Source organism: Martinezella rhizogenes (genome assembly GCF_027460065.1).
Taxonomy (GTDB): Bacteria; Pseudomonadota; Alphaproteobacteria; order Rhizobiales; family Rhizobiaceae; genus Agrobacterium; species Agrobacterium rhizogenes_C.
In genome coordinates, this window is record NZ_JAPYZZ010000004.1 from 172754 (window position 1) to 288096 (window position 115343).

General features: G+C 59.3%; 104 protein-coding genes and 1 tRNA gene (2 of these 105 running past the window's edge). 58 read left to right on the forward strand and 47 right to left on the reverse strand.

What is annotated here, in order from left to right:
* The 6 genes from O8B93_RS08980 to O8B93_RS09005 all read left to right on the forward strand — a co-directional run.
* Window positions 1-859, forward strand: the 3' portion of a protein-coding gene (locus tag O8B93_RS08980) for a MurR/RpiR family transcriptional regulator (RefSeq protein WP_269709469.1). The gene continues 20 nt to the left of window position 1, outside the view; only the last 859 of its 879 coding nucleotides appear in the window; its start codon lies off the left edge, out of view; the stop codon is at window positions 857-859.
* Between the two features lie 290 nt (window positions 860-1149).
* Window positions 1150-2256 carry an ABC transporter substrate-binding protein gene (locus O8B93_RS08985; RefSeq protein WP_269709470.1) on the forward strand — a complete coding sequence of 369 codons (1107 nt, stop codon included), beginning with the start codon at window positions 1150-1152 and terminating at the stop codon, window positions 2254-2256.
* Between the two features lie 202 nt (window positions 2257-2458).
* Complete coding sequence (locus O8B93_RS08990; protein WP_269709471.1) at window positions 2459-3343, forward strand: ABC transporter permease; 885 nt, start codon at window positions 2459-2461, stop codon at window positions 3341-3343.
* On the forward strand, window positions 3340-4122 hold the full coding sequence (locus O8B93_RS08995; RefSeq protein ID WP_003522814.1) for an ABC transporter permease: 783 nt from the start codon (window positions 3340-3342) through the stop codon (window positions 4120-4122). The genes O8B93_RS08990 and O8B93_RS08995 overlap by 4 nt, the downstream gene beginning before the upstream one ends.
* A gap of 13 nt (window positions 4123-4135) precedes the next feature.
* Window positions 4136-5194: an ABC transporter ATP-binding protein gene (locus tag O8B93_RS09000; protein ID WP_269709472.1), complete on the forward strand. Its 1059-nt coding sequence runs from the start codon at window positions 4136-4138 to the stop codon at window positions 5192-5194.
* 97 nt (window positions 5195-5291) lie between these two features.
* Entirely contained in the window at window positions 5292-6335 is a 1044-nt protein-coding gene (locus O8B93_RS09005) for a zinc-dependent alcohol dehydrogenase family protein (RefSeq protein WP_269709596.1), read from the forward strand.
* A gap of 28 nt (window positions 6336-6363) precedes the next feature.
* Here O8B93_RS09005 and O8B93_RS09010 read toward each other — a convergent pair whose 3' ends face one another.
* A complete protein-coding gene (locus O8B93_RS09010) occupies window positions 6364-7005 on the reverse strand; it encodes a hypothetical protein (RefSeq protein WP_269709473.1) in 642 nt (213 codons plus the stop codon).
* 321 nt (window positions 7006-7326) lie between these two features.
* On the opposite strand from O8B93_RS09010, the gene O8B93_RS09015 reads away from it, so the two are divergent.
* Both O8B93_RS09015 and O8B93_RS09020 read left to right on the forward strand, forming a co-directional pair.
* Window positions 7327-8103, forward strand: coding sequence for an AAA family ATPase (locus O8B93_RS09015; protein ID WP_269709474.1), 777 nt, complete (start codon window positions 7327-7329; stop codon window positions 8101-8103).
* A gap of 78 nt (window positions 8104-8181) precedes the next feature.
* Window positions 8182-9513 (forward strand): MFS transporter, encoded by a 1332-nt coding sequence (locus O8B93_RS09020; RefSeq protein WP_269709475.1) that lies wholly within the window; start codon window positions 8182-8184, stop codon window positions 9511-9513.
* Between the two features lie 73 nt (window positions 9514-9586).
* On the opposite strand, the gene metH is transcribed toward O8B93_RS09020, so the two are convergent.
* Entirely contained in the window at window positions 9587-13360 is a 3774-nt protein-coding gene (gene metH / locus O8B93_RS09025) for a methionine synthase (RefSeq protein WP_269709476.1), read from the reverse strand.
* A gap of 179 nt (window positions 13361-13539) precedes the next feature.
* Here metH and O8B93_RS09030 point away from each other — a divergent pair, with 179 nt between their 5' ends.
* Window positions 13540-14799 carry an AGE family epimerase/isomerase gene (locus O8B93_RS09030; protein WP_269709477.1) on the forward strand — a complete coding sequence of 420 codons (1260 nt, stop codon included), beginning with the start codon at window positions 13540-13542 and terminating at the stop codon, window positions 14797-14799.
* Window positions 14800-14873: 74 nt separating this feature from the next.
* Here O8B93_RS09030 and O8B93_RS09035 read toward each other — a convergent pair whose 3' ends face one another.
* Complete coding sequence (locus O8B93_RS09035) at window positions 14874-15434, reverse strand: dual specificity protein phosphatase family protein (protein WP_269709478.1); 561 nt, start codon at window positions 15432-15434, stop codon at window positions 14874-14876.
* Window positions 15435-15635: 201 nt separating this feature from the next.
* Window positions 15636-16088, reverse strand: a complete 453-nt coding sequence (locus O8B93_RS09040; RefSeq protein WP_269709479.1) for a hypothetical protein — start codon at window positions 16086-16088, stop codon at window positions 15636-15638.
* Between the two features lie 441 nt (window positions 16089-16529).
* Here O8B93_RS09040 and O8B93_RS09045 point away from each other — a divergent pair, with 441 nt between their 5' ends.
* Both O8B93_RS09045 and O8B93_RS09050 read left to right on the forward strand, forming a co-directional pair.
* Entirely contained in the window at window positions 16530-17159 is a 630-nt protein-coding gene (locus tag O8B93_RS09045) for an outer membrane protein (protein WP_269709480.1), read from the forward strand.
* Window positions 17160-17366: 207 nt separating this feature from the next.
* Entirely contained in the window at window positions 17367-17738 is a 372-nt protein-coding gene (locus O8B93_RS09050) for a hypothetical protein (protein ID WP_269709481.1), read from the forward strand.
* Window positions 17739-17863: 125 nt separating this feature from the next.
* Here O8B93_RS09050 and O8B93_RS09055 read toward each other — a convergent pair.
* Window positions 17864-17939: transfer RNA gene (locus O8B93_RS09055), tRNA-Ile, on the reverse strand.
* Window positions 17940-18118: 179 nt separating this feature from the next.
* On the opposite strand from O8B93_RS09055, the gene O8B93_RS09060 reads away from it, so the two are divergent.
* The gene (locus O8B93_RS09060) at window positions 18119-18862 is read left to right on the forward strand and encodes an SIMPL domain-containing protein (RefSeq protein ID WP_269709482.1); all 744 of its coding nucleotides are present in this window, start codon (window positions 18119-18121) and stop codon (window positions 18860-18862) included.
* Window positions 18863-19023: 161 nt separating this feature from the next.
* Here the strand turns inward: O8B93_RS09060 and O8B93_RS09065 are convergent, their stop codons facing one another.
* Window positions 19024-19359 carry a hypothetical protein gene (locus tag O8B93_RS09065; protein ID WP_269709483.1) on the reverse strand — a complete coding sequence of 112 codons (336 nt, stop codon included), beginning with the start codon at window positions 19357-19359 and terminating at the stop codon, window positions 19024-19026.
* Between the two features lie 151 nt (window positions 19360-19510).
* Entirely contained in the window at window positions 19511-19933 is a 423-nt protein-coding gene (locus tag O8B93_RS09070) for a secondary thiamine-phosphate synthase enzyme YjbQ (RefSeq protein WP_269709484.1), read from the reverse strand.
* Window positions 19934-20176: 243 nt separating this feature from the next.
* Here O8B93_RS09070 and O8B93_RS09075 point away from each other — a divergent pair, with 243 nt between their 5' ends.
* Window positions 20177-22729: an HWE histidine kinase domain-containing protein gene (locus O8B93_RS09075; RefSeq protein ID WP_269709485.1), complete on the forward strand. Its 2553-nt coding sequence runs from the start codon at window positions 20177-20179 to the stop codon at window positions 22727-22729.
* A gap of 87 nt (window positions 22730-22816) precedes the next feature.
* Here the strand turns inward: O8B93_RS09075 and O8B93_RS09080 are convergent, their stop codons facing one another.
* From O8B93_RS09080 to dnaG, 3 genes are all read right to left on the reverse strand, one after another.
* Window positions 22817-23734 carry a DUF930 domain-containing protein gene (locus tag O8B93_RS09080; protein ID WP_269709486.1) on the reverse strand — a complete coding sequence of 306 codons (918 nt, stop codon included), beginning with the start codon at window positions 23732-23734 and terminating at the stop codon, window positions 22817-22819.
* 194 nt (window positions 23735-23928) lie between these two features.
* The gene (rpoD, locus tag O8B93_RS09085; RefSeq protein WP_269709487.1) at window positions 23929-25983 is read right to left on the reverse strand and encodes an RNA polymerase sigma factor RpoD; all 2055 of its coding nucleotides are present in this window, start codon (window positions 25981-25983) and stop codon (window positions 23929-23931) included.
* A gap of 393 nt (window positions 25984-26376) precedes the next feature.
* Window positions 26377-28362 carry a DNA primase gene (dnaG, locus tag O8B93_RS09090; protein ID WP_269709488.1) on the reverse strand — a complete coding sequence of 662 codons (1986 nt, stop codon included), beginning with the start codon at window positions 28360-28362 and terminating at the stop codon, window positions 26377-26379.
* Window positions 28363-28547: 185 nt separating this feature from the next.
* Here dnaG and O8B93_RS09095 point away from each other — a divergent pair, with 185 nt between their 5' ends.
* Together O8B93_RS09095 and O8B93_RS09100 are read left to right on the forward strand one after the other, a co-directional pair.
* Complete coding sequence (locus O8B93_RS09095; RefSeq protein ID WP_269709489.1) at window positions 28548-28841, forward strand: BrnT family toxin; 294 nt, start codon at window positions 28548-28550, stop codon at window positions 28839-28841.
* Window positions 28792-29124, forward strand: coding sequence for a BrnA antitoxin family protein (locus O8B93_RS09100; protein WP_269709490.1), 333 nt, complete (start codon window positions 28792-28794; stop codon window positions 29122-29124). Before O8B93_RS09095 ends, O8B93_RS09100 begins: the two co-directional genes overlap by 50 nt.
* A 289-nt stretch (window positions 29125-29413) precedes the next feature.
* Here the strand turns inward: O8B93_RS09100 and O8B93_RS09105 are convergent, their stop codons facing one another.
* Window positions 29414-29866 (reverse strand): GatB/YqeY domain-containing protein, encoded by a 453-nt coding sequence (locus O8B93_RS09105; RefSeq protein WP_269709491.1) that lies wholly within the window; start codon window positions 29864-29866, stop codon window positions 29414-29416.
* A gap of 335 nt (window positions 29867-30201) precedes the next feature.
* Between O8B93_RS09105 and carA the strand changes: the two genes are divergently transcribed.
* The gene (carA, locus tag O8B93_RS09110; protein WP_010972111.1) at window positions 30202-31407 is read left to right on the forward strand and encodes a glutamine-hydrolyzing carbamoyl-phosphate synthase small subunit; all 1206 of its coding nucleotides are present in this window, start codon (window positions 30202-30204) and stop codon (window positions 31405-31407) included.
* A 37-nt stretch (window positions 31408-31444) separates the two neighbouring features.
* On the opposite strand, the gene O8B93_RS09115 is transcribed toward carA, so the two are convergent.
* Window positions 31445-32842 carry an MATE family efflux transporter gene (locus tag O8B93_RS09115; protein WP_269709492.1) on the reverse strand — a complete coding sequence of 466 codons (1398 nt, stop codon included), beginning with the start codon at window positions 32840-32842 and terminating at the stop codon, window positions 31445-31447.
* A gap of 331 nt (window positions 32843-33173) precedes the next feature.
* Between O8B93_RS09115 and mcpU the strand changes: the two genes are divergently transcribed.
* Together mcpU and O8B93_RS09125 are read left to right on the forward strand one after the other, a co-directional pair.
* The gene (gene mcpU / locus O8B93_RS09120; RefSeq protein ID WP_269709493.1) at window positions 33174-35264 is read left to right on the forward strand and encodes a methyl-accepting chemotaxis protein McpU; all 2091 of its coding nucleotides are present in this window, start codon (window positions 33174-33176) and stop codon (window positions 35262-35264) included.
* Window positions 35265-35560: 296 nt separating this feature from the next.
* A complete protein-coding gene (locus O8B93_RS09125; RefSeq protein ID WP_269709494.1) occupies window positions 35561-36040 on the forward strand; it encodes a DUF2938 domain-containing protein in 480 nt (159 codons plus the stop codon).
* A 41-nt stretch (window positions 36041-36081) separates the two neighbouring features.
* Here the strand turns inward: O8B93_RS09125 and ypfJ are convergent, their stop codons facing one another.
* Both ypfJ and O8B93_RS09135 read right to left on the reverse strand, forming a co-directional pair.
* Window positions 36082-36999, reverse strand: coding sequence for a KPN_02809 family neutral zinc metallopeptidase (gene ypfJ / locus O8B93_RS09130; protein ID WP_092770875.1), 918 nt, complete (start codon window positions 36997-36999; stop codon window positions 36082-36084).
* Window positions 37000-37096: 97 nt separating this feature from the next.
* Window positions 37097-37585: a DUF2306 domain-containing protein gene (locus O8B93_RS09135; RefSeq protein WP_269709495.1), complete on the reverse strand. Its 489-nt coding sequence runs from the start codon at window positions 37583-37585 to the stop codon at window positions 37097-37099.
* 92 nt (window positions 37586-37677) lie between these two features.
* Here O8B93_RS09135 and O8B93_RS09140 point away from each other — a divergent pair, with 92 nt between their 5' ends.
* Together O8B93_RS09140 and carB are read left to right on the forward strand one after the other, a co-directional pair.
* Window positions 37678-38499 carry a LytTR family DNA-binding domain-containing protein gene (locus tag O8B93_RS09140; RefSeq protein WP_269709496.1) on the forward strand — a complete coding sequence of 274 codons (822 nt, stop codon included), beginning with the start codon at window positions 37678-37680 and terminating at the stop codon, window positions 38497-38499.
* A gap of 155 nt (window positions 38500-38654) precedes the next feature.
* Window positions 38655-42143: a carbamoyl-phosphate synthase large subunit gene (carB, locus tag O8B93_RS09145; protein ID WP_269709497.1), complete on the forward strand. Its 3489-nt coding sequence runs from the start codon at window positions 38655-38657 to the stop codon at window positions 42141-42143.
* Window positions 42144-42589: 446 nt separating this feature from the next.
* Here the strand turns inward: carB and O8B93_RS09150 are convergent, their stop codons facing one another.
* The 3 genes from O8B93_RS09150 to O8B93_RS09160 form a co-directional block, all read right to left on the reverse strand.
* Window positions 42590-43729 (reverse strand): GGDEF domain-containing protein, encoded by a 1140-nt coding sequence (locus tag O8B93_RS09150; RefSeq protein ID WP_269709498.1) that lies wholly within the window; start codon window positions 43727-43729, stop codon window positions 42590-42592.
* Between the two features lie 151 nt (window positions 43730-43880).
* Window positions 43881-45326: a UdgX family uracil-DNA binding protein gene (locus O8B93_RS09155; RefSeq protein WP_269709499.1), complete on the reverse strand. Its 1446-nt coding sequence runs from the start codon at window positions 45324-45326 to the stop codon at window positions 43881-43883.
* On the reverse strand, window positions 45326-46558 hold the full coding sequence (locus tag O8B93_RS09160) for a putative DNA modification/repair radical SAM protein (protein WP_269709597.1): 1233 nt from the start codon (window positions 46556-46558) through the stop codon (window positions 45326-45328). The genes O8B93_RS09155 and O8B93_RS09160 overlap by 1 nt, the downstream gene beginning before the upstream one ends.
* 221 nt (window positions 46559-46779) lie before the next feature.
* On the opposite strand from O8B93_RS09160, the gene greA reads away from it, so the two are divergent.
* Window positions 46780-47256, forward strand: a complete 477-nt coding sequence (greA, locus tag O8B93_RS09165; protein WP_026363859.1) for a transcription elongation factor GreA — start codon at window positions 46780-46782, stop codon at window positions 47254-47256.
* An 82-nt stretch (window positions 47257-47338) separates the two neighbouring features.
* Window positions 47339-48394, forward strand: a complete 1056-nt coding sequence (locus tag O8B93_RS09170; protein WP_269709500.1) for a glycosyltransferase family 4 protein — start codon at window positions 47339-47341, stop codon at window positions 48392-48394.
* Between the two features lie 30 nt (window positions 48395-48424).
* Here O8B93_RS09170 and O8B93_RS09175 read toward each other — a convergent pair whose 3' ends face one another.
* On the reverse strand, window positions 48425-48892 hold the full coding sequence (locus O8B93_RS09175) for an Lrp/AsnC family transcriptional regulator (RefSeq protein ID WP_269709501.1): 468 nt from the start codon (window positions 48890-48892) through the stop codon (window positions 48425-48427).
* Window positions 48893-49148: 256 nt separating this feature from the next.
* Between O8B93_RS09175 and trxB the strand changes: the two genes are divergently transcribed.
* The 4 genes from trxB to O8B93_RS09195 all read left to right on the forward strand — a co-directional run bounded on the left by trxB (window position 49149) and on the right by O8B93_RS09195 (window position 53171).
* The gene (gene trxB / locus O8B93_RS09180) at window positions 49149-50123 is read left to right on the forward strand and encodes a thioredoxin-disulfide reductase (RefSeq protein ID WP_243015656.1); all 975 of its coding nucleotides are present in this window, start codon (window positions 49149-49151) and stop codon (window positions 50121-50123) included.
* Window positions 50124-50147: 24 nt separating this feature from the next.
* Window positions 50148-51044, forward strand: a complete 897-nt coding sequence (locus O8B93_RS09185) for a LysR family transcriptional regulator VtlR (RefSeq protein WP_035214662.1) — start codon at window positions 50148-50150, stop codon at window positions 51042-51044.
* A 601-nt stretch (window positions 51045-51645) separates the two neighbouring features.
* On the forward strand, window positions 51646-51936 hold the full coding sequence (locus O8B93_RS09190) for an ArsR/SmtB family transcription factor (protein WP_269709598.1): 291 nt from the start codon (window positions 51646-51648) through the stop codon (window positions 51934-51936).
* A gap of 122 nt (window positions 51937-52058) precedes the next feature.
* A complete protein-coding gene (locus O8B93_RS09195) occupies window positions 52059-53171 on the forward strand; it encodes an alkene reductase (RefSeq protein ID WP_269709502.1) in 1113 nt (370 codons plus the stop codon).
* Window positions 53172-53217: 46 nt separating this feature from the next.
* On the opposite strand, the gene O8B93_RS09200 is transcribed toward O8B93_RS09195, so the two are convergent.
* Window positions 53218-53607 carry a DUF6220 domain-containing protein gene (locus tag O8B93_RS09200; RefSeq protein WP_269709503.1) on the reverse strand — a complete coding sequence of 130 codons (390 nt, stop codon included), beginning with the start codon at window positions 53605-53607 and terminating at the stop codon, window positions 53218-53220.
* A complete protein-coding gene (locus O8B93_RS09205) occupies window positions 53607-54644 on the reverse strand; it encodes an NAD-dependent epimerase/dehydratase family protein (protein WP_269709504.1) in 1038 nt (345 codons plus the stop codon). Before O8B93_RS09205 ends, O8B93_RS09200 begins: the two co-directional genes overlap by 1 nt.
* Before the next feature lie 90 nt (window positions 54645-54734).
* Here O8B93_RS09205 and O8B93_RS09210 point away from each other — a divergent pair, with 90 nt between their 5' ends.
* Window positions 54735-55679: a LysR family transcriptional regulator gene (locus O8B93_RS09210; RefSeq protein ID WP_269709505.1), complete on the forward strand. Its 945-nt coding sequence runs from the start codon at window positions 54735-54737 to the stop codon at window positions 55677-55679.
* Between the two features lie 313 nt (window positions 55680-55992).
* Here O8B93_RS09210 and O8B93_RS09215 read toward each other — a convergent pair whose 3' ends face one another.
* Window positions 55993-56259, reverse strand: coding sequence for a DUF2188 domain-containing protein (locus O8B93_RS09215; protein WP_080824622.1), 267 nt, complete (start codon window positions 56257-56259; stop codon window positions 55993-55995).
* A gap of 195 nt (window positions 56260-56454) precedes the next feature.
* On the opposite strand from O8B93_RS09215, the gene O8B93_RS09220 reads away from it, so the two are divergent.
* On the forward strand, window positions 56455-57570 hold the full coding sequence (locus O8B93_RS09220; RefSeq protein WP_269709506.1) for a calcium:cation antiporter: 1116 nt from the start codon (window positions 56455-56457) through the stop codon (window positions 57568-57570).
* Window positions 57571-57630: 60 nt separating this feature from the next.
* On the opposite strand, the gene O8B93_RS09225 is transcribed toward O8B93_RS09220, so the two are convergent.
* Entirely contained in the window at window positions 57631-58833 is a 1203-nt protein-coding gene (locus tag O8B93_RS09225; protein WP_269709507.1) for a pyridoxal phosphate-dependent aminotransferase, read from the reverse strand.
* A gap of 211 nt (window positions 58834-59044) precedes the next feature.
* On the opposite strand from O8B93_RS09225, the gene O8B93_RS09230 reads away from it, so the two are divergent.
* The 4 genes from O8B93_RS09230 to O8B93_RS09245 all read left to right on the forward strand — a co-directional run bounded on the left by O8B93_RS09230 (window position 59045) and on the right by O8B93_RS09245 (window position 62150).
* On the forward strand, window positions 59045-59971 hold the full coding sequence (locus O8B93_RS09230; RefSeq protein ID WP_269709508.1) for an EAL domain-containing protein: 927 nt from the start codon (window positions 59045-59047) through the stop codon (window positions 59969-59971).
* Between the two features lie 147 nt (window positions 59972-60118).
* Entirely contained in the window at window positions 60119-60430 is a 312-nt protein-coding gene (locus tag O8B93_RS09235) for a hypothetical protein (RefSeq protein WP_080824617.1), read from the forward strand.
* A 156-nt stretch (window positions 60431-60586) separates the two neighbouring features.
* Window positions 60587-61489: a DMT family transporter gene (locus O8B93_RS09240; protein WP_269709509.1), complete on the forward strand. Its 903-nt coding sequence runs from the start codon at window positions 60587-60589 to the stop codon at window positions 61487-61489.
* Between the two features lie 445 nt (window positions 61490-61934).
* Window positions 61935-62150: a cold-shock protein gene (locus O8B93_RS09245; RefSeq protein ID WP_003494703.1), complete on the forward strand. Its 216-nt coding sequence runs from the start codon at window positions 61935-61937 to the stop codon at window positions 62148-62150.
* A gap of 84 nt (window positions 62151-62234) precedes the next feature.
* On the opposite strand, the gene O8B93_RS09250 is transcribed toward O8B93_RS09245, so the two are convergent.
* Window positions 62235-62879, reverse strand: coding sequence for an MBL fold metallo-hydrolase (locus O8B93_RS09250; RefSeq protein ID WP_269709510.1), 645 nt, complete (start codon window positions 62877-62879; stop codon window positions 62235-62237).
* 231 nt (window positions 62880-63110) lie between these two features.
* Between O8B93_RS09250 and O8B93_RS09255 the strand changes: the two genes are divergently transcribed.
* The 4 genes from O8B93_RS09255 (at window position 63111) to O8B93_RS09270 (ending at window position 66576) form a co-directional block, all read left to right on the forward strand.
* Window positions 63111-63710, forward strand: a complete 600-nt coding sequence (locus O8B93_RS09255) for a DUF1236 domain-containing protein (protein ID WP_269709511.1) — start codon at window positions 63111-63113, stop codon at window positions 63708-63710.
* Between the two features lie 241 nt (window positions 63711-63951).
* Complete coding sequence (locus O8B93_RS09260) at window positions 63952-64449, forward strand: MarR family winged helix-turn-helix transcriptional regulator (protein WP_269709512.1); 498 nt, start codon at window positions 63952-63954, stop codon at window positions 64447-64449.
* Window positions 64450-64451: 2 nt separating this feature from the next.
* Window positions 64452-65165 (forward strand): response regulator, encoded by a 714-nt coding sequence (locus tag O8B93_RS09265; RefSeq protein ID WP_269709599.1) that lies wholly within the window; start codon window positions 64452-64454, stop codon window positions 65163-65165.
* 31 nt (window positions 65166-65196) lie between these two features.
* Window positions 65197-66576 (forward strand): ATP-binding protein, encoded by a 1380-nt coding sequence (locus O8B93_RS09270; RefSeq protein WP_269709513.1) that lies wholly within the window; start codon window positions 65197-65199, stop codon window positions 66574-66576.
* 13 nt (window positions 66577-66589) lie between these two features.
* Here the strand turns inward: O8B93_RS09270 and O8B93_RS09275 are convergent, their stop codons facing one another.
* From O8B93_RS09275 to O8B93_RS09290, 4 genes are all read right to left on the reverse strand, one after another.
* Complete coding sequence (locus tag O8B93_RS09275; RefSeq protein ID WP_269709514.1) at window positions 66590-66931, reverse strand: tRNA-binding protein; 342 nt, start codon at window positions 66929-66931, stop codon at window positions 66590-66592.
* Window positions 66932-66942: 11 nt separating this feature from the next.
* Entirely contained in the window at window positions 66943-67761 is an 819-nt protein-coding gene (gene proC / locus O8B93_RS09280) for a pyrroline-5-carboxylate reductase (protein WP_269709515.1), read from the reverse strand.
* A 2-nt stretch (window positions 67762-67763) separates the two neighbouring features.
* Window positions 67764-68264 carry a type III secretion system chaperone family protein gene (locus O8B93_RS09285; RefSeq protein WP_269709516.1) on the reverse strand — a complete coding sequence of 167 codons (501 nt, stop codon included), beginning with the start codon at window positions 68262-68264 and terminating at the stop codon, window positions 67764-67766.
* A gap of 424 nt (window positions 68265-68688) precedes the next feature.
* The gene (locus O8B93_RS09290; protein WP_269709517.1) at window positions 68689-68952 is read right to left on the reverse strand and encodes an accessory factor UbiK family protein; all 264 of its coding nucleotides are present in this window, start codon (window positions 68950-68952) and stop codon (window positions 68689-68691) included.
* 308 nt (window positions 68953-69260) lie between these two features.
* Between O8B93_RS09290 and lgt the strand changes: the two genes are divergently transcribed.
* The 6 genes from lgt to O8B93_RS09320 all read left to right on the forward strand — a co-directional run bounded on the left by lgt (window position 69261) and on the right by O8B93_RS09320 (window position 75274).
* Complete coding sequence (gene lgt / locus O8B93_RS09295) at window positions 69261-70073, forward strand: prolipoprotein diacylglyceryl transferase (RefSeq protein WP_230059675.1); 813 nt, start codon at window positions 69261-69263, stop codon at window positions 70071-70073.
* A 15-nt stretch (window positions 70074-70088) separates the two neighbouring features.
* A complete protein-coding gene (locus O8B93_RS09300; protein WP_269709518.1) occupies window positions 70089-71189 on the forward strand; it encodes a class I SAM-dependent methyltransferase in 1101 nt (366 codons plus the stop codon).
* 150 nt (window positions 71190-71339) lie between these two features.
* Entirely contained in the window at window positions 71340-72134 is a 795-nt protein-coding gene (pgeF, locus tag O8B93_RS09305; RefSeq protein ID WP_269709519.1) for a peptidoglycan editing factor PgeF, read from the forward strand.
* 1 nt (window position 72135) lies between these two features.
* Entirely contained in the window at window positions 72136-73287 is a 1152-nt protein-coding gene (locus O8B93_RS09310) for a M24 family metallopeptidase (RefSeq protein WP_269709520.1), read from the forward strand.
* Between the two features lie 90 nt (window positions 73288-73377).
* Window positions 73378-74121 carry a hypothetical protein gene (locus O8B93_RS09315; RefSeq protein WP_269709521.1) on the forward strand — a complete coding sequence of 248 codons (744 nt, stop codon included), beginning with the start codon at window positions 73378-73380 and terminating at the stop codon, window positions 74119-74121.
* Window positions 74122-74341: 220 nt separating this feature from the next.
* Window positions 74342-75274, forward strand: coding sequence for a ribose-phosphate pyrophosphokinase (locus O8B93_RS09320; RefSeq protein ID WP_269709522.1), 933 nt, complete (start codon window positions 74342-74344; stop codon window positions 75272-75274).
* A gap of 253 nt (window positions 75275-75527) precedes the next feature.
* On the opposite strand, the gene O8B93_RS09325 is transcribed toward O8B93_RS09320, so the two are convergent.
* The 4 genes from O8B93_RS09325 to O8B93_RS09340 are packed head-to-tail and all read right to left on the reverse strand — an operon-like array spanning window position 75528 to window position 78996.
* The gene (locus tag O8B93_RS09325; RefSeq protein ID WP_269709523.1) at window positions 75528-76376 is read right to left on the reverse strand and encodes a phosphatase PAP2 family protein; all 849 of its coding nucleotides are present in this window, start codon (window positions 76374-76376) and stop codon (window positions 75528-75530) included.
* Complete coding sequence (locus O8B93_RS09330; protein ID WP_269709524.1) at window positions 76366-77874, reverse strand: ArnT family glycosyltransferase; 1509 nt, start codon at window positions 77872-77874, stop codon at window positions 76366-76368. Before O8B93_RS09330 ends, O8B93_RS09325 begins: the two co-directional genes overlap by 11 nt.
* Window positions 77849-78136 (reverse strand): lipid-A-disaccharide synthase N-terminal domain-containing protein, encoded by a 288-nt coding sequence (locus tag O8B93_RS09335; RefSeq protein WP_269709600.1) that lies wholly within the window; start codon window positions 78134-78136, stop codon window positions 77849-77851. The genes O8B93_RS09330 and O8B93_RS09335 overlap by 26 nt, the downstream gene beginning before the upstream one ends.
* Before the next feature lie 20 nt (window positions 78137-78156).
* A complete protein-coding gene (locus tag O8B93_RS09340) occupies window positions 78157-78996 on the reverse strand; it encodes a glycosyltransferase family 2 protein (RefSeq protein ID WP_269709525.1) in 840 nt (279 codons plus the stop codon).
* Window positions 78997-79193: 197 nt separating this feature from the next.
* Between O8B93_RS09340 and O8B93_RS09345 the strand changes: the two genes are divergently transcribed.
* The gene (locus tag O8B93_RS09345; protein WP_269709526.1) at window positions 79194-81458 is read left to right on the forward strand and encodes a methyl-accepting chemotaxis protein; all 2265 of its coding nucleotides are present in this window, start codon (window positions 79194-79196) and stop codon (window positions 81456-81458) included.
* Window positions 81459-81601: 143 nt separating this feature from the next.
* On the opposite strand, the gene adh is transcribed toward O8B93_RS09345, so the two are convergent.
* The 3 genes from adh to O8B93_RS09360 all read right to left on the reverse strand — a co-directional run bounded on the left by adh (window position 81602) and on the right by O8B93_RS09360 (window position 86442).
* Complete coding sequence (gene adh / locus O8B93_RS09350) at window positions 81602-83119, reverse strand: aldehyde dehydrogenase (RefSeq protein ID WP_269709527.1); 1518 nt, start codon at window positions 83117-83119, stop codon at window positions 81602-81604.
* A gap of 173 nt (window positions 83120-83292) precedes the next feature.
* Window positions 83293-84252 carry a helix-turn-helix domain-containing protein gene (locus tag O8B93_RS09355; protein ID WP_269709528.1) on the reverse strand — a complete coding sequence of 320 codons (960 nt, stop codon included), beginning with the start codon at window positions 84250-84252 and terminating at the stop codon, window positions 83293-83295.
* A 105-nt stretch (window positions 84253-84357) separates the two neighbouring features.
* Complete coding sequence (locus tag O8B93_RS09360) at window positions 84358-86442, reverse strand: putative bifunctional diguanylate cyclase/phosphodiesterase (RefSeq protein ID WP_269709601.1); 2085 nt, start codon at window positions 86440-86442, stop codon at window positions 84358-84360.
* A gap of 304 nt (window positions 86443-86746) precedes the next feature.
* Here O8B93_RS09360 and O8B93_RS09365 point away from each other — a divergent pair, with 304 nt between their 5' ends.
* The 5 genes from O8B93_RS09365 (at window position 86747) to O8B93_RS09385 (ending at window position 92047) form a co-directional block, all read left to right on the forward strand.
* Window positions 86747-87352, forward strand: a complete 606-nt coding sequence (locus tag O8B93_RS09365; RefSeq protein ID WP_269709529.1) for a 50S ribosomal protein L25/general stress protein Ctc — start codon at window positions 86747-86749, stop codon at window positions 87350-87352.
* Between the two features lie 302 nt (window positions 87353-87654).
* On the forward strand, window positions 87655-90042 hold the full coding sequence (locus O8B93_RS09370) for an EAL domain-containing protein (RefSeq protein ID WP_269709530.1): 2388 nt from the start codon (window positions 87655-87657) through the stop codon (window positions 90040-90042).
* Between the two features lie 17 nt (window positions 90043-90059).
* Window positions 90060-90773: a substrate-binding periplasmic protein gene (locus O8B93_RS09375; RefSeq protein WP_269709531.1), complete on the forward strand. Its 714-nt coding sequence runs from the start codon at window positions 90060-90062 to the stop codon at window positions 90771-90773.
* Window positions 90774-90872: 99 nt separating this feature from the next.
* A complete protein-coding gene (gene pth / locus O8B93_RS09380) occupies window positions 90873-91589 on the forward strand; it encodes an aminoacyl-tRNA hydrolase (RefSeq protein WP_269709532.1) in 717 nt (238 codons plus the stop codon).
* Window positions 91590-91594: 5 nt separating this feature from the next.
* Complete coding sequence (locus O8B93_RS09385) at window positions 91595-92047, forward strand: GNAT family N-acetyltransferase (RefSeq protein ID WP_269709533.1); 453 nt, start codon at window positions 91595-91597, stop codon at window positions 92045-92047.
* A 44-nt stretch (window positions 92048-92091) separates the two neighbouring features.
* Here the strand turns inward: O8B93_RS09385 and clpS are convergent, their stop codons facing one another.
* Window positions 92092-92403 carry an ATP-dependent Clp protease adapter ClpS gene (gene clpS, locus O8B93_RS09390; RefSeq protein ID WP_046797956.1) on the reverse strand — a complete coding sequence of 104 codons (312 nt, stop codon included), beginning with the start codon at window positions 92401-92403 and terminating at the stop codon, window positions 92092-92094.
* 243 nt (window positions 92404-92646) lie between these two features.
* On the opposite strand from clpS, the gene ychF reads away from it, so the two are divergent.
* The 3 genes from ychF (at window position 92647) to O8B93_RS09405 (ending at window position 94998) form a co-directional block, all read left to right on the forward strand.
* Window positions 92647-93750: a redox-regulated ATPase YchF gene (ychF, locus tag O8B93_RS09395; protein WP_269709534.1), complete on the forward strand. Its 1104-nt coding sequence runs from the start codon at window positions 92647-92649 to the stop codon at window positions 93748-93750.
* Window positions 93751-94060: 310 nt separating this feature from the next.
* A complete protein-coding gene (locus O8B93_RS09400) occupies window positions 94061-94534 on the forward strand; it encodes a MaoC family dehydratase (protein WP_269709535.1) in 474 nt (157 codons plus the stop codon).
* Complete coding sequence (locus O8B93_RS09405; protein ID WP_269709536.1) at window positions 94531-94998, forward strand: MaoC family dehydratase; 468 nt, start codon at window positions 94531-94533, stop codon at window positions 94996-94998. Before O8B93_RS09400 ends, O8B93_RS09405 begins: the two co-directional genes overlap by 4 nt.
* A gap of 46 nt (window positions 94999-95044) precedes the next feature.
* On the opposite strand, the gene O8B93_RS09410 is transcribed toward O8B93_RS09405, so the two are convergent.
* The 4 genes from O8B93_RS09410 to petA all read right to left on the reverse strand — a co-directional run bounded on the left by O8B93_RS09410 (window position 95045) and on the right by petA (window position 98584).
* Window positions 95045-95587: an adenine phosphoribosyltransferase gene (locus O8B93_RS09410; RefSeq protein WP_269709537.1), complete on the reverse strand. Its 543-nt coding sequence runs from the start codon at window positions 95585-95587 to the stop codon at window positions 95045-95047.
* Between the two features lie 216 nt (window positions 95588-95803).
* Window positions 95804-96688 carry a cytochrome c1 gene (locus O8B93_RS09415; protein WP_405049051.1) on the reverse strand — a complete coding sequence of 295 codons (885 nt, stop codon included), beginning with the start codon at window positions 96686-96688 and terminating at the stop codon, window positions 95804-95806.
* A 22-nt stretch (window positions 96689-96710) separates the two neighbouring features.
* Window positions 96711-97991 (reverse strand): cytochrome b, encoded by a 1281-nt coding sequence (locus tag O8B93_RS09420; protein ID WP_269709539.1) that lies wholly within the window; start codon window positions 97989-97991, stop codon window positions 96711-96713.
* Between the two features lie 14 nt (window positions 97992-98005).
* Complete coding sequence (petA, locus tag O8B93_RS09425; RefSeq protein ID WP_006311186.1) at window positions 98006-98584, reverse strand: ubiquinol-cytochrome c reductase iron-sulfur subunit; 579 nt, start codon at window positions 98582-98584, stop codon at window positions 98006-98008.
* A gap of 309 nt (window positions 98585-98893) precedes the next feature.
* On the opposite strand from petA, the gene O8B93_RS09430 reads away from it, so the two are divergent.
* A complete protein-coding gene (locus tag O8B93_RS09430; RefSeq protein WP_309568499.1) occupies window positions 98894-99826 on the forward strand; it encodes an endonuclease/exonuclease/phosphatase family protein in 933 nt (310 codons plus the stop codon).
* An 86-nt stretch (window positions 99827-99912) separates the two neighbouring features.
* On the opposite strand, the gene O8B93_RS09435 is transcribed toward O8B93_RS09430, so the two are convergent.
* The 4 genes from O8B93_RS09435 to O8B93_RS09450 form a co-directional block, all read right to left on the reverse strand.
* Window positions 99913-101826 carry a HAMP domain-containing methyl-accepting chemotaxis protein gene (locus O8B93_RS09435; protein WP_269709541.1) on the reverse strand — a complete coding sequence of 638 codons (1914 nt, stop codon included), beginning with the start codon at window positions 101824-101826 and terminating at the stop codon, window positions 99913-99915.
* Window positions 101827-101987: 161 nt separating this feature from the next.
* Entirely contained in the window at window positions 101988-103865 is a 1878-nt protein-coding gene (locus tag O8B93_RS09440) for an ABC transporter ATP-binding protein (protein ID WP_269709542.1), read from the reverse strand.
* A gap of 124 nt (window positions 103866-103989) precedes the next feature.
* Window positions 103990-105840 carry an ABC transporter ATP-binding protein gene (locus O8B93_RS09445; protein ID WP_269709543.1) on the reverse strand — a complete coding sequence of 617 codons (1851 nt, stop codon included), beginning with the start codon at window positions 105838-105840 and terminating at the stop codon, window positions 103990-103992.
* A gap of 382 nt (window positions 105841-106222) precedes the next feature.
* Complete coding sequence (locus O8B93_RS09450) at window positions 106223-107098, reverse strand: phosphodiesterase (protein WP_269709544.1); 876 nt, start codon at window positions 107096-107098, stop codon at window positions 106223-106225.
* Between the two features lie 235 nt (window positions 107099-107333).
* Between O8B93_RS09450 and O8B93_RS09455 the strand changes: the two genes are divergently transcribed.
* Window positions 107334-107819 carry a tRNA (cytidine(34)-2'-O)-methyltransferase gene (locus O8B93_RS09455; protein WP_269709545.1) on the forward strand — a complete coding sequence of 162 codons (486 nt, stop codon included), beginning with the start codon at window positions 107334-107336 and terminating at the stop codon, window positions 107817-107819.
* 173 nt (window positions 107820-107992) lie between these two features.
* The gene (locus tag O8B93_RS09460) at window positions 107993-109645 is read left to right on the forward strand and encodes a Na/Pi cotransporter family protein (protein WP_269709546.1); all 1653 of its coding nucleotides are present in this window, start codon (window positions 107993-107995) and stop codon (window positions 109643-109645) included.
* A 7-nt stretch (window positions 109646-109652) separates the two neighbouring features.
* Here the strand turns inward: O8B93_RS09460 and O8B93_RS09465 are convergent, their stop codons facing one another.
* Window positions 109653-109925, reverse strand: a complete 273-nt coding sequence (locus O8B93_RS09465; RefSeq protein ID WP_142840385.1) for a hypothetical protein — start codon at window positions 109923-109925, stop codon at window positions 109653-109655.
* Between the two features lie 131 nt (window positions 109926-110056).
* On the opposite strand from O8B93_RS09465, the gene hemF reads away from it, so the two are divergent.
* From hemF to O8B93_RS09480, 3 genes are all read left to right on the forward strand, one after another.
* On the forward strand, window positions 110057-110968 hold the full coding sequence (gene hemF / locus O8B93_RS09470) for an oxygen-dependent coproporphyrinogen oxidase (protein ID WP_269709547.1): 912 nt from the start codon (window positions 110057-110059) through the stop codon (window positions 110966-110968).
* Window positions 110969-111090: 122 nt separating this feature from the next.
* The gene (locus tag O8B93_RS09475) at window positions 111091-111357 is read left to right on the forward strand and encodes a hypothetical protein (protein ID WP_269709548.1); all 267 of its coding nucleotides are present in this window, start codon (window positions 111091-111093) and stop codon (window positions 111355-111357) included.
* Window positions 111358-111486: 129 nt separating this feature from the next.
* Window positions 111487-111672: a DUF1059 domain-containing protein gene (locus O8B93_RS09480; RefSeq protein ID WP_006311202.1), complete on the forward strand. Its 186-nt coding sequence runs from the start codon at window positions 111487-111489 to the stop codon at window positions 111670-111672.
* Window positions 111673-111841: 169 nt separating this feature from the next.
* On the opposite strand, the gene O8B93_RS09485 is transcribed toward O8B93_RS09480, so the two are convergent.
* The 3 genes from O8B93_RS09485 to O8B93_RS09495 are packed head-to-tail and all read right to left on the reverse strand — an operon-like array spanning window position 111842 to window position 114356.
* Entirely contained in the window at window positions 111842-113095 is a 1254-nt protein-coding gene (locus O8B93_RS09485; protein ID WP_269709549.1) for a CCA tRNA nucleotidyltransferase, read from the reverse strand.
* On the reverse strand, window positions 113092-113730 hold the full coding sequence (locus O8B93_RS09490; RefSeq protein ID WP_269709550.1) for an NUDIX hydrolase: 639 nt from the start codon (window positions 113728-113730) through the stop codon (window positions 113092-113094). The genes O8B93_RS09485 and O8B93_RS09490 overlap by 4 nt, the downstream gene beginning before the upstream one ends.
* Window positions 113727-114356, reverse strand: coding sequence for a DUF1285 domain-containing protein (locus tag O8B93_RS09495; protein WP_269709551.1), 630 nt, complete (start codon window positions 114354-114356; stop codon window positions 113727-113729). Before O8B93_RS09495 ends, O8B93_RS09490 begins: the two co-directional genes overlap by 4 nt.
* Before the next feature lie 175 nt (window positions 114357-114531).
* On the opposite strand from O8B93_RS09495, the gene O8B93_RS09500 reads away from it, so the two are divergent.
* Window positions 114532-115343 carry the 5' portion of an AAA family ATPase gene (locus tag O8B93_RS09500; RefSeq protein ID WP_269709552.1) on the forward strand. 199 nt of this gene lie beyond the right edge of the window, so 812 of the gene's 1011 nt are visible here — the first part of the coding sequence; the start codon lies at window positions 114532-114534; its stop codon lies off the right edge, out of view.

Consider the following 115343-nt stretch of genomic DNA (forward strand, 5'->3'; position numbering starts at 1 on the left):
CGTCTCGGATGTCATCCATGCCCATTACGACGCACTGACCCGTTCGGAAAAACGGCTGGCGGAAAGCCTGCTCGGCAACTACCCGGTGTCCGGTCTCGGCAGCATCACCACAATCGCCGAAAATGCCGGCGTTTCGACGCCGACGGTGGCGCGCATGGTGCAGAAGCTCGGTTATAAGGGCTATCCGGAATTCCAGGCACACCTGCATCAGGAATTGGAGGCGACGATATCAGGCCCGGTTGCCAAACATGACCGCTGGGCGACCAATGCACCCGGCCTGCATATTCTCAACCGCTTCGCCGACGCCATCACCGGCAATCTGCGCGATACGCTTGGTGATCTCGACACCGCCGTTTTCGACAATGCGGCAAGGCTGCTCTCGGACCGCAAACGCAGCATCTATTTCGTCGGCGGGCGCATCACCGGCGCGATTGCCGAGTATTTCTTCACCCACATGCAGGTGATTCGGCCAAAAACGACGCTGATGTCGTCCAATTCCAGCGCCTGGCCGCAATATATGCTGAATATGAGCGCCGGCGACGTGCTGGTCATTTTCGACATCCGCCGTTACGAGCACGACATGACGACGCTGGCCGAGGTGGCAAAGGCAAACGGCGTGCAGATCATCCTCTTCACCGATCAATGGACATCGCCGGTGGCGCGCCATGCGCTGCACACCTTCCGGGTCCGGATCGAGGCTCCCTCGGCGTGGGATTCCTCCGTCGTCACCCTGTTCGTGGTCGAAGCCCTGATCGAAGCGGTGCAGAACGGCACCTGGGATGAAACCAAGGAACGCATGAACGCACTCGAGGGCCTGTTCGAACAGACACGGCTGTTCCGCCGGCCGACGAGGACATGAAACTATCTAGCCGGCAACTTACTTGACGCGGATGCCGCACGCTGATTGGATACCTGTAATCGCTACCAGCACGATAAAACAGGATAATATACCAAGCTGGGGAACATATCTGGACAATCGGATAACGAGGGGAATCTCCCGCAATTGCAGGCACAAAAGCCTGATGATGGCGGAAAACGAGTGTAAAGTGGCGGAATCCGGATAAATAAATTGCAATCCAACCGTCACATTAGCTTCATCGAGACTCCGTATCAGCGTCCGCAATATGAGAACACGAAGAGGAGAAAAAAGTGATCTCTCACTGCCGCCGACTGCTTGCTACGACCACCGCACTGGTCATCGCTTCCACCGCGATTGCCGCCGCTGAACCGAGCGCCGAACTGATCGCTGCCGCCAAGAAGGAAGGCATGCTGACCACGGTCGCGCTGCCGCACGACTGGTGTGGTTACGGCGACGTCATCGCCGCTTTCAAGGCGAAGTACCCGGAAATCACCGTCAACGAACTGAACCCTGACGCCGGCTCTGCCGATGAAGTCGAAGCCATCAAGGCGAACAAGGACAACAAGGGTCCGCAGGCTCCTGACGTCGTTGACGTCGGTCTCGCCTTCGGCCCGCAGATGAAGGCCGAAGGCCTGCTGCAGCCCTACAAGGTCTCCACCTGGGCCGAAATCCCTGACAACGTCAAGGATGCCGACGGCTACTGGTACGGCGACTATTACGGCGTCATGTCGATGTTCGTGAACAAGGACCTCGTCAAGAACACGCCGAAAGACTGGGCCGACCTGCTGAAGCCGGAATATTCCGGTCAGGTAGCGCTAGCCGGCGATCCGCGCGCCTCCAACCAGGCGATCCTCGGCGTTCTCGCCGCCGGTCTTTCCACCGGCGCAAAGTCCGGCAAAGAAGCCGGTGAGGCTGGCCTTAAGTATTTCGCCGACCTCAACAAGGCTGGCAACTTCCTTCCGGTCATCGGCAAGGCTGGTACGCTGGCACAGGGCGCAACCCCGATCATCGTCGCCTGGGACTACAACGCCCTTTCCTGGAAGAAGACGCTGAACGACAACCCGCCGACCGAAGTCGTCGTCCCTGAAAAGGGCGTTCTCGCCGGCGTTTACGTTCAGGGTATTTCCGCCTACGCGCCGCATCCGAACGCTGCCAAGCTGTGGATGGAGCATCTTTATTCGGACGACGGTCAGCTCGGCTGGCTGAAGGGCTATTGCCACCCGATCCGCTTCAACGCCATGGTCAAGGCCGGCAAGGTTCCGCAGGAACTGATCGACAGCCTGCCGCCGGCAGCAGCCTATGAAAAGGCGATCTTCCCGACACTCGAGGAAGTTGATGCCAACAAGGCTGCCGTCACCGGCGGCTGGGACAAAGTCGTCGGCGCAAACGTGAAGTAAACTGCTGAAAATGCACCCCGGCCGATCAAAAGCCGGGGTGCTTCTTTAAAAGCATTTCCAGTAAAAGTGCGTTGCGGTTTTACGTCAGGAAAATGCGCAAGACAAAATCGAGAGCGCGTCCGACATTTCCGTTTTAACCGGATGTGCTCGAGAAAGACCTTTAGAGACAGACCGTTTTGAAAACGGCGTTTGGGGACAAGGCATGCCATCAACCAACACCGGCGGACCATCCGACGCGGGCAGAAAGTTGCCGCTGCACTGGATAGGCGTCGTACCTTTCGCCGTCTTTGTTATGCTGTTCCTGATCCTGCCGACGATGAAGATCGTCATCGGCGCGTTTCAGCAAACGGATGGCAGCTTCACGCTTGATAACATTGCCGGGCTTTTCACCTCGTCGATCCTTGCTGCCTACTGGATCTCGATCAAGATCAGCCTCGCCTCCGCGGCGCTGGGTTGCCTGATCGGTTTTGCCGTGGCCGCAGCCGTCGTTTTGGGTGGCCTGCCGCAACGTATCCGCGGCCCGCTTCTCACCTTTTCCGGTGTCGCCTCGCAATTTGCCGGCGTGCCGCTCGCCTTCGCCTTCATCGCCACGCTTGGCCCGGTAGGCCTGCTCACCGTCTTCCTGAAGACGCAGATCGGCATTGATCTGAGGCTCCTCGGTTTCAACATCCTGTCCTTCTGGGGCCTGACGGTCACCTATCTGTTCTTTCAGATACCGCTGATGATTCTCATCATCACGCCGGCGCTGGACGGGCTGAAGCGTGAATGGCGCGAGGCAGCCGAAATTCTCGGTGCCACCGGCCTGCAATATTGGCGCATGGTGGCTTTCCCGATCCTGTTGCCGTCGCTGCTCGGCACCATGTCGCTGCTGTTTGCCAATGCTTTCGGCGCGGTGGCCACAGCGATCGCGCTCACCGGCTCCTCGCTTAATATCGTGCCGATCCTGCTCTTCGCGCAAATCCGCGGCGACGTTCTCGGCAATCCGCATCTCGGTTACGCGCTCGCCTTCGGCATGATCGTCCTGACCGGCATCGCTAATGCACTTTACATCTGGCTGCGCGCCCGCAGCGAAAGGTGGCTGAAATGAAGCGTTTCTTCGCCTGGGGCGCGCTGATATTCGGCCTGCTCTATTTCGCTCTGCCGCTGATCGGCATGACCAACTTTTCGCTGAAGATGCGGCGCGGCGAATATTCCTTCGACGCCTATGGCAAGGTGCTCACCGATCCGCGCTTTCAGGAAACCTTCAGCTATTCGGTGGTGATGGCGCTGTTCACCATCGTCTTCGGTGTTCTGCTCGTCGTGCCGACAGCCTATTGGGTGCGTCTGAAGCTGCCTGGCCTGCGCCCCTATATCGAATTCATCACGCTGCTGCCACTGGTCATTCCGGCGATCGTCATCGTGTTCGGTTATATCAGGCTCTACAATACCTCGAGCTGGCTGCCGCTGACCGGCACCTCATTCGGCACCAATCTGCTTCTGATGTTCGGTTATGCCACGCTTGCCCTGCCCTACATGTACCGCGCCGTCGACACCGGTCTGAGAACCATCGACGTGGCGACGCTGACGGAAGCGGCGCAGAGCCTTGGCGCGGGATGGACGACCATCCTGTCGCGCATCATCCTGCCCAATGTACTGGTCGCCGTGCTTTCGGGCGCGTTCTTGACCTTCGCCATCGTCATCGGTGAATTCACCATGGCAGCCCTTTTGAACCGCCCGGCCTTTGGCCCCTACATGCAGCTGCTCGGCGCCAACCGCGCCTATGAACCGGCAGCACTTGCCGTGATTTCCTTCGGCATCACCTGGGGTTGCCTCGGTCTGATCCAACTCGTTTCCCGCTATCAGAAGGGCGCGCCTCCCAAGGCCTGAGGACAAGATTTTCATGAGCTTTTTGACACTTAGCAACATCAAGAAATCCTTCGGCTCCGTGCAGGTCGTGCATGATTTCAACATGGCCATCGAAAAGGGCGAATTCGTCTCCTTTCTCGGGCCATCGGGCTGCGGCAAGACCACCGTGCTGCGCATGATCGCCGGTTTCGAAATCCCGACCGGCGGATCGATCGTCATCAACGGCAAGGACCAGACGACGCTCAGACCGAACCAGCGCAATATCGGCATGGTGTTCCAGGCCTATGCGCTGTTCCCGAACATGAATGTCTATGAAAACGTCGCCTTCGGTCTCAAAGTCGCCGGCAAACCGAAAGCCGAGATCGACACCCGCGTGAAGGAAATGCTCCAGCTCATCCATCTGGAACATCTGGCGGACCGTTATCCCTATCAGATGTCGGGCGGTCAGCAGCAGCGCGTGGCGCTCGCCCGGGCGCTTGCGCCGAAGCCGGAAGTGCTTCTGCTGGACGAACCGCTCTCCGCACTCGACGCCAAGATCCGCGTCTCGCTGCGCGAGGAAATCCGCCAGATCCAGCAAAAACTCGGCATCACCACCATTTTCGTGACCCACGATCAGGAAGAGGCCCTGTCGATATCCGACCGCATCGTCGTGATGAATGGTGGCCGTGCCGACCAGATCGGTTCGCCCTTCGATATCTACAACAAACCCACCACCCGCTTCGTCGCCTCCTTCGTTGGTACGTTGAACCTCATCGACGCCACCGTGGTGGATTCCTCATCCAACACCATCCGTGTCGGAGAGCAGCAGATCACCCTGCCCAAGCCGGTCGATGCGGCGAATGGCGAAAAAATCACGCTGGCGCTTCGCCCGGAAGCCGGTTCCCTCGGCAGCGATGCGAAAGGCGATGTTGCCATTTCCGGCCTCGTCACCTCCAGCCAGTTCCTCGGCTCCGTCATCCGCACCCGCCTCGATCTGGGCGGTTCGACGCTGTCCTTCGACATGTTCAACGATCCCGGCACAGCGCCGCCCGCTGTCGGTGAGCAGGTGACACTGAAATTCGCAGCCGGTGACCTGATGCTCATCAAGGACTGAAGCGCTTCTCCTGACGTAAAACGGCTTCGCACTTTTGCTGAAAATGCTCTAGAGCAGGTTGGGATTTGAACCTGCGGACCAATGATGTGAGGCCATGATGCGCGCGCTTTTTTACGAACGATTCGGCGAGACCCCTGTAGTCGCGTCCCTGCCCGATCCGGAACCGAGCGATGGCGGCGTGGTGATTGCGGTGAAGGCAACCGGCCTCTGCCGCAGCGACTGGCATGGCTGGATGGGACATGACACGGATATCCGCCTGCCACATGTCCCCGGCCATGAGTTCGCCGGCGTCATCTCCGCCGTCGGCAGAAACGTCACCCGATTCAAGACGGGTGATCGCGTTACCGTTCCCTTCGTCTCCGGCTGCGGCCATTGCCATGAATGCCGCTCCGGCAACCAGCAGGTCTGCGAAACGCAGTTCCAGCCCGGCTTCACCCATTGGGGTTCCTTCGCCGAATATGTCGCGATCGACTATGCCGATCAGAATCTGGTGCACCTGCCGGAATCGATGAGTTACGCCACCGCCGCCGGTCTCGGCTGCCGTTTCGCCACCTCCTTCCGGGCGGTGACGGATCAGGGACGCCTGAAGGGCGGCGAATGGCTGGCGGTCCATGGCTGCGGCGGTGTTGGCCTCTCCGCCATCATGATCGGCGCAGGTCTCGGCGCACAGGTCGTCGCGATCGATATTGCCGAAGACAAGCTGGAACTCGCCCGGCAGCTGGGTGCAACCGCCACCATCAACAGCCGCTCGGTTGCAGATGTCGCCGAAGCGGTGCGCGACATCACCGGTGGCGGCGCGCATGTCTCGGTCGATGCGCTTGGCCATCCACAGACCTGCTGCAATTCGATCAGCAACCTGCGCCGGCGCGGACGCCATGTGCAGGTGGGGCTGATGCTGGCAGATCATGCCATGCCGGCCATTCCCATGGCCCGGGTGATCGCCCATGAGCTGGAGATTTATGGCAGCCACGGCATGCAGGCATGGCGTTACGAGGACATGCTAGCCATGATCGAAAGTGGCAGGCTCGCACCGGAAAAGCTGATCGGCCGCCATATTTCCCTGACCGAAGCGGCCGTCGCCCTTCCCGGAATGGATCGATTCCAGGAGAGCGGTATCAGCATCATCGACCGGTTCGAATAAGCACCTGTCGCAGCCATTCGGCGTCGCGTCAGCTGCTCCTGCGCCCGAAAGCCCGGGCCGTGCCGCCTGTCGGGGGCGAGACCTCCACCGGCGGTAGCCCCGGGCTGGCGGCAACGGAATCTGTCCGAGGCTGGCTGTACTGAGGTCTCACCAGCCGCTTCTTGCGAAGTTTGAGTGGATCGGAAGGCTCGCTCACCAGCCCATTGTCGGCGCCGACGAGCATTGCCAGCAATCGCCAAAACCACCGGATGACGTCCCGCCCCTTATGGACAACCAGAAAAAACCCGACTACCAGCGCGACGAAGAAAATCGCCAGATTCCAGCGCCCGTTCTGCTTTTCGCGGGCCGCGCGCTCCATGCGGTACCGGGTCGTCGGATCGAAACCAAGCCTCGACTTCAATCGTGCAATATCGGCATCGCTGAGCCTGGTATAACGGTCGCCGTAAAACAGAACATAACCGCTGCCATTGCCGCTGTTCAGATAGCCGAGATCGAGCGTGTTTCCCTCCCGCAGAAAAGCGGGGATGTTTGGCAGATCGTAGACGAGATCAATCGTCTCGCCGCCACCGGACCCGGGAATGGCGAATAAACCATCCTTCCGCGCTTCTGCCCCATTCGGAAATATCGCGGAAAACAAGGCAGCGGCTGAAAATAGCACCGTGTAATTCATCCATTCCTCAAAACAGAAACAAGAATGAACAACCACTAGAATCCCTCGTTTAAATTGAAGTTTATATCGAAGTTATATTTTTAATCACACCAACAATATTTAGATTATCGAGTATTGAATTTAAATATCTCAATTATTATTTCATAACAATCTAAATTATCACAAGTCTCAACGCTGTGTAGGCATATTGAATGGGCCGTTGGCGCGGGCCATACGACGCGCTAAGCTCCGGGCACACTCACTCGCCCCGGGGGCACGGGCCTCGAAGAGGCATCCGGGCGAACATCTCCGAAGAGGATCAATATTGGCAAGGACTGCGACATGCTGTTTCTCGACAGCGTAGCCATGAAGGAAAAGCCGGAAGGATGGGAGGAATATCCTTTTTCCGTCCCGGCCATGCGCCATCTGGAACGCCTCGAATTCAAGACGCCGATCACCTTTTTCGCGGGCAATAACGGTTCCGGCAAATCGACATTGCTGGAGGGGCTGGCGGCGGGAATGACGGCCTATGCCATCGGCAATCATGGCGAGGTCAAGGGTGACCTCTATCTCCAGCATGCCGAGACCGTGGCGAAGGCCTTTTATTTCGCCCGCAAGAAATATCCGAAAATCCGTATGTTCCTGCGTGCGGAAGACGTGCTGGGTTATATCCGCCGGCAGAACGAGGAGGCGCTGGACGATTTTCGCTGGGAGCGGGAAAAGGCCCTGAAAAAAGGCGAGGATTTTCCGGATGAAACGCCGGAGACATTTCGCGGGATCGTCAGGAATAACAGCCTCGACCGGCGATCACATGGCGAAGGTTTTCTCGATATCATGCACCGGCGGCTGCACGGCGCCGGTCTCTATTTTCTCGATGAACCGGAAAGCCCGCTTTCGCCGCAAAAGCAGCTCGAACTGGCGGCCATAATCCGCAACGCGGCCGATGATGGCGGGCAATTGATCATCGCCACCCATTCGCCCGTGCTGCTGGCCATTCCAGAGGCAACGATCTATTATTTCGACGAGGATGGCGTCACCGAACGGCTCTATGACGAACTGGAAAACATAGCCTTCCTGCGCCGCTTCCTTGATCGTCCTTCGAAATACCTGAACGATTGAGAACCGATAAAGCTTGAAATCCCGCCGCGCTTGCCGCATGCCCATAAGTACTACGTAATTTAGAAAAGAAGCAGGCTTATGTCTCCCACCACCACACCGGCGGCAGCCCGTCCCCTCAACAGTCAGGATTTCAGAACGCTCGGACTTTCGGCCCTGGGCGGCGCGCTCGAATTTTACGACTTCATCATTTTCGTATTTTTCGCCACCGTCATCGGTCATCTGTTCTTTCCGCCGGAAATGCCGGACTGGCTGGTGATGATCCAGACCTTCGGTATCTTCGCCGCCGGTTATCTGGTGCGGCCTCTGGGTGGCATCATTCTGGCACATTACGGCGACCGGTACGGCCGCAAGCGCGTCTTCGCCTTCTCCATCCTCCTGATGGCGCTCTCCACACTCGGCATGGCGCTGATGCCGACCTATGCCACCATCGGCGTGGCGGCACCCATCCTGCTCATCATCCTGCGCATGCTGCAGGGCGCGGCTATCGGCGGCGAGGTGCCGGGCGCCTGGACCTTCGTTGCCGAACATGTGCCCTTCCGCCGCGTCGGTCTCGCCTGCGGTTTCCTGACATCCGGCCTCTCCTTCGGCATCATGCTGGGCTCGCTGATTGCCTTTGCCATCAACTCACTCTTCACGCCGGAAGACGTGGCAGCTTATGCCTGGCGCATCCCATTCCTGCTCGGCGGCATTTTCGGCCTCATCGCCGTTTATCTGCGCCGCTGGCTGGAAGAGACGCCGATCTTCATGGAAATGAAGAAGTCGAAGTCACTCACGGACAAGCTGCCGCTTGGCCTCGTGCTGAAGCACCATATGCGCGGCGTGATCATCTCCGCCCTGCTGACCTGGGTTCTGTCAGCGGCCATCGTGGTGACCACGCTGATGACGGCCACCTTTCTGCAGAAGCTCTACGGTTACACCCCGACGCAGGCCTTAGCCGGTACCAGTTTCGGCACACTGTTCCTGATCTTCGGCGTCATCATCGCCGGCGCATTGATCGACCGGGTGGGCTCCGGCATCTTCTTCATGGGCGCCAGCATCTTCTTCGGCATCGCCACCTTCACCTTCTACAGCTATGCCGGTACCTCGCTTCAGACCATGTTCGTGCTATATGGAGTGATGGGCCTCTCGGTCGGTATGGCCGGCGCGGTGCCCTATGTCATGGTGCGGGCCTTCCCGGCATCGGTCCGCTTCTCGGGCCTCTCCTTCGCCTATAATGTCTCTTATGCGGTTTTCGGCGGGCTGACGCCAATCGGCGTGACGACGGCGCTTGCCATCAATCCCATGGCCCACGCCTGGTATCTGGTCTTCATCGCCGTCCTCGCCTTCGCGATCGGCCTCTACCTCCACCTGCGCGGCAGCGAGGTCGAAAGCCATGTCGGCATTGAGGAACTGGCGGCATTGCGGTCGTAAGTTCAACAGCGAACACAAAAAAAGCGCGGGCAAGACCCGCGCTTTTTTATTTGTCCCGGCGATGCGTGAAACATCACGCAGCGCTGTCGATTTTTTCCTCGCCGTTGGTCGGCACGTAGTTGAGTACCGGCCCGAGCCAGCGCTCCACCTCTGTGACCGGCATATCCTTGCGGCGCGCATAGTCGAGAACCTGGTCGCGCTCCACCTTGGCAACGCCGAAATAATAGCTCTCGGGGTGGCCGATATAGAGGCCCGAGACGGAGGAGCCGGGCCACATGGCATAGCTTTCCGTCAGTTCCACACCCGCCGCATTGGTGGCGTCCAGCAGGGCAAACAGCGTCTTCTTTTCGGTATGATCCGGCTGGGCCGGATAGCCCGGTGCAGGGCGAATACCGGCATAGGCTTCGCCGATCAGGTCATCACCGCCAAGAGCCTCGTCCGGTGCATAGCCCCAGAACTCCTTGCGCACCCGCTCATGCATGCGCTCGGCAAAGGCTTCCGCGAAGCGGTCGGCCAGCGCCTTGACGAGGATGGACGAATAATCGTCATTGGCCCGCTCGAAACGCTCGGCAATCGCCACTTCCTCGATGCCCGCCGTCACCACGAAACCGCCGACATAATCGGCAACACCGCTATCGACAGGTGCCACGAAATCCGACAGCGCCACATTCGGGCGTCCGTCGCGCTTGGAAAGTTGCTGGCGCAGCGTGAAGAAGGTGGCAAGCTCTTCGCCGCGGCCTTCATCCGTAAACAGCTTGATATCGTCGCCCACCGCATTGGCCGGCCAGAACCCGATCACGGCGCGCGGCCGGAACCACTTCTCCTCGATGATCTTCGCAAGCATCGCCTGCGCATCGGCATAAAGCTGCCGCGCCGCCTCACCCTGCTTTTCGTCTTCAAGGATCGCCGGGAAACGGCCCTTCAACTCCCAGGTCTGGAAAAACGGCGTCCAGTCAATGTAACGGGAAAGCTCTTCCAGATCATAGGTCTCAAATACCCTGGTGCCAAAGAACTGCGGCTTGACGACGCTGTAGCTCGACCAGTCGATCTTGTGCGCATTCTCACGGGCGCGGGAAAGCGGCAGACGCTGCTTTTCGCGCTCGTTGCGGGCATGGGCTTCCGCGACCTTGGCATATTCGCTGCGAATGCCATCGATATAAGCAGGCTTCTGCTCGGCCGAGAGAAGCGCGGAGACCACGCCTACCGCTCTCGAGGCGTCAGTCACGTAGATCGCCTGACCCGCCTCATAGCGCGGATGGATTTTCACCGCCGTATGCACGCGGCTGGTCGTCGCGCCGCCGATCAAAAGCGGAATATCGAAACCCTGCCGCTCCATTTCAGCCGCCACATGCACCATTTCATCCAGCGACGGGGTGATGAGACCGGAGAGGCCGATCACATCCACCTTTTCGGCAATCGCCGTGTCAAGGATCTTCGTCGTCGGCACCATCACGCCGAGATCGATGATCTCGTAATTGTTGCAGGCCAGCACGACGCCGACGATGTTCTTGCCGATATCGTGCACGTCTCCCTTCACGGTCGCCATCAACACCTTGCCGGCGGCACTGCGCTCCGCTCCGCCATTCTGGCGCTTTTCCTCTTCCATGTAAGGAAGCAGCACGGCCACGGCCTGCTTCATCACGCGGGCGGATTTCACCACCTGCGGCAGGAACATCTTGCCCGAGCCGAACAGATCGCCGACCACATTCATGCCGGCCATCAGCGGCCCTTCGATGACGTGCAGCGGACGCTCCGCCTTCTGGCGCGCCTCCTCCGTATCGGCCTCGATATATTCGGTAATGCCGTTGACCAGCGCATGCTCCAGCCGCTTTTCAACGGGAAGTTCACGCCAGGAAAGGTCCTGAGCCTTCGCCTGTTTTTCACCCGTACCACGGAAACGCTCTGCCACCTCAAGCAGACGCTCCGTCGCATCGTCGCGGCGGTTCAGCACCACATCTTCGCAGGCCTCACGCAGTTCCGCATCGATATTGTCGTAAACCGCAAGCTGGCCGGCATTAACAATGCCCATGTCCATGCCGACCTGAATGGCGTGGTAGAGGAACACGGCATGCATCGCCTCGCGCACCGGCTCGTTGCCGCGGAAGGAGAAGGACAGGTTGGAAACACCGCCGGAAATATGCGTGAGCGGCATGGTTTCGCGGATGGTCTTGGTGGCTTCGATGAAGTCCACGCCGTAATTATTGTGCTCTTCGATACCCGTCGCCACCGCAAACACGTTTGGATCGAAGATGATGTCTTCTGGAGACAGACCGGCCTTTTCGGTCAGAAGCTTGTAGGCGCGCGCGCAGATTTCCACCTTGCGCTGATAGGTATCCGCCTGCCCGACCTCGTCAAAGGCCATGACCACGACGGCCGCACCGTAATTGTGGACAAGCCGCGCCTGCTGGAGAAACTTCTCCTCGCCTTCCTTCAGCGAAATGGAATTGACGATCGATTTGCCCTGCACGCATTTCAGGCCAGCCTCGATGATCTCGAATTTGGATGAGTCGATCATGACAGGTACGCGGGCAATATCAGGCTCGGCGGCGATGAGGTTCAGGAACTCCACCATCGCCTTTTCGGAATCGATCAGGCCTTCATCCATATTGATGTCGATGATCTGCGCGCCGTTTTCCACCTGGTCGCGAGCGACAGCCAGCGCGGCGGTATAGTCGCCGGCGGTGATGAGCTTGCGGAAGCGGGCGGAGCCGGTAACGTTGGTGCGCTCGCCGACATTGACGAAGGGAATATCCTTGGTCAGCACGAAAGGCTCGAGGCCCGAGAGCGACATGAACGGCTTATGATCAGGAATTTCGCGCGGTTTGTAGTCTTTGACAGCCTCCGCAATCGCCCTGATATGTTCCGGCGTCGAACCGCAGCAGCCGCCAACGATGTTGACGAGACCGTCGCGGACGAAACCTTCCACCTGGCGCGCCATCATCTCGGGCGTTTCGTCATATTGGCCGAATTCGTTTGGCAGGCCGGCATTGGGATAGGCGCAGACGAAGGTATCGGCCACGTCGGACAGTTCCTGCAGATGCGGGCGCATCGCATCCGCACCGAGCGCGCAGTTAAGCCCGATGGTGAAGGGGTTGGCGTGGCGCACCGAGTTCCAGAATGCAGACGGCGTCTGGCCGGAAAGCGTACGGCCGGAAAGGTCGGTGATCGTGCCTGAGATCATCACCGGCAGGCGGATGCCCTTGGCCTCGAAACGCTCCTCGCAGGCAAAGATCGCCGCCTTGGCGTTCAGCGTATCGAAAATCGTCTCGATGAGGATGATATCCGCACCACCATCGATCAGACCATCGATCTGCTCGCCATAGGCAATACGCAGATCGTCGAAACTGACGGCACGATAACCGGGATTGTTGACATCAGGCGAAATCGAGGCCGTGCGGTTGGTCGGGCCGATGGCGCCAGCCACGAAACGGCGGCGGCCATCTTCCCGCTCGGCGCGCTGGGCAGCACGGCGGACGATCGCGGCGCCCTCGCGGTTGAGGTCGTAGACGGCATTTTCCATCTCGTAATCGGCCTGCGCGATGCGGGTCGACGAAAACGTGTTGGTTTCGAGAATATCCGCACCCGCCATGGCGTAGCGATAATGGATCTCTTCGATTGCATCCGGCTGGGTCAGGATCAGCAGGTCATTATTGCCCTTCTGGTGACAGGCGCAGCCGATAAAACGGTCGCCACGGAAATGATCCTCGTCAAAACCCAACCCCTGAATCTGCGTGCCCATCGCACCGTCGAGAATGAGGATGCGTTCGCTGGCGGCCTGGCGCAGCGCGTGCATAATTTCCGCGCCGTCGCGCTTTGCCCCTTCGGGGCCAAACAGATCGTCAAACACGGGCACACTCCTCATTTCGATTTGCAAGAACGCAAGCAGTCAAGTCACATAAAGATATGTTTATGTCAATATATCTTCAAGGGACAGGCATGGCTTTGCGCCATTCCATCACGTTACGAAATATCGCTGACAGATGACAGGTTTATACAGCAAGGATATAAGCCGAAGCAGCAAACCGCATGGAGGACGAGATGGCCGAAGACGATCATAACAGCCGCAACTGGAACACCCTGCCCTGGCACCGCCAATGGCTGGTGAAACAGGCCGAAGGACTTTTCGACTTCTTCCAGCACCGCGCCCTCAACCCCGCCGGCGGTTTCTTCGATCTGGACGCCAAGGGCACGCCGTTGCAGAAAAACGACCCCGTGCGCGGCATCCACGCTTCGGCCCGCATGGTGCATTGCTTCTCCATCGGCCACCTGCTCGGAAGGCCGGGCTGCGGCGATATCGTCGACCACGGCATGACCTATCTCTGGAACAGGCATCGCGATGGCGAACATGGCGGTTACTTTTGGCAGGTGAACGATGCCGGTCCGGTGGATGCCACCAAGCAGGGCTACGGCCATGCCTTCGTGCTTCTGGCCGCCTCTTCCGCCAAAACCGTCGGCCACCCACTTGCCGACAAGATGCTGGCCGACATTACCGAGGTTCTCGAAACCCGGTTCTGGGAAGAAAAACACGGCGCCATCGCCGAGGAATTCAACCGCGACTGGTCGCCGATCGATAATTACCGCGGCCAGAATTCCAACATGCATCTGACAGAAGCGCTGATGGCCGCTTATGAAGCGACGGGCGACAGCAACTACCTGACCAAGGCCGAACGGATCGCCGATCTCGTCATCCGCCGCCGCGCCGGTGAGCTCGATTTCCGCGTGCCGGAACATTTCGACGAGAACTGGACGCTGGACAAGGACTATCGTGGCAACGAAATGTTCCGCCCCTCCGGCTCCACCCCAGGCCATTGGCTGGAATGGGCACGCCTCATCCTGCAATTATGGGTGCTCGACGAACGCCAGCACGATTGGATGCCGGTGGCCGCTAAATCGCTTTTCGTGCAATCCATGGCGCTCGGCTGGGACCGGGAAAAGGGTGGTTTCTTTTACACGCTCGATTGGAACGACAATCCCGACAAGCGGGCAAAGCTCTGGTGGCCGATGTGCGAAGCGGCGGGTGCCGCCCACTTCCTCAACGAAAACCTGCCGGCGGACCCGTTCTACGAGGACAGCTACCGCCGCATCTGGAGCACCATCGCCAACAACTTCATCGATCATGACAATGGCGGCTGGCACGAGGAACTGACGGAAAATCTGGTTCCGGCCCACACGCTGTTCCCCGGCAAGGGCGATATCTACCACGCCCTTCAGGCCTGCCTGATACCGCTTTTCCCGGCAGCGGGAAGCCTGACGAAGGTGATCAAGGAGAGCGACGGGGATTATTGAGGTTCTGCAAAAATGAATGACCTGACACCCTCTCCGTCACACCGGACTTGTCTGGACGCGATATGGAGAGGGTCTCAAAACCCGATGGTTTCCTCGAAATCATCCCAGGACTGGTACATTTCATAGCGCCCGATGCCGGGGATCGGCACATGCCCGTAATAGGGTGAAAGCTGAAACTCGGCGGCCGCCTCGCTCTTGCCGGCCACAACAGCCACGTAAATGGCGGAGGCAAGCCCGGTGCGGTTCGCGCCGTGTTCGCAATGGATAAGAACGGGCTTTTCCGCATTGCGCAGCACCGCCGCCAGCGTTTCCGAATCCTCCACTGAGACCTTTTCGCTCGAACTCAGCGGATAATCGACAAGCCGGATACCATTGTTTTTCGCCGCGCGACTTTCGGCCTCATACCAGCCCTCACGCTTTTCATCGCGCAGGTTGATGATCGTCTTGATACCATAGGCCTTGGCATAAGCGGCGATATCCTTGCCGCTCGGCTGGGCCGAACGATAGAGCTCGCCGGGGATGACTTCGTGAAAATTTCCCGTCAGCTGGCCGATACCCATATGCGCGCCGGCCAGAACCGGCAGGGCGACAAGGCCAATGGCCGTGATTTTCAGAAACTTCAGAACACTATACAAACCGTCAACTCGCGACATCAATCTGATGGGCGGGGAGATGGCACCGCAAATGGACGAAAACAAGTCGCCGGCTTTGCCAGTGCCGGGCGCGAGGCATTCCTCTGTCCAGTGAAGTCGCTGTGGTGCAAGGCTTTCCCGCGTGCCATCAGCAGCGCTGAAAATTTTCAAAATCCCGTGATCGCGCAATGCCCTGAGAACAGTTCAACCGAATTCCGCGGAAATGATGGTCACGCGCCATTCCAGCCGTTGCGGCTCCACCCTTTCATTGTTGCGCAGCCGGAAGGACCGGCAGGCTGCGAAGGTCTCGCCGGCCTCGATCCGTCTCTCGCTCACCTGATAGGGATCGAAGGCAACGGAGGCGCGGAACGCCGGCTCGAAACCTTCCAGCGTATAGGTCAACCGCTGCACGGCGACATTGTTGTCATTGCGGAAGCTGACACGAATGGGCAAGGCCGGATCCGCGCAGGTGGCATCAAAACTGGCGGTCGCAACGATATGCTCGAGCCGCTGGCTGCCGCGCCGCCAGTCATAAATGACAAAGGCGGCAGTGGCTGTCCAGATCAGCAACAGGCAGATGACGACGGGTTTGAGATGCCGCGGAAACGCAATGAGGGTAAGAAGAAGAATGGCACTGAGAACGGCTCCGACAATCACGTCACTCCTCCCCAGCTAATACAAAACCCCATGCGACCTCGTCCTCCCATGCCCTCACCTCGCAACGACCAGCCTCGTGGCGTGGGCACGGCGGTATCGTCTCGACCGCAATAATGCTTCCTGAAATGCGGCGCGAAGCACCGGCATTATCACTGTCAGTTACAACTCTATGGCCGCCTCCCCCGCTGTCAAGACAACCAAGCGTGACACCGGCTGATGGCCCGGCCCGACCTTTGACGAAACTCCAGTGGGAACCAAACGCAGCCGAGGACGTTCGCAGCATCAGAACCGCATTGCAGGGCGATAGAACGCCGCGATCCGGGGCAAGGACGGCCAAAACGCCGGGAGGGCACGAGCGCCTCTTGGAACCGCCGAACCCCAACCCATATTAAAAGTAGCTAATCTATGCTATGGATGTCAGTCAGCTCAGGGAGAAAAACGATGAAAACGCTGATCGTAACGTCACTCCTGGCCCTGTCGGCCAGCACCGCAATGGCCGCGGATGCCGTCTACGAAACCCCGGCCCCGCCGGTTGCGCAGGAAACCCTGCCGGTCTTCACCTGGTCTGGCCCCTATCTTGGTATTCAAGGTGGCGCGGGCTGGGCAAATGGCGATTTTTCGGCTGGCGGCCCCGTCGTCTCGGATGATTTCAACGGTGGAATTCTCGGCGCCTTCGCCGGTTACAATTACCAGTTCGACAATAACATGGTCCTCGGCATCGAGGGCGATGTCGATTATAACTGGAACGACAACGACTATTCCGGCGTCAAAGTCGGCACGGACTGGCAGGGTTCTGTCCGTGGCCGCGTCGGTTATGCCTTTGACCACGCTTTGATCTATGCCACCGCCGGCTGGACGGCCACCCGCGGCTTCATCGAAACGCCCGTCGGCGACGACAAAGCTACCTTCAACGGCTACACGGTTGGCGCAGGTCTGGATTACGCCTTCACCGACAACGTCTTCGGCAGGCTGGAATATCGCTATAACGACTACGGCGATAAGGACATCTTCGGTATCAACACCGATTTCGACCAGCATACCGTGAAAGTGGGTCTGGGTGTGAAGTTCTGAGCCGGACCATATAGTTCAGCAAAAGCCCGGCCACCCGCCGGGCTTTTTGTTGCGGGAAGCCTGCGTGGGCTGTGATCTGCCCATATGAAGGTTCGAAAATATGAACGTCAGGGCACTGAAACATTCACAGGCCGTTCACCCGTGCCATGCCATCATGCGGGCATAATGAGCCTCTATCTCCCGAAGCAGGCTTATGGAGTAGCCCCGATGAAAAAGATAATTCTTTCCACAATTGCTGCGCTGGTCGCCACCGGCAGCATCTTCGCGTCCTACGGCACCGCTGCCGCGCAGGACTATCCCTATCGTCCGCGCTACGACCGTGGTTATGACCGCGGCGGCCCGCCCCCACCGCCCTATCGCGAACACCGCCGCCACAATAATGGCGCAGCCATCGCCGGCGGCCTCGCCGCAGGCGTCATCGGCGGCCTGATCGGCGGCGCCATCGCCAACGGCAATGGCGGCCCGCGCTACTACGAACCGCCACCACCGCCTCCGCCGCGCTGCTGGTTCGAAGACCGCCGCGTTCCCAACGCCTATGACGGCGGCTGGCACATGGAGAGCATGCGGGTCTGCAACTGATCTCAGATAACTTCAGGTCTGGCTTGTCATGCGCAAGCCGGACCGATCTCCCAATGAGATACCACGCTTCCCGAGCCTGCACAGTGGCAGGAACATCGTCATAAGCATCTGACTTTAAAAGAAAATGGTGGGCCCGGAGAGACTCGAACTCCCAACCAAGCGGTTATGAGCCGCCGGCTCTAACCATTGAGCTACAGGCCCTTTCGGAAAAAATGATCCGAAACACCGGTTTCGCAATGGCTCGAATCCGGCAGGTCACGCTCTAACGTAATTTTTACAGCCCGACAAGCCAATCCTGCTTTCGCAAAGCAGTGTCGCCGTATTAGCTACACAATCTAAGGCAATACCCTTCAAAGGGACTCAATCAACGAGGAAACACCATGAAGACAAAAACGGCCCGCCTTTTCGCACTCACGGCATTGACTGCGGCGGCCACGATGCCGCTTGCCGCCCAGGTATCTGCGCAGGAGGCCTCCCCGCGCGAAGCCACCATCAGTGTTTCCGGCGAAGGCCAGGCGGCCATCGCGCCCGATATGGCGATCCTTTCCTTCAGTGTCGTCAAGCAGGCGGAAACCGCAGCGGCGGCGCTGACGGAAAACTCCAAGGCGCTCGCGGATGTCCTGAAGGCGCTTAAAGAAGCCGCCATCGAAGACCGCGACCTGCAGACGAGCAATTTTTCGGTGCAGCCGCTTTACAAGCATTATGAGCCCAAGGACGGCGTTTATGTCGCGCCCGAGATCACCGGCTATCAGGTATCCAACGGCCTGACGGTGCGGGTGCGTGATCTGAAGAAGCTCGGCGCGATCCTCGACACCTCCGTCAAGCTCGGTATCAACCAGGGCGGCGATATAACCTTCACCAATGACAAGCCTGAAGCCACAGTGACGGAAGCCCGCAAGCAGGCCGTTGCCGACGCAATCGCCAAGGCGAAGACGCTGACGGAAGCGGCAGGCGTGAAGCTCGGCCGTGTCATTCAGATCAGCGAGAACTCGCAGCGCCCGATGCCGATGCCAGCCGGCGCGATGCGTGCTTCGATGATGAAGGAAGCCGACAGCGTGCCGATCGCTTCGGGTGAGAACAACTACAGCGTGGTGGTCAACGTCACCTTCGCGCTCGACCAGTAAGATCGACGGCGGCGGCACCCCGGTGCCGCCCTGCCCCATCTTCAGTTCCGCCATAGGCATAATCAAAAAGAAATGCCCCTCGCTGCCATTTCGGAAGCGAGGGGCATTTTTTATCGATCTGCCATACGGGGATATCGACAGATCAATGAAGATCGCTGCTGTTAGCGGCGAATAACCGGGCAACCACGTTCATTGGCGAAAACGACGCGGTCACGGCCGTAGCGGTTGAAACCTGCCACCACGACGCGACGCGGCGAGACATCGACGACGCGGGCGCGGCGGAGACCCATGCGGCCTGCCTTTTCTTCCGCAAGCCAGGACGAGCAGCCGCGATCCGGACGGCCCGGACGACCCCAGCCCGGACGATGGCCAAAACCATCCTGAACCTGAACCCTGAACTGAACATCCGAGCCTGCCGAAGCCGCCGGCGCGGTGACGGAAATTCCACCGAGGGCAATGAGGGCAGCCAGGCCGGCTTTTGCGAAGGTGCTGAACATGAACTCACTCCGTTTGTTTCTGTGCCGACAGGGGAACATCCCCCGGCGATTGACGAGACCTTAGAGCCGCCTGCCTGAATATGAACAGAACCGAATGTTCAGCAGGCGTTCAGAGACATTAACACGGAGCATGGCCATCCGGATCCGTACCTCAGGGTGATATATGCAGCACGATTTCGCGGCGGTGCGGCTGGTCGCGATGTTCAAAAAGATAAAGGCCCTGCCACGTGCCGAGCACGAGCCGGCCCTCGCTGATCGGCACGCCGATGGAAACCGCCGTCAGCGCCGATTTGATGTGGGCGGGCATATCGTCGGGGCCTTCCAGCGTATGAACGATCCAGCGCATGGAAGGATCGCTGGACGGCGGCACGAGACGGGCAAAAAATGTCAGGAGATCGCTTTTGACATCGGGATCGGCGTTTTCCTGAATAAGCAGTGAGCAGGATGTGTGCCGGACGAAGATCGTCAGCAACCCCTCCTCCAGCCCTGCCTGCCTCACCATAGCTTCAGCTTCGGATGTAAACTCGTAGAGGCCCTGTCCGCGGGTTGCGATGGTTATTTTTCTCTGCGGCACATTTTTTCTTTCTGGTAGTCGGAACAAAATCAGCATTTCCGACGTTTTGTGATGTCAAATTGTATCCAGCAACGTTAGGGATACATCAATTAAGCAACGACGGCCTCAAAACCATACAACAAAGAAACCGGTTGATAGTTGCAAAGAACGGGGAAGGGCAGACCTTTAAGAATGATCGATTTTGGCTTCCCCTTCCTTCGGCAAACGGCATTTCTTCATGCACAGGGTGCGAAAGACTGATTCATGGCACCCACTGACTATCATGTCGACCTGACCAATTGCGACCGCGAACCCATTCATATTCCAGGCTATATTCAATCGCATGGCTGTCTCATCGCCTGCGATAACGCCATGCGCATGGTGCTGCGGCATTCGGAAAACTGCCGCGAACTGCTCGGGCTTGACGGCGATCTCAACGGCAGGACGGCCGAGGAGGTGCTCAGCAAAAAGCTCGTCCACGATCTTCGCAACGCGCTGACCGTGACCGGCAGAACCACCCGCCCCGCCATGCTGCCCTCCATGGAAACAAGCGATGGCCGCAGCTTCGATATTTCGCTCCATCGCTACAAATCAACCACCATCATCGAATTCGAGCCCTCGGGCAGCGACACGCAGCCACTCGGCACGGCCCGCAAGATGGTGGACCGCATCCGCGAAGCGGACAGCGTCGAAAGCCTGATCTCCAGAACGACGCGCCTGATAAAGGCGACGCTGGGTTACGACCGGGTGATGATCTACCGTTTCGAGGAAGACGGTGCCGGCAAGGTCGTGTCCGAGGCAAAACAGCCGGAGCTGGAAAGCTTTCTCGGGCAATATTTCCCCGCCAGCGATATTCCGCAGCAGGCCCGCGCACTCTATCTCAAGAACACGCTGCGCATCATCTCCGATGCCAGCGGCACCCGGGTTCCGGTGCTGCCGGCTGTCGATGCCTCCGGCGAGCCGCTCGATCTCTCTTACGCGCATCTGCGCAGCGTCTCACCCATCCATTGCGAATATCTCCGCAATATGGGCGTTGCCGCCTCCATGTCGATTTCTGTGATTGTCGATGGCGCGCTGTGGGGCCTGATCGCCTGCCACCATTATTCTCCGCGTGTGCTGAGCATGCCGGTGCGGATCGCTGCGGAAATGTTCGGGGAATTTTTCTCCATGCATCTGCAGGTTCTGAAGCAGAAGCGCCGGCTCGATACCGTCAACCACGCCCATGCGGCGCTCGACCGCTTTCTGCGGCTTGCCGCCCATCATTCCAATATTGAAGAACTGCTGGTCGACAGTTTTCAGGATTTTGCCGATCTGATGCCCTGCGACGGTGTCGGGCTGTGGGTCGGCAACAACTGGCATGGCCATGGCGCAACACCACCGCATGATGCCATTCCAAGGCTGGCGCGTTTCGTCGCTTCGGCTTCGGAAGGCAGGGTCTGGGCGACGCACGCCCTGTCGCAGGCCATACCGGAAGCGGAGATCTACGCCGGCACCGCAGCCGGAATGCTCGCTATCCCACTCTCGCAGGTCAAGAACGACTATCTCCTGTTTTTCCGCAAGGAGATCGTGCAGAACCTGAACTGGGCCGGAAATCCGGAAAAATCCTATGAAACCGGCCCGATGGGCGACCGCCTCACGCCGCGTAAAAGCTTCGCAATCTGGAAAGAGACCGTCCGCCTGCAGGCGCAGCCCTGGTCGGAAGCCGACCGGGAAATCGCCGAAGCGGCGAGAATTGCGCTTGTCGAGGTGGCATTCCATCACAGCGAGCTGATGGCCGGCGAAAGAGAGCGTGCCGAGGTGCGCCAGCGCATGCTGAACGAGGAGCTCAATCACCGCGTCAAGAATGTTCTCGCCATCATCAAATCGCTGGTCGGCAATCCCTCGCAGGAGGGCAAGACCCTGCAGGAATATGTCACCGCGCTGAAGGGCCGCATCCAGGCGCTGTCCTTTGCCCATGACCAGATCATTCGCGGCGAAGGCGGCGGCGCGCTGCGCGATCTGCTGGAGGCTGAATTGTCGCCCCATCGTTCGCCGGAAACGACGGTAAAGCTTGAAGGCCCCCAGGTCACGCTCGATTCCCGCGCTTTCTCGGTGATGGCGCTGGTTCTGCACGAATTGGCGACGAATGCCGCCAAATATGGCGCGCTTTCGCAAAATGGCGGGCAATTGCATGTGCGCTGGGACATTAACGAGAACAGCGATTGCGAAATATCGTGGCGCGAGACGCTGCTGACCACCTTGCCTGCACCATCGCGCGCCGGTTTCGGCACGGCGCTCATCAGCCGCAGCATTCCCTACGATCTCGGCGGGCGCAGCACGATACGGTATTTGCCGAATGGGCTGGAGGCGGAGATTCTCCTGCCGTACCGCCATGTTTCATCGACCTCGACGGCGTCCGAGACAAAAACCGAGGCGGAAACGCTGCCGCAACCCAGACGTTACAACCGGGAGGAGCCATTGAAAGTATTGCTCGTCGAAGACCAGATGCTGATCGCCATGGATGTCGAGAACATGCTGGAAGATAATGGCATCAAGGCAATCGAAACAGCGACCTCGTCGGCCATGGCGCTTGAGAAGCTGAAAACCTATCTGCCTGACGTCGCCATTCTCGACATCAATCTCGGTTCCGATACCTCGATCCCCGTCGCCCGCGAACTGCATCGCCGCGGCATCCCTTTCCTCTTCGCCACCGGTTATGCGGATGGCAGCATGGTGCCGGATGAGTTCGGCAATGTGCCGGTTATCCGCAAGCCCTATGATGAGGATGCGCTGATGGCAGGCATTGGGGTGTTGGTGGGGGATACGGAGCGGGTATAGCAGGCGTTACCCGTAACGGGTACTCCACATCCTCAGGCTTTCTCCCGAGGATAACGAATGGTGAATCTTGGGACCGGCCGCCTATCCTCACTGAAATTGCGCAAAGCCGCGCTTTTTCGCGTCTTCCGGGCTGACTTCATTCCCGATTTTAAAGCGGAATTCTGTCACGGTGTAATTTTCCAGATCGACTTCGCACTGGAATGAGACATCGTGCCAGCCGTTACCCGTGTTGAACGCACCGCCGGAAGCGTCGATAGAATTGCCGGAAATCCTGCCTCCAGTGTCCGAATAGGGGATCATGCCTCTGGCGGCAAAACCCGCCCCCTGAATTTGAGCCAGAGCTTCAGTACTGCAAAGCTGAACGATGCGGCGACGGGGCGGCAGATCGCCGAACATCTGTCGCCTCTGGGCCGGTGAAAGCATGGAGGAAGACAGCAGATGTTTGGCCGCGGGAAGCTTCGCGGGTTTGCTATCCGCAACCTCCGCAGGCTTTTCCTCCGCCGGCTTGGGCTGTGGCACCGGCGGTTGCTCCGGCTGTTTTTCGTCCTTCACAGGTGAAACCGCGATCTCCCCCTGCTCGGCTGAAGCCTGAAGATCGCTGTTGGCAGCGGGTGGCGCGGGCTTCTCCTCAGCCGCCTTTTCAGGCTCGCTTGCCGGCTCCTCGGAGGTTTCGCTTTTTTCCGCTTCCTCCGTCTTTCCCGGCTTGTCTGCGGGGTCCGCCTGCGTCTCTTCAGGTCGCATGGCGATGGCCGGCAGTGTCGCCTGCGGCTGCGGCGAAGGTTTTACCTCCTCCTTTGGCGGTTCCGGTGGTGGTGGCGGAGGTTGCGGTTTCTCCTCTTTGGCCGCCGCAGCAGGCGGCGGGGCAGCTTCTTCTTTTTTCTCCTCGGGCGGCGGCACGAGTTCGACGTTGACGCTTTCCGGCTCCTGCGGCTCGGCTATCCGTTCCGGCAATTCGAAAAAGAAGAGCGCGACGACGACAAGATGCAGCAACACGGAGACGGGCACAGCCCATCTTCCCCGCCGCCATTTGCCTGCCGAAACCTGTTCCATCTTATCGAACCAAACCGAACCCGCGCATTTTTGAAAATCCGAAATAATGGTTTTCACACATAAGGCTTGTCGCAGAGTTCGCCAGTGCGGGAAACAAAAAACCCGGCCAGCGCTCACTGACCGGGTTCAATTTTGAAGGAAGCGGAAGCTTAGCTGTCGAGGAAGCTGCGCAGCTTTCTCGAGCGGCTCGGGTGCTTCAGCTTGCGCAGCGCCTTGGCTTCGATCTGACGAATACGTTCGCGCGTGACCGAGAACTGCTGGCCAACTTCTTCCAGCGTATGGTCGGTATTCATGCCGATGCCGAAACGCATGCGCAGAACACGTTCCTCACGCGGCGTCAGCGACGCGAGAACCCGGGTGGTCGTCTCACGCAAGTTCGCCTGGATGGCGGCGTCGATCGGCAGCAGCGCATTCTTGTCCTCGATGAAGTCACCCAGATGCGAATCTTCTTCGTCACCCACGGGGGTTTCGAGCGAAATCGGCTCCTTGGCGATCTTCAGAACCTTGCGCACCTTTTCAAGCGGCATGGCCAGCTTCTCGGCCAGCTCTTCCGGGGTCGGCTCGCGGCCGATCTCGTGCAGCATCTGGCGCGAGGTGCGAACGATCTTGTTGATCGTCTCGATCATGTGAACCGGAATACGGATCGTGCGGGCCTGGTCGGCGATCGAACGGGTGATCGCCTGCCTGATCCACCAGGTCGCATAGGTCGAGAACTTGTAACCGCGGCGGTATTCGAACTTGTCCACCGCCTTCATCAGCCCGATATTGCCTTCCTGAATGAGGTCGAGGAACTGCAGACCGCGGTTGGTGTATTTCTTCGCAATCGAGATCACGAGACGCAGGTTGGCTTCGACCATCTCCTTCTTGGCGATACGCGCTTCGCGTTCGCCCTTCTGCACCATCGAGACGATGCGGCGGAATTCGGCAATGGAAATGCCGGTTTCCGTGGAGAGGTTCTGGATTTCCTGACGGATTTCCCGGATCGTGTTGCTTTCCTCGCGGGCGAATTCCTTCCAGCCGCGCGCGGCCAGATTGGCGATCGACTTCATCCAGTTCGGATCGAGTTCCGCACCGTGATATTGCTCGAGGAAGCTATCGCGCTTAACGCCATAGGATTCCGCAAGGCGCAGCAGACGGCCTTCGTTCTGCATCAGCCGCTTGGAAATGTCGTAGAGCTGCTCGACGAGGCTGTCGATACGGTTCTGGTTCAGCGACAACGACTTGACGGCCGTGATAAGCTGATCCTTCAGTTCCTTGTAGCGACGCTCCTGGCCGGAGGACAGGGTGCCGGTGCAGGCGAGACGTGCCTCGACCTGCTGGTCCTGAAGCTTGCGCAGCTTCTTGTAGGTGTCGGCAATGGTGTCGAGCGTTTCCATGACCTGCGGGCGCAGTTCGGCTTCCATCGCGGCAAGCGAAAGATTGGACTCGTCGTCGTCTTCTTCTTCCTCTTCCGGCGGCAGGCCATCACCACCCACGTCAGTTACGTCTTCATCGCCGGTCGGCGCACGCAGTCTGCGGGTCTTTTCCTTCTCTTCGGCGGCCTTGCGGTCAGCCTCGATCTTTTCCGGGCTCTGGAACTGGGGTGCCGCCTTGGCTTCCGGACCGGAATAGGTCGTTTCGAGATCGATGATCTCGCGCAGCAGCGTCGTGCCTTCGTTCAGTTCGTCGCGCCAGATGATCAGCGCCTGGAACGTCAGCGGGCTTTCGCACAGGCCCGAAATCATCGTTTCGCGGCCGGCCTCGATGCGCTTGGCGATGGCGATTTCGCCTTCGCGCGACAGAAGCTCGACGGAACCCATTTCGCGCAGATACATGCGCACCGGATCATCGGTGCGGTCGGTCGGTTCTTTCTTCTTGGCGGTCGCAAGCGCCGTGCCGCCGGACGGCGCCAGTTCGCCGCCTTCGGACTCCTCATTGTCGGAATCGCTGTCGTCTTCGCTCGGCGCGGCTTCCTCGGCATCCTCGTCCTCGATAACGTTGATGCCCATATCGGACAGCATCGCCATCGTGTCTTCGATCTGCTCGGAGGTCACTTCTTCGGACGGCAGGACGGAATTCAACTCGTCCATCGTCACATAGCCGCGCTTCTTGGCGGCCTTGATCATCTTCTTGACCGCGTCATCCGAAAGATCGAGAAGCGGACCGTCCGTCGCACCGTCGCGTTCGTTTTCTGCTTCTTCGTTTTCTTTGACTTTGGTTGCCATCTATCTCGTCGCTTTCCCTGACGCTAACACCTGTTCCGCCGCATCGCCGTCCGCCCCTTGAGCATCCAGCGGTTTGCCGCGAATCACTGTCAGACACCTAACGGAGTGATCTTTAATTGCCGATTAACCACGGCAGCCTCAGGCAGAATGCAAAGACAGTGCACCCGGAAATGCTTGCTCATGCAATTTCTATCCGCCAAGGCTCATTCCACCTTACTTTTCCTGAATTGGTGATTCCCGCTATTTCCCGCCCCGTCAAGCCTTTGGAGGCGAGACAGCCACGGAAATTCTCAAAAAAGGCCGCATTTTGCAGTTATCACCAGACTATCCCCTATTTAGGACGCTTGCCGCAAAAGGCAACCCCACACGTCTTTCAATTCTTGCCGACTGTTCTCAGCCATGGCCGAAGGCCGGCCCCTTCACCCGGCCGGACATGACCCCGAAACCGTCAATAATCGCTTCCTGATTTTCCATGCGGCCGATTTCCAACTGGACTTCGGCAATCGCCCGCACCAAGAGCGTGCCACGCTCGTCATCGGTGGCCTCGGCGATTTCCCGTTCCAGCTCCCGTTTCTGCCAGAGCAGGGATTTCGTCCTCTTATGCAGCGAAAGAGCCTGCACGTAACCTTCGCGCGCATCCTCCATCGCCGCCTGTTCGGTCGCCGTCCACAGGCGGGCATTGCGCACCTGCTGATCCATGACCTTCAAAAGCGCCTCGAAACCCTGCTGCGACAACCGCTCGATCAGCCCTGCCCGCGATATGTCCGCCGCACTCTCGGCCGCGTAGGTCAACACCGTCGACCACAGCCGCTGCAGATCGCGGCTCTCGTAATCGATGGCGGCGATCTCGTCATATTCCTCCAGCAGCAACTCCGGATGGTTGACGATGGTAATAGCCAGAACGCTCTCCCGCAGAGACGGCTTGGTCTGATGACCTCTGACAAGGCCGGATTGCGTCAGCCGGTCGGAAATGCTGCTGGTCGGCGCGGACATCGCCCCACCCCGCCCCGGCGCATTGCGCTGGAAACCGCGACCCGTGCCCTGACCGCCCTCGCGGCGGAAATTCCCGCCCTGCGAGCCGCCCTGCTGGAAACGCGGCTGAAAGAAACCATTCAGCCTGTCGCGCATATCCTGCTGGTAAAAGCGGCGCACCGTCTCGTCGGCAATAACGGCAACGATCTGGCGCAGGCGGCTTTCAAGTTGAGCCCGTTTTTCAGGCGTATCGAAGGTAACACCCGATGTCTCGCGGCTCCAGATCATCGCGGCAAGCGGCTTGGCTTCTGAAAGCACACGGTCGAAGGGCGCGCGCCCCTCTAGCCGCACAAGATCATCCGGATCCTTGCCGTCAGGCAACAGCGCAAAGCTGACCGAGCGATCCGGCTTGATATGCGGCAAGGCAAGATCGGCCGCACGGTTGGCGGCACGAATGCCGGCGCCATCACCATCGAAGCAGAGAACCGGTTGCGGCGACATCTTCCAGAGGAGATCAAGCTGACTTTCGGTCAAAGCCGTACCAAGCGGCGCGACAGCATTTTCGACACCCGCCTGATAAAGCGCGATGACATCCATATAACCTTCCACGGCGATGACAGTGCCGCCGGCCGCCTGCGAGGCGCGTCGTGCACGGGCGAAATTGTAGAGAACATTGCCCTTGTGAAAGAGCTCGGTCTCGTTGGAATTGAGATATTTCGCCACCGCATCCGCTGCCATGGCGCGGCCGCCAAAGGCGATCACCTTTTCCCGTGACGACAGGATCGGGAACATGATGCGGTCGCGGAACCGGTCATAGGAAACCGGCACGTTTTCATGAACCACCAGCCCGCAGGCTTCCATCTGCTCCTTGGACACGCCCTTGCTCGCCAGATGCTCCTTCAGCGCGTTGCGGCTGTCAGGCGCATAACCCAGCCGGAAGGTCTCGATCGTGCGCCCGGTCAGCCCGCGGTCTCGAAGGTAAGCCCGCGCCCGCGCGCCGAGCGCGGTCTGCAACTGATCCTGAAAGAACAGCGTCGCCATTTCCATGACGTCCTGCAGCGAGGTGCGCTCGCGCTCGCGCTTCTCCGCCTGCGGATCGGGCTGCGGCATGGAAATACCGGCCATATCGGCAATCTGCTGGACGGCTTCCGGGAAACTTAAGCCCTCAAGCTTCGTTAGGAAGCGGAAATGATCGCCGGAAACGCCGCAACCGAAACAATGATAGCGACCCTTGCGGTCCTCACAGTGAAAGCTCGGGCTTTTTTCGCCATGGAACGGGCAGCAGGCCCAATAATCCCCGCGCGGCGCATTGGTCTTCTTCTTGTCCCAGGACACACGTCGGCCGATCACATCGGAGATGTTCACGCGGTCGCGTATCTCATCAAGGAAAGAATTGGAAAAGCGCATGGGTTACCTGTTCGAGGCCAGTCTTTCATATAAGCGCATAACAGCCGCAATACAAAACACTCCGCAAAGAATACCCGATATTCACAGGCAGCGTTGACACCAGTGTATATACAGACGAATATACAAGCGTGGCGCATGAGTGCCTGCAAACTGGAAACAGTCTCAGGTGATTCATGGACATCGTGATGAAAGATTTCATCTCCTTTGATTGGGATGGGAACAAGCGGCTTATCAATCTGGCTAAGCACGGTATCGACTTCGAGGATGCAGCGGAGGCGCTGTATGAACCACATATCGAAATACCGTCTGACCAAAACGGAGAGGTCCGCATACGCGCCATTTGCCCGTTCATGGGGCGCCTTATAGCTGTCGTTTACACGATGCGGGGCGATACATGCCGGATCATATCGGCGCGTGCGGCGCGGAAAAATGAGCAACAACTCTATTACGCGAATAACACTGGAAGAAATACGCGCTAAGCGGGCTCGCGGCGAGAAGAGCGAGACCGACTGGGCACGCGTCGATGCCATGACCGATGAGGATATCGACCGCGCCACGCGCGACGATCCGGACTGGGCAGGCTTTGAGGATATCGACTGGTCGAAGGCCCAGGTCGTGTTCCCCACCGCCAAAACATCCATTTCCATCCGTGTCGATCAGGATGTCGTGGATTTTTTCAAATCCACCGGCAAAGGCTATCAAACCCGGATGAATGCGGTTCTGCGCCACTATGTGCATGAGCAGAAGAAACGGCCGGGTTGAAGAAGGAAAGCCGCCATTGCGCCAGCTTCCGGCGAATTTATGGCAGCGCAACATCACCAAAAATTATGTTTTTGTAATTTGAGCGACGCGTTGCGACGATGTAAAAACAAAACACAGTCAAAGGCAGTGTCTGAACATTTTCATACATCTGCCGACACCTGCAGGCACGTCCCCCCCGAAAAGCCTGCGCGGAAGAGCATTTTGATCCGCCGGAATGCATCTTCGTCGGCAGAAAAAAGGCAGGGTAGCCATGGCTACCCTGCCTTTACTTTTTCGGAAGTGGCGAAAGCTACTTCAGCAAATCCTTGACGACGCCGGAGGCCTTCGCAAAGTCGATCTGGCCGGGATAACGCTCTTTCAGCGCATTCATGCACTTGCCCATGTCACGCAAGCCGGATGCGCCGGTCTCGCTGATGACCGCCTGGCAGAGTTCGCGCACCTTTTCTGCCGGGATTTCTTCCGGCATGAATTCCTTGATGATGACGATTTCTTCGCGCTCCTGGGCAGCAAGCTCGGGACGATCGGCACCTTCATAAATGGTGGCGGACTCTTCCCGCTGCTTCACCATCTTGGTCAGGATCTGCATGATATCTTCATCGCTGACCGGGTCCTTGCCCACGCCACGATTGGCGATATCGCGATCCTTGACGGCCGCCTGGATGAGACGCACGGTCGAAGTGCGGCGTGCATCACGGGCCTTCAGCGCATCTTTCAAAGTATTAGCGAACGTGTCGCGCAGCATTTTTCTTCTCCTTGGGAAAGCCCATTCCGCAGCTTCCTGATCGGCAAACTTTCCGCCTTATTTTTCGCAACGACATAAACGAGCAAACACGCTCAAGCAAATCAATTGCATAAGCCCTTGAATCTACGACAGCTTAAATCCGCGTAAATCTTGGGCCTGCGGTTGACCGCTTGGGCTGCTTTCGTTATTTTCCGGCACCTGCACGAGATTTTAACGAAGGGTCGGAACGCGAGCTTTATCGCGCGCCCCTTTATGTCACGAAGCCTGCGACAAAAATGGCCCCTTACCCCCTGCCTTTCAAGAGGCGGGGTGCGAAGCGGCAGAAACGGAACGAGATGACCGAGACAGCGCCCTGGACTACCCGCAAACCGACCGCAATGCTTGTTCTTGCCGATGGCACGGTGATTGAAGGAACAGGCATCGGCGCAACCGGCAAGGTTCAGGCTGAAGTCTGCTTCAACACGGCGCTGACAGGTTACGAGGAAATCCTCACCGACCCTTCCTATCTCGGCCAGATCGTCACCTTCACCTTCCCGCATATCGGCAATGTCGGCACCAATGAGGAAGACATCGAAGACCTGACGCCCGCGGCCCGCCGCGGCGCCGTCGGCGTCATCTTCAAGGCCGACATCACCGATCCGTCAAACTTCCGCGCGGTCAAGCATCTGGATGCATGGCTGAAGGCCCGTGGTGTCATCGGTCTCTGCGGCATCGATACCCGCGCGCTGACAGCCTGGATCCGCGAAAACGGTGCGCCGAACGCGGTCATCGCCCATGACCCGAACGGCGTATTCGACATCGAAGCGCTGAAGGCCGAAGCCAAGGCCTGGAGCGGTCTCGTCGGCCTCGATCTCGCCATCGAAGCGACGTCCGGCCAGTCCTCCACCTGGACCGAAACCCCGTGGGTATGGAACAAGGGTTACGGCACGCTCGGTGAAGCCGATGCGAAGTACCACGTCGTCTGCGTGGATTTCGGCGTCAAGCGCAACATCCTGCGCCTCTTTGCCGGTCTCGATTGCAAGGTGACGGTTGTTCCGGCCCAGACCTCGGCCGAAGACATTCTGGCGCTGAAGCCGGATGGCGTGTTCCTCTCCAACGGTCCGGGAGACCCGGCCGCGACGGGCGAATATGCCGTGCCGGTTATCCAGAACCTGATCAAGAGCGAGCTGCCGATCTTCGGCATCTGCCTCGGCCACCAGATGCTCGGCCTTGCCGTCGGCGCGAAGACCGAAAAGATGCATCAGGGCCATCACGGTGCCAACCACCCGGTCAAGGACTTCACGACGGGCAAGGTAGAAATCGTGTCCATGAACCATGGTTTTGCGGTCGATACCAAGTCGCTGCCCGAGGGCGTCGAGGAAACCCACACATCGCTGTTCGATGGCACCAATTGCGGCCTGCGCATCGTGGGCAAGCCGGTCTTCTCCGTCCAGCACCACCCGGAAGCATCGCCCGGCCCGCAGGACAGCCATTATCTCTTCCGCCGCTTCGTCAACCTGCTGCGCGAAAACAAGGGTGAGGCAGCGCTCGCCGAACGCTGATCCTTTTTAAATCCGGAAGTTACATGCGGCCCGCTTCTTAGCGGGCCGTTTTCATTTCACGCTTCACCAAGAGCACGAAGCGGATGGTCAAAAGAACGGCGGCCGTCGAAAGACCGATAACGAAGCCGAACCAGACGCCGCGCCCGCCAAAGCCGAGCGGAAAGGCCATGGTCCAGGCCAGCGCCAGTCCGATCGGCCAATAGGAAATGAGCGCCAGCATCGCCGGAATGCGTGCATCCTTGAGGCCACGCAGCAAGCCCGCCGTCACGGCCTGAATGCCGTCCACCAGCTGGAAGATACCCGCAATCACCACGAGACTGCTGGCATAGGCTAGAACTTCCGCAGCTTCCGGCAACTTCGGATCGAGGAACCATTTCGCCAGAAATTCCGGTATCGCCGCAAACAGGATGCCGCCGCAAAGGGCGATGCCGCAGGCAATGGCATAAATCATGATCGAGGCGCGGATGAGATTTTTGAAATCCCCCTGCCCCCGCGCCACGCCCACCCGAACCGTGGCCGCCTGGGAAAGCCCAAGCGGAATCATGAAGGCGATGGAGGCGAGCTGCAGGGCAATACCGTGGGCGGCAAGCTGCACCGTGCCGATCTGCCCCATCAGGATCGAAGCGGCGGCAAACAGCGTCACTTCAGCAAGAATGGTGATGCTGATCGGCAGGCCAAGACGCAGCACTTCGAAGAGCGCATGCCAGTCCGGCCGCCAGAAGCGCACGAACAGTTCGTATTTCTTGGTTTCCTCCCGCGTCTGCACATAGGCGACGATGAAGATGAAGCTGAAGGCGTTGACGATAACGGCAACAACGGCTGCGCCATTCATGCCCATGGCGGGCAATCCGAAATGGCCAAACACCAAAGCGTAGGCCATCAGACCATTCATCACCAGCATGATGATGGTGACATAAAGAATGATGCCCGCACGGCCGATGGCGCTGACAAGCCCGCGCAGCACATAAAAAAGCAGTGCCGGCAGGAGGCCGAACTTGGCAATGGCGAGGTAATGGCCAGTCAGTGCCGCAACATTGGGGTTCTGTCCGAGATAGACCAGAATGCGTTCGGCATTGAAGAAGATCGGCAAGGCAAGCAACCAGTAGGCGATCGCCACCCACATGCCCATGCGCAGCGAACGGCGTGCCGATGTTGCATCGCCCTGCCCGTAGGCCTGCGCCACCATCGGCACGACGGCCACGGAAAATCCCGAGCCGAAAATGAACACAACGAAAAAGAACTGCCCGGCCAGCACCATGGCCGCCAGCTTTTCAGCCCCCAGCTGGCCAACGATGACCATGTCAGTGGTATGGATGCCAAGCTGTGCGAGCTGTGCGCCGATAAGCGGAATTCCCAGCACAAGCGTAGCTTTGAAATGCGAAAACCACGACCCCGATCCGGAAGGAACGGTTCCTGCAACAACCGACGAAGACATTGTAATTCACCTGAACCTTGGCCGTTGCCCGCGAATTGCGCAACGGCAGCAGGCTGATGAATAAAATATTCCCTTCCTGCACGCAACCTTTGCAGATCAATGATCAAAATTTGCGCAGATGGGCAAGCGCCGCACCACCTCATCCCAAACGACCATGACACAAGACAAATTTAGCCGAATTTTACCATTTCGCTTTACTTATTAGAATATCACACAGTTGTTATAAACCATAAGCTGCATGACGCAGAATATTCCCGCCTAAGAGGCATGTCTTTCCCACCATTTTACAAGATGAGCCGAACGGGTTCACCCGGATTCAAGGACGTGTAGCTTGCCTAAAAAAACCAGCCTTATGACGCGCATTCTGTTTGCTGCGTCGTCACTTGTTGTCGCCGCCTTTGCGGGCTTTTCTTTCTACATCGACAGCCTCCAGCACCGGGTCACCACGGAAGCGGTGGCGGAAAATATCGATTCTTCCGGCAAGCAGGCCGCGCAAAGCATCGCCAACTGGCTGAACGGCCGCATCATGTTGACCGAGACGGTGGCAAAAACGCTTGCCAAGCTTCCGGATGACGCAGCAAAGCTGCACTTTCTGGAAAACGACGTGCTGACGGCGCAGTTCATGTCGACCTATTTCGGCAATGCTGAAACCGGCACTTTCACCACCTTCCCGAAGACGCCGCTTCCGGAAGGTTATGACCCGCGCAAGCGTCCGTGGTATCTGGATGCGGTGAAAGCCGGCAAGACGGTTCTGACAGAACCCTATAATGACGCCTCTACCGGCGGCCTCATCATCACCGCCGCCATTCCCGTTTCCATCGATGGCAAGCTTGCCGGCGTGACAGGCAGCGATTTCTCGCTGGATTCGCTGGTAAAGATGATCAAGTCGGTGGATGCCGGCACGGATGGATATGCTTTCCTCGTCAGCAAGGACGGTAAGATCCTCATTCATCCCGATCCGAAATTCGTCGACAAACCGCTGGCCGATCTCTTTAAGGTCGATACGCCGGCGATTTCCTCCGCGATTTCTGAGACCGAGATCGACGGCAAGGGCAAGATTACCAGCTTCATCCCGGTTGCGGGCCTGCCTTCGGTCGACTGGTATCTCGGTTTCGTCGTCGATTCCGATGTGGCTTACAGCGCCATCGGCCAGTTCCGTCTGGCCGCAACCATCGCCACGGTTCTCGCCGCCGCAATCATGATTGCCCTGCTTGCCACCGTGCTTTCCCGCTTCATCGTCCGCCCCGTCACGCAGATGACCTCCGCCATGGAAGGCCTTGCGGCCGGCAATCTCGGTGTCGCTATTCCCGGCCAAGAGCGCACCGACCAGATCGGCTCGATGGCCGCAGCCGTTGCCGTGTTCCGCTCGAACGCCATGGAACGCCTGCGCCTTGAAGGCGACGCCGAACAGAACCGTACGCTCTCCGAACAGGAGCGCAACGAGCGTGAAAGAACGGCAGCAAAAGACGCGGCGGATATCCAGTTCGCAGTGGATTCACTTGCCCGGGGGCTGGCACATCTTTCGGACGGCGATCTCAATTATCGTATCGACACACCTTTCGTCGCCCGTATCGACCGCCTGCGCAACGATTTCAACAATTCCGTCGCCAAGTTGAATGCAGCGCTCAGCACGGTCGGCCAGAATGCGCTCGCAATCGATGCGGGTGCCGGGGAAATCCGCCAGTCCGCCGATGATCTGGCGCGGCGCACCGAACAGCAGGCAGCCTCCGTCGAAGAAACCGCCGCAGCGCTCGAGGAGATCACCACCACGGTGAAGGATTCCGCTCGCCGCGCCGAAGAAGTCGGCCGTCTGGTGGATCGCGCCCGCGGCAATGCCGAACAATCCGGCGTCATCGTGGAAGATGCCGTTCGTGCCATGGAAGGCATCGAAAAATCATCCTCCGAGATCAGCAACATCATCGGCGTGATCGATGAGATCGCCTTCCAGACCAATCTGCTGGCACTGAATGCCGGCGTCGAAGCGGCCCGCGCGGGCGATGCGGGCAAGGGTTTTGCCGTCGTCGCACAAGAAGTGCGCGAGCTCGCCCAGCGCTCCGCCAATGCGGCCAAGGAGATCAAGACATTGATCAACGCCTCGACATCGCAGGTGCAGTCCGGCGTAGAACTCGTCGGCAATGCCGGCAAGGCGCTGGAAACCATCGTCCGCGAAGTGCAGGAGATCAACCGCCACATCGATGCCATCGTGACGTCGTCGCGCGAACAGTCGACTGGGCTTCAGGAAATCAACACCGCCATCAACACCATCGATCAGGGCACGCAGCAGAATGCCGCCATGGTCGAGGAACAGACGGCGGCGAGCCACGGGCTGGCCTCGGAAGCGGCGGCGCTCAACGAATTGCTTGCACAGTTCCAGCTGGCGACGGCCCCGCGTCGGGCGGCGGAATATGGGCGGGCAGCTTAAGGGGGTAAAAACAATTGGCCGGATCGCCATGGCAGGCGGAGATCCGTCAAACGTCACCCCTCTTGGCGTCATCCTCGGGCTTGTCCCGAGGATCTAACCACGTCTCATTCAATCGACACGTTGCAGATGCTCGGGACAGGCCCGAGCATGACGTAGGAGAGATTTCAGCCTGTTTCTCACCAATCTCATAGCCCGAGCGATCCGGCCATTTTTCTTGCTCACCCCGACAATAGCCGGTTCCCGCCATCGACCCAATCCGCTAGAGCTTGATCGATCACGATCATGCGGAGGGATTCATGCTGGAACTGATTTGGCGCGGCATTGCCATGGGCATTGGCGGCACCGTCTTTATGGATATTTGGGCAATCATACTGCACCGGTTTTTCGGCCAGTCCGCACCCAACTGGGCGCCGGTCGGCCGCTGGTTCTGGCATGTGCCGAAGGGCCGGATATTCCACGACAGCATCGCCACGGCGACACCCTATGAGCACGAACTGGCGCTCGGCTGGATTTCGCATTACGCTGTCGGCATCCTCTACGGTATCGTTCTTGCCCTGATCGTCCCGGCCGCATGGTTTGCCAATCCGTCCTTCATCGCGCCGTGGATCGTCGGCATAGTCACGGTCGGCGCGGGCTGGTTCCTGCTGCAGCCGGGGCTGGGCATCGGCTGGGCGGCATCGAAGACGCCGAACCCCACAAAGGTCCGCATGCTGAACCTCATTGCCCATACGGTTTTCGCGCTGGGCATGTATGCCGTGGCCCTCTTGATGCGTTGAATGAAAAAGGGGGCTGAAAGCCCCCTTTTCCGTCTGATCTTTCAGATATTCGCCGAGAAAGTGTCGCAATCCTCGACACGGCCGTTCTGGAAACCGCGCTTGAACCATTCCATGCGCTGCGCCGAGGTGCCGTGGTTGAAACTGTCAGGCACCACATAACCTTGCGTCTGCTTCTGCAACGTATCGTCGCCGATCTGGTGAGCCGCATTCAGCGCTTCCTCAAGATCGCCGGTCTCGAGAATGCCCTTCTGCTCGGTGAACTTGCCCCAGATGCCGGCATAACAATCCGCCTGAAGCTCCACACGCACCGACATCTTGTTGGCATCCGTCTGGCTCATCGACTGGCGGCGACGGTTGAACTCCGGCAGGACGCCAGTCAGGTTCTGTACGTGGTGACCCACCTCATGCGCAATCACATAGGCCTGCGCGAAATCGCCGGCTGCGCCGAACCGCTGATCCAGTTCCTTGAAGAAGTTGGTATCGAGATAGACCTTGCGGTCACCAGGGCAATAAAACGGACCGCTGGCAGCGGAAGCGTTGCCACAGGCGGAGGACACCTGTCCGGAGAACAGCACCAGCGTCGGTTTCTGATAGGTCTCGCCGGCGGACTGGAAGATACCGCTCCAGGTATCCTCGGTTTCCGCCAGCACGGTGCGCACGAAAGCTGTCGTCTCGTCAGACGACTGGCCCTGCGGACGCGTGCCGGATTGCTGGGTTCCCGACTGCGTCGTGCCGCCGCCATCCATCGACATATCGCCGCCGGTCAGCAGCGTCAGCGGGTTGATACCAAGCACCCAGCTGATCAGAAGAATGACCAGAAGACCGCCGATCCCAATACCGCCGCCGCGACGCCCGATTGGCACGCGCATCCCGCCGCGGGAAAACGGATCACCCGAACCCGCCGACATGCCGCGCCGGTCCTCGATATTGTCCGACTGGCGGCGCCCTCTCCATTCCATGCTCTTCTCCCGGCGATACCGCCTCAACAAGCTGCCTTATAACGGCACTATAATACATCTTGTTCCGGAAGAAAGCAGAGGAGGCCAACGGAACATCTCATACGGTCCTGCGTCGTTGTTTCAATACCGTTAGAAACAGGAAGGCGAGCACCAGTGCACCGGCGGAGAAGGCCACAAAACCGGCTTTTCCGTCACCCAAAACAGCCTCGTGCATGATCCGTCCGGGAACGAAGGTGAAGCCGCCGGCAATCACGATACCGCCGAGATAAACGCTCTGCATGATGCGCATATGGCGTCGGATATCGCCGCGGCGCGCAAAATAGACCGATTGCAGGCAGCCATAGATGGTGAAGATCGACAGCAGATGGATCGGGCTGAAACCATAAAACACCTTCAATTCATGGATGAAGAAGGTAGAAGCCGCAGTCCCGACCATCAGCACCACCCAGATCTTGCCGAGCAGCCGGTGGATGGCTGTGCCCTTGGGACGCAGGAAAATGAACGCACCGAGAATGGCTGCGGGTATGACGGTGGCGACATGGAATTGCACGGCAAGCGGTGCATCTAACAAAGGCTGGAATGACATGGAGGTTGCTTCGGCTCGGTTGAAATCACCGGCAATTTGGGCAAAACATGCGGACAGGAAAAACGGATTGGCGCCATCAGCAGGAAAACTTCGTGGATCACCCCTATCTGCAATCCACGCTTCGTGAAATGCATACCATGCTGCAATCGCGCAGGCTGTGGCTGACATTTCTTGCCGTGCTGGCGATCTTCATCCTGACCGGGCCTTTCGGCACCAGCGAAACCATGAGCTTCGCCGATCGGCTGCTCTACTGGACGATCGTTCAGGGCGGCTCCTGGGGAATCGCGATATCCTTTGCCATCATCGCCAAAACGCTCCTCGCAAGCCACATTAACAATATACTGGCGCGCATGATGATCGGCTCGCTCACCGCATCCCTGCCGATCGGGCTGCTGCTTACCGTCACCAACCATGTTTTTTATGGTAAGGACATCAGCCTCGCATCCTTCCTCGAAAGCGGCTTCACATCCCTGCCGCTCTGCGCGATCTTTTGTCTGCTGAGCTATCTCACCGCCCGCCAGACCCTCGAAACCCCGGTGGAGGTTATCACGGGCGCCGATGGAGATGCCGGTCACGACATCAAAAGCACCGCACCGCTGCTGGAGCGATTGCCGCCGCAAAAGCGCGGGGAACTGCTGCGGCTCTCGGTGCAGGACCATTATACCGAAATCGTCACCACGCGCGGGCGTCAACTCGTTCTATTGCGTTTTACCGATGCGCTGCGGGACATCGGCGACACGCCCGGCCTGCAGGTGCACCGTTCCCATTGGGTGGCGGATGCCGGTGTGGTCTCGTTGCTGAGAAAAGCAGGGCGTTTTTATATTGTGACGCATGACGGCGAGGAAATCCCCGTCAGCCGCTCCTACAATACGGCCGTGCAGGCCCGTTTCGCCACGCAAATCCCTATCCGTTAAGGTTTCTGTCGATTCCGGAATTTATGGGGTTCCGTTCTCAAAAACATTTGCCTATAAGCCGCTTCTAGCCTGAAAACTTTGAATTGCGCGCCCCGGCCGGTGATCCGTCACCCTGGCTGGTGCTTTGCGCAACCAAAAAGCGGAACGAGAGAGCCATGCCGAAGCGCCAAGATATCAAGTCCATCCTCATCATTGGCGCAGGCCCGATCGTCATCGGCCAGGCATGTGAATTCGACTATTCCGGCACGCAGGCGTGCAAGGCGCTGAAGGAAGAGGGTTACCGGGTCATTCTGGTCAACTCCAACCCGGCAACAATCATGACCGATCCGGGCCTTGCCGACGCTACCTATGTCGAGCCGATCACGCCGGAAGTCGTCGCCAAGATCATCGCCAAGGAGCGCCCGGACGCGCTTCTGCCGACCATGGGCGGCCAGACCGCGCTCAACACGGCGCTTTCTCTCAAGCGCATGGGCGTTCTCGACCGCTACAATGTCGAAATGATCGGCGCCAAGCCCGAAGCCATCGACATGGCCGAAGACCGCGCTTTGTTCCGCGAGGCGATGGCCCGCATCGGCCTTGAAACGCCGAAGTCGATGCTCGCCAATGCGACAGAAATCAAGGACGCCGACCGCAAGACGCACGAAGCCGCACGCACTGAACTCAAGGCAAAACTGTCAGGCGCAGAGCTGGACAAGGCTCTAGACAACCTCGAAAACCAGTGGAACCTTGGCGAGACGGACCGCAAGCAGCGTTATATCAGCCACGCCATGGCCATTGCCGCGCAGGCCATCGACGTCGTTGGCCTGCCCGCCATTATTCGCCCTTCCTTCACCATGGGCGGCACAGGCGGCGGCATCGCCTATAACCGCTCGGAATTCTTCGAAATCATCGGCGGTGGTCTCGACGCATCGCCCACCACCGAAGTGCTGATCGAAGAATCCGTTCTCGGCTGGAAAGAATATGAAATGGAAGTGGTCCGCGACAAGGCGGACAACTGCATCATCATCTGCTCCATCGAAAACATCGACCCAATGGGCGTGCACACCGGCGACAGCATCACCGTTGCCCCTGCCCTGACGCTGACCGACAAAGAATACCAGATGATGCGCAACGCATCGATTGCAGTGTTGCGCGAGATTGGTGTCGAGACCGGCGGCTCCAACGTGCAGTTTGCTGTGAACCCGAAGGATGGCCGTCTGGTCGTCATCGAAATGAACCCGCGCGTTTCACGCTCCTCGGCGCTTGCTTCCAAGGCAACCGGCTTCCCGATTGCCAAGGTCGCCGCCAAACTCGCTATCGGCTATACGCTGGACGAGCTGGAAAACGACATCACCGGCGGTGCGACCCCTGCATCCTTTGAGCCCTCCATCGACTACGTCGTCACCAAGATTCCGCGTTTCGCCTTCGAGAAATTCCCCGGCGCCTCGCCGATCCTCACCACCGCCATGAAGTCGGTCGGTGAAGTCATGGCCATCGGCCGCACCTTTGCCGAATCGCTGCAGAAGGCGTTGCGCGGCATGGAAACAGGCCTCACCGGTCTCGATGAAATCGAAATCCCCGGTTACGAGGAAGGCGAAGGTTCCAAGAACGCCATCCGCGCCGCCATCGGCACGCCGACGCCGGACCGCCTGCGCATGGTCGCACAGGCGCTGCGCATGGGCATGACCGAAGAGGAAGTCCACGAAAACTCGAAGATCGATCCGTGGTTCATTGCCCAGTTCAAGGCCATCGTCGACATGGAAGCCCGCATTCGCGAACATGGCCTGCCGCAGGATGCCGAAAACCTGCGCATGCTGAAGGCCATGGGCTTCTCCGATGCCCGCCTCGCCAGCCTGACGTCCAAGCGCCCGAAAGAAGTGGCCGAGCTGCGCAACAGCCTGAACGTCCGCCCGGTCTTCAAGCGCATCGACACCTGCGCTGCCGAATTCGCTTCGCCGACCGCTTACATGTATTCGACCTATGAAATTCCCTTCGTCGGCGCCGCCCGCTCCGAAGCCCAGGTTTCCGACCGCAAGAAGGTTGTCATCCTCGGCGGTGGCCCGAACCGTATCGGCCAGGGCATCGAGTTCGATTATTGCTGCTGCCACGCCGCCTTCGCCCTGAAGGATGCCGGCTTCGAAGCGATCATGATCAACTGCAACCCGGAAACTGTTTCCACCGACTATGACACCTCCGACCGCCTCTATTTCGAGCCGCTGACGGCCGAAGACGTGATCGAGATCATGCGCGCCGAACAGGAAAAGGGCGAGCTGGTCGGTGTCATCGTGCAGTTCGGTGGCCAGACGCCGCTGAAGCTCGCCGAAGCGCTGGAAAAGAATGGTATCCCGATCCTCGGCACCGCACCTGACATGATCGACCTCGCCGAAGACCGTGACCGCTTCCAGAAGCTGCTGATTAAGCTGGATCTCGCCCAGCCGAACAACGGCATCGCCTATTCGGTCGAGCAGGCCCGCCTCGTCGCTTCCGAAATCGGCTTCCCGCTGGTGGTTCGCCCATCCTACGTTCTGGGTGGCCGCGCCATGCAGATCATCCATTCGGAAGGCCAGCTCCAGAGCTATCTGCTCGATACCGTTCCGGGCCTCGTACCCGAAGACATCAAGCAGCGTTACCCGAACGACAAGACCGGCCAGATCAACACCCTGCTCGGCAAGAATCCGCTGCTGTTCGACAGCTACCTGACCAATGCCGTCGAAGTGGATGTGGATGCGCTGTGCGACGGCGAAAATGTCTTCGTCTCGGGTATCATGGAGCATATCGAAGAAGCCGGCATCCATTCGGGCGACTCGGCCTGCTCGCTGCCTTCCCGTTCGCTGAGCAAGGAAACGCTCGATGAGCTGGAACGCCAGACGACGGCTCTTGCCAAGGCGCTCAATGTCGGCGGCCTGATGAACGTGCAATATGCCATCAAGGACGGCACGATCTACGTTCTCGAAGTCAATCCGCGCGCCTCGCGTACCGTGCCTTTCGTCGCCAAGACCATCGGTGCGCCGATCGCCAAGATCGCCGCCCGCGTCATGGCCGGTGAAAAGCTCAATACAGCGATTGCCGCCTATGGCGACAAGCCCGATCCGCGCAACCTGAAGCACATCGCCGTCAAGGAAGCCGTCTTCCCCTTCGCGCGCTTCCCCGGCGTCGACATCCTGCTCGGACCGGAAATGCGCTCGACCGGTGAGGTCATCGGCCTCGACACAGATTTCGCGCTCGCCTTCGCCAAGAGCCAGCTCGGCGCCGGCGTCGACCTGCCGCGTTCCGGCACCGTCTTCGTTTCGGTGCGTGACGAGGACAAGGAAGGCGTGCTTTCCGCCATCCGCATTCTCGTGGAAAGCGGCTTCAAGGTGCTGGCAACCGGCGGCACCCAGCGTTTCCTCGCCGAACAGGGCATCAATGCCGAAAAGATCAACAAGGTGCAGGAAGGCCGTCCGCATATCGAGGACGCCATCCGCAACCGTCAGGTCCAGCTAGTCATCAACACCACCGATAGCAACAAGGCGATCTCGGACAGCAAATCGCTGCGCCGCGCGACACTGATGCAGAAGGTGCCTTACTACACGACGATGGCCGGTGCGGAAGCAGCAGCCCTCGCCATCAAGGCGCTGAAGGCCGGCAATCTGGAAGTGAAGCCGCTACAGAGCTACTTCAACTAAGCGTTCTGCGGGAAAGCCCGCAAGATTGAAAACAAGACGCCGCGGGTCGCCATGCCCGCGGCGTTTTTTTTGCGCAATCCCGCTGCAATCCATTTCCCGTATCAAAACGACATCATTCCCACACGAGGCTCATGATGTCCCTTTGCATTCCCGAAAAACCCTCCTCTACTCTCGGCCGCGCCGTTCCCCTGAATTCGAGGATCAACTCATGATCGGACGTCCACCGGGGCCTCAGCGGGTGGCATTTCCGCTTCGGATCGAACCCGCCATATTGAACGTGATCCGGCAGACCGCGAGCAACGAGTTGCGCAGCATCAATTCTCAGATCGAAATTCTGCTGAAAGAGGCCATACGACATCGCGCCGCTGCGGATGCAGCGAACAAACCGACAGGTTGAGCAGAAGGCCGCAAGCTTGGGAAAACCAAGGGGGCAGGCTTTGCTTCCCCTAGGCGGCCAATGCCCCGCGAACGCAATTGCGCCCTTCGGTCTTTGCCCGGTAAAGCGCGCGATCCGCCATTTCGGCAAGCATCAGGAGATCGCAGCCTACATCACCGCTCGCGGCGACGCCGATGCTGATCGTCACGCCGACCCGCAAACCGCCGCAATCCACCTCCGTCACCGCGACCGCGTCGCGAATGCGTTCGCCGATCATGCAGGCCTTATGCACGCCGGCACCGGGCAGGAAAATGATGAATTCCTCGCCGCCGTACCGCGCCAGAACATCGCCGCCACGGATGCTGCCGCCGATGCGCCTTGCCACTTCCTGCAACACGCTGTCGCCGACGGCATGGCCGAAACGGTCATTGATCGACTTGAAGTGATCAATATCAAGCAACATGGCCGCATCAGCGGGATCGGGGGCCGCAGGCATGGTCTGGAAGAAGAAACGCCGGTTCTTGACGCCCGTCAGCGGATCCGTATTCGCCAGAACCAGCAATTTCCGTTCGGATCGCTCCGCCACCAGCATCATCACGAAGAGCGCGATGGCGAAATTCAGCATGATGATGAAGAAGAACGCATTGACCAGATCGATGCTGGCGAAACCCGGAAAAAGTACGCTTTTCATCACCGCGAGCGATATCAGACCGGAGATGCCGGTAATGACACCAAGCGCCACTCGGGAAAGAAGCGGCTCTTTCCGCCACCGGGCAAAAAGCACGCCCGCCCCGCCAAGATAGGCCAGAGCCGCACAGCCATTAAACAGCGCCGCGCGAAACGCATTGTTGTCGGCCACCTGCAGCGCAACGCCAATCGCCAGTACGGCGATAAGACAGGTGAACAATATGGTTTTGCGATTGACGACGCGTCCGTCGCTCAACGTCTTCAGCCCGAGCCAGATCAGCACATATCCTGCGATACCGAACAGAACGCTGCCAAGCTGCCACAGAGCCGGCGACAATATCTTCCATTCGCCGTAACCGGCAAGCGTGGAGCCAACCGTCATCGCCGCGAAACCCGCCGCAAGCGGAACGGGACCGGGCAAACCGCGATTACTCATCTTCAGGTAGATAAAACTCAACAGCCCAACGATGTAAGAACATTTTTGCATCAGTATGACTGTTGTAAGGTCAAGTTCACCCAGCATAATATGCCCATACGGTAAATAAATTTTGGAAAACTTATTATAATATGGAGATAAAATTTCAATAAAAATAACAGATAAACAATCCGTAAAAAGTATTATTGACAATCAAAATCCACATTCAAAGTAACTCCACAATACATAAAATAATATATTAGAATTGCCTTATTATTTCCATGTCCGCCCGGAAGCGTGCCGTTTCCGCCTCTTTCGCCCCGATATCGGCAAGGCGCAGGAGATAAGACGGATGCACGGTGACCAAAAGCGTCCGGCCCTCCTCCATCGGCAAAGGACGCCCGCGGATTTCGGTAACCTTCTCCTTGACGCCCGTCAGCGCATAAAGCGCGGTTGCGCCCATGGCAACGATCAGTTTCGGCCGGACGAGCGCAATTTCATGGTCAAGCCACCAGCGACATTGTTCCACCTCTCCCGCATTCGGCCGCTGATGGATGCGCCTCTTGCCACGCGTCTCATATTTGAAGTGCTTGACGGCATTGGTGACGTAGAGCTTTTTACGCTCGACGCCGATCTCACTGAGAGTCCGATCAAAAAGCTGGCCCGCCGGGCCTATGAAGGGCTTGCCGGCGAGGTCTTCGTGATCACCGGGCTGTTCGCCGACGATCATGATATCAGCATCTTTACGCCCCTCCCCGAAAACCGTCTGCGTGGCCTTGCAATGCAGGGGACAGCGGGTGCATTGGCCAGCCTCCCGCGCCAGCGATTGAAGCGCATCGTCCGACACGGGTGGCGGCGTCTCGCGCGCAGACGCTGCGGCCTGCAGGCGATGGTGGAAGGGTTGCGGCTGGCTTGCCGCCCTGGCCGCCATCTCCAGCACCCGCGCTTCCGCCCCCAGAACGAGACCGGGTATGAGGTCCGCTTCCGGCAGGTTTTTCCAGTATTTTTTCGGCATCTCCGCCGTCATGGCCTTGATCTTCAGGCGCGCCGGATTGAAAATATTGGCGTAATAGGTCCGCCAGAGTTCATCCGTCTCATCCGTCAGATTGGGTTTTACCGCCGCTTCCCGCGAGGTCTGCAGCACATTTCCGTCCCACCGCGCGGACCCCTTCGGCGTCGCGATCAGCCAGTCCATATCGGTAAACCGACGCTGAAAGAATGCCGCCGTCCGCTCGACGATGAAATGATCTGGCTCGAACCAGGCAATAAACCGCCGACGCCCGCCCTGCCCCTGCGGCAGGGGCACTTCCTTGAACCGAACGAAGGCCGTCATCTTGTGACAATCGCGGCGCACGGATTTCTCCAGCAACCGCGCCTCGGCAACGTCAGGATCGGACTTGAACTGCAACAGGGCGCGATCGCGCCTCAGACGCCATAATAGCCGATAAAGCAGTGCGAAGCGGCCGGGATCGCTGTGACAGATGATTGCCTGCGCCAGTGCGATGAAGGAGGCGGGGACGGAAACCTGCCCGTCCCCGGCAGCGACCACAGGCAACGGCTCACCCGCAAAGTCCAGAAGCCCCGCCTCGTCATCCGCCCGCCGCCAGTCAATCATGTCAGGCCTGACATCGGCGGCAAGGGCTGCGCGCGCGGCGTCGCGCCACTCGCCGAAATCACCCCGCCCCTCAAGAACCGGGCCATACATCAGAGTAGCGACAATTGTTCGGGCTGCGGCGCAAACATCGCCCGGAGATCCGGCCGCTCGGTCAACTTGCCCGGCGTCCAGCCGTCAGCCACAACGAAGGCCTTGACCTTTTTTAGCGACACACCGAAACGCGCCAAATCTTCCAGCCGCAGACGCCGAAACCTGCGGGAAGACAGAATGGAGGCCACGGTCTTCGTGCCGAATCCGGGCACCCGCAGCAGCATTTCCCGATCCGCCACATTGACGTCCACCGGAAACCGGTCGCGCTGTTTCAGCGCCCAGGCGAGCTTCGGATCGATATCGAGATCGAGCATGCCGTCGCCACCGATTGCCGTTATCTCGCCGATGTCGAAACCATAAAAACGATAAAGCCAGTCCGCCTGGTAAAGCCGGTGCTCGCGCATCAGCGGCGGCTTGATGAGCGGCAGGTTTTTCGATGAATCCGGAATGGGGCTGAAAGCGGAATAATAAACGCGACGCAGACCGTAACTGCCATAAAGCCGGGCGCTGGTGGAGAGAATGGTGCTATCATCAGCGCCATCCGCCCCCACGATCATCTGCGTGCTCTGGCCGGCCGGCGCAAAACGCTTCGTCCTTCGCGTTCTGACCGTCGGCTCCCCCGCCTCCTCGATTTTCAGGCGGATATCCGCCATGGATCGGCGAATATTGGCGGGCTGCTTTTCCGGCGCAAAACGGCTGACACCGCTATCGGTCGGCAACTCGATATTGATCGACAGGCGATCAGCATAAAGCCCCGCCTCCTCGATGAGCCTGGGCGACGCTTCAGGTATGGATTTCAGGTGGATATAACCTCGAAAACCATGGGTGACGCGCAGTTCTCGCGCCACGCGCACCATCTCTTCCATCGTATGATCGGAGGACCTGATAATGCCGGAGGACAGGAACAGCCCCTCGATATAGTTGCGCCGGTAAAATTCCAGTGTCAGCCACACCACCTCTTCGGCGGTGAACCGCGCCCGCTCCACATTGCTGGATGAGCGGTTGATACAATAGGCGCAATCATAGATGCAGAAATTGGTGAGCAGGATTTTCAGCAGCGAAATGCAGCGCCCGTCCGGCGCATAGGCGTGGCAGATGCCCGACCCTTCCGTGGAGCCCAATCCGCCCGATGCTGCGGAGTTGCGTTTCACCGTACCGCTCGATGCGCAGGATGCGTCATACTTGGCCGCGTCGGAGAGAATGGCCAGCCTTTGCCTGATCGACTTCTTCATGGTTATGTTCACTATATGTTCCATCGAAGAATGTCAATATTGTAAATTAAGCCATTGATTAATTAGGAAAATATCCTTGCCTCAAATTTGCTGGCATTTCGCTGTCGTCTTCTGATATAGTCGGCTCAGTTATGATTTTGGCATGGTTCCGGAGTTCCTCTCCGGAACCTGTTTCTTTTTGTGTCTGCAAGTAAAGCGACCGGAATACGAAGGATAAAAAAATGGTAGAAAAAGTACCGATGACTCAGGGTGGATTCGTCAAGCTGCAGGAGGAGCTGCGCTTTCGCCAGCAGGAGGAACGTCCCCGTATCATCGAGGCAATTGCGGAAGCGCGCGCCCATGGCGACCTTTCGGAAAATGCCGAGTACCATGCTGCCAAGGAAGCACAGAGCCACAATGAAGGCCGCATCACCGAGCTCGAAGACCTGACCGCGCGCGCGGAAGTCATCGATCTCTCCAAAATGTCCGGTTCCAAGATCAAGTTCGGCGCCACCGTCAAGCTGGTCGATGAAGACAGCGACGAGGAAAAGACCTACCAGATCGTCGGCGATCAGGAAGCCGATGTGAAGGCAGGCCGCATTTCCATCTCCTCGCCCATCGCCCGTGCCCTCATCGGCAAGGAAGTCGGCGACAGCATCGAAGTCAACGCGCCTGGTGGTGCCAAGGGTTACGAGATTCTCGCGGTTCAGTGGGGCTGATTGCCCTGATGCGATTGCGCCCCAGCGGGCGCAATCGCATTTTGACGAATCGATTCTTTAGCCGCAAAGACGGAAGCCCATCTTGTCCCACGTCAGTCTGAAAGATGTGCAGGTACTCGCGCCGAACTTCAAGCGCAGGCTTTCCGGCGTCACCTCCACCATCGTTCAGCTCATTCCGGTGCAGAACCGGCTGGGGCAGAAGGTGGCCACCATCGGCCCCGGCCTGCCGCCGCATCTGCCGCATGTGCGCTTCCGCGACCTGTGGCGGCTCTGGCAAAACGGTCCCTCTGGTGGCCCGCGCATCTGGCATGCCCGCCGCAATCTGGAAATGCTGCCGGGCATTGTCATGCGGGACGTTCTGCGCATGAAGGTGAAGCTGCTCTTCACCTCGGCTGCGCAAAGACGGCATTCCGCTTACACTCGTTTTCTGATTTCGAAGATGGATGCGGTGGTTGCGACCAGCACCCGCTCCGGCTCGTTCCTCGAAGTGCCGCATCGCGTCGTCATGCATGGCGTCGATACCGAGCTGTTCCACCCCGCCACCGGCCCCGAGGATACAATCGCTGCAACCGGCCTGCCGGGACAGCACCTGATCGGCTGCTTCGGGCGGGTGCGCCACCAGAAGGGCACCGATCTCTTCGTACGCGCCATGATCGAGCTTCTGCCCCACTACCCGCAGTGGACCGCCGTCGTTTCCGGCCGCGTGACCGCGGAACACAAGACCTTCGGTGATGCGCTCGAGGCCGATGTCGCTGCAGCCGGCCTTGCCGACCGAATCGTCTTTCAGGGTGAGGTTGACGACATCAAGCCCTGGTATCGGCGGCTGACGCTTTATGTCGCCCCATCCCGTAACGAAGGCTTCGGCTTAACACCGCTCGAAGCCATGGCCTCGGAGACGGCCGTTGTCGCCAGCAATGCCGGCGCCTATGAGGAAATGATCGTCACTGGCGAAACCGGGTCGGTTGTCGATGCGGGTGACTACGCCTCACTCAGAGATGCGATAAAGACCTATCTCGCCGATCCTGCTTTGGCCAAAGCCCATGCAAGGGCCGGACTTGAGCATGTGCGCAGCACTTTTCCGCTGGAAAAAGAAGCAACGTGCCTCGGTGAAGTCTATGAGGCATTGCAGCGGGGTTGATGCCCCCGAAATCGACTAAAAGCCGGCTGATCAGATTTCCACGAGACCGACACGCTTGACCTGACGAATGGTCAACATGGTGCGCACCGTATCGACATTCTCATCCGCCGTCAGAACCTCGATGACGAAATCCTGAAATTCCGTCAGGTTCTTCGCGACGCAATGCAGCAGGAAATCGCTCTCGCCTGAGACCATCCAGGCTTGCCGCACCAGCGACCATCCGGCCGTTGCCGCCGCAAAGGCCTTCAGATTACTGTCCGACTGGCGCTTGAGACCGATCATGCAGAAGGCGACGAGGTCGAAACCAAGCTTCGGCGCGTTCAACATGGCGTGATAACCCTGGATCACGTCAGCTTCTTCCAGCTTGCGGACACGCCTCAGGCATGGCGGTGCGGAAATGCCGACCCTTTCGGCCAGCTCCACATTGGTCATGCGCCCGTCGCGCTGCAATTCGCGCAGGATTTTCAGATCGATGGCATCGAGTTCGACGCTGGTCACGGAGAAGTACCTCGTTAAGCTGGAGAACTTCCTTGTACTATCAGGCGCAGGATTCGCAACATTATGCCACCGCCCGGTCACAAAATTGCGCGCGCATCCACAACTGCCTTGTTGGTAACGCAAGGCTGCCCTTGAATAAAGACACTAGACAACCTTAAATACCGGGCAACGAAGGGGTTGCGACCTGTCCGCCGTCTTGCGGCTGGATGGCTTTGCTGCCGAAAGGCCCCGCTGCTGAAAAAAAAGGAATCTTTCCATGTCTGCCCGCCACACGAAGGTATTGATCATTGGCTCCGGTCCCGCCGGTTATACCGCGGCGATCTACGCGGCCCGCGCAATGCTGAAACCCGTGCTGATCGCCGGGATGGAACAGGGTGGCCAGCTGATGATCACCACCGATGTCGAAAACTATCCGGGCTTCGCCGATCCGATCCAGGGCCCCTGGCTGATGGACCAGATGCTGAAGCAGGCAACCCATGTGGGCGCGGAAATCGTCAGCGACCTCGTGACCGAAGTTGAAACCAACGTGCGGCCTTTCGTGGTCAAAACCGATTCCGGCCAGGTCTGGACCGCCGACACGCTGATCATCGCCACCGGCGCCAAGGCCAAGTGGCTCGGCATCGAGAGCGAACAGCATTTCCAGGGCTTCGGCGTCTCCGCCTGCGCCACCTGCGACGGGTTCTTTTACCGCAACAAGGATGTGATCGTGGTCGGCGGCGGCAACTCCGCCGTGGAAGAGGCGCTCTATCTCGCGCATATCGCCAAATCGGTCACCGTCGTGCACCGCCGCGACAGCTTCCGTTCGGAAAAAATCCTGCAGGAACGGCTGTTCGCCAAGGAAAATGTCAAGATCCTCTGGAATACGGAAATCGCCGAAATCACCGGCGCACCGGCAAAGCCGCCGATGCCGCCTTCCGTTTCCGGCGTAAGGCTGCGTGACACCAAGACTGGTGTGATCAGCGACACGCCCATTGACGGCGTCTTCGTTGCCATCGGCCACGCCCCGGCGGTCGAACTGTTCAAAGGCAAGGTGAAGCTGAAAGATAACGGCTACATGTGGACCGCTCCCGATTCCACCGCAACCGACGTGGAAGGTATTTTCGCGGCCGGTGACGTTACCGACGACATTTACCGCCAGGCAATTACCGCCGCCGGCATGGGCTGCATGGCCGCGCTCGAGGCCGAACGTTATCTCACCGCGCAACAACCGCTTGCTGTCGCAGCGGAATAACCGAAAGGCAGGATAGGCATGGCAATGCCATTGGACTGGGATAAACTGCGCATTTTTCATGCCGCAGCCGAAGCGGGGTCTTTCACCCACGCTGCCGACAAGCTGCATTTGTCCCAGTCGGCCATCAGCCGTCAGGTCAGCGCACTGGAGCAGGATGTAGGCGTCAAGCTATTCCATCGCCATGCGCGCGGCCTCATCCTCACCGAACAGGGCGAACTGCTGTATCGCACCGCCCATGACGTGCTGCTGAAGCTCGAAACGGTGAAGATGCAGCTCACCGAAACGACGGAGAAGCCGAGCGGCAAGCTGCGCGTGACGACGACGGTTGGTCTCGGCCAGGGCTGGCTGACGGACAAGGTGCAGGAATTCCTGCAACTCTATCCGGAAATGTCGATCCAGCTCATCCTCGACAACGAGGAACTGGACGTGAACATGCGCCATGCCGATTGCGCCATCCGCCTGCGCCAGCCGCAGCAGTCGGACCTTATCCAGCGCAAGCTGTTCACGGTGCACATGCACGTCTATGCCGCACCGTCCTACATCAATCGCCATGGCGAGCCGCAGTCGGTCGAAGATCTCGACAATCACCGCATCATTTCCTTTGGCGAACCCGCGCCTAACTATCTGCTCGACGTTAACTGGCTGGAAAATGCCGGACGATCTTCCGACAACACGCGCATTCCACATCTGCAGATCAACAGCCAGACCTCGATCAAGCGTGCGTGCCTGCTGGGGATAGGCATTGCCTGTTTGCCTGATTATATCGTCGGTCGCGATCCCGGCCTCATCCAGCTTTCGCTCGCCGCAGATATTCCGTCATTCGATACCTACTTCTGCTATCCGGACGAAATGAAAAATGCGGCCAAGCTGAAAGCTTTCCGTGACTTCATCGTCGCCAAGGCGCGGAACTGGAACTTCTGACGTAAAAATAATCGACGTCGAAGAATAATCTTCGAAATTCAAGGTCTTACAAAGACAGAAGCAAGAGGAGGGCGCAGGTGCCCCTCTCCAGCTTTGCACATAAAATATACCGGAAATATCGAGGGCTGCGTGACACGCATGCCTGACCTGCACAAAAAAGAGTTGTTTCGTGCACAAAAAAACACCAAATAGCTCTCAGTTGATGCACACGGTGGCTTTTCCTCCCAGTTCCACCGCATCAGCTGTTCCCCTCTGGAGGTTTTTGACCTTCACACTTAAAGGGCCCTGGATCTATCCGGCGGCCCTCTTTTTTTACCCGCAAGAATTTTCTCCAAATTGGCGAAATATCGCATGATGCAACCTTGTTTTGCATTATTGCCACTCCCATATTTTAGTAAGCTGTCACGCTCGCCCAAGGCACGCGACAGCTGTTCCCCTCTGGAGGTTTTTGACCTTCAAACTTGTCAGGCCGCGGAGACATCCAGCGGCCTTCTTTTTTGGAACCGTCTGCCCGCTCCCCACTGTCCTCACAGAGACGTGACTTGTATATCGAAAATGGCCGATATACATATCGGTCATGTCAGATATTAAAGAAGCACAGATGAACCCGGAGGAAGTCCTCAAGGCCCTTTCACACCCGGCAAGGCTGAAATTTCTGGAATGGCTGAAAAGCCCTGAAAGTCATTTCTGTCAGGAACATCCGCTCAGCATGGGCGTGTGCGCCAACCAGTTTCAGATCAGCGGCCTGTCGCAATCCACCGTCTCTTCGCATCTGGCGGTGCTGCAGGCAGCTGGCCTTATCCGGTCGAAAAAGGTCGGGCAATGGGTGTTTTTCGAACGCAACGAAGAAACCATCGATGCCTTCCGCAATTATCTGCAAGCCAATCTCTGAGCCTCCCAAGCTTTGAGCCCCGGGGTGCCGGACTGGAAACCGCAGCGGTTTTCGTTCCGGCACCCGAAAAACAAAGCGCGCCTGCCGCGCAATTTCGCCAACCGACCAGAAAGTGAAGTCGCATGACCAGTCTTTTCGAACCGGCACAGGCCGGCGATATCGCACTCGCCAACCGTATCGTCATGGCTCCCCTCACCCGCAACCGTTCGCCGGGGGCAATTCCCAACAATCTCAACGCCACCTATTACGAGCAGCGCGCCACGGCCGGGCTGATCGTCACCGAAGGCACGCCGATTTCCCAGCAAGGTCAGGGTTACGCCGACGTTCCGGGTCTCTACAAGCAGGAAGCGATCGCGGGCTGGAAACAGGTCACCGACGGCGTACATTCGGCCGGCGGCAAGATCGTTGCGCAGATCTGGCATGTGGGCCGCATTTCCCACACCTCGCTGCAGCCGCATGGCGGCCAGCCGGTCGCACCATCAGCCATTCCCGCCAAGTCGAAGACCTATATCATCAATGATGACGGCACCGGCGCCTTTGCCGAAACCTCCGAGCCGCGCGCGCTCACCATCGACGATATCGGCCTCATCCTCGAGGATTACCGCAGTGGCGCACGCGCAGCACTCGAAGCCGGGTTCGACGGTGTCGAAATCCATGCCGCCAATGGTTATTTGATCGAGCAGTTCCTGAAATCCAGCACTAACCAGCGCACGGATGATTACGGTGGCTCGATCAAAAACCGCGCCCGTTTCCTGCTGGAAGTTGTCGATGCGGTTGCGGAAGAGATCGGCGCCGGCCGCACCGGCATCCGCCTCTCCCCCGTCACTCCGGCCAACGATATTTTCGAAGCCGACCCGCAGCCGCTTTACAATTACGTGGTGGAAGAACTCGGCAAGCGCAATCTCGCCTTCATCCATGTGGTCGAGGGCGCAACGGGCGGACCGCGTGATTTCAAACAGGGCGATAAGCCCTTCGATTACGCAGCCTTCAAGGCGGCCTATCGCAACGCCGGCGGCAAGGGCCTGTGGATTGCCAATAATGGTTACGACCGTGAGAGCGCCATCGAAGCCGTGGAAAGCGGCAAGGTCGATGCCGTCGCCTTCGGCAAGGCTTTCATCGCCAATCCGGATCTGGTGCGCCGCTTCAAGGACAGCGCGCCCCTGAACGAACCGAACCAGCCGACCTTCTATGGCGGCGGAGCCGAAGGTTACACCGACTATCCGGCACTCGGCTGATAAACCGAAGCGCCGCACCGCCCCTTGGCTGTGCGGCGTTTTTCTTTCAGCGCGGGGCTCTGGCCTGCCGCGCGGCAAAATCCGAGAACGCACCCATGACGAAGGCATTGGGCACATGCAGCGCCTGCAGCAAGCCATTGCCCGTTTCCCGGCCAATGCTCATCAACGCCACCTGCAGACAATAGATGGCAAGCAGCACCAGCGAACGGGCAAGGTTCGGCCGCAGATCATCATAACGCAGCGCAAGGACCACCAGTGAGATGATGGGAATGGCGATGAAGATACCAAGCCCCTTGTGCAGCGAAAGCAGCGACCCGTCATAATAGATCGACAGCCCGGCCAGCAGCACCTGCGCGAAAATCAGCACCGGCACCACAGCCGACACCACGGCAAAGATACGGCGTTGCCCAGATGATCCACTCGTCGCCGTGCCCATCACACCCTGCCCCCGGCATCGACCGGATGGTGAAGGCCGGCCGGCTCCCGCGCCTGTTCGATGCAGCCAAGGCTTGCCAATGTCGCCGATACCGCAATATCAACAGGCGTCTTTGGCTCCGCGCCGAGGAAATCCGTAAGCTTGGCGTTGCTCATGCGGATCGGCATCTGCCAGAGATATTGCATTTCCAGCACTTCGCGGGACAGGGGAACAAAGGGTGCGGCCAACTTGATGCCGAACCAGGATAGCCGCCGCATCTTGACCGGATGGCCGGCAGCCCGCTCGATGGCTGCGATTAATTGCAGCCCGTCGAAATCCCAGAAACCTTCCATATGGTATACGGCAAAAGCAGGAAGTTCACCCGAACGATCCAGCAGCCGCCCGATCGTCTCAGCGACATCAGGCAGATAGGCCCATTGATGCCCGGCATGGGGTGCGGCGGGGTTCTGGACGCTGCGCACCGGTTTGCCCGGCCGCACCAGCATTTGCGAAAACCAGTTGTTTTTCGCATCCGGCCCGAAAAAATCCCCGGCGCGGACGATCAGCACCGGCACACCGCGCATCGACGCCATCTTCAGCCGCCGCTCCATCTCCACGCGCAGCGCGCCTTTACGGGTGAAAGGTTTCTGCGGGCTGTCCTCCGTCAGCAGCGGAAAGGCATCCGGCCCGAAATTATAGACGCTGCCCGGAAACACGATCCTCGCTCCGCAGGCTTCGGCGGCGGCAATGGTGTTGTCGAGCATCGGCAGCACCTGCACGTCCCAATCGCGATATCCGGGAGGATTGACCGCATGGACGATGAGCTTGGCGCCCTTCGCGGCTTCCATCACATCCTGCCGGTTCATCACCTCGCCGGTCACGCGCTCGATGCCTTCAGACGCACCGGCCACCACACGCTGGCGCGTCAGCGCGCGCACCTGCCAGCCACGTTGCAGCAGCATCTTCGAGACTTGGCTGCCGACACCGCCATTCGCGCCCAGGACCAGGGCCAGGGGGCCACTATTCTCTGCTGTGTTTGCATGGTTTTCATATATCATCACGGTTACTCCTTCTTCTGAACTGGAGTATCGGCGCAATGCGCGATATACGAAATTATCGAAATAGGTGGAGCGGCCATACAAAATTTTATGACCAAAAACCGTGATGTCAGCTGGGATTTTTACCGCACCTTCCTCAGCGTGCTGCGTGACGGCTCGCTTTCCGCCGCCGCGCGCGAACTCGGCATCACCCAGCCGACGGCAGGGCGGCACATTGGCGCGCTGGAAGAGGCCGTCGGTTTTCCGCTGTTCATCCGCTCACCGCACGGGCTGATGCCGACGGAGGCCGCCCTGGCACTCAGGCCCTATGCGGAAAATCTGGCAGCGACGGCCGCGGCCCTCATGCGCGCGGCCTCCGGCGAGGTCGGCAAGATCGAAGGCACCGTGCGCATCAGCGCATCGGATATTATCGGCGTGGAAATGCTGCCGCCGATCGTCGCCGCCATGCAGGATGTTCACCCCCGGCTTGAAATCGAGCTTTCGCTCTCCGACACGCTGGAAGACCTGTTGCGGCGAGAGGCCGATATCGCCATTCGCATGACCGAACCGCTGCAGGATGCGATCGTCATGCGCTACATCGGCAATTTCCGTCTGGGATTTCATGCGACACGCGACTATCTGGCAAAAGCCGGCATTCCCGAAAGCATGGAAGAGTTGGACCAGCACCGGCTGATCGGTTTCGACCGCAAGACGCCCTTTATCAGGGCGGCCATCCAGCGGATGCGTTCGCTCGATCCTGACATACCCGATATTGAAGATATCTCCTTCGAAATCCGCGCCGACAGCAACCTTGCCCAGCTTGCCATGATCCGCGCCAGCGCGGGTATCGGCGTCTGCCAGATCGGCCTCGCGCGCAAGGACCCCCGGCTTGTTCAAGTCCTGCCTGATATAGACATTCCGCTGCACACCTGGGTGGCGATGCACGAAAATCTCAAGACCTCACCGCGGTGCCGCGCCGTTTTCAGTGCCTTGGTCGAGGGTCTGAAAGCCCATCTCAAGGAGACCGATCCGAACGCCCCGCCGAAACGGCGTTAGAGTTTGTCCATTCACAGCGGACCCCAAGGCGCGTGCGGCTTACCCCCCTCTGCCCTGCCGGGCATCTCCCCCTCAAGGGGGGAGATCGGCAAGAGGCCCTTTCATCGCTTCATTCTCAAGCGTCCAGAAGTGCGAAACCTTGCCGCAGATCGATCTCCCCCCTTGAGGGGGAGATGCCCGGCAGGGCAGAGGGCGGTAAAGCCGCACGCACCTCCGGTCCACTGTGAATGGACAAACTCTTGAAAGCCACTATCTAGCCGGCCGTCATCAAAACACCGCAGGACCACTTCTCCAGAAATCCGCAGCCCACCCGTCAAAACGGTCTGGCCTGATCCGTTGTCTTGTCCACCACCTCGGCTTCCGGCCGGTCTCCGCCCTGGCTATATTCCTCATGCCATTGGCCGCGCTCGTCCTGATAGCTGATTTCCTCGTCATCGCCCCCCACCTGCTGTTCGGCGGCGACGATGCGCGCGGCTTCAACGGCATCGGCATAGGTCGGGAAAGTTTCGGAATAGGCGCCGTTCATGCGGTAGGCGAAACCTCCGTCATGTTCGACGATTTCATACACCACTTTGGTCATGCATGGTCCTCCTGTTTCGGTAGGCGACATGGCAACCACAACCGCGCTTCAAGCATTGCACCCGACGGGGACACCGCGGCATGAACAGCATGTCCTGCGACATCACTATCCTACCAAAAGCATTCAAGCGCAAATCCTGCTTGATCTGAGGGAAGATAAGTCACAGCCTAAGCCTGTCAGGGGGAAGGGAAATCGATGGTGGGTTCTATTCTGAAACAGGAGCGCATGCTGCTTCTGGCAATACCGGCGGCAATCTTCGCATATATGGCGGAACATGCGATATTCGAAGCGGGAAAGACGGCGGGGCTGATTGCCGCAATCGTGCTCATCGGGCTCATCGTTCTCGTTTCGATGCGGGTTGCCCATCACGCTGAAATTCTTGCCGCCAAGGTCGGCGATCCCTATGGCACGATGATCCTGACGCTCTCGGCGGTCGCCGTGGAAGTGCTGATCCTTGCCATCATCATGAGCGAATCCAGTTCGCCAACGCTGGTGCGCGATACCATCTACTCCGCCGTCATGATCGACATCAACGGCATCCTGGGGCTCGCCGCCCTGCTCGGCGGTCTGCGCCACGGCGAACAGCCCTATAATGACGATTCCGGCAGGACCTATGGCGTGATGATCCTCACCGCCATGGGCATTTCGATGATCGTGCCGGAATTCATTCCGCAACAGAGCTGGCACGTCTATTCCGCCTTCACCATCGTCGCGATGATCGCGCTCTATGCGCTCTTCCTCAAGATGCAGGTCGGTCCGCACAGCTATTTCTTCAGCTATACCTACCCCAAGAAGCCTCGTCCCGCCGGCCAGTCCGGGCAGACATCGGGCAGCCATGCAGAGGATGAAGATGAGGGCAGCGTGCCGCTCTCCATCGGCCTCATCATTGCCGGCGTGGTGCTGATCGGCGTGCTGGCGGAATTCATGTCGGCCTTCCTCAGCGAAAGCCTTGAAGGAACCAGTGCACCGCCCGCCCTTATGGCAGTGGTGGTTGCCACGATCTCCGCATCGCCGGAAATCCTAACCGCGCTCCGCTCCGCCCTGCGCAATCGCATGCAGGCCGTGGTCAACATCGCCATGGGCGCATCGCTGTCGACGGTGATCCTGACCGTGCCGGTCATGGAGGGCATTGCGCTCTATACCGGCCAGCCCTTCATCATGGCGATGACGCCGGTTCAGACCGTCATGGTCTTCATCACCCTCATCGCCGCGGCCATCAACCTCAATGACGGTGAGACCAATGCGATCGAGGGGATGACGCATTTCATTCTCTTCGCCACCTTCATCATGCTGCTATTCCTCGGCCTCTGACCGAAACGAAAAAAGCCCGGCATCGCTGCCGGGCTTCTTCATTCAATATCACGAGAGCGATCAGCGGCAATCGGCGCAGAAACGCTGGATGCGCTTGCAGGCCTCTTCAAGCAGCGTTTCCGACGTGGCGTAGGAAATGCGGAAGTTCGGGCCGAGGCCGAAAGCCGATCCCTGCACGACGGCAACGCCTTCGGCTTCCAGAAGCTCGGAGACGAAATCCGTATCCGTCTCGATGACCTTGCCCGAAGGCGCGGTCTTGCCGATCAGGCCGGCGCAGGACGGGTAGACGTAGAATGCGCCTTCCGGTGACGGGCAGCTGATGCCCTTGGCCTGGTTGAGCATGGAGACGACGAGATCACGACGGCCTTCGAAGATCTTCTTGTTCGCGGGAATGAAATCCTGCGTGCCGTTCAGAGCTTCGACAGCGGCCCACTGTGCGATCGAGCTTGCGCCCGAGGTCTGCTGGCCCTGGATCATGTCCATGGCCTTGATCAGCGGCAGCGGGCCGGCAGCGTAACCGATACGCCAGCCGGTCATGGCATAGGCCTTGGAAACGCCGTTCATCGTCAGTGTGCGGTCATAAAGCGAAGGCTCGACTTCCACAGGGGTGACGAATTTGAAATCGCCATAGGTCAGGTGCTCATACATGTCGTCCGTCAGCACCCAGACATGCGGATGCTTGACCAGCACGTCCGTCAGCGCCTTCAGCTCGTCATGCGAATAGGCCGCGCCCGAGGGGTTGGAAGGCGAGTTGAAGACGAACCACTTTGTCTTCGGCGTGATCGCCTTTTCCAGCGCTTCTGGCGTCAGCTTGAAATTGTCTTCGAGCGTGGCGTTGACGAATACAGGCGTGCCGCCGCAAATCGCCACCATTTCCGGGTAGCTGACCCAGTAAGGTGCCGGGATAACGACTTCATCACCGGGGTTCAGCGTCGCCATGAAGGCGTTGAAGAGGATCTGCTTGCCGCCGGTGCCGACGATGGTCTGTTCCGGCTTGTAGTCGAGGCCGTTTTCACGCTTGAACTTGTCGGCAATCGCCTTGCGCAGTTCGGGAATGCCGGAAACCGGCGTGTATTTGGTTTCGCCGCGCTTGATGGCGTCAATGGCCGCTTCCTTGATATTATCGGGCGTATCGAAATCCGGCTCGCCGGCGCCAAGGCTAATCACATCGCGACCCTTGGCTTTCAGCTCACGGGCTTTCTGGGTAACGGCGATGGTGGCGGATGGCTTTACGCGGGAGAGAATGTCGGCAAGGAAGGCCATTTTTAATCGGTCCTATTGGGGTTGACATCGGCAGAGGCTGGAAATCTTGTCTGCTACGGCAATTTCTATGTCGAAAGACGGACATAGTTTCAAGGTCAAAAGCCGGCTTATCTGCTGCATCGGAGAATTTAAACCTTCCTTAACCCGGAAGTAACGCTTGATACGCTACATTGGCGAGCCTAGGGGTCGTGTCTCTATAGCTGGTTGAAAAATGGCGCCGAAAAGCATCTTTTCCAGTCTTGTCCGCGAGGTCGATGGCACATGGTCCACGGCCTATCAAACCTTCAACCTGAAATCGGCCCTGCAGCCGATTTTCCGTCGCACGCCAAGCGGCATGCTTGATATCGATTCCTTCGAAGGTCTGGTGCGGCCCCACCGCAACGGCGAGCCGGTGACGCCGGGCGAATTCTTCTCGCTTGTGGCATCTGAAGACATCGAGAATATCGACAGCATCCTGCGCACGATCCATATCCTCAACACCGGCAAGCTCAATCGTTCCCGCGCCCGCATCTTCGTCAATTTCCATCCGGGCCTTTTCCAGACCCCGGCCAAGATGCGGCAGGAAGTGGAGCGCATGCGGCTGACCGCCCACGAGGCCGGCATGACAGCGGACCGCATCGTCTGCGAAATCTCGGAGAAAAAGGCCTCTGACACTCAGATGGTCGCCGACTTCGCATATCACATGCACGATATCGGTTTCCGCGTGGCGCTGGACGACTATGGCGCCGGCGATTCCGACATCGACCGCGTCAAGCTCATCAAGCCGGATTACGTGAAGTTCGAAGCGGGCTGGGTGCGCGATTTCATGCAGAATTCGGCCGGCGCCGCCCTCCTGCGCGTCATCGTCCGCCAGTTCCGCGAGGATGGGATTGAGCCCGTATTCGAAGGGCTTGAAACCAGCTGGCAGGTCGATCTGTGCGAAGACCTCGGCGTCCTGCTGATGCAGGGTTATGTTCTGGCAAAACCCGAACTCGCACCGACAAGTTTCGATACGCGCTTTCCGGAACTCGGCAGCGAATATTTCTCCCCTTCAAGGATGGAGAGAAACACAGCCGCACCGGCATTTTCCCGGGAAGACCGCGCGCCCGATCCGCATCCGCTGCGCCAGGTCAGGACATTCGGAAAACGCGGCCTCTGATGCCATTTGCGGGAGAAATAGCCTCCTCAGACGGCTTTGCCACAATATGGCCGCAATAAATGCCGCGGAACGCCTGAATTCGGTCTCCAAGCCGTCCATTTCCGGGCCTCTTTTATCCTTTAAGAACAGGGGCAAGAGGCGACAGCCATGTTTACCAACGATCGGACTTCCGTTGAAAGGTTAAGGGCGCAGAGAACGCTGTTTTCCCTCTGGATGGCCGTTGCAGCTTTTCTTGTCATCGTCACCATGGCCGCCGGCATCGCAACCTCGGCCAATGCGGCCACCGAAGCACTCGACACCCTGCACACCTCGGCCATTCCGCAGGTGGCGGCAACCACCAAGGCCGGCCCTCACCTGCTGCTCATCGTCCTTTCAGCCGCAGCCTTTATCGGTCTCGGCATTGGCGGCCTGACGCTGACCCGGCGCAGCCTGAAGGACGAGGCCCGCCGCTACAAATAAACGCCCGCCGCCTCGACTTGCGGCATCGGCAGGTTGCTGCTAAAGCACCCGGGAAACAGCCCTCCGAAACTTCGGATCGGCATTTCAAAAAATCCCCTGTTTGCCACGGCCGTGACTGAATGATCTTCCCGGCCCCTGCTGTGCTGGTGCCAACTCATGACGCGTGTTCAGGCCAATATGCTGCTTCTCCTCGCAGCAGCGATCTGGGGAGGTGGCTTTGTCGCCCAATCCTCCGCCATGGCCTCCATCGGCCCGTTCTGGTTCGTCGGCCTGCGTTTCGCCATCGCCGCCATCGCGGTGCTGCCCTTTGCGCTGATGGAAACGCGGTCGCTGAAATCGCCGCCGCGCCGCCGTGAAATCGGCAGCTTCATCCTCGTGGGATTGGCCCTGTTCGGCGGAGCCACCACCCAGCAGGTCGGTCTTCTGACCACGACCGTCACCAATTCCAGCTTCCTGACCGGGCTTTACGTCATCTTCGTGCCGGTCATTGCCGTCGTGCTTTACCGCCGTCATCCCCATTGGGTCGTCTGGCCCTGCGCGCTGATGATGCTCGGCGGCATATTTCTCCTCTCCGGCGGCGCCTTCGAAACGCTGACGACAGGGGATATTCTCAGCATCATCTGCGCCTTCTTCTGGGCGATCCAGATCACGCTCGCGGGACGCTTCGTTTCAGAAAGCGGACGTCCGCTGGCGCTTTCCTTCACTCAGTTCGCGGTTTGCTCCCTTCTTAGTTGCATGATCGGTATCGTGTTCGAACCGATCAGCATGGCGGCCATCGAGGCGTCGATGGTGGAAATTCTCTACGTCGGCCTCGTCTCTTCCGGCCTCGCCTTCGTGCTGCAGGTCATTGCCCAGCGTTACACCACGGCACCGCAGGCGGCGATTTTCCTGTCTTCGGAGGCGCTTTTCGGCGCCCTGCTGGCCTCGATCTTCCTGAAGGAAACCATTTCCAGCGCCGGCTATGTCGGCTGCCTGATCATCTTCATCGCCATCCTGATCGTCGAACTCGTACCGGAATTGACGCGCAAACGGCAAAAAACCGTGACGGAAGCGGCCTGACGCGGAAAGAAAGGATTTTTCTGTTTTCGCAGAAAATCCGTCGAGCTCGTTCAAATTTTTGCTGCGAAGACCCGATGCGACCGGCAATTATTTCATCAGCCATCACTTATGCGGAAAAAATGTGCGGTTCTCAGATGTAATGCTACCGCAGGTTTTTTATCTGACAAAAAGCCCGTAAAAACTTTTGCTTGCCAATTTTCGATAAACGCAGCAATCTACTGCGGTTCGGGCAATTTGCGAGCATGGGAAGGCCTATAAATTTGCGCACTGGGGACGCTATAAACCTCGGGCGGTGGGACGAAAAACGTTGGATGAGAACGCCATTACTTCCTGCTGCGAAGGTCCATTTTCTCAATAGTCAAGAACTGCCTGCCAACGCCCACGCGGGGCAAAACTGTAATGCTGCCTGTAGCTGAACGCGGGCAGAGCGAAAAGGACCTGATGCATGGCCGAAACTGGCACCGTAAAATTCTTCAATACCGACAAAGGCTTCGGCTTCATCAAGCCAGACAATGGTGGCGCTGATATCTTTGTTCACATCTCTGCCGTACAGGCTTCTGGCCTGTCCGGACTTTCAGAAAATCAGAAAGTGAGCTTCGACACGGAACCGGATCGTCGCGGCAAGGGCCCGAAGGCAGTCAATCTGCAGATTGCTGGCTGACCCTAAAACGGCTTTCTTTTCTAGTTGAAGCCCGGCAGGAATGCCGGGTTTTTTTATGCGCCCTGCAGGCCTCTATTGGCCAATTCAAAGCCCCTTGAGATAGGGGTTGTTGAGCCGTTCCTCACCCAGCCGCCCACCCGGACCATGGCCGCAGATGAAACCGACATCGTCGCCCAGCGGCAGCAGCTTGTCGCGAATGGATGCCATCAATTGCTCGTGGTTTCCGCCCGGCAGGTCGGTGCGCCCCACCGAGCCCGAAAACAGCACGTCGCCGACATGGGCGAAGTTCTGGTCGCGGTTATAATAGATGACGTGGCCGGGCGCGTGGCCCGGGCAATGATAGACCTCGAAGACGTGATCTGCAAACGAGACCTTGTCGCCATCATCCAACCATTTGTCCGGCACAACGTTCTTCAGTCCGCTGATGCCATATTTCTCCGCCTGAACCTCGATCCTCTCGAGCAGCGGCCAGTCATCCTCATGCGGCCCGATGACCGGCAGGGAAAGTTTCGCACGCAGTTCGTCGGCACCGCCGGCATGGTCGAGATGCCCGTGCGTCAGCCAGATTTCCTTCAGCGTGATGCCGTTTTCAGCGACGACCTGCAGAATGACGTCCACATCCCCGCCGGGATCGACGACGACGCCCTCCTTGGTATCCTGATCGAACAGGATGGTGCAGTTCTGCTCGAATGGCGTGACCGGAATAATGCCCGCCTGCAACTTTCCCATATCCTGTGTCTCCTGTCTGAAAGGTTCCGCCTCCTATAGCCCGCGACCGGTTGCGGCACAATGGCGACGAAAAGGCCTCCGCTTTCAGTGGGCCGGCCGTTCTAAAAATCACTATTATATACAGTGAGATAACAGGAAGTTTTTGGCTCCCGGCAGGAATTTCCGGCGAAAAATGTGGAACGCCCTGTTGGCTGCGACGTTGTAGCACCAGTCTTAAAAGGAGTGAGACACATGGACAAGACGCTTAAAATGCTGATCGCTGGCGGCGCCTTCGCCTTGATGGCGGGTTACGCAAACGCCGCCATGGTCGCCACGACAGCATCGGATATTTCCGTTCGCTCGGGCCCCGGTGAAGACTACCCTGAACTGGGTCTCGCCACCCGCGGCAGCAATGCGGTTCTGGATGGCTGCATGGAAGGCAGCAGCTGGTGCCGTATCGAAGTCAACGGCCTGCGCGGCTGGGCTCATGCCGATTATCTGAACGTTATGTATGAAGGCTCTCCGGTCATTCTTGAACAGCGCCGCTCGGATATCAGCGTGCCTGTCGTAACCTATGAAAAGACCGCAAGTGTTCAGGCCGAGCCGAACCCGGGTGACCCGAACCTAGGCCGCGTCGGTGAAGTCGATCCGCCGCAATCGGTCATCACTTATATGGACGAGCATCCTGCCGACACCATCACCTATGACGGCGACATCGCCGTGGGTAGTGTTCTGCCCGCAGAGACCCGTATGGTTGAAGTCCCCGACTATCAGTATCGATATGTCCGGGTGAATGATGTGCCGGTTCTCGTGGAACCCTCGACCCGTCGTATCGTCTACGTCTACCAGTAACACCACCACAACGGTAAAAAAACGAAGGAGAGCGCGGAGTTTCCGCGCTCTTTTCTATTTCCGGTAAAGGCCACTCAGGATTTCAGTTGCACCCGCACCCGCGCCATATTATCCACCGCAACAGAAAATGATCGGCGGCATTCTCCCTAGCGGACGCATTTTCGGCTATGTTTACAGAATATTGGCGCATCGACGCCTGTCAGCCTATGATCAGACAGCCGCAGGATATGAAGGAACCGCAGTGCCACCGCAATCGCTCAAAACCGCCGCCGCGAGGCAGACACCGGCACTGCCGAAGGTTGACGACGGCAAGATCGACTTCGACACGATCGAGGCGCTGTTTTTCGCCTATCGCGATTTCGTCTCCGATCCCGACGTCATTCTGTCGAAGCTGGATTACGGCCGGGCGCACCACCGGGTGGTCTATTTCGTCAGCCGGCAGCCCGGCATGACCGTGGCGGATCTGCTCGACACCCTGCAGATTACCAAGCAAAGCCTCGCCCGCGTGCTCAAGCAATTGATCGACGATGGTTATATCCGCCAGATGGCCGGGCCCGAGGATCGCCGTCAGCGCAGGCTTTACCCGACCCTGACCGGCCGCGAACTGGCGCTGGCGCTCAGCGAACCGCAATCGCGCCGCATCGACCGGGCGCTGGAAGGGCTGGAGCCGGATGCCCGCGCCTGCGTGCGCAAGTTCCTGGCGCAAATGCGCAGCCCGACAAGCGTGGAGGGTGAATGACGATGGCGCAAGCTCCGACCAAACGGCTACCGGTGGATGACGATGCGGCCCATCTGCTGATCGTTGACGACGATGCCCGCATTCGCAATCTCCTGCAGCGCTTCCTTGGCGACAAGGGCTACCGTATCTCCGTGGCCGGCGATGCAGCCGAAGCCCGGCGCAAGATGGTGGGAATTCGTTTCGATCTGCTGATCCTCGATGTGATGATGCCCGGCGAAAACGGGCTTTCGCTGACCCGCTCGCTGAACGAGAACAAATCCGTGCCGGTCATTCTCCTGACCGCCCGTTCGGAAGCGGAATCGCGCATTGCCGGATTGGAAGCGGGCGCCGATGACTACCTCGCCAAGCCCTTCGATCCGCGTGAGCTCGTCCTGCGTATCAATAATATCCTTCGACGTAACACCTCGCCCGATACGCCCAAGATCGAACAGATCATGTTCGGCCCCTACAGCTTCTCCATTCCGAAGAAGGAATTACGACGCGGTGCCGAAACGATCCGGCTGACGGATCGCGAACAGGAGATCATGCTGCTTTTTGCCCTGCGCGCCGGCGATACCATTCCCCGCCACGAGCTGGTGGAAGCGGAATCGGAAGTGGGTGAAAGAACCATCGACGTGCAGATCAACCGTCTTCGCCGTAAGATCGAGGACGACCCTGCCAATCCTGTCTATCTGCAAACGGTGCGCGGCATCGGTTACCGCCTGAGCGTGGACTGACGAGCACTCAACGAAGGGCGGACGCGCAGCCATGGCGAGCCTCGATTTTCTCAGCACGGTCAAAAAAAGCGGCGCGGCCAAGGCATGGCGTTCTGCCGGCAGATGGCTGCGCCACTGGTTGCCAACAGGCCTTTACACCCGCTCGCTGCTCATCATCATCCTGCCGATGATCCTGCTTCAGGCCGTGGTCGCGGCTGTCTTCATGGAACGTCACTGGCAATTGGTGACGGAGCGCCTGTCCGCCGCCGTGACACGCGATATCTCTGCCGTCATTGAGCTTCTGCAGACGGATCCCGAAGAAGACGATTATCAGCGCGTCATCCGCATCGCCCGAGAGAAACTCGACCTCAGCGTCTATATCGAGCCCAAGACCGATCTGCCGGCCCCCAAACCCGAGCCGCTGTTTTCGATCCTCGACAGGATTCTTGCCGATCAGTTGAAACAGCAGATCGGCAGGCCGTTCTGGATCGACACCTATGGTAACGGCTCGCTGGTGGAAATCCGTGTTCAGCTGGAAGACAAGACCTTGCGCGTCTTTACCAGCCGCAGTTCCGCCTATGCCTCCAATACCCATATCTTCCTCGTCTGGATGGTCGGCGCGTCACTGGTGCTGATCGCCATTTCCATCCTCTTCCTGCGCGGGCAGATCAAACCCATCGAAGCGCTTGCCAAGGCGGCGGAAAACTTCGGCAAGGGCCAGAGGATCAGCGGCTATTCCCCACGCGGCGCGGACGAGGTGCGGCGCGCCGGTCTCGCCTTCATCCTGATGCGCGAGCGTATCGAGCGGCAGATGGAGCAGCGCACGGCCATGCTGAATGGTGTGAGCCATGACCTGCGCACCATTCTCACCCGCTTCAAGCTGCAACTGGCGCTCGCCGGCGACAATCCTGACCTTGAAGGGCTGGATAAGGATGTGGACGACATGCAGTCGATGCTGGAGGCCTATCTGACCTTCGCCCGCACCGAGGTCGAAGAGGATGTCGGCACGCTGGAGCTTCCGGCACTTCTGGAGAAGATCGGCCATGATTTCGAGCTGCACGGCAAGAAATTCAGCTATGAACTCTATAATATCGAGAGGATCATCGCCCGGCCGAACGCGCTTTCCCGCCTCGTTGCCAATTTGGCCGAAAATGCCCGGCGTTACGCCAGCAATCTCCACGTCGATATCCGCAAGGCGCCACGCTCCATCATCATGACCTTCGACGACGACGGTCCGGGCATTCCGGAAATCTCCCGCGAGGATGTATTCAAACCGTTCTTCCGGCTGGACGAGGCACGCAACCTCAATGCCTCCGGCACGGGCCTTGGCCTCTCCATCGTCCGCGATATCGCCCGCAGCCATGGCGGCGATGTATCGCTCGATGAAAGCCCGATGGGCGGATTGCGGGTCATCGTCAAGATTCCGGCTTAACGGCAAACAGCCGTCAGCACATCTTCTCGCCGTTCGGCACCGGCCGTTCGACCGCGGCGAGAACGATATCGCCGTTTGCATCGGCAAAACCAAGCGTCAGAACTTCAGATCGAAAAGGGCCGATCTGACGCGGCGGAAAATTCACCACGCCCAGCACCTGCCGACCGACGAGGCTTTCCGGCGTATAATGTACCGTGATCTGCGCCGAGGATTTTTTGATGCCGATCTCGGGTCCGAAATCTATCTTCACCTTGATCGCCGGTTTGCGAGCCTCCGGAAACGGCTCCGCCTCTACGATCGTGCCGACGCGGATATCGACCTTCTCGAAATCGCCATAGGAAATTTCGCCGCTCATGACCCGTCCCTTCAGCCTGCCAGCTCTTCGGCACGCGTTTTCGCGGCAGCGACCGCCCTGTCGAACAGGGGCTGCATGCCGTCTTCAGCCATCAGCACGGAAAGTGCGGCAGCCGTGGTGCCGCCCGGCGAAGTCACATTCTGACGCAGGCGCGCCGCCTCGTCGGTGGACTGATGCAGGAGTTCACCGGCACCGGCCACGGTTTCGCGCGCCAGACGCATTGCCACATCGGCCGGCAGACCGGCCTTGCGGCCGGCTTCCGCCATGCATTCCACCAGATAGAAGACATAGGCCGGGCCACTTCCCGAAACTGCGGTCACCGCGTCGATGTCGCTTTCGGCCTCAACCCATTCCACCGGACCGCTGACCTTCAGCAACCCGTCTACAACGGTTTTCAGCCCGGCTGTGACAAGATCGTTGGCATAAGCGCCGGTGACGCCACGGCCGACCATAGCAGGCGTATTGGGCATGGCGCGCACGGCGGCAACCGCACCGAAATGCGAAGCGAACGTGGCAATGGTCGTGCCCGCCGCGATGGAGACAACGACCGTTTCCGGGCCCAGCAGGGGCTTCAGCGACGGCAAAACGGCATCCATCATCTGCGGCTTCACCGCCACGAAAAGAATGCCGGCCTTGACGCCCTCAGGCACGCTTTCGATGTGGGTCGCGCCGGCTTCCGCAATCGTCGTGCGCATCGCGTCGGAGGGCCGTGGATCAATGACGATGACTTTCGATCCCGGCACACCCTTTTTCAGCCAGCCCGAAAGCATGGCGCCGCCCATATTGCCGGCGCCCACGAGGACGAGCGGACCGGAAGCCTTGTACACCATGCTCAAGCTTCTCCGACGGTCTCGAACATGACCGCTTCAATTGCGCTTTTGGCATCCAGCCCCGACCAGACGACGAACTGGAATGCCTGATAATATTGCTCGCAGGCTTCCAGCGCGCTCGAAAGCAACACTTCCACCTGCTGGTTGTTCGGCTCGGCGCCGCCGGCCAGAAGCAGCGACTGGCGGAAGATCACCACATCTTCCTGCCGCCACAGATCGAAATGCCCCATCAGCACCTGACCGTTGACGTGAGACAGCAGGCGAATGACCTCGTTGACGCGCTGGTCCGGCACCTTGATGTCGAAAGCGCAGGCCAGATGCAGTGCCTCGAAGTCTTCCATCCAAGAGAAGGAAACGTGATAATCGGCCCAGTGACCGGCCACCGTCATGGCGATCTCGTCTTCGCCGGAACGTTCGAACGACCAGTCGTTCGAGGCAGCGACAATCTCGATCATGTCCACTGGATTGGACTGACGCTCAATTTCAAATTCTATCAGACTCATGCGGCACCTTCTCAGCCGGTCAGAATGTCGTGTTTTGAACGCCGGGCACAAAACGCACATACGAACCGGGATAAACATTTGAGACGATTGCCCGACACCACCAGAATAACGCATTCACCCTGTCTGGAGCTTACCGGTCTTTTCGAATCATCATTTAAAATCAGTGTATAATGGCCGAGTCCCGCTGCCACCCCTCACCCGCCATTTTTGCCTTTTGAGCAGTGGATATCTTCTCCCCCATCACCTCAGGCGAGAGTCTTAAGCGACTCTGCCGATTGCGTTTTTTGGAAGTGTCCACAGGCCCAAAAAAATCGCGTCAGATGACCGCTTTTAACAACCGCAAGTCTTCCGGACGAAACACCCGAAAACAAAAGGCCCCGGAATCGCAAGCGATCCGGGGCCTCTCAAAAAAATGCTGAAAAAATCAGTCCTTGGCGGTGGAAATCTTCGCTTCCAGAGCCTCGATGCGGGCGCGCAGCGCGTCGTTTTCATCACGCGCCTGAATGGCCATCTCGCGAACCGCGTCGAATTCCTCGCGCCGGACGACATCGAGGCTGTTCAGCCAGCGATCCGCCTGCGCATGAAAAGCAGCCTCGGCTTCCTTGCGCACACCCTGCGCCGCGCCGGCCGCATCGGTCATCAGCTTGGCGAATTCATCCAGAAAACGATTGGTGCCTGTCGTGCTCATGGCGCTCATCCTTCGTCGGTTCAGGGGCATCGTCTGGCCCGCTGTTGCTAGCCTTCAGGTAGGCACTCCACCGCCGCCTTGCAAGCGAAATCGAAAAATCGCAACAGCTTGGCAGGCCTCTGGCATCTTAAGTCGCAGCTTGAAGAATCACCTTGACCGCCGCCATCGCAATCGCCATTTTCCTTGGCGTCAGGAGACCGGTGAGCATCATCGCCCGGTTCCTTGAGGCAATGGATAATCCGTTGTCCGCCCAGCAACGATGACGGAATATATACGGATTGATAGCCGCTCCCACCCAACTCGCCATCATGCCTTTCCCCAATATCGATCCGATAGCACTGTCCATCGGTCCTCTGGCGATCCACTGGTACGGCATTGCCTATGTCGCGGGCATCATGCTCGGCTGGTTTTATGCCCGCCGCCTCGCCCGCACGGATCGCCTCTGGCCGAACGACACCTCGCCGATCTCGGCGCAGCATCTTGACGATTTCATCCTCTGGGCGGCCGGCGGCATCGTGCTTGGCGGCCGTATCGGTTACATCCTGTTTTACGATATGGCAGCCGTCGCGGCCAATCCCATCAGGGCAATCGAAATCTGGAATGGCGGCATGTCGTTCCATGGCGGCCTGATCGGCACGACGATCGCCATGATTCTCTTCGCCCGCCGGAACGGCATTCCGGTCTGGAGCATGTTCGACATCATTGCCGCCGTTGCGCCCATCGGCCTGCTGTTCGGCCGCATCGCCAACTTCATCAATGGCGAATTGTGGGGCCGTATCGCCGATGTGCCATGGGCAGTCGTCTTCCCGACCGGTGGCCCCTTTGCGCGGCACCCGAGCCAGCTCTATGAGGCAGGCCTCGAAGGCCTCGTCCTCGTCATCCTCCTGGCAATCGCAATATACGTTTTCAAGGCTCTGAAAACACCCGGCACCGTCACCGGCATATTCGTCTGCGGTTACGCGCTCTCGCGCATCTTCGTGGAATTCTTCCGCGAACCGGACGCCCAGATCGGTTATCTCGCCGGCAACTGGCTGACCATGGGCATGGTGCTTTCCACGCCGATGTTCCTTTTGGGCCTCTGGGCAGTCCTGCGGGCACGCAGCGCGACGAAAAGCGCCTGAGCGGTATGATCGCCCATGACCACACCGCTCGCGCAACGTATCAAATCCCTTATCCGGCTTAACGGTCCGCTCAGCGTCACCGACTTCTTTTCGCTGTGCCTCGCCGATCCCGAACACGGTTATTACAAGAGCCGCGAGCCCTTCGGCCGCTCGGGTGATTTCATTACCGCGCCCGAAGTCAGCCAGCTTTTCGGCGAAATGCTCGGTGTTTTCGTCGTGCACGCCTGGCAGCGGCATGGCGCGCCGGTACAAACGCAGCTGGTGGAAATCGGCCCCGGCCGCGGCACCATGATGTCGGACATGCTGCGTGTCATCCGCCGCATCGCGCCGCCGCTTTACGAGACGATGCGGGTACATCTGGTGGAGACAAGCCCCCGCCTTTCCGCCATCCAGAAGGAAACGCTGGCGGCACATGAGGACCGGCTGACCTGGCATGACAGTTTTGACGACGTGCCGGAAGGTTTTCTGCTGCTTGTCGCCAACGAGCTGTTCGATGCCATTCCGATCCGGCAATTCGTCAGGACGCCGCAGGGTTTCCGGGAACGCGTCGTCAGCCTCGATGCCAATGACGAACTCGTTTTCTCGACGGGCCTTGCCAGCATAGACCCGGACCTCCTGCCGCCGCAGCCCGAACGGCAACCGCTTGGCACCATATTCGAGGTTTCTCCTGCTCGCGAAGCCGTGATGACCGCAATCTGCCAGCGCCTCTCAGCTCATAGTGGCACCGCACTTGCGATCGATTACGGCCATCTGGTCGCCGGTTACGGTGACACGTTGCAGGCTATGCGCAACCACGCCTTCGATCCACCGCTTGCGCATCCCGGCGAGGCCGATCTGACTAGCCATGTGGATTTCGAAAGCCTCGTCAAAACGGCGCAAGCGACCGGCGTACACGTCAACGGTGCCCTGAGGCAGGGCGATTTCCTCCACGGCCTCGGCCTCAGGGAAAGGGCGAGTGCGCTTGCCGCCAAGGCCACGCCCGACCAGACGCTTGAAATTGCCGAAGCGGTGAACCGCCTCGCCGGCGAAGGTGCCGGCAAGATGGGGGAACTTTTCAAGGTCATCGCCGTTTCAAGTCCCGCGCTTCATCTTCTGCCGTTTCGCGCGGTGGATTGACAGCGCAATCACCTCTGGGCCAACATCGCCGCGACACACGAAGCAGGCACACTGCATCACACCGCCACGCAACGCCGTGGCAACAGGAAACATCTCGCTTAACCCTACTCCTCTGGCCAACAGCGACATTCTCCAAGGAATTCTCCCACCATGCAGAACGCAACGCTGCCGCTCCCGCTCCAGTCCCCCCTGCTCGCCGCATCAGGCGAAAACCGTGTTCGCCACGGTTTCTTCACCCGGCAGGGCGGTGTCTCGGAGGGCCTTTATCAGGGCCTCAATGTCGGCCTCGGTTCCCATGACGAACCCGAAAAGGTGCAGGAAAACCGCCGGCGCGTGACGCAATGGTTCGGCCTGCCCTCGGGCCGCCTCGCAACCGTGCACCAGGTCCACTCCCCTGACGTCCTTGTGGTCGATGAAACCTATGACGGCAACCGTCCGCAGGCGGATGCCATGGTGACGGCAACGCCGGGTTTCGTGCTGGGCGTGCTGAGCGCCGATTGCGGACCCATCCTGTTTGCCGATGCGCAGGCGGGCGTCGTGGGTGCGGCCCATGCCGGCTGGAAGGGCGCGCTCTTCGGCGTGCTCGAAAACACCATCGAAGCCATGGTGAAGCTCGGCGCCAGCCGCGAGCGCATCGCCGCCTCGCTTGGCCCCTCGATCAGCCAGGATAATTATGAGGTCGGGCCGGAATATGTGGCGCGCTTCACCGATATCGATCCCGCCTATGCGGATTATTTCGCCGCGACGGAGAAGGAAGGCCACGCCTTGTTCGACCTCAAGCAATTCACCATCGACCGGCTGACGAAAGCTGGCGTGAAGGCGGAAAATCTCGGCCTCTGCACCTATCCCGACGAACATCGCTTCTATTCCTACCGCCGCACCACCCACCGCGCCGAACCCGATTACGGCCGGCAGATTTCCGCAATCGCAATTCTGGAGGACTGACATGGCCCTGCATTTCGAGCTTTCGGAATTCGATGCCCGCCGCGAGCGTCTGCTCGCGAAAATGGCGGAAGAAAAGCTGGACGCCCTGCTGCTTTTTGCGCAGGAGAGCATGTATTGGCTGACCGGCTACGACACCTTCGGCTACTGCTTCTTCCAGACGCTGGTGGTCAAGTCCGACGGTTCCATGACACTTTTGACCCGCTCTGCCGATCTGCGGCAAGCGCGCAATACCTCCGTCATCGAAAATATCCTCATCTGGGTCGACCGGCCCAATGCGGACCCCACACTTGATCTCAAAAACCTGCTGAGCGATCTCGACCTGCTCGGCGCCAAGATCGGGGTGGAATACGATACCCACGGCATGACCGGCCGTGTCGCCCGCCTGCTGGACAACCAGCTTGCCAGCTTCTGCCAGATGAGCGACGCCTCCTATCTTGTCAGCACGCTGCGGCTCGTCAAAAGCCCGGCCGAGATCGCCTATGCCCGTAAGGCCGGACAACTGGCCGATGAGGCTCTGGATGCGGCGTTACCGCTCATCAAGCCCGGCGCGGACGAGGCCGCGATCCTTGCTGCGATGCAGGGTGCGGTGCTGGCCGGCGGCGGCGATTATCCTGCCAATGAATTCATCGTCGGTTCCGGCGCGGATGCGCTGCTCTGCCGCTACAAGGCCGGACGCCGCAGGCTTGACGCCAAGGATCAGCTGACGCTGGAATGGGCCGGTGTCAGCGCCCATTACCATGCCGCCATGATGCGTACGGTGGTGATCGGCGAACAGGATTTCCGGCAGAAGGAGCTTTATAGCGCCTGCCTGCAAAACATCACCGCCATCGAGGAAGTGCTGCAGCCGGGTAAGACTTTCGGCGATGTCTTCGATGTGCATGCCCGCGTGATGGATGAACGCGGATTGACCCGCCACCGCCTGAACTCCTGCGGTTATTCGCTGGGCGCCCGTTTCTCGCCTTCCTGGATGGAGCACCAGATGTTCCATGCCGGCAATCCGCAGGAAATCACCGCCGATATGACACTCTTCGTGCATATGATCGTGATGGATTCCGATTCCGGCACGGCCATGACGCTCGGCCAGACCTATCTGACCAAGGACGGCGCCCCGGAAGCGCTCTCGCGCCATAACCTCGATCTTCTCACAGCTTAAATCGCCGCCGGGTTTGACAGAGCGGGAAGACCGCCCTTACATTGCCGCCACCTTGGGCAAGAAGGAGCGGAACATGAGAGGGAAAATCGCATGAGCCGGACGGGGTTCACCCCCCTTTTTTCGGCCATCATTGTTCCAGTGCTGATGCTGGCCCTTTCGGGCTGCAACACGACGGAGGCGCTGACACCGCAGGTGAATGTCGGCCACAATAATGCCTCGCAATCGACGCCGGTAACGCAGGGCGATCTCGACCAGATGGCCGCCGCAGCCGACCGCGCACCCGCAGGCGCCCCGGCAACCGCGACCTCCGTGCCCGCTTATGCGCCGCAGAACTCGCTGCAGGCGCAGGCACAGGCCATGTCCAGCGGCAACCAGTATGGCGAACCGCTTAGCCAGACCCCAAACGCGGCCCAGCCTCCCGCGGCCGCCCCCTCGCAGCAGACTGCCTCACTCGCCCCGGCATCTTCGGCAAATTCCATCCGCTTTCTGCCGATCATCGGCGCGCCCGTTCAGGCCGTCACGCCGCTGTCGCGCCAGCTCGGTGCCGAAGCGCGGGCCAAGGGGCTGACCATCCGCGCCTCCAACGACAATTCGGCCGAGAACATCCTGAAGGGATATTTTTCCGCCTTTGCCGATGGCAGCAAGGTCAATATCGTCTACGTCTGGGACGTTCTCGATGCCAATGGCGTGCGGCTGCATCGCCTTCAGGGGCAGGAAACGGTGGCGGCAAAAGGCAGCGATCCATGGGCCGCCGTGACCGATAGGGCCATGCAGGATATCGCCGCAAAAACACTGAACGACTATACGTCCTGGAAGCATTCTCAACGCGGATGAGGTGAAACGGCGGGAGAAGTCATAGAGATTTCACGAAAATCATTGCGAAAGCGCGGAGTCCTCTTGCAATCGGAAGCAACAGCGCTATTAAGGCGCGCATGGCAACAAGGCGTATCCGGCAAAGGCTTTTCGGCCGGATGTTCCTCCCCTTGAACGACGCTTGGTTACGGTGGATTAAGCCCCGTGGCGCAAGGCGATGGCATGGAAACAGGCGGCCGCAATGAAGGTTTTCGCAGGCAATTCGAACCGGCACCTCGCCGAAGCGATCTGCAAGTATCTGAACGTTCCTCTCGGAAATGCCACTGTAAAGCGGTTTGCTGACCAGGAAATATTCGTAGAAATCAGCGAGAACGTGCGCGGCGAGGACGTTTTTATCGTCCAGTCCACCTCCTTCCCGGCAAATGATCATCTGATGGAACTGCTTATCATGATCGATGCCATGCGCCGCTCCTCGGCCAAGCGAATTACGGCGGTGCTTCCCTATTTCGGTTACGCCCGCCAGGACCGCAAGGCCGGCCCCCGCACCCCGATTTCCGCCAAACTCGTTGCCAACCTGATTACCGAAGCCGGCGCCGACCGCGTTCTCACGCTTGATCTTCATGCCGGCCAGATCCAGGGCTTTTTCGACATCCCCACCGACAATCTCTTCGCGGCGCCCATTCTCGCCCGCGACGTGAAGGATCATTACGACACCAACAATGTCATGGTCGTTTCGCCTGATGTCGGCGGCGTAGTTCGCGCCCGCGCCCTGTCGAAGCGTCTGGACTGTCTGCTGGCAATCGTCGACAAGCGCCGTGACCGTCCGGGCGAATCCGAGGTCATGAACGTCATCGGCGATGTCTCCGGCAAGGATTGCATCCTGATCGACGATATCATCGATTCCGGCGGCACGCTCTGCAACGCCGCGGAAGCGCTGCTGAAAAAGGGCGCCACCAGCGTTACCGCCTACATCACCCACGGTGTACTTTCCGGCGGCGCGGTTGCCCGCGTGGCCTCCTCGAAGCTGCGCGAACTCGTCATCACCGACAGCATCCAGCCGACCACAAGCGTTCAGTCCGCGCACAATATCCGCGTGGTCAGCACCGCAGGCCTGCTTGGCGAGGCGATCAATCGCACCGCGCAGGAACAGTCGGTATCCGGCCTTTTCGACTGAAGAACGCCGGAAAACCTCGGCCGTCATGCCCGGCCTGCACATATGTCGTCCGGCTTAGATGATGGACTATATATATCGGGGTCGATTGCGGCGGAGACATACCCTCCTGACGCCATCCTCGGGCTCGTCCCGGGGATCTAACACGCCAACAAAATCAATACATAGCAAACCCTCGGGACAAGCCCGAGGATGGCGTGGAATCTCTGGCGAACGTCGCCATTCGTCTAGTTGATACCGTACTTCGCACGTCCTCTTAAGACGAGGCCGCACCCGCATCCGGGGGCCGCTGCAGGCGGGAGGCTGCGGCCTTGATTTTCGGCCACCAGCGCCGAACACAGGCAAGGACGGCATGGCGACCATTGCGCCAAAGGCTCATCGTATCGGCCGAGATGGCATCACCGGTGAAGAGGTGGCGGTGACGGCTTATCGCCAGCACCCGGTACAGAAACAGTGTCGTCAGGGCGGAAAATAGAATGGACATCACCACATCACTGAGGAAATGCCCGCCCGCTGCGATGCGAAGACCGGACATGAGGATGATTGCCCCGGCAGCAAGAACACCCACCACCCATTGCCCCAGGGGACGCAGACGCGGCCAGACAAGCACGCAGAGCGGCAGGAAAAAGCTCGCGATCAGTGCTGTTTCCCCCGAAGAAAACGAACAGTTCGAATAACATTGCGTGCTGAACTGGAAAGGTGGCGTAAATAGCTGATGCCCGCCAAATTCGGTGACGCTGAACGGACGCGCGCGACCGATCATGGCCTTCAGTACGCCATTGACGAGAAGCCCGGCACAGAGGATCACCGGCCCGCACAGGAACGCCCAGACCCGCCAACCGGTTCGCTGCAGGGTGCCCAGCCGGAGATTACCGACGAGGACCAGGAAAGCCAGAAGCGTGGCAAGCTCCGCACCTTCGCGCAGCGTGTCGCGCAGCCATTCGGGAAACGGCTCCCGGCCGGGCCATGGCTGGCCCACCGGCGAAAAGAACAGGGCGGAGAACCGCAGATCGATGGAGGGGAAGGTCGCAAACAGGATGACGAGCGCGAGTGCGGCGAGCGTTACCCAGATGGTGATCCGCATATGGGAGAGATCATTGTCCATGAGCGCCCTCCGGAATGCATTGCGGCGGCAGGCGCCAGAGCCCGATTTCCCGGCCCTCCAAAAAGCCCGGCCCGGCAGTCCAATGCGCAACCGGCGCCTCACCGGCAAGGCATGCCGGCAAACCATCCGCGCTCGCCAGAAACAGCGGATTTTTCGCTTCGCCTGATTTCAGCGGATAAAGAAGCGCATAGTGGCTGGACGGAACACCGGTTTCGGGCAATGCCCGCGTCAGTACCTGTTTCTCATCCCGCAACTGGTAAAAAAGCTCTGCCAATATCGAACGATCATTAGCGACGATGGCATCCGCCCCCGCCTCACGCGCCCGCGACAGGCCGGTCGATACCAGTTCGGAACGCCCGAGATAACGCGCCATCGCCAGTTCACCCTTCGGCAGGCGCAACTCCGTTCCGGCAATCGTCATCAGCGGCAATGCGATGGCGACGATACCGCCGAGCACCAATGTGGACACGGTGAGCCAGCGCCGCGACGCCAGCACCGGCACCGCCAGAAGCACGCCGGCCGCATAAGCCCCCACCGCCCAGTTGGCGAGGGAGCGCGACATCAGGCCCTGTGCCGTAATCAAAAGCACGATCGGCACCGAAAGCGCCACCAGCGCACGGGCTTCGGCCGTCTTTGCGCGGATTGTCGCGACAATCATGCCGACAAAAACGAAGGGGCCGACCACGCCCGCCTGCGAGAAGAAGAATTCCAGAGCAGAACCGATCTTCAGCTGGACCCCATGCCAGTTCGCGTTGTCAGCCGTATGGCGCGCGGTCATGAAATCATGCGCAGCGTTCCACCACAGATTGGGGGCGATGACGGCAAGGCAGATCAGCGCGGCAATCGCCGCGTCACGCAACCGGATGCGCCATGCTTCGCAAAGCCAGCCGGCGGCAATGAAGCACGGCAGAAAATAGATCATCGCATATTTCGACATCAGGCCGAGGCCGAAACAGAGGCCGAGAGCGATGCTCCAGCCCAGCGCGCCAGTGTTTTCGGTCCGCGCCTGCGCAAGCTTTCTGACCGAAATCATCGACAGCACGATGAACAGCATCATCGGCGTATCGGTCGAGATCAGCAGGCTGCCCAGTGTCACGGCGGGCAGCGTCAGATAGACAAGGGCGGCCAGCGAGGCCAGTCTGACATCATAGATCATCCGGCCCAGCACAAGAATGGCCGCCGCCGCAACGCCATGCACGACAGGTGCGGCCAGCCGCACCTGGAACGTGCCCTCGCCGCCGCCCAGAATTGTTGCCGCGCGAATGAGCCAGCCGATCAGCGGCGGCTTGGAATAGGCGCCGAGCGCCATCTCCCGGCCCCATAGCCAATATTGCGCCTCATCGACGAAGAGATCGGTGCGGTTAAAGGCCAGCCCAACAACCCGCAGCGCTGTCACGACAACGATCGCCGCAACCGCAAATGTCAGCCAGCCGCGCTGTTCGCTCGCCTGCGCATGAGGCAGGGCCACACCGTCATGCATGCTGGCGGCGTTCTGCATGGATCAACCAGAGATTTCGGGCATAGATGAAAAGGCCGGACGCCTGCCCGATCACGAAGACCGGGTCGCGCCGCCACAGTGCATAGGAAAGCAGCACCACACCGCCGAGAATGGAAAAATACCAGAAGGCGACCGGCATGACCGATCGGCTGGCCCTTTCAGAGGAAATCCATTGAACCAGAAAACGCATGGTGAACAGCATCTGGCCCATGAAGCCGGTCAAGACCCATACGAATTCCTTCCAGCTGTTCACATGCAGCATGGACCATAAAGCCGGTGCATTCACGGCAATGTCTCCGTTTTGAAAGTTTCAGCCCAGTTCGACCGCTTGCGCCGGCGCAGCAGCCAGGCGACGCCGATCAGATCGTGGATGCCGACAAGCGCGCGGCCGATATTGGTGTAATGGGAATTTCCGTGCTGCCGCGCCCGATGCGTGACGTCGACATGGGTCACCTGCCAGCCGTCGCGATTAAAAAGCGCCGGGAAATAGCGGTGGTGGTGATCGAAATAAGGCAAGGCGAGATAGGCGTCGCGACGGAAAGCCTTGAGCCCGCAGCCGGTATCGCGCGTGCCGTCCTTCAGGATGCGCGCCCGCAACCCGTTGGCAAAGCGCGATGAAAGCCGTTTTCCAAGCGTATCGCGCCGACCGACGCGCTGGCCGGCGACGAGGCCGAGACGGCCTGATGCAGTGGCCGCGAGAAGCGGTGCCAGAAGCGCGGGCAGATTGTCCGGCGGATTCTGGCCGTCACCATCAAGCATGCAGATAACAGGTGCCCGCGCGGCCTGCACGCCGCTATGGATCGCCGCCGATTGCCCGCCCTGACGGTCGTGCCGGACAAGCCGTAGCATCGGGTAACGGTCACCGAGCGAAAGCACAGCATTCACCGTCCGGTCGGAGGAGGCATCGTCCACCACAACGATTTCGAACTGGCCCACCGGCTGGCAGGCAGCCACGATCTCGGCCACGAGCGTTTCAACGCTCGCTTCCTCATTATGCATCGGCACGATAACCGCGAAATCCGGGATCGATCGCAAAGGGGCTCCGTCATATCCATCTGCGCAGGTTCCGCAGACATCATCGATAGTGCCGAGAGAAGGAGCGCGAAAAGCTTGCATGAACATGAACAGCCGTTGATCTTCGCTGCATATGCGCCTGTTCTATTGCAGTTTTATAACGGCACGTGTCGGTGGAGTGTCGGTGGCGGTCAAAGTTTTTTTCACGGAATGCGGGAAATAATCGTACAATTTGCAGCCCTTTAACGCGACCGTAAGCAATTTTTGCCACCGTGCGGCCACGTTTTTTGGGGGGAGGAAACAGGATGCCGGGTGCAAATCCGACTGCTGTCAAAGCTAAATCATTGTCAATCAAGGCCAAATTCGCGGCGCTCGTCACGGGCGCGACGCTGGTTTCCTGCCTGTCCGTGGGGCTGTTATCCTACGAGATGGGCAAGTCTGGCCTTATCGACGCCAGCGAAATCAGGCTCGAAACGGTTGCAAGCAACCAGACCAAGCAGCTTGACGCCTATACTTTGCGTGTCGAACAAAGCATCACGGAACTGTCGCAGAATGCCGCGATCGCCCAGTCGCTGGACGCGATGACCGCCGTTGTGCCGACGGAAAAAGACGCCATCATCCAGGCTTTCCGCCGCGAAGGTGTTTCTGAAGAGGAGCGTGCCTCCTTTAACGGCGAAGGGTTGCGACTGCTTTATGCCATTCGCCACGCGACCATCAACGCCGCCATCGCCAGCGTCTGGCGCAATACCCGCGTCAGCGACATTTACGTGATCGACAAGAACGGCCTCATTATCTATTCCGTGACCAAGGCAAAGAACTTCCTGACCAATGTCACGGAACCGCAGAACGCCGCGATCAACGACCTCTTCCAGCGCATCGAAGCCGGCAAGGACGGTGTCATCAGCACAACCGGCTTCACCGGCGGCGACAATGACTCGGCCATGATCGGAATGCCGCTCGCGGTCTCCAACTGGGGCCAGATTCAGCGCAAGGGCGCCGTCATCATGCGCATTGCCGCCGACCGCATCGGCGCAGTCGTCACACCCGAAGAAACCGGCAAGACCATCGATGACGCCATTCTTCTGAGCGCGGAGGGCAAACGCCGCGCCGGCGTGCTCTCGGGCGGTGCGGATGCCGCCATTTCCGAAAATCTCGCCGCCCTTTCGGGCACAAGTGATGCCGGAATGGTGATGGCGCAGACGCCTGCTGGCAACATCTTCTATGCCTATCGCCCGGTCACCGTGTTTGGCCAGAAGCATCTTCTGGCCATCGGCCAGCAGGAGAGCAAGGTGCTGGCCGCCGCCAACGATCTTGCCTTCTGGGCAGCCGTTGCGACCCTTGCCGTGCTTGCGATCATGACGCTGATCGGCATCTTTGTATCCGCGAGCCTCACCAAGCCATTAACCGGCCTTGCCGGATTGATGGAGCGCCTCAACGGCGGTGAGAACAATATCGAGATCAAGGCGGTTTCCCGCGGCGATGAGATCGGCACCATGGCGCGCGCGCTGGAATCCTTCCGTCAGGGCATTCTGGACAAGCAGCGCATGGAAACCGAAGCCCATCGCAAGGGCGAGGAACTGGATGAGGAACGCGCCCAGCGCGAAATGGAAAAGGCCAGAAGCGCCAAGGAACTGGAAGAGGCCGTTGATGCACTCGCGACCGGCCTTGCCAATCTGGCCGCCGGCAGGCTCGATCGTCGCATCGAAAAAGCCTTCGTGCCGTCGCTCGATCATCTGCGCATCGACTTCAACAACTCCATGGCCGGGCTGGAAGCGACGATCTCCAATATCGGCGAAAGCGCCAACGCCATCCGCTCCGGCTCCGGCGAACTGAAGAGCGCATCGGAGGACCTGTCGCGGCGCACCGAACGTCAGGCAGCAGCCCTCGAGGAGGCCGCCGCGGCACTCGGAGAGATGACACAGGCGGTCGATCTCTCGCTGTCGCGTTGCAATGTCGCCGTCGAGGCGACGGCGGGCACGATGCAGGACGCCCACAAGTCCACGGCTGTCGTGAAAGAAGCGATCGTCGCGATGGAACGCATCGAAACCTCGTCGGCCAAGATCCGCCAGATCATCGACGTCATCGACCAGATCGCCTTCCAGACGAACCTGCTGGCCCTGAATGCCGGCGTGGAAGCAGCCCGAGCCGGCGAAGCCGGAAAGGGCTTTGCCGTTGTGGCGCAGGAAGTCCGCGAACTGGCCCAGAAATCGGCTGCCGCCGCGCGCGACATCACAACGCTCATCGCCACCTCGGCAGGCGATGTGGAAAGCGGCGTGGCGCTGGTGCTGAAAACAGGCGAAAGCCTGGAGCAGATCCAGAAGCGCATCCAGTCGGTCAACGACCAGATCGGCGAGATTGCCACCGCATCGCGCGAACAATCCGGCCGCCTCAGCGAAATCAATGCCTCGGTCAACGAACTTGACCATGTCACGCAACAGAATGCGGCGATGGTGGAGGAAACCACGGCGTCGGCCTTCTCGCTGGCAAGCGAGGCGGATGGCCTGACCGAACAGGTGGGGCAATTCTCAGTGGGCGAGACCCGGCACGCGGACCAACGCTACGCAGCGTAAGCAACAACAAAAAAGGCCGGAAGCAAAACCTCCGGCCTTTTATTTTTCTTAAAACTCCGATCCGGGCTCCCAGGGGCCGAAGCCCCTGGGAACACGCCGGCGACCAGGCACCGTTTGCCCCTCGCCGGCTTCCGGGGAGGACCTCAGAAGAAACCGACCTTGTTCGGGCTGTAGGAAACCAGCAGGTTCTTGGTCTGCTGGTAATGATCGAGCATCATCTTGTGGGTCTCGCGACCGATGCCCGACTGCTTGTAACCACCAAAGGCAGCACCCGCCGGATAGACGTGATAGCAATTGGTCCACACGCGGCCCGCCTCGATACCGCGGCCGGCCCGATAAGCGATATTGGTGTCGCGGCTCCAGACGCCCGCACCCAGACCGTAAACCGTGTCATTGGCGATTTCGAGCGCCTCTTCCACGGTCTTGAAGGTGGTGACGGAAACGACAGGACCGAAGATTTCCTCCTGGAAAATCCGCATCTTGTTGTTGCCTTCAAAGACGGTCGGCTGGATGTAATAACCGTCCTTCAGGTCGCCCGTCAGCGTCTTGCGGTCGCCGCCGGTCAGAACCTTGGCGCCTTCCTTCTTGCCGATCTCCAGATAGCTCATGATCTTGTCGAACTGTTCCTGCGAGGCCTGCGCGCCCAGCATGGTCGACGGGTTGAGCGGGTCGTCCTGGCTGATCGCCTGAACGCGCTTGATCGCCTTTTCCATGAAGCGGTCATAGATCGATTCATGCACCAGAGCACGCGAGGGGCAGGTGCAGACCTCGCCCTGGTTCAGTGCAAAGAAGGCAAAACCTTCTAGCGCCTTGTCGAGGAAGGCATCGTCCTCGTTCATCACATCGGCAAAGAAGATGTTCGGCGACTTGCCGCCCAGTTCCAGCGTGATGTTGGTGACGTTGTCGGCCGCATAACGCATGATTTCCTTGCCGACCGAGGTGGAACCGGTGAAGGCGATCTTGGCGATGCGGTTGCTCTGCGCCAGCGGCTTGCCGGCTTCAAGGCCCGTGCCGTTGACGATGTTGAGGACGCCCGGCGGCAGAAGATCTTCGATCAGTTCCATCACGATGAGAATGGAGGCCGGCGTCTGTTCCGCAGGCTTCAGCACCACGCAGTTGCCGGCGGCAAGCGCAGGCGCCAGCTTCCACGCAGCCATCAGGATCGGGAAGTTCCACGGAATGATCTGGCCGACGACACCGAGCGGTTCATGGAAATGATAGGCGACCGTGTCGTTGTCGATTTCGCCGATCGTGCCTTCCTGGGCGCGGATGCAGCCTGCGAAATAACGGAAATGATCGATCGTCAGCGGAATATCCGCATTGGTGGTTTCGCGCAGCGGCTTGCCATTGTCCCAGGTTTCAGCCCGGGCGATGAGGTCGAGATTGTCTTCGATCCGCTGAGCGATCCTGAGCAGGATGTTGGAGCGTTCCGTGATGCTCGTCTTGCCCCATTTTTCGCGGGCCTTGTGGGCAGCGTCGAGCGCGAACTCGATGTCGGCAGCATCCGAACGCGGTACTTCGCAAATCTTGTGCCCGGTTACCGGTGAGAGATTGTCCATGTAGCGGCCGGATTTCGGCTCCACCCATTTCCCGCCGATGTAATTGCCGTATTTCAGCTTGAAGGGCGCTTCGCCCGCTTTCTGCTGAACCTGAATGTTCATGATTTCATCCTCCCTGATGAAAACGATCCTGAGCGGACCGCATGGGAGGAAGGTGGGCCTAGATGGCGCGGTTCGGTAGAGGGGCGGCGCGGTTCCGCAGCGCACATTGTCTCACATCTGCGACAAAGCCGCCGCGATCCGGCGTAATCGGCCGGATCGCACGCTTACGAACCTTAGTGCACGTCGAATTTCTTCATTTTGCGATGAAGCGTGGCGCGGCTGATGCCAAGCAGTGAAGCGGCCTGCGTGACATTGCCGTTGGTGCGCGACAGGACACGGCGAAGCGCTGAACGTTCCGCTTCCGCAAGGTCGGAGCCGCCGTCGTGGCGCTGTTCCTGAAGAATATCCGCCGCCGGCAGTCCCTGTGCGATCCTGGCATCATCGAGCTTCAACGCAAGGCGGGCGGCCCGCGTCGCGCCCAGCACGAGATCGTCCTGATCCACAGCCAGCAGGGAAAGCGCCGCACCGAACCCGGTCGGCACGACGACGATGCGCGCGCCGGGAAAGGCGCGGCGGAAAAGATTGCCTTCGATACGCTGCGCCGCATCCTTCACCGCCTGGGTGACGAAGGAAAAGGTCATCTCGTTGATATCGTCGCGGCAGGTGGAAATATCGAGTGCGCCCGTCACCCGGCCGGTATGGTCGCGGATGGGCGCCGTGGTGCAGCAGAGTTCAGTGTTCGACGTGAAGAAGTGCTGGTCGCGATAGACCACCACCGAGCGCTCATCCACCAGCGCCGTGCCGATGCCGTTGGTGCCCACGCTCTCTTCGCTCCAGACGGCCCCGTTCCAGAGGCCGAGCGCCCGGAAATCGCGGTCATCACCGGAAGCACCACGTCGCTCCAGCGCAACGCCCTGCGCGTCGGTCAGAAGCAGGCAGCAGCCGGATTTGCCAACGCTGTGAAAAATGCGGTCCAGCTCATCCGTGCTCTCGGCGATCAGACCGGCGGCACTTTCGCGGGCGCGGCGAAACTCGGCCTCGCTGAGAAAGATCGGCTTGCGGTTTTCCTCCGGCGCAAGACGGTGTTTGACCATGCAGCGCCGCCATGAGGCGATAATCGGAGAACTTGCGGCCGCGGAACGATGGCGCGCTGTTTCATACACGCGTTCCGCATGGGCGATGTCTGTCGGCATACGCTCCTCCCAAAGCTTTTGTGCGATGGTGCGCTGGAAGCGTTCGTGTTTCAACAAAAAATTTCGCGACTGCTCCTGCCCCAAGCAACCGTGAGCTGCGCCGGACTAGCGAACAGCCTTGATATAACGCCGGCCGGAGGCCTCTTCCGTTTCATCCTCCGCCGAGAGGAAGGTGTCGTCCACGAGATTGGCGATGGAGGTCGACGGTCCGGGTTTGCCGAAAAAGAAGCCCTGCACCTGCAGGCAGCCTTCCCGTCGCAGGAATTCAATATGGGCTTTCGTCTCCACACCTTCCGCAAGCACCGGAATATTGAGGCTGTGCGCCAGAATGAGCGTCGAGCGAACAATCGCCTCCGACTGCACATTGGTGGACAGGCCATCGATGAAGGCGCGATCGATCTTGATCTTGTCGAAGGGGAAGCTTTGCAGGGTCGAAAGCGAGGAATAACCCGTACCGTAGTCGTCCATGGCGATCTTGACGCCGAGCGACTTTAGTTTGCGGATGGTGACGAGCGCGTGGCGATGATCGGCGATGATGCTGCCTTCGGTGATTTCAAGCTCGAGCCTTTCCGGCGCAAGCCCCGTCTCGACAAGAATTCGCTCGACCTTGTCGGGGAAATCATTATCCGCAAGCTGCTGCGGCGCGACGTTGACGGCAATGGCGAGTGACTTTTTCCACCGCGCTGCCTGCGCGCATGCTTCTCTCAGAACCCATTCGCCCAGTTCGACGATGAAACCGGTCTGTTCGGCAATCGGAATGAATTCGACGGGAGAGACCATGCCGCGTTCGGGATGTTTCCAGCGCAGAAGCGCCTCGAAACCGACAATGCTGCCGCTTCTGGTGTCGTTCTGCTGCTGGTAATAAAGCTCGAACTCGTTATTGGCGAGGCCACTGCGCATGGCGATGGCAAGCGCATTGCGTTCGCGCGCAGCCTCGTCCATGGATTTGTCATAGAAGCAGATGGTGTCGGAGGTGCCGCTTTTTGCCCGGTACATGGCAACATCGGCCTGCGCCATCAGGGTATCGGCATCGATGGAGCCGGTGTTGCGGACCGATATGCCGACACTTGCGCCGACCGAAAATGTTTGGCCATTCCATTCGACCGGTTTGCTGATCTGCTCGATCAGTCGCTGCGCGAATTCCGCACCGTCGGCTCGGGTGTAATAGGAATGGGTCATCGCCACGAACTCATCGCCGCCCATACGCGCCAGGAATTCACCGGTCTTCAGCACGGAACTCGCCCGGTCGGCAATGGCGCGCAGCACGGCGTCGCCGGCCGCGTGGCCATGCACGTCGTTGATTTCCTTGAAACGGTCGAGATCGATCGACAGAAGCGCGGTATGCGCACCCAATGAGATATGACGCGTGCGGCGGTTGAGATGTTCGATGAATGCCGCGCGGTTGGGAATACCCGTCAGCGGATCGTGCAATGAAAGATGGCGATAGCGGGCAACCGCCTGCTGGGTGGACTGGGCATCGATGACATAGGTGGAGAGTCCGAGCGCCAGAAGCAGCAGCGTCACGGCGATTGCGCCTCCACCCATGATGGCCGGCGGCAGCAGATTTTCCGGAATGACGATGCGCGGATCGAAGGCGAAGGACATGGAGGCCATGCCGGTGTAGTGCATCGAAGCAATGGCGAGGATGAGAAATGCCACCGCGCTATATTGGCAGAAACGATTGAGAGGCCGGGCAATGCGATTGACCGCAATGGCGCCGAGCACCGATCCCAGCACCAGCGAAGCGATGACATAGGCCTGATTCCAGAAGATCATGCCCTGAACATTATAGGCCGCCATACCGGTATAGTGCATGGCCGCAATGCCTAGGCCGAGGATGACCCCGCCGGCTTCCACCAGCACGCTGCGCCCGCCATAGGCGGAAATGCCGAAACCGGCAGTCGTCGTCGTAATAGCGATAAGAAGCGAAAGCCCGGTCAGATAGGGATCGTAACCCACATCCCCCGCCGCGACATAGCCCAGCATCGCCACGAAATGGGTGGTCCATATCGCCGCGCCGCCATTCACGCCCGCAAGAAACAACCAGTTGACCTTCTGCAACCCCGTCGCCAGACGCGCTTTCGAAAAAAGACGCATCGTGACGAAGCTTCCGAGCATGCAAACGACAACCGCCGCGGCGGTATATCGATAGTCGTGATCGATGGTAAGGCACTGGAGAACTTTGAGCATGGTCATCTACGCAATTGGAAAATTTGCATAGGCTTATCATTCGCCAAGTTTTCACCCGGTTTATGTGCATGGATAAGCATATATTAAAAGTTGCAACAAACGAGTGAATTAGTATTTCCTAATAAAATTACAAAGCGGCAACCGGGAAAACAGGGGTACTCTTGTCTTTGGCCTCCGTTTGTATTATAGCGCCCGCACCCGTGTAGACACCCTTGGAGGCAACGCGGGTGGGATGGTGCTTGGCACCTCCCCAGTTCAGCGCCCGCGGGCATGAACTCTCCATATAACCTCGAAAGGAATTGCCATGAGCAAAGAATCGTATGAGCTCAAGGCCGAGGCGCGCGAACGAGTTGGTAAGGGGTCCTCTCGTGAACTTCGCCGCAACGGTTTGATTCCCGCTGTCATCTATGGTGACAAGCAGGCCCCCATTTCTATCGCACTCTCGACCAATGAAGTCACCAAGCGTATCCACGCTGGCGGTTTCATGACGACGGTTGCGACCATCGACGTCGACGGCAAGAAGATCAAGGTTCTCCCGAAGGATTACCAGCTTGATCCGGTCCGCGACTTCACCATGCATGTCGACTTCCTGCGCGTTTCGGGCAACACGCTCGTCAACGTTGAAGTTCCGGTTCACTTCGAAAACGAAGAAAAGTCGGACATCAAGATCGGCGGCGTTCTGAACATCGTTCGCCACACGGTGGAATTCCACTGCCCGGCCAACGACATTCCGGAATTCATCACGGTTGATCTGTCCGGCCTGAAGATCGGCGACAGCGTCCACATCTCGAATGTGAAGCTGCCGAAGAACATCTCGCCTGTCATCGCCGACCGTGACTTCACGATCGCAACGATCGTCGCTCCGGCTGCAGGCGTTGCAGACGAAACGACCGAAGAAGCTTCCGAGTAATCGGCGGCCGCAAGGCCTGACAGCTTTGAAGAATGAGGCCCGTTCCGTTTTCGGAACGGGCTTTTTAGTTTTTATGAACTTTAAAACCAGAAAGCCCGGCTCCCCACGCCGAGAGGGGAACCGTTTCAGGGTCGATTAACACTTCCATGAAACGATACCCTAGCGCTGTCGTGGAAACGTCGGACGGTCTGGGAAATTGTACAAGAGAGGTGCGGCCTTTGCCGAAAACCTTCGCAGACCCCATCCGAACGGACGAAAACACGGCGCAGCAAGTCTGGGGCAAAGGGTAGCTGCAATTTAACATGGCTCATTCCGTCGAAAGCCGCTTTATCGCGATTGTTTCCGGCGCACTTCTTACAGTGGTCGCCCCGCTTTTCACGCTTTTGCTGACGCTTTCCTATAACGAGGCAATCCGCAGCCAGCGTAACCATATCGAAATTCTGCTGTCGACGAATACGCAGGCGCTGGCCCGCCCCCTTTGGGACCTTGATGACGACACCATAAACCAGATTACCGGAACCCTTGTCTCCGATCCCATGATCCGTATGGTCGAGGTCAAGGATACATCCGGCCAGCTCGATGTCGTCCAGACCGCCGGCAGCGACATTATTCAGGATGCCGCCTCGACGACGCGCGAGGTGATCTACAAGACCACCAAGGGACCAGTCACCGTCGGCCAGCTGACAGTCTATTACGATGATGTCGGCCTTCTGACTTCGCTCAGCCGTACCGAACTGGCCTTTATCACGATTTTCATCCTCGCCGTCCTCACCATCGTTCTCGCCGCCATCGTCGGCAACCGCTTCATGGTCATCCGTCCGCTGATGCGACTGGCGGCGGCGATAGAGGCGACACGCCGCCTCGGCTCACGCCACCATGTCGACTGGCGCTCGAAGGATGAAATCGGCCGGCTGGCAAAAAGCTTCAACGAAATGCAGACTCAGCTCGAAAAGGAAGAGCTGGAGATCAAGAATGCCCACGAACGCAAGACGGAGATCTACAACCGCACACCCGCCATGCTGTTCTCGCTCGACAGGCACGACCGGATTGCCGCCGTCAGCGACTATTGGGTACAGGCGACCGGTTATGACCGCACCAGAATACTTGGCCTCAACTTCGCCGATCTCATCCACCCCGATGACAGGTCCCTGTTCCAGCAGCGCAAGGCGGCGCACCCCTCGCCCGACGCTTCGCATAATGGCATCACCGTGCGTTTCCATTGTATGGATGGCGGCGTCATGGACGCGCTCATCCTCGAAAAGCCTCTCGATTCCGGCGATGCCGCGCAGCTAAGCACGTGCCTTTGCGTCATGACCGACGTGACCGAACTGAGCCAGTCGGAAAAACGCAACCGCCAGCAGGCCATTTCCGACCATCTGACCGGCCTCTTCAACCGTCAGGGCTTCGAGGCGATCCTCGATCTGCAGATCCGCGATGCGGACCGGAACGGCAGCGAACTGGCGTGCCTGTTCATCGACCTCGACCGTTTCAAGGCCATCAACGACAATCTCGGCCATGCGGCGGGTGACGCCGTTCTCAAGCAATTCACAATGAAACTCGAACCCCTGCTCACGCCGCTCGACAGCGCATCACGGCTCGGCGGCGACGAATTCGCCATTCTGCTGGCCGGCGACAAGGTGGAAGAGCGCGCCCTGGAATTCTGCGAGCGTGTCTGCGCCATGCTGGACATGCCCTTCGAGATCGAGAACAACAGCATCCGCCTCAGCGCCAGCATCGGCATGGCGGTCTATCCCCTGCACGCCTCCAGCGCATCCGAACTTTTGCAGAATGCCGACATGGCGATGTACACCCGCAAGAGAACCGGCAAAAACGGTTCGCAGGTCTTCGACAGCTCGATCATGGACCGTGCTCGCGAACATGCGGAGCTGGAGCGGGATATCGCGCAGGCACTTTCCGAGGACTGGTTCGAAGCCTATTTCCAGCCCATTCAAGACCTCGCAACCGGCCAGACGGCGGGTTTCGAAGCGCTGCTGCGTCTCAACCATCCCGACAAGGGATTGCTTTCCCCGGCCGCGATCATCAGCCTTGCCGAAGAAAACGGCACCATTCAACGCATCGGCAATCTTATTCTCGATCAGTCGATCGCCAATCTCGCCAGACTGTCGCGCCTGCCGGGCATGGAGCAGACCTATGTGGCGGTGAATTTTTCGCCGCTGCAATTCGAACCGGGGTTGCCGACACGCATCGCCGGCGTGCTGCACCGGCACGGTATTCTCCCCGGACGCCTGGTCATCGAGATCACCGAAGCCGTCATCATGAAGGACGATCCGCAAATCCGGGCGATCCTCAACGCCATCCACCAGCTGGGCTGCCGCATCGCGCTGGATGATTTCGGCACGGGTTATTCCTCGCTCAGCTATCTCAGCCGCTTTCCGGTCGATATCGTCAAGATCGACCAGTCCTTCACCCGCTCGATCTGCGATGACACCGTGGAAATCAGGCAACGAAACCGCATGCTCGTCGAAGGCATCGCAGCCATCTCACACAAGATGAACTGTACCGTTATTGCCGAGGGCGTGGAGACGGAAGAGCAGAAGGACCTTCTGACCGATATGGGCGCGGATTTCGGGCAGGGTTATTACTTTGCGCGCCCCCAGCCGGTCCAAAGGCTGATCGCCACATTCGATGCGGTGTCCGGGCAAAACCGCGCTGCGGCGCGACAAGCGTGAACCCGGAGGAGGCAGCGATGGGATTGATCCGCTTTTGTCTGCTCTTTCTTGCTCTCGCCACACCAGTCAGCGCGGCCAAGCTCTTCCTGACGACCGAGGTCTATCCGCCCTATAATCTGCAGGCCAGCGACGGCAGCGTGCACGGCGTCTATTTCGACCAGCTCAAGATCGTGCTTCAGGACACCGATACGGATTACGAAGTCGCCGTCATGCCCTGGGCGCGGGCCATTGCACTGGCCACAACACAGGCCATGCACTGCGTCTTCGCCACGGCGAGAACGCCCGAGCGGGAAAAGCTCTTCAAATGGGTTGCCCCAATTCACACCGACCGCAACATTCTCGTGGCCCGCCGCGAGGCGAATATCGAAGCTTCCAGCCTCGAGGACGCCAGAAGATACCGCGTGGGAACCCAGCGGGGCGACTATACCGAAGCACTGTTGGAAAAACTCGGTTTCCCGCAGGTGGATGTCGGCGCGGATTTCGAGATCACGCTCAACAAGCTGAAGCTCGGCCGCATCGACCTCATGCCCATGTCGGAAAGCACCTTCAAGAGCCTGCCTGCGAACAGCTTCAAGGAGGTGATAACGCTGAGCCGGCAACAGCTCGGCCTTGCCTGCAACCAAAGCGTTCCCGACGAGATCATCGCGAAATTGCAGGCCCGGCTGGACAGGCTGATCGCCGATGGAACACAGCAGCAGATATTTGATCGTTACGGTCTGGTCAGCCCCTGAGCAATCGGCCGATCGCCCGCAAACCCATAAAAAGATTGACATCAGGCATTTTTCGGGGTGGTGACAACAGCATCATCAGGCAAAACGCGGACATGCCCCATGAAGATCATCGCAGGACTTGGTAATCCCGGCGCACAATATGCGGGAAACCGTCACAATATCGGCTTCATGGCCGTGGATGCGCTGCAACGCCTGCCCTCCTTTGCGCCCTGGTCGAAGAAGTTCAAGGCGGAAATTTCCGAAGGCGAGATCGGCGGCGAGAAGGTTCTGCTGATGAAACCGCTCACCTATATGAACCTGTCAGGCGAATCCGTCGGCGAGGCCATGCGTTTCTTCAAACTGACGCCGGCCGACATCATCGCCATCCATGACGAACTTGATTTGCTGGCCGGCCGCACGCGCATCAAGATCGGCGGCGGCCATGGCGGTCATAACGGCCTTAAATCGCTCGACGCCCATTGCGGCAAGGAATACCGCCGCCTGCGCCTCGGCATCGGCCATCCCGGCGACAAGGAGCGGGTGCACGGCCACGTGCTCGGCGACTTCGCGAAAGCCGACCGCGTCTGGCTCGATCCGCTGCTGGACGCCATTGCCGATAACGCCGCCATGCTGGTGAAGGGTGAGGATTCGCAGCTGATGAACAAGCTGGCGCTGGCGACGGGCAGCAAACCGGAAGCGGAAAAACCGGTAAAGGCGGGCAAGCCAGCCGCGCAGTCCCACATCCATCAGGCGCGCAACAGCGCCCAGCCGAAAAAGCTGCCGGAAACCGGGCCGATGGCCGAGATGCTGAAGCGAATGTTCGGCAAGAAGGACTAGCACCCATGTCTTCTGACACCATCGCCCTGCGTGCGGCCGGCCCCGACGATCTGCCCGGTTTGCTCGAACTCTACCAGTCACTCAATCCATCAGACCCGCAATTGACGACGCAGGAAGCAGGTGCAGTTTTCGCAGCCATGCTCGCCCAACCCGGCCTGACCGTATTTGTGGCCACAGAGAATGGCAAACCCATCGCGACTGCCACGCTTCTGATCGTTCCGAACCTGACCCGCGCCGCCCGCCCTTATGCCTTCATTGAAAACGTGGTGACACTGGAGGCGCACCGCGGTCGGGGATATGGCCGCACGGTGGTGCGCCACGCCATTGAGACTGCCTTCGGCGCGAACTGCTACAAGGTGATGCTCCTGACAGGCCGCCACGACCCGGCGGTTCATGCCTTCTACGAAAGCTGCGGCTTTGTGCAAAACAAGACAGGTTTCCAGATTCGGCAGGATTAAGGACAACGTGTCGGCTGCACGGCACCCCCACACGCCATACCCCCTCACTCCTCCGGCTCGGTCGTGAACATCAGTGGGAAGCCCGCTTCCTTGCCGAGATCGGTCGCCTCCTTGGCCTTGGTCTCGGCGATATCGCGCTCGCAGACAACCACCACCGCGCTGCCGAAGCGATGCGCCGTCATCATCACCCGATGGCCGGTTTCCTCGCTCATGCGAAAGACGGCTTTCAGCACCACCGTGACAAATTCGCGCGGTGTATAGTCGTCATTCAGCAGCATGACCTTGTAGAGCTTCGGCCGCTCCAGCTTCGGTTTGACTTTCGGTTTTGGTTTGAGATCGACAGGACTGTCACTCATGATTGTCGCTCGTCATGGTGGTTCATCATCGTGGTTCAGGGGAAAAATCCCGCTGGATGGCGAAAGATCGCGTCTTGGACCCGCTCATATTGCGCCGCAACCGCGTCATCGGCAAGCCTGCCCGGAATTCCGCACCTTTCGGCGGGCTTTGCCTGTCCAAATCGGCCCGCGGGCTTGACCTTGCCCTGCCCTTTCCGCAAAAGGCTCCTCAACGAATTCTTTCAAACGGACAGGTTTCAAGCCATGGGCTTCAAATGCGGTATCGTTGGATTGCCAAATGTCGGCAAGTCCACCCTCTTCAACGCGCTCACGAAAACGGCCGCCGCACAGGCCGCCAACTATCCTTTCTGCACCATCGAGCCGAACACCGGCGAAGTTGCGGTGCCTGACCCGCGCATGCAACAGCTTGCGGCCATCGCCGGTTCGAAGGAAATCATTCCGACCCGCATCTCCTTCGTGGACATTGCCGGTCTGGTACGAGGTGCGTCGAAAGGTGAAGGCCTCGGCAACAAGTTCCTCGCCAATATTCGCGAAGTCGATGCCGTCGTTCACGTGCTGCGTTGCTTTGAAGACGACGATATCACCCATGTGGAAGGCCGCATCAACCCGGTCGGCGATGCCGAAACAATCGAGACCGAGCTGATGCTCGCCGACCTCGAAAGCCTGGAACGCCGTGTCGAGCAGACGCGCAAGCGCGCCACCAGCAAGGACAAGGAGTCTTTGGCTCAACTGCCCGTGATGGAAGCCGTCATCGCGCTGCTCAACGACGGAAAGCCGGCACGCCTGCTGTTGAAGACGCTGCCAGCTGAGGAAATCGAAATCCTCAAGGGTCTCAATCTCCTGACGTCGCACCCGGTGCTTTATGTCTGCAACGTCTCGGAAGCCGACGCATCGTCCGGCAACGAGCACACCGCAGCCGTCGCGGCGATGGCAAAGGAACAGGGTGCTGAATGCGTGATCATCTCGGCGGCGATCGAGGCCGAAGTTGCACAGCTTCCGGCCGATGAAGCCGAGGAATTCCTCTCTGCCCTCGGCCTGAATGAAGCTGGTCTCGACCGGCTGATTCGTGCCGGCTATCACCTGCTCGACCTCATCACCTATTTCACCGTCGGCCCGAAGGAAACGCGCGCCTGGACGATCGTGCGCGGCACCAAAGCCCCCGCCGCCGCCGGCGTCATCCACACCGATTTCGAACGCGGCTTCATCCGCGCCTTCACCATCGGCTTTGACGACTACGTCGCCTATAAGGGCGAAGTCGGCGCCAAGGAAGCGGGTAAGGGACGCGACGAAGGCAAGGAATATGTCGTTCAGGATGGCGACGTGATCCACTTCCGCTTCAACACCTGATCTGGTTTGAACGACGGGGCTCGCTTCCTCTGAAGCTAGGTGACGCGGACATTGCCGATTGTTTCTTCTCCCCGCCGGGGAGAAGATGTCCCGAAGGGACAGATGAGGGGGCAAGCTCTCCGAATATCTCTACCCTCGCCACCTCAACCCGCTGCCGCGACCTTCTCCCCCGCGGGGAGAAGAAGCAAGACGCACCCGCTCGCTCCATAGCGCCTTCCCGCTCCAATATCCCGCCTACGATTTGACCTTTACGTAAAAGGAAAAATCCTCTTAGATGCGCACAACACTGACTGTGCGAAGGGAGGAAACCATGGCGCCGGTCGCGACATATGCCTATGAGGATTTTACCGTCGGGCGGGAATTTCCCCTTGGACCACAATCGATTTCCGCACCCCAGATCATCGAATTCGCCAGCGAGTTCGACCCCCAGCCCATGCATCTGTCGGAAGAGGCTGGCCGCCGGAGCATTCTCGGCGGGCTGGCGGCTTCCGGCTGGCACACCTGCAGCCTGCTGATGCGGATGATGGCGGACAGCTACATCGCCAACTCCACCTCGCAAGGAAGCCCCGGCATCGATTACGTCGACTGGAAAAAACCGGTTCTGGCCGGAGACACGCTTTCGGGAAAATCAATCGTACTGGAACAGCGTCCTTCGGGATCGCGCCCCCGTATCGGCCTCGTGAAATTGCGCCACGAGCTCTATAACCAGCACGGCGTTCTGGTCTCGCAGGGAGAAAACACCGTCATGTTCCTGATGCGCACGAATGGAGGCGTTGCAGCATGAGACTGGCAGAACTTTCCCCGATCGGCGAACGCGTCACCCTCGATACGCTGCATTTTTCCGCCGAAGACATTGTTCGCTTCGCCCGCGATTTCGATCCGCAGCCCTTTCATCTCGATGCCGAGGCGGCCAGGAACAGCGTTTTCGGTGGCCTCTGCGCCTCCGGCTGGCACACTGGCGCGGGCTGGATGAAATCCTTCCTCTCCCATTGGGCAAAAGAAGTGAAGAGGCTGAAGCTACAGGGCCTCGAACCGCCAAAACTCGGCCCCTCCCCGGGCTTCCGCGAACTCAAATGGAAGAAGCCGGTTTTTGCCGGTGACGACGTGACCTACTTCGTCACGCTGCTCGACACCCGCCCGCTGGAATCGAGACCCGGCATCTGGCTGAACACCACCTTTAACGAGGGCGTCAACCAGTCGGGAGAAACAGTGCTGACCTTCCGGAGCGGGGTTCTGGAATTCGACTAAAGCGAGCCCCGGGGCAATACCCGTCACGATTGCCCCGGCTACTGCCTTAATGGCCGGAAAATTCCACCAGCGTGCGCACTTCGACGCCGAGATCTTCCAGCTTCTTGCGGCCGCCGAGATCGGGCAGGTCGATGACGAAGCAGGCGGAGACGATTTCCGCACCCATCTGCCGCAAGAGCTTCACCGCACCTTCGGCGGTGCCGCCGGTGGCGATCAGGTCATCGACCAGAATAACCTTCTCGCCCGGCTGGACGGCATCCACATGCATTTCCATTTCGTCCACGCCGTATTCCAGGCTGTAGGCGACCCGCACGGTGGTGTGCGGCAGCTTGCCCTTCTTGCGGATCGGCACAAAACCGGCCGACAGCTGATGCGCCACCGCCCCGCCCAGGATGAAGCCGCGGGCTTCCATACCTGCGATCTTGTCGATCTTCGTTCCCGCATAGGGCTGCACCAGTTCATCGACGGCACGACGAAAAGCGCGCGGGTTGCCGAGCAGCGTCGTGATGTCCCGGAAGATGATGCCCGGCTTCGGATAGTCGGGAATGGAACGGATGGCAGCGGAAAGCTCCGAAGCGACAACGGTCATGATAATTCCAGTTAAAATGGGAAATGGATCAGAAGGTTCGGGCCACCCTATCAATTTGACGGCTGCGGACCAACTAAAAAGGCACCGGCGCTCGTTCCGCCGCCGACATCCCTCGATCCGCGCCCAGACCGGGCAGACATCCGCAAACAAATGCCCATGAAAAAGCCCCCGCGGAAGACCGCGGAGGCTGATGAATATAGACATCAAAATTGATGCTCAGTGTTCCTTGTTGGCGTAAACCGATTTCTTGGTGAGATAGATCAGCGCCGTGAAGATGAACAGGAACACCATGACCATGAAGCCGGTGCGCTTGCGCGCTTCCAGATGCGGTTCCGCAGCCCACATCAGGAAGGCAGCGACGTCCTTGGAATATTGATCAACCGTCTGCGGTGCACCATCGTCATAGGTCACCTGATCGGCGCTGATCGGCGGCGCCATCTTCAGTGCCGCAGCGCTGACGAAGTACGGATTGAAATGCGTACCTTCAGATATCTCAACACCGGCCGGTGGTTCCTGATAGCCGGTCAGCAGCGCATGGATGTAATCCGGGCCGCCTTCCTGATAACCGCCGACGATCGGGATCATATCGATAATGAACTGCGGGAAACCACGCTCCACGCCGCGCGCCTTGGCAAGCAGCGACATGTCAGGCGGTGCGGCGCCACCATTGGCGGCAGCCGCCGCTTCGTGGTTCGGGAATGGTGAGGGGAAATGGTCGGAAGGCACAGCCTTGCGATTATACATTTCACCTTCGGCATTCGGGCCGTCCTGCACTTCATATTCCGCGGCGAAAGCCTTCACCTGCTCGTCGGAGTAACCGAGATCCCCCAGCGTGCGGAAGGAAACGAGGCTCATCGAATGGCAGGCGGAGCAGACTTCCTTATAGACCTTGAGACCGCGCTGCAGCTGGCCCTTGTCATATTTACCGAAGGGACCGGCAAAGGACCAGCTCTGCTCCTCGGGCTTGATGATCGGGAAGTGGCCGCCGGCAATCGCATGTTCCGCCTTGGTGGCGAGATCATGGCTCTCCTCCGCCGCAAAAGCGGCGGCGGAACAGCTGAGGGCGGCGATAAGCGCGATGCTCTTGAGAAGCGTCTTCATTGTCGTCATCCTTCCTTCGCGCTCAGATCTGGGCGGCCGCTGGCGCGGCACCCTTCTTGGCGTTCTTTTCGAGAACGGCCTCGGTAATGGAATTCGGAATACGCCGCGGCGTTTCGACCAGACCGAGGATCGGCATGATGACGAGGAAGAAACCGAAATAGTAGAGCGTGCCGATCTGCGACATGACGACATAAAGTCCTTCCGCAGGGCGCGAACCCAGCCAGCCGAGCAGGATGGCGTTGACCACGAACAGCCAGAAGAACATCTTGTACCAGGGACGATAGACGGCGGAGCGAACCTTCGACGTATCGAGCCAGGGCAGGAAGAACAGCACGATGATCGCACCGAACATCACGAGAACGCCACCGAGCTTGGAATCGATCGGCCCGATGTTGAAGGTGATGGCGCGCAGCATCGCGTAGAACGGCAGATAATACCACTCAGGCACGATATGGGCCGGCGTCTTCAGCGGATCCGCCATGATATAGTTATCAGGGTGGCCGAGGAAGTTCGGCATGTAGAAGATGAACCAGGCATAGGCGATCAGGAACACCGAAACGCCGAGCGCATCCTTCAGCGTCGCATAGGGCGTGAAGGGCACCGTATCGGTCTTGCTCTTCACTTCCACGCCGGTCGGGTTGGTTTGGCCGGTCACATGCAGTGCCCAGATGTGCAGGATGACGACACCCGCGATCATGAAGGGCAGCAGGTAGTGAAGTGCGAAGAAGCGGTTGAGCGTCGGATTGTCCACCGCAAAGCCGCCGAGCAGGAACTGCTGGATCCATTCACCCACGAGCGGGAACGCCGTGAAGAAGCCGGTGATGACGGTCGCACCCCAGAAGGACATCTGGCCCCAGGGAAGCACGTAGCCCATGAAGCCCGTCGCCATCATCAGGAGATAGATCACGCAGCCGAGAATCCAGAGGATTTCGCGCGGCGCCTTGTAGGAGCCGTAATAAAGACCACGGGCAATGTGCAGATAGACCGCGATAAAGAAGAACGACGCGCCGTTGGCATGCATGTAGCGCAGCAGCCAGCCGTGGTTGACGTCACGCATGATCTTTTCGACGGAATTGAACGCAACCGTCGTTTCGGCCGCATAATGCATGGCCAGCACGACACCGGTGAGGATCTGCACGATCAGCATGACGGCAAGCATCGCACCGAAAGTGTAGGCATAGTTCAGGTTACGCGGGACAGGATAGGCAACGAAGCTGTCATAGATCATGCGCGGCAAGGGAAGCCGCGAATCGATCCACCTCTCGATGCCGGTGGACGGCTGATAACTGGAATGGCCACTCATGAATATCTGTCCCCTTATCCGATCTTGATCACGGTATCGGATGTGAATGCAAATGTCGGGATGGCGAGGTTCTGCGGCGCCGGACCCTTACGTATGCGGCCCGCCGTATCGTAGTGCGAGCCATGGCAGGGACAGAACCACCCGCCGAAATCGCCGGCCTGGCCAAGCGGAACGCAACCGAGATGGGTGCAGGAACCGATCATGACGATCCAGTTCTCCTTGCCCTGACCGGCGGAGCGGTCAATGTCCGTCGCCTGCGCGTCGGGGGCGATGTTGGCATTACGTGCCACCGGGTCTTTGAGATCGCCGAGAGCGACCGCATTGGCTTCGTCGATTTCCTTTGCCGTGCGGTTGCGGATGAAAATCGGCTTGCCGCGCCACTTGACGGTGAGCGACATGCCCGGCTCGACGGCCGCGACATCCACCTCGATGGAGGCGAGTGCCAGCGTCGATGCATCGGGACGCATCTGGTCAATAAAAGGCCATGCAACTGCGGCGGCACCGACGGCGCCCGCCATTCCCGTCACTAGATAAAGAAAATCGCGACGGGTCGGTTCACCCGAAGCGTCGTGATTGGTTACGTGCTCGCTCACCGCTACACCATCCTCTGCGCTGTTTTTGCCGTAAATCGCATGAGTCCTCCCGCTATGATTTGATCCAGGACAAACTCCGTCCCATCGTCCTGGACACAACTGCGGCATTAAGAAACCGCGTCACTCTGTGTGATCGCAAAATATTGACTGACTTGGCAAGAGCAAAGCACACAAAGCTGCCGTAATTCTGCCTGAGGGGGCCGATTTGGTCGTCATTTTTTCGCCGTCCTTGGCAGGCGGGCAACATTGTGCGCATCAAGACGCCATGTTAGGAGACTTCAAGGGAGAGCTTGGAAAGCAGGGATTCGGATGACGGCGAAGCTCTCTTGCATGGTATCCACGGCAGTGGCTGCCGTTCTTTTCATCGCCAGCCTGCGTTATGTGACGGATTTCTGGCTTTTGGCCTTCGTCACCAGCTTCCAGCTTCACATTGCCATCGTCTGCATCCTGCTGTCGTGCCTCGTCTTCTGGCTGACGCGCGATGTCGTTACGGCGGTGCTTCTGGTCTGGGCACTTGCGCTGGCGATCCACGCCGTCGCGATGCTGATGGAATTTTCCACAGCCGCCACCGCAGCGCCCGGCGCAAAGCCGTTTCGGCTGCTGTCCTTCAACGTCTTGATGGATAATGCGGCCAATGCGGATGCGATTGCCGATAAAATTCTCGAATCAGAGGCGGATGCCGTCTACCTCTTCGAAGCGGCTGCCTTGCAATCGGTTCTGCCGCGTTTGCAGCAAACCTATCCGCACAGGCTCGGTTGTTATGAGGGTACGCCGGGCTGCGATCTGGTCATCCTGTCAAAAAGACCATTGCTGGAAGGTCGGTTCCACAGTCTCAGCGATCTTAGACGGGACCGGTTTGCCATTGCGCATGTCGATCTCGACGGTACGGAGCTGACGCTCGCAGCCGGTCACATCACCAAGCCCTATTTCGACGATTATCACCGCGACGAGCTGGATGAAGTCAGCGAGATTCTCTTCCGCGTGACCGGACCGCTCATTCTGGCCGGCGATTTCAACTCATCCAGCATCGCACCCGACATGCGCGCCTTCCTCGCCGCCAACGATCTCAAAAAAGTGACCTTCGAACCCGCCACATGGCCGACGGAGGCCGGCCGATTCGGCATCGCCATCGACCACATCTTCGCCCGCGAACCGGCAACCCTGATGAAAACCACCCGCCTGCCCGACAGCCTCGGCTCCAATCATTTCGGACTGATGGCGGATTTCATGATCGGCCGGTAATGCGCGGCAGGAAATGGCATAGCGCCATGTAGAAACGGCGACCCGAAGGCCGCCGCTGACTGCGCTTCCTGACAAGGAAGCATCGCTCAGAATTCCGCCCAGTCCCCTGCAGCAGCCGCCTGCCGCCCGCCGCCAAAGGCAGCGGCAATTCGCTGGCCCATGGCGCGCGCCGGCGAAGGCTGCGGCACAGCAGCCGGACCTGCTGTGACGAGGGTGTTGCCCTTCTCTTGAAGGGTAAATTGCGTCAGCAGCCTATTGAGGGCAGTTGCCTGCGACGCAAGACTGTCGCTGGCCGCCGTCGTCTGCTCCACCATGGCGGCATTTTTCTGCGTGCCCTGATCCATCAGGTTGACCGCGGAGTTGATCTCGGAAAGCCCGGTCGACTGTTCCCGCGTGGAGACGACGATGGACGAGACATGGCGGTTGATCTCCCGCACCTCGTCGACGATCCCCGCAAGCGCCTCACCGGTCTTGCCAACCAGCGTCACGCCCTCGCGCACCTGTTCACCGGAGCGGTTGATCAGACCCTTGATCTCCTTGGCGGCGCTGGCCGAGCGCTGCGCCAGTTCACGCACCTCCTGCGCCACCACCGCAAATCCCTTGCCGGCATCACCGGCACGCGCGGCTTCCACACCGGCATTCAGCGCCAGCAGATTGGTCTGGAACGCAATTTCATCGATGACGCTGATGATGTTGCTGATCTCGTTTGCGGATTTTTCAATATCCTGCACGGCAAGCACGGTGCGCGTGACGATCTGGCCAGACATTTCGGCACTTTCCCGCGCCCGCTCCACCAGACGTCCGGCTTCGGCGGCACGATGGGCGGAATCCTTCACCGCCGTCGTTACCTGCTCCAGCGCCGCTGCGGTTTCCTCCACGGAAGATGCCTGCTGTTCCGTGCGCCGGGAGAGATCGCCCGCCGCCGCGAGAATCTCGCTGGCACCGGCATCGATGACCCGGGCGTTTTCCCCGACCGAACGCAGCGCCGCCTGCAGCGTGGCAACGGATTCGTTGAAATCACCACGCAGACCATCAAGCCGCTCGGCAAAGGCAATGTTCAGACGGCAGGTCATGTCACCCTCGGAGAGCTGCTTCAGCCCCGCACCGAGATTTTCCACGGCGAAACGGATTTCTTCCGCCTCCTTCGCCTTCTGTGCCTCGTTCTCCAGCCGCTCGCGCTCACTGAGGCTGCGATTGGCCTCGGTCTCCTGTTCAAGACGCTCCCGCTCTATGGCGTTATCACGGAAAACGGCAACGGCGGCGGCCATTTCGCCGATTTCGTCCTTGCGGCCCGAATGCGGAATGGCGCTGTCTTTATCCCCCGCGGCAAGGCCGTTCATGGCGAAGGTGATATCGGTGATGGGCCGTGAAATACGCATGAAACTGAAGAAGGCGGCGGCAATGGCGACAGCAGACGCGATAACCATCGCCGCAAGCGACAGGGTGAAGGCCACCCGTCCCGTTTCCTCCGCTGCCTGCTTGTCATCGAGGCCGAGCTGGCGATTCGCCTCGATCATGTCCTTCAAAAGGGCGCCGGCGCTGTTGCCGATGGGAGTCATCCGGCCAATCAAAGCGGTCGCGGCATCCGTATCACCGGCGAGGAGCATTTTTTTAAGCTCCGCACCCATGGATTCATAATTGGTCACGGCCGCACTCAGCCGTTCGAATTTTTCCCGGATATGCGGGATCGTCAGCCCGGATGCATAAGCCTCGAAAGCTTTGGCCCGCTCTTCCTGTGATTGCAGTGTGCGTTGAAAGAGTGCGTTGCGCGCTTCCGGCGTCGAGGCCGTCATGACCGTCAGATAATTGCGACGGATATCGTTGAGCCTGTCCCCAAGGTCGGCGATTGCAAGCGACCTCTCCATGCGCAGCACGATATTGTCGGCCTGCTTGTCCATTTCCTCGACCGACAGAATGCTGGCAACGCCCTGGATGAGCGAGAAAAACACCGTGATGCCGAACAATGCCGGCAAGAGAATGCGGATTTTAAAAAAATTCATTGTTTAACCCCAATACCCCACAGCGGCTGCTGCTGATATTTTTTCTCCCATAGGGTGATAAACAAGAAATTACCCGTATATTATAAAATCTGTGATTGAATCAATTAATAGATAGAAAGAAATTGACAACTTTCAATTTTATTCCGAGGTGAACGGACCACTCAGGCCTCCCGTTGCTTCACATCCTCCGCATCGAGAAAGCCGCCCGATTGCCGCGCCCAAAGCTCCGAATAAAGCCCCCCCTGTGCGACAAGCTCAGCGTGGCTTCCCTGCTCGACGATAAGCCCCCGATCCATCACGATCAGCCGGTCGAGAGCGGCAATCGTCGACAGGCGGTGGGCGATGGCAAGCACCGTCTTGCCCTGCATCAGCTCGTCCAGATTGCTCTGGATCGCCGCCTCCACCTCCGAATCGAGAGCAGACGTCGCCTCGTCGAGCACGAGGATAGGCGCGTCCTTCAGCATCACACGGGCGATGGCGATGCGCTGGCGCTGGCCACCGGAGAGCTTCACGCCGCGTTCGCCCACATGCGCATCGAAACCCGTGCGGCCGCGCTGGTCCTCCAGCCTTGTGATGAAATCATCCGCCTTGGCCCGGCGCGTCGCCTCAAGCAATTGCGCTTCGGTGGCATCCGTTCGGCCGAACATGATGTTGTCTCGGATAGAACGGTGCAGCAGCGAGGTATCCTGCGTGACCATGCCGATATGGGCGCGCAACGATTCTTGGCGGACACGGGCTATATCCTGTCCATCAATCAGGATGCGACCTTTCTCGACATCGTAAAACCGCAGGAGGAGGTTGACGAGCGTGGATTTGCCGGCACCTGAGCGCCCGACGATGCCGACCTTCTCACCGGCCCTGATCTCAAGGTTGAGATTGTCGATGACGCCGTTTGCCCGCCCGTAATGGAAGCTGACATTCTCAAAACGGATGCTCGGCTTCTTGACCTCAAGCACTGCCGCGTCGGGCGCATCAACGAGACCGATTGGCTGCGAAATCAATTCGGCGGCATTCTGCACCGTGCCGAAATTGCGCATGATGCCGTTGAACTGCGTCATCAACCGCCCGAGCAGGAAGTTGAGGCGCAGCACCAGCGCCAGTGTGAAAGCCACCGCGCCGGAACTGATCTTGCCGGATAGCCACAGATCGATGCAGAGCGCCGCCATGGAGGTGATCATCACGCCTGACAGCAGCGCCATGGAGGCGCGCACGCCGGTGATGAACCGCGTAAACTTCATCGTCGAGGTTTGGAAAATATCAAAGCCCTGCCGCATGTAGCGATCATTGGCGTCGTCGCGCCCGAAAAGCCGCAGCGTCTGGATATTGCTATAGGCATCCACCATGCGGCCCGACAACATCGAGGCGGCTTCCGCCGTCTCCTTTGAATGATAGCGGATGCGCGGCACGAAATACCGCGCCAGCAGCGAGAAGATCGCCACCCAGACGACGACGAGAACCGCAAGCCGCCAGTCCAGCCCGCCGATCAGGAACAGCATGGAAACCGAGTAGATACCGACGAACCAGACACTTTCCATCAGCGAGGTGACGAGATCGCCCGCCGCCTGCCCGCCGGACCAGACCTTGGTGACGATGCGGCCGGAAAAATCGTTCTGGAAGAAGGTCAGCGATTGCCGCGCCACATGCATATAGGATTGCCAGCGCACCAGATTGTAGAAACCCGGCGTAATAATCTGCTGGTCGACCAGCGCGGTCACCATGGTGACGATAAACCGCACGATGCCGATCAGCACCAGCATGCCGACGAGCTCACCGCCATGGGCCGCAAGCAGCCCCGCCCAGCCCTCGTCCGGTTTCACCGTCGAGAGAATATCGACGAGCCGCCCGACGAACCAGAACAGCGCCGCCTCGATGGCCGCCGTCAGCCCGCCGAGCACCAGCATCGCGAAAAACGGCGCCTTGGCCTGCGCGATATAAAACCAGATGAAGGCGAGTGTACTTTCAGGCGGCCGCAAATCGTCCCTGCGGGCGAAGGGCTTTATCCAGTTTTCGAAATACTCGAAGATGCGGGTAATGACCATGATCCGGATATAGGCGGATTCCCCACTCGGGAACAGCCGCAGCGGGTTCGGGAAAAGATTATATTTCGGTAACGTCAGGAAAATGAAAGAGGGCGGAGAATGTTCCCCCGCCCTCTTGTTTTCCTTATTCCGCAGCCACTTCCGCCTCGTGGTCGGCGATGAAGCCGCCGGACTGACGCCGCCACAGGTCGGCATAGATGCCGCCCATCGCCGCCAGTTCCGCATGGCTGCCCGCTTCCACGATCCGGCCCTTGTCGAGAATGATGAGCCGGTCCATCTCGGTCAGTGTCGAAAGGCGGTGGGCGATGGCGATCACCGTCTTGCCTTCCATCAGCGAGAACAGGTTCTCCTGGATCGCCGCCTCGACTTCGCTATCGAGCGCCGAGGTCGCCTCATCAAGCACCAGGATCGGTGCGTTTTTGAGGAAGACGCGGGCAATGGCAATACGCTGGCGCTGGCCGCCGGAAAGCTTGACACCACGTTCGCCCACCTGCGCATCGAGGCCCTGGCGACCATGCATGTCGACAAGCATCTCGATGAAGTCCCAGGCGTTTGCCCGCTTCGCCGCCGCGATCACCTGTTCGTCGGTGGCCTCGGGGTGGCCATAGGCGATGTTGTCGCGGATCGAGCGGTGCAGAAGCGAAGTATCCTGCGTCACGACGCCGATCAGTTCGCGCAGGCTGTCCTGCGACACCTTGGAAATGTCCTGCCCGTCGATGGTGATCCTGCCACCTTCCAGATCATAGAAGCGCAAAAGCAGGTTCATCAGCGTCGTCTTGCCCGCGCCGGAACGGCCAACGAGGCCGACCTTCTCGCCCGGCTTGATGTCGAGCGTCAGCCCGTCGATCACGCCCTTGTTCTTACCGTAGTGGAAGCGGACGTTGTCGTAGCGGATGGCGCCCTGCGGGGCGGCAAGCTCAGGTGCCTTCGGAACGTCGACGATATCGTGCGGTTTCGTCATCATCGACATGCCGTCATAGACCGTGCCGATATTTTCGAACAGCGAGGTGACTTCCCACATGATCCACTGCGACATGCCATTAACGCGCATGGCAAGGCTGATGGCGATGGCCACCGAACCGGCCGTCACCGAACCCTGCATCCAGAAATAAAGACCAAGCGTTGCCGTGGAAAACAGCACCACGGCATTGTTGAGGTCGATCAGGATGTTGAAGCCGGAGATCTTGCGCATCTGGCGGTGAACGGTTCCAAGGAACACATTCATGCCCTCACGCGCATATCTTTCCTCACGCCCCGCATGAGAAAACAGCTTGATCGTCGAGATATTGGTATAGCTGTCGACGATCCGCCCCGTCATCATCGAGCGCGCATCGGCCTGCTCCTGCGCCAGCCGGCCGAGTTTCGGCACGAAATAGGCAAGGATCGCCATATAGATACCGAGCCAGACCAGCAGCGGAATCACCAGCCGCCAGTCCGCCGCCGCGACCATGAACAGCATCGAAACAACGAAGCTGATCGCGTAAACGAAGACGTCGATAACCTTCAGCGCCACTTCGCGAATCGCCAGCGCCGTCTGCATCACCTTGGTCGAAACCCGGCCCGCAAACTCGTTGGCGAAGAAGTTCATGGAGTGACGCAGCAGGAAACGGTGCATTTTCCAGCGCGCAATCATGCCGAAATTACCGGCAAGCGTCTGGTGCATCGTCATGGTGTGGATCGCGCCCATCAGCGGCAGCAGGAACAGCACCAGCCCCGCCATGACCATCAGATGCCAGCCCTCATCGGCAAAAAACGTCTCGCGATTGGCCGTGGAAAGCCAGTCGACGATGTTGCCGAGGAATTTGTAAAGCATGGCTTCCGCAATGGCGATGCCCATGGACATCAAGCCGAGCAGCAGCAGCCATGGCCAGGCCGGCTTCACATAGTGCCAAAGGAACGGCAACAGCGTCTTCGGCGGCACATCCGGCGTCGAAGAAGGAAAAGGATCGAGGCGTTTTTCAAACCAGCCAAACATAGGCCAAGCTCCGGCAATCAATCGTTCCATCGTGACATGGTGAGCGGACACAAATATGGCTCACGACGGAACGGAAAAGTCTTTGAACATGGCCGCAACAGCCACATGACGAATCGAGAAATGGGAAACGCGGTTGAACCGCGGGGCAACACCTAGGCCAGCAGCAGCGCTACCGGGGCCAGGAGGCGAATGCGAACGAAATTATCCATAAGAACCTCCTTTGGCTGGTGTTGAAGATGTGGCCTTGTAGCGCAAAAATTAGTCATTGACCAGTCGGAAAGACACGGAATGCGCGAAAAAGCGTTCGTTTCAGCATACGGGGCCAAACGGGCGGATTTACCCGCGAAGGCCTCCACCCCTCCCAAAATGCTGATGCGTCACCCTATTCAGCCGCGTCCTGCGACTGCGCGCCTTCATATTCGCTTATCAACTCGGCCATGCCGGCCTGCGTGTGACGCTTCAGTTCCCGGCGATCGCTTGGCTGGGGCGCGAACGTCACGCTCAGGCCCGTGTCTCGCACCGTGCCGATGGCGAAGGATGCACCGGACAACATGCGCACGCCCTCATGCAACCATAGCGGATCGGTGGCGAAATGCTGGCCGATGCCGACCACCACCGGAATGCCCTGCCAGTGCGACATGCGGTCGTAATGGATATGACCTGCCAAAATGCCGATGACATCATGCTCGAACAACAGCTCGTCCAGCGCTTCCGTATCGTCGAAGGACAGGGATTCCCATTCCGCCTCGGGACGGTCGAAATCGAGCGCCGGCGCATGGTGCATCACCAGCAGCTTCGGCAGTTCAGGGTGGTTTTCGAGTTCCTCCTCCAGCCATTCGATCTGGCCGGGTTCGAAAGCGCCACCGACCTTGCCCGGAACGCTGGTATCCATGACGATGATGTGGATACCGGCAATCACCTCGGCATGGTCATAGGGCTCGTCCAGGCCCTCATGACGGCCGAGCATGACAGGGTAAAAGCCATCGCGGCGGTCATGATTGCCGAGCGCGAAAAGAACAGGCACATCCAGTTCTGCCTCAGCCATCAGCCGCTTGAGTTCTTCATAGCTGCCGGCATCGCCCCGGTTGGTGAGGTCACCGCTGACGACGATGAATTCCGGCGGCGGCACCAGCGCCTTGATCTGATCAAGCGTAGCGGACAACGTGGCCGAGGTCTCGGAATAAAGATCATCATCCTGCACCTGCGGATTACCGATATGCAGATCGGTCAGATGGACGAAATTGACCCGTTCGGACATGGTTTTTTTCCCGTTTTGCTGCGCACAGAAATCCCATCCGAAACCGCCCTTGGGCGATTCCGGACCTTTTGATTTATCTGACGATAGGTTGGTTATTGGGTAACCTGCCTATGTGTCATGCGAATGAACATTCGGCGACCAACCGTCTTAAAAAGGCACTTTTCCCAGCCGCATCTGTCACAGGCCATTCACCCGTGATAATCGGTCTGACAGTCCCGAATGCGAAGAGAAGACCATGCCAGATATTTTGCCTGAAACAGGGTCCAACATCCGGATCGCCCTCTACCAGCCGGATATTCCCGGCAATACGGGGACCATCCTGCGGCTGGCGGCGTGCCTTGGCCTTGGCGTCGACATCATCGAGCCGGCCGGCTTCGATATTTCCGACCGCAATCTCAAACGGGCGGGCATGGATTATATCGCGGCGGCGGCGCTGACGCGCCATGTCAGCTGGGACCGTTTCGAGGAATGGCGGGCAACCACCGGTCGCCGCCTCGTTCTCGCCTCCACCAAGGCCGCCCTGCCCTATACTGATATCACCTATCGCGCCGATGATATCCTGCTCTTTGGCAGGGAAAGTGCCGGCGTGCCGGACCCTGTGCATGACAAGGCGGATGAGCGAATCATCATCCCGATGGTCGCCGGACAGCGCTCGATCAACGTCGCCATGTCGGCGGCGATGGTCACCGGCGAGGCCTTGCGCCAGACGGCGTGGTCTTGACCTGCCATCTTTGCAGCCAATTTTTCAGGCAAATATGAAAATTGACTGCTTTTACCGCGAAACTGTCGCAACACGGCCTGTACGGTGAGCGTGCGCGCTCCTATACTGATTAGCCGGACAATAAAAATCGCTCTCGCCGGGACCGTGCGCCGGCGGGCGTGAGGAGACGTCGCATGCAATCCACCATTGTCATCGTCAACCTTCTCGGCGCCGTTGCGCTGCTGCTCTTCGGCCTTGCCCAAGTGAAGGACGGCGTCACCCGTGCTTTCGGCATGAAACTCCGAAGCGTGCTCGCCACCGGCACCCAGAATGGCCCGCGCTCCTTCTTTTCCGGCTTCTTCGCCACCGTCGCCCTGCAAAGTTCGACGGCGACGGCGCTGACCGTCGCCTCCTTCGCCGAACGCGACCTCATCAAGCCGCGCATGGCGCAGGTGGTGCTGCTTGGCGCCAATGTCGGCACCGCCGTTACCGCCTGGATCGTCGCGGCCGGCGTCGAATGGCTGTCGCCGCTGCTGATACTAGCGGGCATTATCCTTAAAAAGGGCAGTTCCAATGCCAGACAGGGCGGCGGAACCGCCGTCATCGGTATCGGCCTGATGCTTCTGTCGCTGCATCTCCTAAGTGGCGCGACCGAACCGATGCGCGCCTCGCCGGCGCTCGGCGTCTTCATCGGCCTGCTTGATGGCGCATGGCCCGTCGCGCTGATCTTTTCCGCCGTGCTGGCTTTCGTCTCTTCTTCCAGTCTCGCCGTCGTGGTACTCATCCTGTCACTGGCCGCTACCGGCACGCTGTCCACCGGACTCATCATCGTTCTCATTCTCGGCGCCAATCTCGGCGGCGCCATTCCGCCCGTGATCGCCACGCTCTCCGGCCCGGCATCGGCGCGGCGCATCACCATCGGCAATCTCGTCGTTCGCACCATCGGCTGCCTGATTGCCATGCCGCTCGCCTCCTATGGCGCAACGTATTTGCAGCAATTGCCGCTTTCGCCCGCCAAACTGCCTGTTGATGCCCACCTCATCTTCAACGTCATTCTGGCAACACTCGCCTGGCCTTTTTCCGGTGTGATATCCGATTTGATGGCAAAGCTCGTGCCGGGCGATCCGAAGGCTGAAGACGGCCCGAATTTCCTCGACCAGCAGGCGCTTGATATGCCGGTCGTGGCGCTTGCCAACGCCACCCGCGAAGTCCTGAGCGTCGGCGACAGCATCGAGCGGATGCTGATCCGCGCCGAAAACGCCTTCAAGCATAATGATCTGGCACCGCTTCAGGAAGTCTCCCTGCTGGAAAAGAAAGTCGACCGCCGCCAGCAGGAGGTGAAGGTCTATCTCTCGCAACTGGGCCGCAAGGGGCTGACCGACGAAGAAGCGCGCCGTTCGATCGCCATCATCGATTATGCGATCAATCTCGAACATATCGGCGATATCATCGAAAAGGGCATCTGCGAGCAGATCCGCAAGAAGGTGCTGAACAGCTTCAAATTTTCCGATGACGGCTATGAAGAGCTGAAAACCCTGTTCGACATGACCATCGAGAACCTGCGCGCCGCCCAGAGCATTCTGGTGACCGGCGACTTCGAGCTTGCCCGCCGGCTGATGGAAAGCAAGGTGGATATACGCCGCCTCGAAAAACAGTCCTCCAACCGCCATCTGGAGCGTCTGCGTGACGGGCTGGCGGAAAGCATGCAGACAAGTTCGCTGCATCTCGACATGCTGCGGGATTTGAAGCGCATCAACGCTCATATTGTAACGGTGGCGCATCCCATTCTGGATGAAAGCGGTGTGCTGATTGAAAGCCGCCTGCGTTACGCCGAACCGCGCGCCTGATTCTATTTCAATCGGCAGAGGGCAGACGCCGCATGGTGAATTCGATGCGGTCGCCTTCCAGCTGCCGCCAGCTTTCCACTTCCGTCCAATAGGCGGCCTTGGGAAAGCTGTCGAACCATTCGCGCGCCTTGGCGCGGGCCTCCTCACGCCCAAGACAGAAGGTCTGGCGCACGAACATGCCGTCACGCTTCTGTTCGCCGCCGGCGCTTTCGCGTTCCCTGCGGTGATTGGCAATCCTGCGCTTCAGCCCGTCGAGGGGCGGTCCGGCAAATTTCGTCATGATATTCACCTCTGGCACCTACATCGATAAAGATAGTGTCGGCGCGCCGCCTTGGCGAGTCGAATTTGTGCGCGGCGCAAACACCTGCTAGACGCGGCGGGCAACAGACTTCACCGCAGGAGAGAGAAGATATGGAACGGCCAATCTTGCCGAAGGGCTTGCCCGAGGACATCGAAGACAAGAAGGCCGTTGCCCAGGCGTGGTTCCAGCATCTGCGCGACACCATCGTCGCCTCCTTCGAAACCCTGGAAGACGAACTCACCGGTCCTCTGTCCGATCAGGAGCCCGGCCGCTTCGTGCAGAAGGACTGGCTGCGCGACAATGGCGAGGGCGGCGGCGGCAAGATGTCGATGATGGAAGGCCGCGTCTTCGAAAAGGTTGGCGTGCACACCTCCACCGTCTATGGAGAGTTCTCGCCCGAGTTCCGCAAGCAGATACCCGGTGCGGAAGAAGACCCGCGCTTCTGGGCGTCGGGCCTTTCGCTCATCGCCCATCCGGTCAATCCCAATGTGCCGGCCGTGCACATGAACACCCGCATGGTCGTCACCACCAGCCATTGGTTCGGTGGCGGCGCGGATCTGACGCCGGTGCTCGGCCGCAGGCGAACGCAGCAGGACCCGGATACCCAGCTGTTCCACCGCGCCTTCGAAATCACCTGCAATCGCCATCCGGTCGCCGATTATCCGCGGTACAAGAGCTGGTGCGACGAATATTTCTTCCTGAAGCACCGCGACGAGCCGCGTGGCACCGGCGGCATCTTTTTCGACTGGCTGCACCCTGAAGAGGAGAAAGGCGGCTGGGACGCCAATTTCACCTTCGTGCAGGATGTCGGCCGCGCATTCAACCTCGTCTATCCGAAAATCGTCCGCGCCAATTTCAACCAGAACTGGACGGAAGAGGATCGCGACGAGCAGCTCATCCGCCGCGGCCGCTACGTGGAATTCAACCTGCTTTACGATCGCGGCACGATCTTCGGCCTAAAGACCGGCGGCAATGTCGAATCGATTCTCTCCTCCCTGCCACCGGTGGTCCGCTGGCCTTAAAAAACCTCACGCAAATTTGACGCTCATCAGCCAATTTGTCGCAAATAGCGCAAATTAGGACTTATGGAAAAACCAAGGCAGTGGTAGTCTCCTCCCGCAGACGTACTGGAGGAGCTATCGTCATGATTACTTCGAACAGCATGCCTATTTCTGCTTCCCCCGAGGCAGCACAGCAATCCATCGATACCCCCGAATTGATTGACCGCCTGGCCGCGGAAATGCGTGCTACGGGCGATCGCGAACTGCCGCATTCCTTTTATGTCGAACAGGTAAAACGCACGCTGGCCGGCAAGACGGTGAAGCGTGCCGATAATGACGAAATGCCTCGTACAAAAATCCCGGCAGCGGGCACATCCTCTGTTTTCCAATGCTGGGCAATGCCCGAATAGGGGCCCGAATGGGGGCCTGAACAGGTTCGGCGGACGCCGCTCTGGAACATAAGCGGCGAACGTTCGTTTCTTGTCGGGGGGACAGCATCACATCAATGCTGTTCCCCGCTTGAACAGGGAGGCAAGACCATGAGACTTTTTGAATGTGGAACGCTTGTTCCCGGCTGTGCCTGGCACACCCGCGCCGACGATGACGCGGAAGTGGTGCGCCGTACCGTGGACCATATGCGCTCAGCCCACGGCGAAACCATCATCCGTGAAAACATGATCGAAAACATCAAATCGCGCATCCGCGACGAGGCAAATGCGGCTTAGCGCATTTGCCCGAAGGCGCCATTTCGGGTGCTACCACCCACCCTCATCCCTGTGCTTGTCACAGGGATCCAGCCAGCCCAAGTCCTTGGGCTGAAAAGACCCCTCCGCCGCACAGACACGCGTCGGCTGGATTCCTGTGACAAGCACAGGAATGAGGTAGAACACGGCTTCAATTCTCAAGCATATCCTTCAGCCGGGCGGTCAGCGCTGCCCGGTCAAGTGAGAAATTGACGTCGATCCACTTTTCTTCGAGGCTTTTCAGCACCTCGCCCACCTTCGGACCGGCCTCGACGCCGGCGGCCATCACATCGGCACCGCTCAGCGGGAAACCCGGCTTGCGGAACTTCTCTGCCCTCGTCAGCAACGTCGAAAGGCGCGCGACCTTGTGCATGGCATCACCGGCCGAAAGATCGGCACGGGCGGCGGCAAGCGCGAGTTTCAGCCGTGCCTTCACACCTTCGACGCCCTGACGGTAAAGCAACCGATCAAGCGCCGTTTCCTTCATTTCGGGGTCGGCGGCAGGGGCGGAGGCCCAATGGGTCAGATAACTCGCCTCGGCCTTCGATAGTCTCAGCCTTGCAGCAAGGGCCGCCAGCCTGTCCCGATCCGGGGGCAGAATGGCGGCAAGCCGCAGTAGCGGGTCCACTGCCCAGCCGAGCGCCTGTTCGGCCGCGACCAGCCCGTGAATGGCGTCGATACCCCATTTTTCCGTTTCGGGAAGGATTTCGGAGAGAACACCCGACTGCCGCATCCACAGAAGAGCGCGCGAGGGATCACGCGCGGAAAGCAGCTTCTTTACCTCGCTCCACACCCGCTCGGCGGAAAGCGTCGCCAGCTTGTCCTTGGCGCGAGCGCTTGCCCTCAGGCCATCGGCATCCGGGCGGCCGGCACCATAATGGGCAAAAAAACGGAAAAAGCGGAGAATCCGCAGGTAGTCTTCGGCAATACGCGTCGTCGCATCACCGATGAAACGCACAGTGCGGGTTTCAATATCGGGAAAACCGCCGATGAGATCGATGATCTCGCCCTTTTCGTCGGCGTAGAGGGCATTGATGGTGAGGTCGCGACGTTCCGCATCGGTCTGCCAGTCGGTGCCGAAAGCCACCTGCGCGTGGCGGCCATTGGTCTCGACATCGCGCCGCAGCGTCGTCACCTCGTAACCCTCGCCATCCATGACAAGCGTCACCGTGCCATGGTCGATGCCGGTCGGCACAACCTTGATACCCGCCGCCTTTGCCCGCGTAACCACCACGTCAGGAGTTAGCGTCGTTGCCATGTCGACATCGACGACCGGCAGGTCCATCAGCGCATTGCGCACCGCGCCGCCGACGATCCGCACCTCGCCGCCATCGGCATTCAGAAGCGTAAAGATGCGCTTCAGCGCCGGTTTTTCAAACCAGTCCCGCCCGGCAAGGCTATTCATGTATAAAACCTCTCGTAAATCGTTCGCACGATGCCCGCCGTAATGCCCCAAATATAGCGTTCGCCATAGGGCATTTCGTAGAAAAACCGCTCCTTCCCCTGAAAGATGCGGCTGCCGCGCCCGTGATTGGCCGGGTCCATCAGGAAGGACAACGGCACCTCGAAAACCTCATCCACTTCAGTGGGATTGAGCGTCAAATCAAAACCGGGGCGGATGACTGACAGCACCGGCTTGATGCGAAATCCCGTCCCGGAAATGTAATCCGGTAACCGTCCAACCGTTTCCACGAAAGACCGCGAAAGACCGATTTCCTCTTCGGTCTCGCGCAGCGCTGCCTCTTCCGGCGTGCGATCCTCGGCATCGATGCCGCCGCCGGGAAAGGAAATCTGGCCGGAATGCTGGCGCAGCGTTGCCGTACGCTGAGTGAAGATCACCCGTGCATCGTTGCCATCGTCGATAACCGGTATCAGCACGGCGGCATCCTTCAGCCGGATGCCGTTACCAGAGAGCACTACGCCCGGATTGAGCACATGGTCGCCATTTTCCCGCTCGGCCACGCCTTCACCGTCCTGCAGCACGCGGCGGCGGAAATCGCTAGCGGTAAATGCCTTGAGGCCCATTGTCGTCATCGTCATTGCGAAAGCCGTTCCAGTTCCTTGGCGGGCATCATGGCAAAGATCATCCCGCCGGAGCGCAGGGCAAACATCTCAACGCCATCCACGTCGATCACCTCGCCAAGGGCGACGAGATCATACATCACAGCCCGCGAGACGAGCGCTTCCAGCCGCCCGCGCACCAGAATATAGGGCTTCAATTCACGGTTTTCGCCGAAAATCTCAAAGCGCAGCGGATGCTCCGGTCCCGCCTCCACCACGTCGCCGACATTGGTGCGGAAGGTCAGCAGCGGCTCGCCGTCCTCGTCTCCCGCAGTCGCCTTCATCTCCACGGCCACGAAAGGCGCATCCACCACGCGGATGCCCACTTTTTCCACAGGAGTTACGAGATAGGTTTTGCCATCCTCATCCTTGCGCAGAACCGTGGAAAACAGCCGCACCAGAGGTGCCCTGCCGATGGGGGTGCCGAGATAGAACCATGTGCCATCGGCCCGGATTTCCATGTCGAGATCGCCGCAAAAAGGCGGATTCCAGCGCTCCACCGGGGCCGGTCCGCGCTTGGCGTCACCGGTCTGTTCGGCGGCGCGGGAAATCATCGCCGCAAGCCCTGCCGCATCACCAGCCGAATTTATCGTCTCCGCTGCCATATTCGAGTCTCGCTTTGCCGATAAGGAAATACTAAGTCACGACATAGTCATTCGAATGGCGCTTGTCAGCGGCCAAGAGAGCAATAAGCTATATGCAGCGCAAAATCCGTCCCGACCTGCTACCAGCAAAACCGGGATGCGACTGTGAGAGCGGCGAAGGTATGAGGAGAGCGACATGGGCGTGATGAATACCGGCGAAATCCTCGATGAAAAGGCCATCGTCGCCTCGGCCGAAAAGGCGCTTTCCGACATAGCGGCCATCCGCACGGAAGTCTCAAAGGTCATTTTCGGCCAGGAAAAAGTGGTGCAGAACACGCTTCTCGCCATCCTTTCCGGTGGCCATGCGCTGCTCGTTGGCGTGCCCGGCCTCGCCAAGACCAAGCTCGTCACCACGCTCGGCACCGTGCTTGGCCTCGATGCCAACCGCATTCAGTTCACCCCGGACCTGATGCCCTCGGATATTCTCGGCTCCGAAGTGATGGACCAGGATGAAAACGGCCGCCGTTCCTTCCGTTTCATCAAGGGTCCGATTTTCGGCCAACTGCTGATGGCCGACGAAATCAACCGCGCCAGCCCGCGAACGCAGTCGGCACTGCTGCAGGCCATGCAGGAATACCACATCACCATGGCCGGCCAGACCTATGAGCTGCCGAAGCCGTTCCACGTTCTCGCCACCCAGAACCCGCTGGAACAGGAAGGCACCTATCCGCTGCCGGAAGCCCAGCTCGACCGTTTTCTGCTGCAGGTGGACGTCGATTATCCCGAACTGGCCGCCGAACGCCAGATTCTGCTCGACACGACTGGCACCGCCTCGGGCGAAGCGCGCCCGGTGATCGGCGCAGAACGCCTGATGGAAATTCAGGCCCTCATCCGCCAGATGCCGGTCAGCGACAAGGTTGTGGATGCGATCCTGTCGCTCGTCCGCTCCGCCCGCCCCGGCCATGGTAACAAACTCACCGACAAAAATGTTGTCTGGGGCCCGGGCCC

Excerpts from the sequence above, each read along its gene's own strand:
- O8B93_RS09485 (WP_269709549.1), bottom strand. The coding sequence starts at position 113,095 with ATGAATAGCCTTGCCGGGCGGGACTGGTTTGAAAAACCGGCGCTGAAG.
- O8B93_RS09105 (WP_269709491.1), bottom strand. The coding sequence starts at position 29,866 with ATGCTGCGCGACACGTTCGCTAATACTTTGAAAGATGCGCTGAAGGCC.
- O8B93_RS09340 (WP_269709525.1), bottom strand. The coding sequence starts at position 78,996 with ATGTTCATGCAAGCTTTTCGCGCTCCTTCTCTCGGCACTATCGATGAT.
- trxB (WP_243015656.1), top strand. The coding sequence starts at position 49,149 with ATGTCTGCCCGCCACACGAAGGTATTGATCATTGGCTCCGGTCCCGCC.
- O8B93_RS09475 (WP_269709548.1), top strand. The coding sequence starts at position 111,091 with ATGATTACTTCGAACAGCATGCCTATTTCTGCTTCCCCCGAGGCAGCA.
- O8B93_RS09330 (WP_269709524.1), bottom strand. The coding sequence starts at position 77,874 with ATGCAGAACGCCGCCAGCATGCATGACGGTGTGGCCCTGCCTCATGCG.
- O8B93_RS09265 (WP_269709599.1), top strand. The coding sequence starts at position 64,452 with ATGGCGCAAGCTCCGACCAAACGGCTACCGGTGGATGACGATGCGGCC.
- O8B93_RS09240 (WP_269709509.1), top strand. The coding sequence starts at position 60,587 with ATGACGCGTGTTCAGGCCAATATGCTGCTTCTCCTCGCAGCAGCGATC.
- O8B93_RS09215 (WP_080824622.1), bottom strand. The coding sequence starts at position 56,259 with ATGACCAAAGTGGTGTATGAAATCGTCGAACATGACGGAGGTTTCGCC.
- O8B93_RS09375 (WP_269709531.1), top strand. The coding sequence starts at position 90,060 with ATGGGATTGATCCGCTTTTGTCTGCTCTTTCTTGCTCTCGCCACACCA.
- O8B93_RS09320 (WP_269709522.1), top strand. The coding sequence starts at position 74,342 with ATGAAGGTTTTCGCAGGCAATTCGAACCGGCACCTCGCCGAAGCGATC.
- rpoD (WP_269709487.1), bottom strand. The coding sequence starts at position 25,983 with ATGGCAACCAAAGTCAAAGAAAACGAAGAAGCAGAAAACGAACGCGAC.
- O8B93_RS09125 (WP_269709494.1), top strand. The coding sequence starts at position 35,561 with ATGCTGGAACTGATTTGGCGCGGCATTGCCATGGGCATTGGCGGCACC.
- O8B93_RS09445 (WP_269709543.1), bottom strand. The coding sequence starts at position 105,840 with ATGTTTGGCTGGTTTGAAAAACGCCTCGATCCTTTTCCTTCTTCGACG.
- carB (WP_269709497.1), top strand. The coding sequence starts at position 38,655 with ATGCCGAAGCGCCAAGATATCAAGTCCATCCTCATCATTGGCGCAGGC.
- dnaG (WP_269709488.1), bottom strand. The coding sequence starts at position 28,362 with ATGCGCTTTTCCAATTCTTTCCTTGATGAGATACGCGACCGCGTGAAC.
- O8B93_RS09410 (WP_269709537.1), bottom strand. The coding sequence starts at position 95,587 with ATGACCGTTGTCGCTTCGGAGCTTTCCGCTGCCATCCGTTCCATTCCC.
- O8B93_RS09020 (WP_269709475.1), top strand. The coding sequence starts at position 8,182 with ATGTCTCCCACCACCACACCGGCGGCAGCCCGTCCCCTCAACAGTCAG.
- O8B93_RS09300 (WP_269709518.1), top strand. The coding sequence starts at position 70,089 with ATGACCACACCGCTCGCGCAACGTATCAAATCCCTTATCCGGCTTAAC.
- O8B93_RS09015 (WP_269709474.1), top strand. The coding sequence starts at position 7,327 with ATGCTGTTTCTCGACAGCGTAGCCATGAAGGAAAAGCCGGAAGGATGG.
- O8B93_RS09135 (WP_269709495.1), bottom strand. The coding sequence starts at position 37,585 with ATGTCATTCCAGCCTTTGTTAGATGCACCGCTTGCCGTGCAATTCCAT.
- adh (WP_269709527.1), bottom strand. The coding sequence starts at position 83,119 with ATGAACATTCAGGTTCAGCAGAAAGCGGGCGAAGCGCCCTTCAAGCTG.
- O8B93_RS09075 (WP_269709485.1), top strand. The coding sequence starts at position 20,177 with ATGGCACCCACTGACTATCATGTCGACCTGACCAATTGCGACCGCGAA.
- O8B93_RS09355 (WP_269709528.1), bottom strand. The coding sequence starts at position 84,252 with ATGCCGACAGACATCGCCCATGCGGAACGCGTGTATGAAACAGCGCGC.
- O8B93_RS09430 (WP_309568499.1), top strand. The coding sequence starts at position 98,894 with ATGACGGCGAAGCTCTCTTGCATGGTATCCACGGCAGTGGCTGCCGTT.
- O8B93_RS09225 (WP_269709507.1), bottom strand. The coding sequence starts at position 58,833 with ATGGCCTTCCTTGCCGACATTCTCTCCCGCGTAAAGCCATCCGCCACC.
- ychF (WP_269709534.1), top strand. The coding sequence starts at position 92,647 with ATGGGCTTCAAATGCGGTATCGTTGGATTGCCAAATGTCGGCAAGTCC.
- O8B93_RS09030 (WP_269709477.1), top strand. The coding sequence starts at position 13,540 with ATGGAGGACGAGATGGCCGAAGACGATCATAACAGCCGCAACTGGAAC.
- O8B93_RS09420 (WP_269709539.1), bottom strand. The coding sequence starts at position 97,991 with ATGAGTGGCCATTCCAGTTATCAGCCGTCCACCGGCATCGAGAGGTGG.
- O8B93_RS09045 (WP_269709480.1), top strand. The coding sequence starts at position 16,530 with ATGAAAACGCTGATCGTAACGTCACTCCTGGCCCTGTCGGCCAGCACC.
- O8B93_RS09010 (WP_269709473.1), bottom strand. The coding sequence starts at position 7,005 with ATGAATTACACGGTGCTATTTTCAGCCGCTGCCTTGTTTTCCGCGATA.
- O8B93_RS09450 (WP_269709544.1), bottom strand. The coding sequence starts at position 107,098 with ATGTCCGAACGGGTCAATTTCGTCCATCTGACCGATCTGCATATCGGT.
- O8B93_RS09235 (WP_080824617.1), top strand. The coding sequence starts at position 60,119 with ATGTTTACCAACGATCGGACTTCCGTTGAAAGGTTAAGGGCGCAGAGA.
- O8B93_RS09190 (WP_269709598.1), top strand. The coding sequence starts at position 51,646 with ATGAACCCGGAGGAAGTCCTCAAGGCCCTTTCACACCCGGCAAGGCTG.
- O8B93_RS09315 (WP_269709521.1), top strand. The coding sequence starts at position 73,378 with ATGAGCCGGACGGGGTTCACCCCCCTTTTTTCGGCCATCATTGTTCCA.
- O8B93_RS09160 (WP_269709597.1), bottom strand. The coding sequence starts at position 46,558 with ATGAAGAAGTCGATCAGGCAAAGGCTGGCCATTCTCTCCGACGCGGCC.
- hemF (WP_269709547.1), top strand. The coding sequence starts at position 110,057 with ATGGAACGGCCAATCTTGCCGAAGGGCTTGCCCGAGGACATCGAAGAC.
- O8B93_RS09185 (WP_035214662.1), top strand. The coding sequence starts at position 50,148 with ATGCCATTGGACTGGGATAAACTGCGCATTTTTCATGCCGCAGCCGAA.
- O8B93_RS09290 (WP_269709517.1), bottom strand. The coding sequence starts at position 68,952 with ATGAGCACGACAGGCACCAATCGTTTTCTGGATGAATTCGCCAAGCTG.
- O8B93_RS09200 (WP_269709503.1), bottom strand. The coding sequence starts at position 53,607 with ATGGGCACGGCGACGAGTGGATCATCTGGGCAACGCCGTATCTTTGCC.
- O8B93_RS09385 (WP_269709533.1), top strand. The coding sequence starts at position 91,595 with ATGTCTTCTGACACCATCGCCCTGCGTGCGGCCGGCCCCGACGATCTG.
- O8B93_RS09060 (WP_269709482.1), top strand. The coding sequence starts at position 18,119 with ATGAAGACAAAAACGGCCCGCCTTTTCGCACTCACGGCATTGACTGCG.
- O8B93_RS09345 (WP_269709526.1), top strand. The coding sequence starts at position 79,194 with ATGCCGGGTGCAAATCCGACTGCTGTCAAAGCTAAATCATTGTCAATC.
- O8B93_RS09270 (WP_269709513.1), top strand. The coding sequence starts at position 65,197 with ATGGCGAGCCTCGATTTTCTCAGCACGGTCAAAAAAAGCGGCGCGGCC.
- O8B93_RS09000 (WP_269709472.1), top strand. The coding sequence starts at position 4,136 with ATGAGCTTTTTGACACTTAGCAACATCAAGAAATCCTTCGGCTCCGTG.
- O8B93_RS09465 (WP_142840385.1), bottom strand. The coding sequence starts at position 109,925 with ATGACGAAATTTGCCGGACCGCCCCTCGACGGGCTGAAGCGCAGGATT.
- O8B93_RS09370 (WP_269709530.1), top strand. The coding sequence starts at position 87,655 with ATGGCTCATTCCGTCGAAAGCCGCTTTATCGCGATTGTTTCCGGCGCA.
- O8B93_RS09005 (WP_269709596.1), top strand. The coding sequence starts at position 5,292 with ATGCGCGCGCTTTTTTACGAACGATTCGGCGAGACCCCTGTAGTCGCG.
- greA (WP_026363859.1), top strand. The coding sequence starts at position 46,780 with ATGGTAGAAAAAGTACCGATGACTCAGGGTGGATTCGTCAAGCTGCAG.
- O8B93_RS09205 (WP_269709504.1), bottom strand. The coding sequence starts at position 54,644 with ATGATATATGAAAACCATGCAAACACAGCAGAGAATAGTGGCCCCCTG.
- O8B93_RS09255 (WP_269709511.1), top strand. The coding sequence starts at position 63,111 with ATGGACAAGACGCTTAAAATGCTGATCGCTGGCGGCGCCTTCGCCTTG.
- O8B93_RS09095 (WP_269709489.1), top strand. The coding sequence starts at position 28,548 with ATGAAAGATTTCATCTCCTTTGATTGGGATGGGAACAAGCGGCTTATC.
- carA (WP_010972111.1), top strand. The coding sequence starts at position 30,202 with ATGACCGAGACAGCGCCCTGGACTACCCGCAAACCGACCGCAATGCTT.
- proC (WP_269709515.1), bottom strand. The coding sequence starts at position 67,761 with ATGGTGTACAAGGCTTCCGGTCCGCTCGTCCTCGTGGGCGCCGGCAAT.
- lgt (WP_230059675.1), top strand. The coding sequence starts at position 69,261 with ATGCCTTTCCCCAATATCGATCCGATAGCACTGTCCATCGGTCCTCTG.
- O8B93_RS09250 (WP_269709510.1), bottom strand. The coding sequence starts at position 62,879 with ATGGGAAAGTTGCAGGCGGGCATTATTCCGGTCACGCCATTCGAGCAG.
- O8B93_RS09455 (WP_269709545.1), top strand. The coding sequence starts at position 107,334 with ATGCCAGATATTTTGCCTGAAACAGGGTCCAACATCCGGATCGCCCTC.
- O8B93_RS09310 (WP_269709520.1), top strand. The coding sequence starts at position 72,136 with ATGGCCCTGCATTTCGAGCTTTCGGAATTCGATGCCCGCCGCGAGCGT.
- clpS (WP_046797956.1), bottom strand. The coding sequence starts at position 92,403 with ATGAGTGACAGTCCTGTCGATCTCAAACCAAAACCGAAAGTCAAACCG.
- O8B93_RS09490 (WP_269709550.1), bottom strand. The coding sequence starts at position 113,730 with ATGACGATGACGACAATGGGCCTCAAGGCATTTACCGCTAGCGATTTC.
- O8B93_RS09210 (WP_269709505.1), top strand. The coding sequence starts at position 54,735 with ATGACCAAAAACCGTGATGTCAGCTGGGATTTTTACCGCACCTTCCTC.
- O8B93_RS09460 (WP_269709546.1), top strand. The coding sequence starts at position 107,993 with ATGCAATCCACCATTGTCATCGTCAACCTTCTCGGCGCCGTTGCGCTG.
- O8B93_RS09495 (WP_269709551.1), bottom strand. The coding sequence starts at position 114,356 with ATGGCAGCGGAGACGATAAATTCGGCTGGTGATGCGGCAGGGCTTGCG.
- O8B93_RS09065 (WP_269709483.1), bottom strand. The coding sequence starts at position 19,359 with ATGTTCAGCACCTTCGCAAAAGCCGGCCTGGCTGCCCTCATTGCCCTC.
- pgeF (WP_269709519.1), top strand. The coding sequence starts at position 71,340 with ATGCAGAACGCAACGCTGCCGCTCCCGCTCCAGTCCCCCCTGCTCGCC.
- O8B93_RS09335 (WP_269709600.1), bottom strand. The coding sequence starts at position 78,136 with ATGCTGCATGTGAACAGCTGGAAGGAATTCGTATGGGTCTTGACCGGC.
- O8B93_RS09195 (WP_269709502.1), top strand. The coding sequence starts at position 52,059 with ATGACCAGTCTTTTCGAACCGGCACAGGCCGGCGATATCGCACTCGCC.
- O8B93_RS09275 (WP_269709514.1), bottom strand. The coding sequence starts at position 66,931 with ATGAGCGGCGAAATTTCCTATGGCGATTTCGAGAAGGTCGATATCCGC.
- O8B93_RS09050 (WP_269709481.1), top strand. The coding sequence starts at position 17,367 with ATGAAAAAGATAATTCTTTCCACAATTGCTGCGCTGGTCGCCACCGGC.
- O8B93_RS09220 (WP_269709506.1), top strand. The coding sequence starts at position 56,455 with ATGGTGGGTTCTATTCTGAAACAGGAGCGCATGCTGCTTCTGGCAATA.
- O8B93_RS09400 (WP_269709535.1), top strand. The coding sequence starts at position 94,061 with ATGGCGCCGGTCGCGACATATGCCTATGAGGATTTTACCGTCGGGCGG.
- O8B93_RS08990 (WP_269709471.1), top strand. The coding sequence starts at position 2,459 with ATGCCATCAACCAACACCGGCGGACCATCCGACGCGGGCAGAAAGTTG.
- O8B93_RS09480 (WP_006311202.1), top strand. The coding sequence starts at position 111,487 with ATGAGACTTTTTGAATGTGGAACGCTTGTTCCCGGCTGTGCCTGGCAC.
- O8B93_RS09325 (WP_269709523.1), bottom strand. The coding sequence starts at position 76,376 with ATGGACAATGATCTCTCCCATATGCGGATCACCATCTGGGTAACGCTC.
- O8B93_RS09435 (WP_269709541.1), bottom strand. The coding sequence starts at position 101,826 with ATGAATTTTTTTAAAATCCGCATTCTCTTGCCGGCATTGTTCGGCATC.
- O8B93_RS09155 (WP_269709499.1), bottom strand. The coding sequence starts at position 45,326 with ATGTATGGCCCGGTTCTTGAGGGGCGGGGTGATTTCGGCGAGTGGCGC.
- O8B93_RS09230 (WP_269709508.1), top strand. The coding sequence starts at position 59,045 with ATGGCGCCGAAAAGCATCTTTTCCAGTCTTGTCCGCGAGGTCGATGGC.
- O8B93_RS09285 (WP_269709516.1), bottom strand. The coding sequence starts at position 68,264 with ATGAGTCTGATAGAATTTGAAATTGAGCGTCAGTCCAATCCAGTGGAC.
- pth (WP_269709532.1), top strand. The coding sequence starts at position 90,873 with ATGAAGATCATCGCAGGACTTGGTAATCCCGGCGCACAATATGCGGGA.
- O8B93_RS09150 (WP_269709498.1), bottom strand. The coding sequence starts at position 43,729 with ATGCTGGGTGAACTTGACCTTACAACAGTCATACTGATGCAAAAATGT.
- O8B93_RS09405 (WP_269709536.1), top strand. The coding sequence starts at position 94,531 with ATGAGACTGGCAGAACTTTCCCCGATCGGCGAACGCGTCACCCTCGAT.
- O8B93_RS09245 (WP_003494703.1), top strand. The coding sequence starts at position 61,935 with ATGGCCGAAACTGGCACCGTAAAATTCTTCAATACCGACAAAGGCTTC.
- ypfJ (WP_092770875.1), bottom strand. The coding sequence starts at position 36,999 with ATGGAATGGAGAGGGCGCCGCCAGTCGGACAATATCGAGGACCGGCGC.
- O8B93_RS08995 (WP_003522814.1), top strand. The coding sequence starts at position 3,340 with ATGAAGCGTTTCTTCGCCTGGGGCGCGCTGATATTCGGCCTGCTCTAT.
- O8B93_RS09415 (WP_405049051.1), bottom strand. The coding sequence starts at position 96,688 with ATGAAGACGCTTCTCAAGAGCATCGCGCTTATCGCCGCCCTCAGCTGT.
- O8B93_RS09115 (WP_269709492.1), bottom strand. The coding sequence starts at position 32,842 with ATGTCTTCGTCGGTTGTTGCAGGAACCGTTCCTTCCGGATCGGGGTCG.
- O8B93_RS09365 (WP_269709529.1), top strand. The coding sequence starts at position 86,747 with ATGAGCAAAGAATCGTATGAGCTCAAGGCCGAGGCGCGCGAACGAGTT.
- O8B93_RS09360 (WP_269709601.1), bottom strand. The coding sequence starts at position 86,442 with ATGCTCAAAGTTCTCCAGTGCCTTACCATCGATCACGACTATCGATAT.
- O8B93_RS09440 (WP_269709542.1), bottom strand. The coding sequence starts at position 103,865 with ATGGTCATTACCCGCATCTTCGAGTATTTCGAAAACTGGATAAAGCCC.
- O8B93_RS09100 (WP_269709490.1), top strand. The coding sequence starts at position 28,792 with ATGAGCAACAACTCTATTACGCGAATAACACTGGAAGAAATACGCGCT.